A 114,087-nucleotide genomic window follows, 5' to 3' on the forward strand; every position below is an offset into this window, starting at 1 on the left:
GCTGGATCAGGCCGGTTACATGGTCCGGTGCGGCTTCAATGCCTTCGAGCCGGCCGATGGCGCGACGACCGCACAATGGTCTGCAGCCGTCCATCGCCATCGTCATGTCTATCAGAGGGCGGCCGACGCCCGCACGCCTGCCTTCCTCGAGCGGTAAGGGACCTAAGCGCCATGGCCTTCGATCAGGAAGAAACCACATCTCTGGCGATCCGCCTGGATGTGGAACTGCGCCATGCTGAACCGGCAGAAATCCTCAAGGCTGCAGTGGACGCCTTTGGAGACCGCCTGGCCCTGGTGTCGTCCTTTGGCGCTGAGTCGGCGGTGTTGCTGCATCTGGTCGCCCAGGTGAAGCCTGACATGCCGGTCATGTTCCTGGACACCGGCATGCTGTTCGCCCAGACCCTGGACTACCGCCGCAACCTGGCCGCCTGGCTGGGCCTGACGCGGGTGCAGGACCTGCGTCCGGCCTTTACGGATCTGGCGACAGCCGATCCCGACGCCAAGCTATGGCAGACTGATACCGACGGCTGTTGCCATGTGCGCAAGGTCCTGCCGCTGGATCGGGCCCTGACTGGCTATGAGGCCTGGATCACCGGCCGCAAACGTTTCCACGGCGGGGATCGTGTCAGCCTGCCTGTGGTCGAGGCCGCCGATCACCAGCTGAAATTCAATCCCCTGGCCAATTGGGGAAAAGCCGAGCTCGACACCTATATGGAGCTTCATCAGCTCCCGCCCCATCCCCTGGTGGCCCAGGGCTTCCCCTCCATCGGCTGCTGGCCCTGCACCCAGGCCGTCGAAGACGACAAAGATGTCCGGGCGGGCCGCTGGGCGGGTTCCGAAAAGACCGAATGCGGCATACATGTCGCCCGCGCGCCAGGCGCCGTCGCCAATGTCGGCGGCGACATCTAGCCTCGACGAACGAGAAGACCCGATCATGACCGAACCAACAGCGGCGCCGGCCGCCAAGAAGAGCGCGTTTCTGACGGAAACCGTGACCTGGACCCAGCACTGGACCGACCGGCTGTTTTCCTTCCGCACGACCCGCGATCCGGCCTTCCGCTTCCAGAGCGGCCAGTTCGTCATGGTGGGCCTGGAAGTCGACGGCAAACCCCTGCTGCGCGCCTATTCCATCGCCAGCCCGTCCTGGCATGAAGAGCTGGAATTCTATTCCATCAAGGTGCCGGACGGTCCCCTGACCTCTCGCCTGCAGGACATCAAGGTGGGCGACAAGGTGCTGATCGGGCGCAAGCCCACCGGCACCCTGGTTCTGGATGGCCTGAAGCCCGGCAAGCGGCTGTTCATGCTGGGCACCGGCACGGGCCTGGCGCCCTGGCTGAGCCTGGCCCGGGATCCGGAGGTCTATGACCGGTTCGATGAGGTCATTGTCACCCACACCGTGCGTCAGGTGGCCGACCTGAACTATCGGGACATGTTCGAAAAGGACCTGCCCAATGACGAGATCCTGGGCGAGATCATCGGCGACAAGCTGAGATACTACCCCACCGTGACACGGGAGCCCTTCAAGACCCAGGGCCGGATCACGGACCTCATCGCGTCAGGTCAGATGTGCCGCGACCTTGGCCTCCCGGATCTGGATCCCGCCACCGATCGGCTGATGCTGTGCGGCGGACCTTCGGTGCTTGCGGACTTGAAGGTTCTGCTGGAGTCCAAGGGATATGTGGAAGGCTCCCTGGCTGCACCAGGCGACTACGTGCTGGAACGGGCCTTCGTCGAAACCTAATTCGGCGGACAGCCCTTGAAGACGCCCACCGGGCTGACGGACAGCTTCGCCATGTTCAGCGGGCGCAGGTTGGACATGGAAGCTGCACTCATGCCGGTGAAAAGGTCGATCCGCGCGCCCTTGATCGCTCCCCCCGTATCCGAGGCGTACCAGTAGCCGTCGTGGGTCCCACCGTCCGGCATGGGCAGACCAACGGTTTCCTTGATGAACAACACGGTGCGCCGCGGGATGACCCGGGTGTCGATGGCGGCCGTTCGCATGGCGACAACCCGGCATCCCAGGGAATCCATTACCCCAACACCCCTTGCGCCGGCATGGTAGAGGGAGGCCTTGAGCTGGTAGGTCGGGGATCCTGGCAGGGTTCCGGTCAGAAGGCCCAGCAGCACATCGCCAATCGGGTCATTCGGGGCTGGTTCAGCATGGGCCAGGCCCGCAAGTGCGAGAAAAGGCAGGGCGGCCAGGGCGGCGAGGCGGCGTCCCATGACGGCGTCCTCCTTCGTCGTTGTTCTGTCAGCGGTGGCCTTACTAGCCTCTGGCGGCGGGGCTCACAACTCATTGAGCGGTTCCGGACACTGTGCCGCATTTCCGGGGGTGGCCTTCTGCGTCTCTTGCGGTAGGTTCGCGGGACGTGAGGAGAGAGCAGATTGCGCGTTTACGGCGACTCGATTTCTGGAAACTGCCTGAAGGTCAAATGGACGGCCGACCGCCTTGGCCTGGGCTATGAATGGGTTGAGACCGACGTCCTGAAGGCCGAAACCCGGACACCTGAGTTCCTGGCGCTCAATCCGGCGGGCCAGGTTCCGCTGGTGGTCCTGGATGATGGTTGCCCCCTGGCCCAGTCCAACGCCATCATCCTTCATCTGGCCGAGACCTCCGCACTCGTGCCCCAGGACGCCTATGAGCGGGCAAAAATGCTGGAGTGGATGTTCTGGGAGCAATACAGCCACGAGCCCTATGTCGCCGTGGCCAGGTTCCAGGTCAGGTATCTCGGAAAGCCCGCTTCGGAGCTTGAAACCCGCCTTGTGGAGCGGGGAAATGCGGCCCTTGCGGTCATGGAGGCGGCCCTGGTGAAGTCATCCTTCCTGGTGGGTCAATCCATCAGCCTCGCCGACATCGCCCTGGTAGCCTATACGCGGATGGCGGGAGAGGGGGGCTTTGATCTTTCCCTCTACCCCCTGATTCAGGCCTGGATTCGGCGTGTTGAGTCAGAGCTGGGGCTTTCGCCACTCTGAGGCGCTTGCCTTCCGGCAGATTCCCCAGCACACCGCTGGGCATGAAACGCATTGCCCTCGCCCTAAGCCTGTCTGTGTGTCTCGCGCCCATGGCGGCCCATGCCTGGGGAGGATCCGGGCACAGGATGATCGGGCAGGCAGCCATGGAAGCCCTGCCCGCCGACCTCCCCGCATTTCTGCGCACGCCGAAGGCGGCCGCCGACGTTGGAGAGCTGGCCCGCGAGCCGGATCGGTGGAAGGGCGCCGGCAAACTTCACGACCAGAACCGTGATCCGGGCCATTTCGTCGACCTGTCAGATGACGGGACCATTCTCGGCGGTCCCCGGCTCGAGAACCTTCCAACCACCCGAAAAGACTACGAAGCCGCATTGAAGGCTGCGGGGACAAACAGCTGGGACGCCGGCTATCTGCCCTATTCCATCGTCGAGACCCAGCAGCAGCTGACCAAGGATTTCGCCTATTGGCGGGTGACAGCGGCGGCGGAGCGGCTGGAACGCAATGCCGGCCGCCGGGCCTGGCTCAAGGCCGATCGGGTGCGCCGCGAGTACCTGATCCTGACCACGCTTGGCCACCTGTCCCACTATGTGGGTGACGGATCACAGCCGCTACACGTGACCATCCACTATAATGGCTGGGGCGATTTTCCCAATCCCGAGGGTTACACGACCGCCCGGATCCATGGCCCCTTCGAGAGCGATTTCGTCGCCGCCAATATCAGGATGTCGGATGTCCGGCAGGCCATGCCGCCTCTGAAACCGCCGGTTGGCCCTCTCGAATCCAGGATTTCGGCCTATCTCATCGCAACCGGAAAGCTGGTCATTCCGCTCTATCAGCTTGAGAAACAGGGCGGCCTTCGTGATGCGGATGCCCAGGGCAAGGCCTTTGCCCTGGCCGGCCTGGCCACCGGCGCCGGACAGTTTCGCGACCTGATCGTTGAAGCCTGGCGAGCCTCGCCGAAAATGACCGTGGGCTGGCCGGCCATCAGTCTGGCCGATGTCGAAGCCGGTCGCGTCGACGCCTATCTGGCCCTCTACAGCAAGGACTAGGACCCATGACCCAAGCCAGCATTATTGACGGACGGGCGACGGCGGAACGGCTGCGGACCGATGTCGCCGCCGAAGTCGCTCGCCTCAAGTCCGATCATGGCCTGACCCCGGGTCTGGCGGTGGTTCTGGTGGGGGATGACGGCGCCAGCCAGGTCTATGTCCGGTCCAAGGGCGAGCAGTCCAAGGCCGCGGGCATGCATTCAGTGACCCATATCCTGCCGGCCGACACCTCGCAGACCGAGCTGCTGGCCCTTGTCCGCCACCTGAATGGTGACCCGGCCATACACGGCATTCTGGTCCAGCTGCCTCTGCCCAAGGGCCTCGACGAGAAGGCCATCATCCAGGCCATAGATCCCGACAAGGATGTGGATGGCCTGAACGTGATCAACGCCGGACGCCTGGCTCAGGGCCTGCCATGCCTGGCGCCCTGTACGCCGGTTGGCTGCATGATCCTGATCCGCGACACCCTGGGCCCTGATCTGGCCGGCAAGCGCGCTGTGGTGGTGGGACGCTCGGCCCTGGTAGGCCGGCCTGTCGCCCAGCTGCTGACCCATGCCGACTGCACCGTCACCATCGCCCATTCGAAGACCAGGGATCTGGCTGCGGTCTGCCGCGAAGCCGACATCCTGGTCGCCGCAGCCGGTCGGGCCCAGATGATCAAGGCTGAGTGGCTCAAGCCCGGCGTCGTCGTGATCGATGTGGGAACCAATCCCGTGCCCTTCCGTGACCCGGTCAAGGCGGCGGAGGGCAAGACCAAGCTTGTGGGCGATGTGGACTACAAGGCGGCCCGTGAGGTCGCCAGCGCCATTACGCCCGTGCCAGGCGGGGTCGGGCCCATGACTGTGGCCTGCCTTCTGGTCAATACGGTTACCGCCGCCAAGCGGATCGCAGGGCTGGACGCCTAAGCGGCGCCGGCGTTGGTGTTCGTGACAATCTGCGTCAGCACCTTGCCCACGGCCTGATCAAAGGCCTGAACGATGGCTGAAACACGATTGGCCTCGGCCCGGGTCTGAACGGCAAGCGTCTCGTCCTTGACCAGAACCCGGTCAGAGGCGCGGATCAGGACCATGTGAACCTCCACCCGCACTTCAGGCGCCGCCCTGGCGCCCCGGTCGTAGACCGCCTCGAACCTCTGAACATCCAGGCGCAGGGTGTAGTCCGCCCGGGCAGGCTCACCGCGAATGACCAGGCGGGCCGGTCCCGGACCCGCGTTGAAGGCGCCCAGCAGAGCCTCATTGAACAGGGTTTCAGCCGGTTCGGCCCAACGGGCCTGGGCGACATAGGCCACTTCAGACCCGGTCACGGTGAGGATCCGGTCTCCCGCCGCTGCATGGTTGAAACTGCCGCCAGCCCTGACCACCCCAATCCTTGGCCCCGCAGGGTTTGCGCCCGCGATTTCCGCCTGACGCCCGTCGAAACGGTAGAGCTGCGAGGGCTTGGTCTTCGGAAAGACGGTTATGCAGCCGCTGAGCGCCAGGGCCACGACAACGACGATGAGTTTCGTGATGTGGTTCATGGCCTGACCTCTTTCTCGGCGGCGGGCGACTTGGCCACCAATGCCTGGGGATTTGCCTCCAGTTCCCTGACCAGCCGGTCCAGGGATTGGGCGGTGGATTGCAGGGAACTGACCGCCGCCGTCAGCTGGGGCAGGCCATTGGCGGCGAACTCACTGGTGGGCCCGTCCAGCTTGCCCATCATGCCCCTCAGGTCCTTGGCGGCGCTTTGCGCTTCGATGGCGGCGTCGGCGACGGACTTGAGGCTGCGCTGGCCATCGCCGTCCAGCAGGGTCTGGCCGGCTGAAGAAAGGGCGGTGATCTGCTGGGCGGCGGCGTCGATGCTCTGCAAGGCGGCCTGGGCGTCGCCGAACAGCTGCTTTTTGGCGGCCAGCTCGGCCGTGACGGTCTGGGTGTCATCCAGGGCCTTGCCGAAGGTCTTGATGTTCTGGTCCGAGAGGACCCGATTGACCCGGTCCAGGGCCTCGACGGTCCGCGCCAGCACAGTGCCACCGCCCTCGAGCAGGTCGGAGAGGGCGCTGCGACGGGACAGGATCAGAGGGATCTTGCCGATGGGCGTCTTGTCCTTCAGCAGGGGTTGGTTCGGCGAGCCTGCCGAGATCTGGATGAAGCTGACGCCGGTAATGCCCAGGGGTTCGATCGTGGCGTAGGAGTCGGCGCGAACGGGAACATCCGAACCCATGCGGACGTGGGCTGTCACATTCTTGGGGTCGGCCTTGGCCAGTTCGATCTTGGTGATTTCGCCGACCTTGATCCCGTTAAATCGCACCTCGCCGCCCTGGCTGAGGCCGTTGATCGGGCCCGGGAAGTTAATGTCATAGAGGTTGAAGTCGCGGTTCAGGCTGATACGCGCCAGCCAGACCGAAAAGATCACGACCCCGAAGAACAGCAAAAGGGTCGATAGACCGACAACTGCGTAGTTTGCGTCTTTTTCCATCAGGCGAGCGTCCTGTGTTTTTGGCCCGCAGCGCGTCCGCGCGGTCCCAGAAAGTATTCCTGAATCCAGGGATGGTCAGATTGCTCCAGGGTTTCCACCGGAGCGACCTCAACCACCTTCTTGTCAGCCAGCACCGCCACGCGGTCGGTGATGGTGTAGAGGCTGTCCAGGTCGTGGGTGATCATGAAGACGGTCAGGGACAGGCTGCGGGACAGGTCCAGGATCATCTCGTCAAAGGCAGCCGCAGCAATGGGATCCAGTCCCGCCGTTGGCTCATCAAGGAACAGCAGGTCCGGATCCAGCACCAGCGCCCGGGCCAGCCCGACCCGCTTGCGCATGCCGCCTGATAGCTCGGAGGGCTTCTGAAGGGCGACGTCGGGGGCCAGGCCAACCAGACCGATCCGCAGGTCGGCCAACTCGTGGATGGTCGAGCGGGACAGGTCCGTATGCTCATAGAGGGGGGCGGCGACGTTCTCGCGGACGGTCAGGTTCGAGAACAGGGCGCCCTGCTGGAACAGCACGCCCCAGCGGCGCTCGATGTCGCTCCAGCCCTTGCGATTGGCGGTGTGAATATCCTGGCCAAACACCTTGACCTGGCCGCCCTCGGGGCTTTTCAGGCCAATGACCGTATTGAGCAGGACCGATTTGCCGGTGCCTGACCCGCCGACGACGCCAAGGATTTCTCCTCGCTCCACCGACAGGTTCAGGTGGTCGTGGATACGATGCTCGCCGAACTGCGACACCAGATCAACGATCTCGATGACTGGATCAGACGCCCCGGTCACAGGTCCATCTCCATATAGAGGAGGGCGAACAGGGCATCGATCATGATGATGGCGAAGGTGGCGTGAACGACGGCGGCGGTCACCCTGCGGCCCAGGGACTCGACATCGCCGCCGACTTCCAGGCCCTGGCGACAGCCTATGCCCGCGATGACGGCGGCCATGACCGGCGCCTTGGACATGCCGATCCAGAAGTGGGTAGGTCCCACATTGTCGAGGATGCGCTGCAGGAAGAAGGCCGGACCGACCCCAAGGATTGACCAGGTGATCAGCAGCCCCCCGAACAGACCGGCCAGGGTTGCGACAAAGGTCAGGAGCGGAACCGTCACCAGCAGCGCGGCGAAACGTGGGAAAACCAGGGCCTCGAACGGATCTATGCCCAGCACCAGCATGGCGTCGATTTCCTGGTTCATCTTCATCGAGCCGATTTCAGCGGCGAAGGCGGATGCCGATCGGCCCGCGAGCAGAATGGCGGCGATGACGATGTTGAATTCCCGCAGGACGGCTATGCCGATCAGGTCCACGGAAAACACCTCGGCGCCAAATTGCCGGAGGGTGTTGACCCCCAGGAGGCCGACGACAGCGCCAATGAAGAAGGATGTGGTCGCGACAATGGGCACGGCGTCCAGTCCTGCCCGCTCCGCAAGGGAGAAGCAGGCCGCCCACCGCACCTTCTGGGGCCTGACGATCGAACGACCCAGGACCACCAGCAGGTGGCCCACAAAGACCATGGTGTCGATGAATTCCCGCCACAACTCGATCACGCCGCGACCAATGCGGATGGTCATTTCGTGGAAGCCGCGGGGCGGAAGCTTTTCCCTGACCCTGGCGTTGGTGGCCTTGGAGACCAGTTCCAGCAGTCTTCTGACCTCTGGCCGTCCCTGAGTGGCCGTCAGGTCCAGGCGTTCTCCGGCCGCGCGGATCAGCAGATAGGCGGCCGTCGTGTCCATGCGCTCGACGCCGGAAAGATCGAGGCTGAAGGGCCCCACCGTGGCCAGGCTTTTGGCCAGGTCCCGGCCGGCATCGTCCACGCCGGAGCCAGACCACTTGCCCGTGAGGGAGACGGTCGTTCCCTCCGGAGTCTGGTTCACACGGAATTCGGCGGGTTGATCCATCAGCTCTTCGGTTTTGCCGCAGGAGGCTCGGGGAGGGGTGCCGCCCGGGTGAGTCCGGGTCAGGCCAAGGTGTACAGGCTTCTTGGGCCCTCGCCAAAGGTGAAACACGCCTGCGACATTGATGGTTCCTCTTTGCCCGGACTGGCGTCATTGGCGCTTCGGCGGCAGACTGCAGCCATGCATTCGGCCATCGTCATACTAGGGGCCGCCGTCCGGCCGGATGGCGCGCCAAGCCCCAGCCTGCACAGGCGAACCCTGTACGGCCTGGAAGCCGCCCGACGGGCGCCAGACGCGCCGATCTTCTGTTCGGGGGGGCCTGGCAGGCACGGCCCTTCGGAAGCTTCCGTCATGAGGCGTATCCTCATCTCCGAGGGCGTCCCGCCGGAACGGCTGACCCTGGACGAAGACAGCCGCGATACGCTCCAGAATGTTGTCGCCGCCGCCCGCTTCATCAGGATCTCTGGCCTGGAAGGCGCTGTCATCTGCACGGACGTCTACCATGCGCCCAGGGTCGCCATGCTGTTCCGGGCGCTTGGGGTTTCCTCAGAAAGGGGTCCGCTCGCCCGCGGCCGGGGGACGACCTCCCTTGCGCACTGGAGCTTCATGACCCTTCGGGAGGTGGCCGCCTATGCCTATGATTTTGCGGTAATAATGCACCGGGCCCCTGAGCTTCGAGAGGTTATTTCCCGGGCCTAAGCTGCTGAAAGTCCACAGACTTTATTTACCAAGTTCAGTGAGCCCCGGTTTACGAGCCTGCTGTACGAAGAGGGTTAGAAAATAAGGTTTCAAGGCGTTTCATCATGAACGAGCAAATTCGGGAAATCGTCGCCAGGCACGGCGGTCTGGCGGTTGATGTCGCCGGTCTGGACGAAGCGGCGGATCTTTATGAAGCGGGCATGACCTCTTTTGCTTCAGTCGACCTGATGCTGGGGCTTGAAGAGGCTTTCGACATCGAATTCCCTGACGCCCTGCTGACCCGCAAGACCTTCGCCTCGATCAGTTCCATCGCCGAGGCCGTGACCAAGCTCAGCGCCAAGGCGGCTTGATCCCATGACCGATCAGCCCAGCTTCCTGCAGCAACTGTTTGATCGGGGATATCTGATCCCTTCCGGTGTTCCGGGGCTGTTCGGACGTGGCGAAGTCTATGAGTCGGTCATATCCGCTTTTGACGGCCTGATTTCCCGCGTGGTCAAGGACGACAGGGCCGAGAAGATTTCCTTCCCGCCCGGCATGAACCGGACCCAGTTCGAGAAGAGCGGCTATCTCAAGAGTTTCCCCCAGCTGGCCGGGGCGGTTCACAGCTTCTGCGGCAACGACCACGACCATGGCGAACTCCTTCGGGAACTGGATGAAGGCGGCGACTGGACCAAGGGCCTGGCCTGTACGGACGTCGCCCTGACGCCGGCCACCTGTTATCCGGTCTATCCGGTCATGGCGGCCAGAGGCCCCCTGCCGGAAGGCGGCCGGGTGTTTGACCTGCAATCCTATTGTTTCCGGCACGAGCCTTCGGAAGATCCTGCACGCATGCAGATGTTCCGGATCCGGGAGTTTGTGCGGGCTGGAACCCAGGACGAGGTGCTGGCCTTCCGCGAGACCTGGCTGAAGCGTGGCCGGGAAATGATGGGCGCCGTCGGACTGCCCCTCGACATCGATCTGGCCAATGACCCCTTCTTCGGCCGGGGCGGACGGCTGATGCGGGCCGGACAAAGGGAGCAGGAACTTAAGTTCGAGCTGCTGGTCCAGATCGCCAATCCGGCCGGGCCGACGGCGATCATGAGCTTCAACTATCACCAGGAACACTTCGGCGAGACCTGGGGCATCCATACCGCCGACGGCGGTGTCGCCCAGACGGCCTGCACGGGGTTCGGTATGGACCGCATCGCCCTGGCATTGCTGAAGCATCACGGCCTCGACCTCGACGCCTGGCCGAAGTCGGTGCGCGACACCCTCTGGGGCTGATCCCCATGGCGGCGCGCTTCCCAGGCCTGGACCCGGCGACCTATCAGCGCCACTCCATGCACGCCCTCGAGCGGGCCTGGCCGGAAAGCAATTGCTATTCAGACCTCTGGGTCGAACTCCTGCACGCCTATGGCGTCGGGCCGCAGGGCATATTCGGATCTGCGGTCACCCAGGACTATGAGGGTGACCAGTTCACCTTCACCAAACCCCTGCTGGAAGACATCGAGCGCCTGCACGGCCTGCAGGTCCAGGAACTCGCCATCTATGATGATCTGGCGGTTCACATTGACCGGCAACTCGCCCAGGGACGACTGAGCATTGTCGAGGTCGACAGCTATTTCCTGCCTGACACCCGGGGGCTCACTTACAGACTGGCCCACGGCAAGACATCGGTGATCTTCAACCACCTGGACATCGAGGCCCGGCGGGCGGGCTATTTCCATGGTCCGGGTTATCACAGCCTGGAGGGTGAGGACTTCGAGGGAGTGTTCCAGGGGTATGGCGACGGGGTCACGCCCTTCCTGCCCTATGTGGAGTTCATCAAGGAGCCAGCAGGCGGCGCCAGGCCAGCCGATCGCACAGAAGCCGGGCTTCTCCTGCAACGGCATCTGGCCCGGCGTCCGGTCTCCAATCCCCTGAAGCGGTTCCAGGCGGATTTTCCGACCCAGGCCGAAGCAGTGTCCCGGCGGGAGCCGGCCTTCTTCCATCTCTATGCCTTCAACACCCTGCGCCAGTTCGGCGCGAACTTCCTGTTGCTCAGCGACCATCTGGCCTGGCTGGATCCGGAAGCCGCGGGCGTGGCGCCTGCGGACGTGATCGCTCAGACGGCCAAGGCCTGCCAGTTCCAGCTGGCCCGGGCCTGCGCCCGCAAGAAGTTCGATACCCTGGCCGGGGCCCTGGAGCCTGCGGTTGAGGCCTGGGATCAGCTCATGGCCGACCTCGACTCCCGGTGGGGCAGGGCGGCCTGAATTCATGGCCCGCATCAACAGCATGACGGGCCAGACCCGGTCGCCGCTTTCCGAAGGCTGGACCCTGGCCCTGACAGAGGCCGGAGCATGCCCGGATCCCTCAGCGGCCTCACGACGGGTTGACTGGATCCCCGCCCGGGCGCCGGGAACTACTGCCGGGGCCTTGCGGGATGCAGGTCGATCCTTTGACCGATTGACGGAGCAGGATGTCTGGTGGCGGCGCGATGTGGACCTGTCTGGTCCCGGAAGCCTGAGGTTTGAGGGGCTGGCCGGTCTTGCCGAGGTCTGGCTGGACGGCAAGCTGGTCCTCACTTCAACCTCCATGTTCCTGGCCCATGAGGTCGAACTTCCTCCTGAGGGGGTGAAGACCCTCTGGCTGGCCTTCCGGGCCATGGCGCCACACCTGGAGCGCAAACTTCCGAGGGCCCGCTGGCGCCCTCGGATGATCGACCATCAGGGCCTGCGCGGGGTGCGAACGTCCCTGATCGGCCATGTGCCTGGATGGAGTCCGGTCTTCGAAACCATCGGCCCCTGGCGACCGATCGTGGCTCTCGGTCGGCCGACGCTCAGGATCGAAAACCTCGACATCAAGACGGGATATGATGGGGGACGGGCGTGGATCTCAGCGGAGATCGCGGGCGTCGATATTTCCTCTGCTCCGGTCCTGGTCTGTGATGAGCGAAGGCTGGCTCTGACGTCCATGGGCGCCGGGCGGTATGCGGGCCGCATGGCCCTGTCCGGCGTTCGTCCCTGGTGGCCGCATACCCATGGGGACCAACCTCTCTATCCCGTCAAGCTTCAGGTCGGCGACACCATCCTTGATCTGGTGCGCACCGGCTTTCGCGACATCGCTGTGGACAGGGGCGAAGACGGGCAGGGGTTCCAGCTTCGCATCAACGGTGTTCCGGTCTTCGCCCGCGGCGCCGTCTGGACCAGTTCAGATCCCGTCGGCCGGTCCTGTGACCGGGATCATTACGCCCCCCTGATCGCCCGGGCCAAGGCGGCCGGAATGAACATGCTGCGGCTGAGCGGAACCGGCGCCTATGAGGGCCGGGCCTTCCATGACCTGTGCGATGAGCTGGGGATACTGGTCTGGCAGGATTTCATGTTCGCCAATTTCGACTATCCGGCTTCCGATCCTGACTTCGCCCGGGAGGTCGATCTTGAACTGGCCCAGGTGCTGTCTGACCGTCAGCTCTCGCCTTCACTTGCCGTGATCTGCGGCGGCAGCGAGGTGCACCAGCAGGCGGCGATGATGGGGCTTAGGGAAGAAAACTACGCCAGCCATCTGTTTGACGAGATCATGCCCAGGGCGGCGGCCCTGTGGCGGCCGGATGTTCCCTTTGTCCCCAACTCCCCCAGCGGCGGCGCCTTGCCTTTCGTGGTCGACAGCGGCGTGGGGCACTATTACGGGGTCGGCGCCTATCTGCGGCCCCTTGAGGATGCCCGCCGGGCCAATGTGCGGTTTGCCTCCGAGTGCCTGGCCTTCGCCAATCTGCCAGACGGCCCGGTGACGGATCGGGGCCTTGGGGTTCCCAGAGATCTGGGCGCCGACTGGGATTTCGCAGATGTCCGGGATTACTATCTGGGAAGGCTCTATGGAGAAGACCCCGCCGGGCTGCTGGCCCGGGATCCAGTCCTCTACGCCGATTTATGCAATGCAGCTGTATCGGAAATCATGGAGGCGACCTTCGCCGAGTGGCGACGTCCCGCTTCCGCGTGCGGCGGCGGCCTGGTCTGGACCTTCCAGGATCTGGAGCCCGGGGCCGGGTGGGGCGTTCTGGATTGCAATGGGCGGCCGAAGGCGGTCTGGTATGCCCTGAAGCGCGCCTTCCGGCCGATCCAGCTGACCCTGACAGACGAGGGCGTCAATGGTCTGGCCGTGCACGTCCTCAATGAAACAAACAGGTCCCGTACTCTGGTTCTGGAGTTCACCTGCCTGCGGGATGGGGCGACGCCGGTTCTGTCTGTCACCCACGACATCGAAGCGCCGGCGCACAGTGGCCAGACCCTGTCGGCCTTCGCCCTGATCGGCCGGTTTTTCGACCTGACCTATGCTTACAGGTTCGGCCCGCCGGGCCATGACGTCTCCATCGCCCGGTTGCGGGGCGAGGATGGCGAGGTGCTGGCAGAGGCCTTCCACTTCCCTGGAGAGCGCCTTCGGACACCCGATGATGTGCAATTGACGGCCTCGCTCGATGGCCATGTCCTGCGGCTCGCCTCGCAGAAATTCCTGCCGTCGCTGCGCGTTGAAGCGCCAGGTTTTGAGCCCTCTGACAACGGGTTTCATCTGGCGCCGGGCATAGAGAAAGTGGTCCGCCTGACCGGTCCTGGGAACAGGGTTCCAGCGGGCAGGGTGCTCGCCCCCGGCGGCAGGATTGTCGCCGAGTTCTGACTTTAACTCCTGGCCTTAAATCACGCCAGAACAGGTTATTAGTCGATTTATCTCAAGTAACCTTGATGTAGCTTTCGACATCCCCGCGCGAGGGCATGGAGGTCTGAGCGCCCTCCCTTGTGGTGGCGATCGCACCGGCTGCGCAGGCAAAGGCAAGGGCTGCTTCCAGAGGCTGGCTTTCCAGGAGGGCGACCGACAGGGCGGCGAAGAAGCAGTCCCCAGCGCCTGTGGTGTCCACCACCTGGACGGCAGGGGGTTCTGCCCGGGCGATCTCTGATCCCTGCCGGTAGACCACCGCGCCTCGGGCGCCCAGGGTTACAGCGACAAGTCCCTGTCCGGCATGGAGTTTGTCGCCATAGAAGGCGGCCTCTCCCTCATTGACCACCAAAAGGTCCGGCCGGGTCAGCAGAATGTCGGGGACCGGAAGGGCAGGGGCGAGGTTCACAGCGACAAAGCCCCTGGCGGCGCCGACCGCTGCGGCGACCGTGTCCAGGGGCAGTTCCAGCTGGCATAGCAGGGCCTCAGGGCCGAGGTCCGGCACTCCGGTCAGACCCAGGTTGGCGCCGGACGCGACGATGATCTGGTTTTCACCTTCGGGCGATACGGCGATCAGGGCGACTCCGGTCGGCAGGGTTTCATCCACTGTGACCTGGGTGAGGTTTACCCCGTCAAGCCGCAGGATCTGCAGGGCTTCTTCGGCGAACGGATCGAGACCCACCCTGCCAATCAGCGTGACCTCTGCGCCCAGCCGGCGTGCCGCCAGGGCCTGGTTGGCGCCCTTGCCGCCGGGATAGCGGGCAAGGCTGGCGCCTGTGACGGTTTCTCCCGGTGCGGGCAAGAGTGCGCCTGAGGCGACGAGGTCGAGATTGATTGAGCCGAGGACCTGCAGGCGGACCGGGTTCATCGGCCCAGCCGGTAGGTGAGAAGGTCAAAAACCCCCTGTGCGTCAGCGTGCGCGCCCCACTGGATGTGCGGCGCCGGGCCGTCTCCCAGCCTGAACTCCACGGCAGTGTGGCCGGCGGTGAGGGGCGAGGCGGCTTCAACCTCCATCCGGCACGGGCGCAGGGTGAAGAGGTCCGGCGCCAGCAGGTAAGCAATGGGGCAGAGGTCATGCTGCGGCGGATCGCCCCCGGAGCCCAGGGCGGCCTCGGTCCGCGCCATGAAGTCCAGGAGGTTGACGCTGGCCTCCGAGACCGCCGTCTTCAGGGCGCCTATCCTGGCGATGTGGCCCTTCGACGCCCGGACCTGATGGGTGACGTCCAGGCCCATCATGACCAGGGGCGCACCGGAGCTTGCGACGACCTGAGCGGCGTGGGGGTCGGCATAGATATTGTACTCGGCGGAAGCCGTGATGTTGCCGCCCTCGGATCTGGCGCCGCCCATGGCGACAACATTCGCCAGGCGCGCGACGATCCGGGGTTCCTTGACCATGGCCATGGCCAGATTGGTCATGGGGCCAGTCACGGCGATCGTGACGGTTCCGGACGGTCGGGACATGACTGTCTCGATAATGAAGTCGACCCCGTGGGTCGCCTCGACGCCCTTTTCCGGGGTGAAGACCGGAAGGTCGCCAAGGCCGGTCTGACCATGAAAGTGCCCGGCGTCGATGGGCGGGCGGACCATGGGTCGCTCGCATCCGGCATGGACCGGGACATCCTCCCGTCCACTGATCTGCCGGAGTATGCAGGCGTTGCGGGCGGTCAGGGCCGCGGCGACATTGCCGGCGACGGTCGTCACCCCCAGCAGGTCGATCTCGTCCGGGGCCGCAAAGGCCAGGAAGAGGGCGATGGCGTCGTCGACGCCCGGATCGCAATCGAAGATCAGGGAAGTCTTGCTCATGGGGGCACCTTCCATGGTTTCGGCGCCCTGCGGCAAGAGGGGGCTCGCCTTGGCTTCAAAGTTCTGCTTTTGTTCTTTTTGAAATGCCGAGTCCGCCGTCCTCCTCTCCGCCGCCCGGTTGGCGGGTCTTCAATGATCAGCTTGTGCCTGACCAGACGGTGGGGGGCTATCTGGCCCGTGGGCAGAGTGTCAGCGGCGCCTGTGACCAGCGGGACTGCCGGCGGCGGTTCTGGATCGACTTCGACAACCTGATCCGGCGCGGCTATGCGCCCTTCCCGGTCAAGGAACTCAAGGCGCTATTGCTCTGCCGAAAGCCGGGGGGCTGCGCCATGGGCTTCAAGGACAGCCGCGAGGGCTCGGGCCTGACCCTCAAGGCGCTGAGCCGGTTTCCACAGGTGCGGATCAGGCTGAGATGCACGGGCTGCAAGTGGGAGAAGACCATCACGCCGGACAGGGCCGCGGCCCAGCTCAAGGCGGCCGGGACCGGGAGCGGCGACACCTTCCACATCGATCTGCTGGAAAAGCTCTCCAAGCCCTGCGCCAAGTGCCGCCAGACTGCCTGGGCCTGTGAAGTCATCTGGCCCCAGGCCAGGCCCAGCTGGCAGGGCAAGACCCGCAGCGGACCGCCGCTTCCCGATGAAAAACCGGGCCGTGATCGCCGCGGATCCGGCTAGGCGTCCGATTTCAGGCGCGGGCCTGAAAAAATCGCTCGCCAAACCTTCAGTCCCCCGATTTATGGCGCCGCGACAGTAAGGACTTCCCATGGCGCCGCCGATTGCAAAACCCCGCTACACCCTGATCCTCAAATGCCCCGACCGTAAGGGCGTGGTGGCGGCTGTCTCCGGCTTCCTGGCTGACAATGACGCGTCGATTGTCGAGTCCAACCACTTCAATGATGGCCTGGCGGGTCAGTTCTACATGCGCACTGTCTTCCACGCGGAAGGCGACATGCCGGAAATGGGCGCCCTGAAGCAGGGCTTCGAGCTGATCGCCCACCGGTTCCACATGACCTGGTCCCTGCACGACAATCAGGTGAAGCCCCGGGTCCTGCTGGCGGTGTCGAAGTTCGGTCACTGCCTGTTCGACCTGCTGCACCGCTGGCGGGCAGGCCTGCTGCCGGCCGAGGTGGTGGGGGTGGTGTCAAACCATGATGACCTGCGCTCCTTCGTGGAGTGGAGCGGCGTGCCCTTCCATCACCTGCCGATCACCGCAGCCACCAAGGCCGAGCAGGAGGCGCAGTTTCTGGGCCTTATCAATGAGCTGCAGGTCGATCTTGTGGTGCTCGCCCGCTACATGCAGATCCTGTCGCCGCAGATGTGCGAGGCCCTGGCCGGGCGGTGCATCAACATCCACCATTCCTTCCTGCCGGGCTTCAAGGGCGCCAAGCCCTATCACCAGGCCTATGATCGCGGGGTCAAGATCATCGGCGCCACGGCCCACTATGTGACCACCGACCTGGATGAGGGGCCGATCATCGAGCAGGACGTCCAGCGGGTCGACCACAGCCTGGGCCCGGACCAGATGGTGCTGATCGGCCGGGATGTGGAATGCGCCGTCCTGGCCCGCGCCGTCACCTGGCATTGCGAGCATCGGGTCCTGGCCGAGGGCGGCAAGACGGTGGTCTTCGTCTGATCGGGGTCGACGCCCGGTCAGGGGCTGGCTAGGTTGCTTCCAAGATTTGGGGAGAAGACCATGGCTGACGGCGAAATTCTGGATCCGCGTTTTGAGGGCCTGCGCGGCGTGCTTGACGGCCATATCGCTGCGGGAAGCGATGTCGGCTCTTCCTTCTGCGCGACCCTGGAAGGCAAGACCGTGGTCGACATCTGGGGCGGTCATGCCGATGAGGCGAAGACCCGTCCCTGGGAAAAAGACACCATCATCAACGTCTATTCGACCACCAAGACCATGACGGCCCTGACCGCCCTGCTCCTGGCCGACAGGGGAGAACTGGACTTCGACGCGCCGGTGGCCCGCTACTGGCCGGAATTCGCCGCCAACGGTAAGGCCGACGTCAAGGTCAGCCACCTGATGAGCCACTCGGCGGGCCTGTCCGGCTGGAAGGAACCCATCACCGAGGCCGACCTCTATGACTGGGAAAAGGCCACCGCCCTGCTGGCAGCCCAGGCGCCTTATTGGGAGCCGGGAACAAAGTCGGGCTATCACGCCCTGACCCAGGGCTATCTGGTGGGCGAAGTGATCCGCCGAGTCGCCGGCAAGAGCGTCGGGACCGTGTTCCGCGAGGAATTCGCAGACCCCATGGGCGCCGACTTCCACATCGGCCTGCCCGCCAGCGAGGATGGCCGGGTCGCCGACCTGATCCCGCCGCCCCCCGGCGGGGCCATGGGGGAGGGGACGACCGACAAGCTGGTCGCCAACATGTCGACCAATCCCGGGGTCAATGTCCTGGCCACCCGCACCCGCGAGTGGCGCGGGGCTGAAATCCCTGCGGCCGGCGGGACCGGCAATGCCCGCTCGGTCGCCGAGATCCACACCATCCTGGCCAATGGCGGGATCGGTCGGGACGGCAAGCGCTACCTGTCCGAGGCCGGCTGCCGCAAGGCCCTGGAGCCGCAGATCGAGGGCACGGACCTGATCCTCGGCATTCCGGTGAAGTTCGGCATGGGCTTTGGCCTGCAGGGCGGCGCCACACCCCTGCCCAATGACGAGTGCATCTATTGGGGCGGCTATGGCGGCTCGCTGATCATCATCGATATGAAGACCCGGGCCACCTATTCCTACGTCATGAACAAGATGGCCTCGACCACCTCCGGCGACATGCGCGGCTTTTCCCTGCTCATGGCCATGTGGGGGGCGATGTAGCCGTCCATGGCAGATCCGGTCATTGAGGTCTTCGCAGGCGACCGGCAGGACCTGGAGCACCTGTTCCTCCTGGCGGAGGATTCAAGGGAACAGCTGGCCGCCTATCTGGGCCTGGGCGATGTGCTCGTGGCCCGTGGCGAAGGCGGCATTCTTGGGCATGCGCAGGTGATCGCCACGGGCAGCCCCGGCGAGTTCGAGCTGAAGAATATTGCCGTTCTCGAAGACATCCAGGGACAGGGTCTGGGCAGGATCCTCGTGGAAGCCGTCTTCCGCCATTGCCAGGCCAGGGGCGGCAAGCGCCTGATTGTCTCCACCGCCACAGCCGGGGTCGGGCAGTTGCGGTTCTATCAGAGGCTGGGTTTCCGCTTTGACCGGATTGTGCGGGACGCCTTTGGCCCGGCGCAGGGCTATCCGGAAGGCATAGTGATCGACGGCATTCCCCTGCGCGACCAGATATTCCTGGACCGGGATTTGTGACCGCTCAAACGCGGATGACGATCTTGCCCATGTGGGTTCCGCTTTCCAGATGCTCGAAGGCGGCCCTGGCGTCTTCAAAGGCGAAGACCCGGTCAATGACCGGCTTGAGCCCCGTCGCCGCCACCACCCGGGTCAGCTCGATCAGTCCCGACCGGTCGCCCACGGTGATATTGCGGAAACTGGCGCCGCTGCCCTTGAGCTGGAAGAAGTCGATCCCCGGGTTCTCGGTGCTCAGGAAACCGATGGAGGCGATCTCGCCGCCCAGGGCCACGGCCCGCAGGGACTGGGCGATGGTGCCGGGCCCGCCCACCTCGACCACCCGGTCGACGCCGCGTCCGCCGGTCAGGGCGCGGACCTGCTTTCCCCACTGGGGATCATTGGCATAGTTGACCACCTCGGCCGCGCCCATGGCCTGCAGCTGCTCGCCCTTGGCGTCGCTGGAGGTGGTGGCGATGACGGTGGCGCCGACCGCCCGGGCCAGTTGCAGGGCGAAGATCGAAACCCCGCCGCTGCCCAGGACCAGGACCGAATGGCCCGCTCGGATCGGCGTCGGGCCGGTGAGCGCTGTCCAGGCCGTCAGGCCGGCGCAGGGCAGGGTGGCGGCCTCTTCATAGGACAGGCTGTCGGGAATGCGGACTACGGCCTCCTGGCTGATGGCCTTGAGCTCGCAGAGCCAGCCATCGCTCTCGGCGCCATAGCTGTCCTTCTGGATGGTGGAGGGCATGTCGCCGCCGAACCAGCGGGGATGGAAGGCGCCGATCACCCGGTCGCCGACCTTGAAGGACTCCACACCCTCGCCGACCTCGACCACCTCGCCGGCCGCATCGCTGATCGGGATCAGGCCCGGCAGGCAGGGGCGGGGATAGCGACCCCGGGGCATGGCCAGGTCGCGGAAGTTCAGGGAGACGGCCCGCACCCGGACCAGCACCTCGCCCCGCTGGGGCCGGGGGTCGGCTTCCTCGCGCAGGCGCAGGGCGTCCAGGCCATCCAGGGTGTCGAAGCGGTAGGCCTTCATGATCAGATCCAGTGCCTGGCGGGAGCTGGTGGCGTGCCTATCTCAGGCTGACCATCCAGAGCCCGACGGCGCACACCGCAAGGCCCGCGAGGTTTACGGGCGACAGTGTCTCGCGGAAAGCAAAATAGCTGATCGGCAGCAGGACCACAGCCGTTCCAACCGTCACCATCACCCCCGTGGTGCTGACCGGCCAGCCCAGCCGGAAGGCGGCCACATAGGCGAATTCCAGCCCCACCACCGACAGGCCAAACAGGACCGGCAGGATCATCTCCTTCGCCGTCATCCGGTTGTCCCCAAGCCCCATATTCCGCCACCACAGAAACGCCGCCGCCACCAGGGCCACGGCATAGGCGAAGGTCTGGAAGGCCAGGATGTTCAGCCCCGGCCGGGGCAGTTTCAGCAGGACCTGATAGGCGACCAGGGTCGACACCATCAAAAGGTAGGGCCAGGCCGGCAGGCCGCCAATCTGCATGGGAATCTCCTCCGCCGAAGGGGGCAGTCTAGGGGATGGGGCGTGATGTGGGAGTCCCGTTGGGGAGGGGGGGGATGGCCTGGAGTCATGGGCCGGGTCCGACCCTCTAAGGAAATTCGCCTGCCAAAACTTCGAGTCTGAGATGCACCAAAAGCGGACGCTTGAAGTCGACCGTAGACCAGATATTCAACTCTATGCCCATTGAGTCTAACGCCCATTGGCGTCGATCGTTACCTCAAGTGGCACTTCTTAAACTTGATGCCGCTTCCACAGGGGCACAGATCGTTGCGCCCGATCTTTCCCCTACTGAAAGGCGGGAGGCCCTTTGTTACCCGACGACCCACCGGGAGCCCGGCCGATATCCTGTCCATATCCGCGTCTTGTTTCCACGGCTCGTTTATCGTCATTCCAAACCGCAGGACTCCGCTCGCGGGTCGGAACACAACGCCAAACCATACCTCGGCGCGCTGCGTGTATTTCCGCAACCGGCAGTGTGCACCTAGCTTTTCTCGAGCCTCCATGTCCGGCAGGGCATTTGCGTGGAGTGTTACGCCGCCACCGCCAACCGCAACCGTTGCGTCGTGGTGCATTCCATCGTTCGCGGCGAGCGCCACGATTCTGTCGATGGCCAGACTGATCTGACGGAAGGTGTCTTCGTCGACCTCTAGCAGGAATAGGCCAAACGCCATCGTAGCTGGGTCTGGGTTCGCGTCGATCCAAGCCAGCAAACGCTCCGCACTTAGGCCTTTCAAGCGTGTTAGAATTCCGGGGGGAGTTCGTTCTCCCGGCTGACCCTCTCTTCGAACAATCATGGCTATGTCGAGGTCAATGGCGAAATCGTCATGAAGCGCAACGAGGTGGTGCTCGTCGCTCAGCCAGAGATTGTTTTTGAGATGATAGCCGAGCAGGTTGATCTCATGGGTGAAGAGCATCTTGCTGGCGAATCGGTCACGCAAAATCAGGTAGCTGAAGAAGCGGAGCGGCGACGAAAGCATCTCAGTCATCACATCGAGGGCGAAAACGTCACTGATGAGCGGTGAGGCCACGCCAGCCGCCGTTTCAAATTTCAGGAACTGGCGGGCTTGGAAGTTCAGCGCTGGGTAGTGGTCCGCCACTAAGCAGATCGGGAACACCCGTGTAATCTTCGTATTCAGGGCAATATCAGTGCCATCGGCACCGACCAGACTGCACCCGGGTTCCAGAAGTGCTGCAGAACAGTCCGCAGCTTGGTCACATGCGTCCTGGATCGCCTTATTGAAGTCGTCCTTCAGTACTTGGTCATTGCCTTTGCGCGCCTCCAGAGTGAGTCGCTTGGCCTTGGCTTGGATGACTATCGCCTGATCCCCGAATAGAACGAGGACGTCGATCTCGCCGCGTGTCGCGCCCTTTCTGGTCGGTAACAGAACATTCGTGTGGACTCTGGCTTGTCCGAACACCCGGCGCATGAAGTCCCGGGCGACGGTCTCTGTGAAATCTCCTCGATTGCTGAATGCGGTATTTTGGTATGCCTTGTCGGATCCCATCCAATAGAAAGGGCCTTCGTACAGGGCCTCTACAAGGCTGTAATGTTGGAAAAGTAGGTACTGGCCGCTGCCAGCTGGCAGGAGTGGGGCGGCGTTGGTGCTGTTGTAGTCCTGAACCGACTGGAAAGTCGGATTTCGATCATCAGGTGGGAGGGCGAAGGCTTGCAGCACCGGGGCGACGGCACCTTCCGGGAGGCGGGCCTCGGCCGCTACTTCGACGTCTGTTAGCAGGAAGCCCGGCAATAACGTCCACTCGGCAGGCTCTACGCCGCGCAGGCCCTTGAGCTGATCGAAAACTTTGCGGGCCTGGATCTTGCCGACAGCCTCGACCACGCGGCGGGCTGTGGCGATGTCGAAACCCTTGGTAGCCCGCAGCCAATCGTCGTCAGCTTGGTATTTGGGGATTGCGAGATCGCGATATTGGAAGCTGTAGGCGGACTCGCCGCTGTAGAAGATCGGTTCACGGAGTGTCTCAGCGTTTGCGAACGGGTTAAAGTTCGGGTCCGCGACTTTCTCCGCAGTGAGGCCAGCGAACCACTTCCCTGACATGCCGAGGTGCAGTTCGTGAAGCAAGGCCTCCGCCCTGTCGCTGTATTCCTGGACGCATGTTGCGCCAGGGTGGGTCAGATCCAGCGGGTGGCGCGCCATAAGTCCAATAAGGGTGGAGATTTCCGTTCGGATGAGGCGCGTTTGCGTAAACATGTGGGCCATCGCCTCGCTCGACAGCTTGTCGCCGAATCCCATCATGTTGTCGCGAAAGCAGAAAGCCGCGATCGTGTGTGCGAATCCTGGGCTAGCACAAAGGGCTGCGAGATCGGCGAACACCAAGCCTTCGTCTCTAGTAGGATCGGCCTTCTTGGGCTGCTGCGGCTTCAGCATGCCTGTTTTTTTATGTCGGTAGGCCATGCATTCATCCAATTCATCTCAAAGCAGTTTCTCGCCACTCGCCCTGCACGGCCTAGCCCTGATTTGGCGGAGACCCTTGTTCCTGCCGAAGCGTGGCAACCGGGTTGTAGGCGAAGCGGACAGTAGCATGCTTGGCCTTCGGCGCGCCGAAAGCGGACTTTTTGAAAGTCTGCGATGAGTCAGGAACGGCCTTAGGAAGATCGTGGAACCAATGGCAGACTTTCCCCCCTCTCGGAACTTTGGATGGTCTGCTCACGGGTAGAAAGCCCAAGCGTCGACGTTGAGAGTGGTGTCACTACAACCTCCCTTAAGCCCACACCTCCAGATGATCCCGCCGCTCAATCCTGCGACTGGCCCGCAGGGTCAAAAGCTCCGACAACCCCGTCTCCGCCAGCAGGGCGGACATGGCGGCCTGATCAGCAGGCGCAGCGGCGTCAAAGACATCCTGGATCTTCTGGAGGAGGTAGATCCGGTAGGGCATGACGGCGACGGTGATCTCGTGGCCGCGCCAGGCGAAGCTGGTCAGGCCGATGCCGCGGTCCTGTTTGCGGGGCAGGCCGTTGGTTCCGGCTTCCAGGTTCGGGTGTCTGGCGATCCAGTCATTGGTGTAGGCGACATAGGCGCGGACTTCGGGAAGGTAGTCCTCGGCCACGAAGGCCAGCAGGGCCTTGAGGGTGTCGGGGACCTGGTCGTCTTCGAAGAGGTCCGGGGCGACCTCGCCATACTCCCCGGCGTCCTGGTCTGAGGCGTTCATGCGCTCGGTCCAGCGCCAGACCCGGAAGGCGGTCTGCTTCATCATCTGGGCGGGGTAGGGGTCACGGCCCAGGTGGGCGTAGAGGGGGGCGATCAGGCCGTAGTCGCCCAGGGTGGGGCGGCCGCCCAGCAAGTAGGGGCAGGCCGCCAGATGGGCCTCGAACAGGGCCAGGAATTGGGCATAGCTGGCCTCGATGGCCGGGATGGACTCCGGAGAGACGCCGAACTGGCCCATGGCCTTGCGCATGCGGCCGCTGGACATGGCGAAGACTTCGGCCTGGGCCTCGTCAGAGGCGCCGGTGGGGGCCAGGGCGGCGGGGAAGTCCTTGGCCAGGAAGGCGCGGTTGGTCTCGTCGAAGTTCCAGCGATAGTGCATGGCGGGCCGCAGCAGGCCTTCGCCGCCGAACAGTTCGAAGATCTGGGCGATCAGACGGTGGCGGGGCGTGTCGGGATAGGCCGGGAGGCGGGTCTGACCCCTGGCCTCGAAGTGGGCGATGATTTCCGAGCCGTCCTGGACCAGGGATCCGTCATCGGCTTCGAGGATCGGGATGATCCAGCGGCCGGTCCGGGGCACGATCTCGGCGCGGAAACGGGCCTCGCCGGCGGCGCGGTTTTCGAAGGGGATGCCCTGCTTGATCAGATAGGACCGGGCCTTGCCGGTATAGAGCGATCCCGGCGTGCCGTAGAGTTTGTAGACCATCGATTTTCCCCGCCCGACTTTCCGGAACAGCTATCAGCGGATTGGCTGGCGCGCTCAAGGGGGCAGGGCGGGGAAAACGACAGGGTCAGGCGGCGGTGGGCGCCCAGTTGCCGTGGAAGCCGGGCGGAATCCGGTGGGGGATGTGAACCTCCGCCTGGGGGGCGCCTTCGAAGTTGTCGGCGTTGAGGATCACCAGGGCGGTGGTCTGGGCTTTCAGATCGACCACATAGCCCATCAGCCAGCCGTCATCCTCGGCCTTGGCGCCTGATCTCGGGATGAAGACGAATTCGCCGGGCAGGCGGCCTTCGCCGAAGTCGTGGACCTGGCGGGTTCCGGCCTCAAGGTCGTGCTTGTAGATCCGGGTCTGGTCCGGGGCGGCGGCGTCAAAGCCTTTGGGCAGGGACATGGCGTAGGCATAGCGATAGGGCTTGCCCATCAGGGTCTCGTTGGGGCGCGGGAATTCCTGGCTCTCTGCGTCGATCACCTTGCGGGCGACGGTCTTTGCCGCGGGATCAATGGTCCAGCGCTCGAAGGGAACGGTGTTGGAATCCGGCCCGCCGGTGGTTTCGGCGAACATGGTGTCGTGGGCGCAGACGTCGAGGATGACCTTGCCGTCCGCCGTCTCATAGCCATTGCAGGGATGGAAGACATAGCAGGGCTCCACATCGCACCAGATGATCTCGTCGGCGGTTCCGGTCTTGGGCAGAAGGCCGACCCGGGCCTTGTGGTCGGGGTTCCAGCGATAGGGGAAGGCGTGGCCGGCCAGCATGGTCTTCATGGAGAAGGTCACCGGCAGGTCGAGAATGATCACATAGTTCCTGGTGATCATGCAGTCGTGGATGGAGGGGCCATTGCGGACAGGGATCGGCAGTTCGCGGGTTACCTGGCCCTGGGCGTTCACCACCACGTGGCGGATGGTGTTGAGCTCTGGCCCCTCATAGCAGATGGCGTGCATGTCGCCGGTGTCGGGATCCAGATGGGGGTGGGCCGAGAAGCCGCCCTTCAGCGTGCCGCCAAAGGGGTCGTGGGCGAGGGTTTCCAGGTCTTCGCCCAGACGAACCGGATAACCGCCGGCCTCCACCAGGGCCCAGGTGGTTCCGGCATGGCCCAGGACATTGGTGTTGACCGTGTCAGAGGGGCCGTGGCGCGGACCGGGCGCCTCTGGCTCGCCGAGGGCCTTGGAGACCTTCTTCGAGCGGATCCAGCGATTGCGGTACCAGAGGGCCTGACCGTCCTTCAGCCGCACCCCGTGGACCATGCCGTCGCCGGTGAACCAGTGATAGGCCGCAGGGTTGGGCGGCGTCGCGGGGTTCGGGCCAATGCGCAGATAGCGGCCGTCCAGCTCCTTCGGGATTTCGCCGGTGACGCTGAGGGTTTCAAGGGTCAGCTCGGCGTCCATCGGCTTGTGGACACCTTCCAGATAGGGGCTGGTCGCTTCGGTGGCGGCCAGACGGGCGCGATTGATGTCAGCCACCATGCCAAGGCCCTTGGTGACCGTGGCGCGGATGGCGGTTTCGATGGGGCTGGACATGACAGGCCTGCTCTTGAGTGGGGGAGATGAAATGTTTACAGTGGAAACATGTCCGCAGATGCTAACACTGTCAACATCGAAAACGGCAAGCGCCCCTATCATCACGGGGACCTGCGGGCGGCCCTGGTGAAGGCGGGGCTGGACCTGCTGGAAACCCAGTCGGCGGAGGGGCTGAGCCTGCGGGAAGTCGCCCGTCAGGTGGGGGTCAGTCCGACGGCGGTCTACCGGCACTTTCCCAACAAGCAGAGCCTGCTCTACGCCCTCTGCAAGCACGGTGCGGACGGCCTCTACGAGGCCCAGGCCGCGGCCATGAAGGCGGCTGGCGGTGGTCCGGCGGGCTTTGCGGCCACAGGCCAGGCCTATGTGCGCTACGCCCTGGCCAATCCGGCCCTGTTCCGTCTGCTCATGACCACTAAACCGCCCGCCGAGATGCTTGATCCCGAAGGGACCTATGTGGACGCCGCCATGGACCTTCTGCGACGCAATGTGGCGGCCGTGCTTCCCGCTGATGCATCTCCGGATGTGCGGAAGGCGGCCGTGACCCTGGCCTGGTCCCAGGTCCACGGCATGGCCATGCTGATGCTGGACGGCCAGCTTCCGGCGGATGAGAAGCTGATTTCAGTGATCGGACGCGCCGCGCCTTTCTGATGAAGGCCACAAGCGATCCACCACCCCGGTCATACCGGCGAAGGCCGGTATCCAGTTCATAGGTCACACCCTGTCCAGAGAGGCCGCTCCTTGGGCTTGCATGCCACGCTGAGCCTTACGAACTGGACCCCGGCCTCCGCCGGGGTGACCGGTGTTTCGGGATAGCCCGCGATCGACTTTCCACCCTCGGTCATACCGGCGAAGGCCGGTATCCAGTTCATAGGTCACACCCTGTCCGGAGAGGCCGCTCCAGGGGCTTGCATGCCACGTTGAGCCCTACGAACTGGACCCCGGCCTCCGCCGGGGTGACCGGTGTTTGGGGAATGGCCGCGCTCGACTTCCCACCCCCGGTCATGCCGGCGAAGGCCGGTATCCAGGTCATAGGTCACGCCCTGTCCGGAGAGGCCGCTCCCGGGGCATGCATGCAACACTGAGCCCTAGGAACTGGACCCCGGCCTCCGCCGGGGTGACCGGTGTTTGGGGTCAGGTCGCATCATTGTCCTAGGGCGCGACGATCTCGAACCAGAAGTCGAACTGGTCCAGCAGACTGAGCAGGTCCTGGAACTCGGCCGTGTTTCCGGAAACCTTCCCCGCCGCCACGGCGTCCGCCATGGTGGCTTCGCCGATCAGCAGGGCGATCAGGGCGGCGCAGGTCAGGGAGACTTCGTGTGCCTGTCCCGCTGTATGGCCGGGAGCATGGTGCATGACGCCATTGCGGACGCTCAAGCTGAAGCCTTCGCCCGTCTCGGTGAAGGTCAGGTTGAAAGCGAAGGTGCGCTCGCCGATCTCATCGCCATTCAGCCGGACCGCCAGGGCCTCCAGCAGACTGCCGGGGGGGAGGGCGCGGAGCTGACCCGCCGCCCCTTGCCGGGGCTTGTCTGACTTGGGCCGCGGATTGCGCAGCTCCTGGGCGCCGGTGAGATAGAAGGCGCGCCAGGGGCCGGACTCGGCCTGATAACCCATCTGTTCCAGGGCGTTGGCCTGCAGGGTCCGGGCCGCGACATTGTCGGGCTCGGCGAAGACCAGGTGGTTCACCAGTTCGGCCACCCAGCGATAGTCGCCCTGGTCGAAGGCGTCCTGGGCCTGGGCCAGCAGGGCGTCCGCGCCGCCGGCCAGGGCGACATAGCGGGCGCCGGCCTGGACGGGAGGGTGCTTGTGGAGGTTGGCCGGATTGCCGTCGAACCAGCCCAGATAGCGCTGATAGACCGCCTTGGCGTTGTGATTGAGCGTCCCGTAATAGCTGCGGGTATGCCATTCGGCCTCGAGGCTGGGGGGCAGGCGGAGGCGCTCGGCGATCTCGGTGGGGTTCAGGCCGTGATTGGCCAGGCGCAGGGTCTGGTCGTGGATGAACTTGTAGAGGTCGCCCTGCTTGGCCAGGAAGTCCCGAGCCCGGTCCTGACCCCAGCGGGGCCAGTGGTGGCTGGCGAAGAGGACGTCGGTGTCCTCGCAGAACATGGCTGAGGCTTCGTCGATATAGTGGCTCCATGACCGGGCGTCCCGCACCAGGGCGCCGCGCGGGGTGTAGAGATTATGCAGGTTGCAGGTGCAGTTCTCGGCCATGCAGAGGGCGCGGAACTGCGGGAAGAAGAAGTTCATCTCGGCCGGGGCTTCTGTGTCCGGCGTCACCTGGAAGACGATGTCCACGCCATCGACAGTCAGGCGCGATCCGGTGGTCGAGACGCTCTCGGTGGGCGGGACCAGGGTGACCTTGCCGGTGGAGACCGTCTTGCCGAGGCCGGAGTCCACATGGCCGCGAGGGCCCTTGGGCAGGGTTGCCCCGTACATGTAGGTGGCCCGGCGGCCCATGACATTGCCCAGCAGGACGTTCTCACTGACCGCCTCGGCCAGGAATCCTTCCGGTGCGATGATCCGCAGGCCATTGCGGATGTCCTCGTCGGACAGCACCCCCATGACCCCGCCATAGTGGTCCACATGGCTGTGCGTATAGATCACCGCTGTCACCGGCTTGTCGCCCCGGTGCTGGCGCATGAGGGCCAGGGCCGCCCGGGCGGTTTCCTCGGAAATCAGGGGATCAATGACGATATAGCCGGTCTTGCCCTCGATGAAGGTGATGTTGGAAATGTCGAAATTGCGGACTTGGTAGATGCCCGGCGTCACCTCGAACAGGCCATGGATGGCGTTCAGCCGGGCCTGACGCCAGAGGCTGGGATTGACCGTATCCGGGCGTTCGCCATCGAGGAAATCGAAGGGCTTGAGGCTCCAGACATTGTTTCCTGCGGGGCCGGTGATGGTCGCGTCGGGAATGGTCCCAAGAAAGCCCCGTCGGGCGTCCCTGAAATCCTGGCCGTCGTCGACCGGCAGGAGGTGCTCAAGGGCGGCGTGGGCGGCGCGGGTGAATGGGGTCGCGTCCTGCTGCTGTGACATCTGTCCTCCCGGGGATGATCTTCAACCGAAGATTAGCGTCGAATGGGCGCGCCGTCAGGACGGGTTCCGGGCTTTAATTCTGCACGCCTTTACGGCGCTCGGGTTGGCTGCGCATTGAGGCCCAGAGCCCGGAGCGTCCCGCGGCCTCAACCCAGACATGAATGTCTGTAATCGCGATGCTGCAAGGCTTCCCTAAATTGAGTAGAAACCACAACCTCTAGCGGCTGAAGGGGATGAAAAGCACGAGTCCCGGTTGATTTTTCAATCGAGTATTAAGGGTGCTCGCTTAGGTCTGGCGCTACCGGGCGTAGTTCCGGGTTCAATCGTGATGGTCATGAGCTTCAACCTTCGGCAGCGCCTTGGCGCCAAATTGCGAGCTTTTGGCGCGGCCCGCGGCGGAAACGTCGCGGTGATGTTCGCCCTGACCTTTTCCACGGTCATGATGCTGTCCGGCTTTGCCGTCGACTTCCAGCGCAGCAGCGGCGTGAAGCAGAGACTGCAGGACATTGCCGACCAGGCCGCCCTGGCGGGTGTCGGGCATAATGCGGTCTATGATGGCGAATCCTACCGATACGACGCCGGGAAATCCAAGGCGGCGGCCAAGGCCTTCTTCGAAGCCAATCTGAAACTTGCTGACTTCGGCGACGATGTGGTGGTTACGCCCAGCTACAAGGCCGTCGTGGACGGCGCCAGCGTGACGGCGACCGTGGGCTACAAGGCGCGGGTCAAGACAGTCATAGCCGGCATGTTCGGCATGAGCACAATGAAGGTGTCCGGCCAGGCCGTCGGCAATTCCGCCACGCCAAACTATGTCGACATCATTGTTCTGGTGGATACCTCGCCTTCAATGCTCATGGGCGCCTCTGATGCAGACCAGGACACAATGATCGCAAAGTCTGGCTGTTATCTGGCCTGCCACGGCCAGGAGGCCGGATATCGCGCGCTGGGGGTCGTCTTCCGCCTTGATGTGGTCGCAGCCGCTGTGGCGGCCATGATCGATGACCTGAAGACCAATACCCTGGTGCCCCAGCAGTACAGGGTGACCATCTACGGGTTCTCAAACACCCTCTTCAAGATCCAGAACGCCACGACGGACCTTGATGTCGCCAAGGCCGCGGCCGCAAACATTGAGGCCATGGATCCCGAAGGCACGAACAGCACCAAGAGCCTGCAACAGCTGGCTCAATCCCTGCCGACAGGCGGCACGGGCTCAGACATCAACCACCGTCAGCAATTCATGCTGCTGTTTACGGACGGCACCACAAATGACGTGGCGCGGAACTATGACGCCGCCGGCAATTATATCGGCTGGAAGGTCAATCCGGACTTCACGGCCTTTGCCCCGACACAGCCCGTGGGCTGGCGAACCCAGGGTTTCAATCCTGCTGACTGTGCGCCGATCAAGGCCAAGAAGACGACGGTCATGACCCTGAACACGACCTATGTGGTCCGCCCCGGCGAGACCGACCAGCGTACCCTGTTCATCAAGGACAAGCTGCTGGACAAGATCGAAAACAACATGGCCCAGTGCGCCAGCCAGTCGGACTATGCTTTCGTGGCCAATGATGCAGCTCAGATCAAGGATGCGACCGAGAAGCTGACCCTGGCGCTTCTGTCTTCAGCCCACATTACCAACTGACGCTGAGGTCCGCGAAGATCCGGCCCCGCTGGACCGCGTTCTTGCGGGCAATCCAGACCAGGCCCTCGCCCAGGGAGCCCGGGTCGGAAAGCCGCCACCGGCGTCCGGCCAATTGAACGCCACGACGTACTCCATCCAGACCGGTCAGGGCGCCCTTGGCCCGGAGTATTCCGCAGGCCGGGTCTGACAGGGCCAGACCCAGACGGTCCAGATCCACCGGTCCGTCCGGCAGGAAGACACCGGTCTCGAAAATCTCATCTGCATGATGGTGCAGGGCCCTGGCTTCGCCCGGACCTGCCGGACCAAATATCAGGGCTGATGGCAGGCGGTTGTGGTCGGTTTCAACAATCGGGGCGGGCAGGGCCAGGCTGCCCAGCCACTGGGCCGTATCGTTCGCCATCCCGGGGGTCAGCAGGTCTGTCTTGTTCAGAAGCAGCAGGTCGGCCTGGGCCAGCTGCCGCATGACCGTGTCGCCCACATATCGATCTTCTGCAGCGGAACGGACCGTCTCGGCGTCCATGAGGACAACCACGCCTTCGACAACCAGATCCGCCAGGAGACTGACGGTCTGGGCCACGGCGCCTGGCATGCCTACGCCGCTGGTCTCGATCAGCAGCAGGTCCGGGCGCGGCTCCCGGGCCAGCAGGGTCTCCAGGGCGCCGATCAGATCTTCACCAATGGTGCAGCAGACACATCCCCCCGCAAGGCTCAGCACGCCGCCTTCGGCGCCCAGGATCAGATCTGCGTCAATGGCGATTTCGCCGAAGTCATTGACCAGAACGGCGATCCTGCGCCCGTCCGCGGCCCGCAGCAGGTGGTTGACCAGGGTGGTCTTGCCAGCGCCCAGATAGCCGCCGATCACAACCGCCGGTATGACCTGGGTTCCGGCAGGCGTCATGCGGCGAAGACCCGGCCGTCCTGAACCGTCCCCCAGACCTTCACATCCTTGAGGTCCTGCGGCGCGACCTCGTAGGGGTCGTCCTCCAGAACGCAGAAGTCGGCCCGCTTGCCGCACTCGATGGAGCCGATTTCTCCGTCCAGCTTCAGGGTCCAGGCGGCCCCAAGAGTGATGGCGTGCAGGGCCTGGGCTACGGAGATCCGCTGGTGGTCGCCCAGGGTCCGCCCTTCAGCAGTGGTGCGGTTGACGGCCGCCCAGGCGGTGAACAGGGGGCTCAAGGGGGTGATCGGCGCATCAGAATGGATCGCCATGGGCACGCCGGTCTCCAGCGCCGTGCGGCAGGCGTTCATCCGTTCGGCCCGCTCTGGTCCCACCGTCATGGCCCGGTGCTGTTCGCCCCAGTAGAAGTGGTGATTGGCGAAGAGATTGACCCCCATGCCCAGGGCTTTCATCCGCCGGAACTGGGCTGCATCCGCCAGTTGGCAGTGCTGCAGGATGAACCTGTGGTCGGGCCCGGCATGGCGCTTGAGGGCGCCTTCCAGACAGTCCAGGGCCAGGTCTGTGGCCTCGTCGCCATTGGTATGGGTATGCACCTGCACCCCCGCCGCCAGGGCCAGGGCATAGACTTCGGCCAGGGTTTCCGGCGGCGTATACCAGAGGCCGTTCGGTGCGCCATTGTAATAACCGGGCCAGCGCAGGCGGGCGGAAAATCCCTGGATCGAGCCGTCGGCCACCATCTTGATGCCCTGAAGCCTCAGCCGGTCCGTGCTGCGGGCGGCCAGGGCCAGGGCGCGCTCGACCATGGCGGCGGGCGCCAGATCCATGGCCCGCAGGGGCGCCACCAGTCGCAGGGGAAAGTCTTCCGCGCCGGCCTGGGCGGCCATGGCGTCAATGTCCTGGTCGCGCAGGGTCGCCCCCAGCTCGGTGGCCGTCGTGACCCCGGCCACCACCGCCAGACGGCCCAGATTTGAGAGGGCGAGGGGATCACCTGCCAGAAACATCTTCTGCAGGCCCACATGGCGCAGGGCCATCATCATGGCCTCGGGGCCCTTGAGTTCGCCGGAAGGCAGGCCGTCCTCGCCCAGGGGAACCCCCGGGTGATCGATCCCGGTCCGCATCAGGCCGGCCTTCTCCAGGGCCAGGGTATTCACATTGGCGATGTGGCCGCTGGCGTGCATGACGCCCACCGGCCGGTCGGCGCTGACCTGATCCAGGTCCTGGCGGGTCATCCGCGCCGCGCCGAAATAGATGGGGTCATAACCCCAGCCGCCGACAGGCTGGTCGTCAGGGGTCTCGGCCGCCTGCGCCGCGAGGGCCTCCACGACGGCGGCGGGCGACTTGCGCCCTGGGGCAACGGCGCCCTGCGGATTACGCACGTCGAAGACGCCGCAATAGACAAACCGCCAGACCCCGCCGGCCATGAGATGGCTGTGTCCTTCGATCAGCCCGGGCAGCAGGACCTTGTCGGCGAACCGCTCATCCAATTGATACTCCCCCCAACCGGTCAAATCCTCCAGCGTCCCGGCCCCCAGAATCCGCCCCGCCCTTACCGCGACGTGGGTCGCCACGGGCTGGTTGGGATTGTGGGTATGGATGCGTCGGGCGCGGTAGATGATGATGGGGGGCATGGGCGAATCCGGCTGCAGGACTTTCACCAAGGAGCCTACAGGCGTTTGCAGAGGGCGCCGCTTCAAATTGGCCATTGCACCTGGGCCGGCCGACAAAGCTCCATCCGGCGGCGCGAGGCTGCTATGGTTTTGCGGCCGGGCCCTTTCCGGCCCTGCAATCAAGAACTCCAGCTGGAGATCCCCTTGCGTATGTCCCGAAGAACAGCCCTGACCGGCGCCGTCGCCACAGCCGGTGTCGCCGCCGGCGTCACCTCGGTGGGCGCATGGGCTCTGCCGGCGCCCCGGGAGGTCGAAGTCACGGAGCATGTCTGGATCTCCATGGCCGACGGGGTCCGTTTGTCGGCCCGGCTGTTCCTGCCCAGGGGCTCTGACAAGGCGCCTGTCCCCGCCGTGCTGGAATACATCCCCTATCGCAAACGCGACGCCTATCGCGGACACGACACCGCCTGGGGCCATCAACTGGCCAGCCATGGGATCGCCTATGTCCGCCTCGATGTGCGGGGATCAGGCGACTCCGAAGGGGTGCTGGTCGATGAGTATGATGTCCCGGAGCTCAATGACGGGGGCGAGGCCATTGCCTGGATAGCGGCCCAGTCCTGGTGCTCCGGCGCTGTGGGCTTGCGCGGCATCTCCTGGGGCGGGATCAACACCCTGCAGATCGCCGCCATGCGGCCGCCGGCCCTGAAGGCGATCATGGCCCTTGGCTGCTCGGACAACCGCTACACCAATGACGCCCACTATGTGGGCGGCGCCCTGGGACATACCAACCTGCAATGGGGCATAGGTTTCAAGACGGTGATGGCCGGTCCGCCCGACCCCGCCATTGTGGGGGAGTCCTGGGAGGCCATGTGGCGCCAGCGCCTGGAGGCCACCCCCGCCATCATGGAAACCTGGCTTCGCCACCAGACCTTTGATGAATACTGGCGGCGGGGATCGGTGGCCCTCGACTGGGGGGCGATCTCCGTCCCGACCTATCTGGTGGGCGGGTGGCAGGACACCTATTCCAATCCCATCGGCCGCCTGCTGCAGAATCTGAAGGTCCCGCGAAAGGGCCTGATCGGGCCCTGGGGCCACACCTATCCCTGGGCGGCCGAGCCCATGAGCCTGGACTGGACCTTCGAAGAGGTCCGCTGGTGGCGGCATTGGCTGATGGGTGAAGCCACCGGCATCATGGACGAACCCATGCTGCGGGCCTTCATGCCCTACGCCACATGGACCCAGAGCCGCCCCGCAGAAATCCCCGGTCGCTGGATCGCCGAGGGGGCCTGGCCTTCCAGGGCCATCAAACCCAGGTCCCTGCACCTCACCCCCGCCGGACTGACCGATCGCCCTGGACCTGCCCATGTGGCGCAGATTGTCGGCGACAGGATCGTGGGGCTCACCAAGCCCGAATGGCTGGATCGCGCCCCCATCGAGCAGTCCCTGGATGACGAGAAGTCGCTCAGCTTCGAAAGTGCGGTCCTGGACCGCGACACGGAAATCCTTGGCTATCCGATGGCGCACCTGCGGATCGCCGCCGACCGTACCGTCGCCAAGGTCGCCGTGCGGATCACCGAGGTTACCGCTGACGGCAAGTCCTGGCTCGTCAGTTACGGCCTGAAAAACCTGACCCACCGCGACTCTGACACGACGCCGACGCCACTCAGGCCGGGAGAATTCTACGACCTGGACTTTCCTCTGTTCATGGTCGGTCACAGGTTCTCGAAGGGCAGTCGCATCCGCGTGGCCATCAGCGAGAACCTCTGGCCTCTGGCCTGGCCTTCCCCGGAAATCGTCACGCTCAAGCTGGCCCTGGACCATTGTCGGGTGGACTTGCCGGTGCGTCCGCGGGAGCGGGCCGCCACGGCCTTCCCGATACCCGTCCGGCACGCCGAGCCCTCTGCTGCGCCGGCGCCTTTCGTGGTTACAGAGCCGGTATCACCTGGCCACTACCGGATCATCCTGGAGAGCCCGCCCGTCGCGAGCACCCTGGCCGATATTCAGACCGTCGCGTCCCGAGGCCGCCGGGAGACCAGCGAAATCATCGAGGGCCAGGCCAATAGCGGCCTTTGGCGCCATGAGGCCTCCAGCTCGTGGGCGAGGGGCGACTGGGATTGCAGCCTGTCTGCGATGATCGAACTGAAATCCACGGCCACAGAATTCCTGATCACCGAATCCCTCACCGCCAGCAAGGGGCCGCAGATCATCTTCACCCGTCAGAGCGAGGCGCGGATCCCCCGGCAGCTGGTATAGCTTCCGGGCGCCGGCTCTCCGGGCCATGAAATCTGAACTCAACATCCTGCCGGGTCTCTGACATAAGCGCGAAACGCGCTTCGCCCTGGGAGGGGAAAGATCATGACCGCCCCGTCCGCCGCCGGCAGCAACCCCAAGTCCGGCATCGCCGTCATGACCGTCGCCCTTTGCTGGCTTGTGGCCATTTGCGAGGGCATGGATCTCCAGGCGGCTGGCGTTGTCGCCGCCAAGCTGGCGTCGGCCTTCAAGCTGGGGCCGGGGCCCATGGGGTGGTTTTTCAGCGCCAGTACGGCGGGGCTGCTGATCGGCGCGGTGATCGGCGGTCGCCTTGCTGACCACTTTGGACGCAAACGGGTGCTGATCGGCTCTGTGGTGGTGTTTGGCCTACTGACGGCGGCGACAGCCATGTCCACCACCTTTCCGGTGCTGCTGACCACGCGTTTCCTCACGGGCCTTGGCCTCGGCGGCGCCCTGCCCAACCTTATCGCCCTGGTGGCCGAAGGCTCGGATCCCCGGCAGAAGAACCTGGCGGTCTCCATCATGTATTCGGGCATGCCCCTTGGCGGCGCCCTGGTCAGCCTGATCACCCTGGCTCCGGGCTTCGGGGCAAGCTGGACGTCGGTCTTCTATGTTGCCGGGATCGCGCCCCTGGTGGTTGTTCCGCTGCTGATCCGCTTTTTGCCGGAATCGCGCCAGTTCCTCGAGGTTCGCGAGACAAAGGCCCCCCGATCGACCTTCATCTCGGCCCTGTTTCATCAAGGCCGCGCCGCACCAACCCTGTTCCTGTGGGCCAGTTTCTTCTGTACCCTGCTGGTCCTCTATCTGCTGCTCAACTGGCTGCCGACCCTGCTGGTGTCCAGGGGACTGACCAAGCCCGAGGCGGCCAGGGTCCAGCTCTTCTTCAACCTGATCGGCGCCTTTGCAGCCATGGCGGCCGGCTGGGCCATTGATACACGCTACAGGCTGCTGGGCATTGTGGTGACCTTCCTGTCCCTGGGCGCTGGTCTGTTGCTGCTGATCGTCGTGCCGACCTCGCCGGGCTCGGCCCTGCTGATTGGCAGCCTGCTGGGCGCAGCGGCCCTGGCCTCCCAGAGCATACTCTACGCCGTAGCGCCGGACTGTTATCCGACCGAGGTTCGGGGGCGCGGCGTCGGCGCAGCGGTCAGCGCCGGCCGGTTCGGCTCCATTGCCGGACCGATTGTCGCCGCCCAGCTTCTGGTGGGCGGCCGCAGTCCAGCCGATGTCCTGCAGGCCATGCTGCCTCTGGTGGCCGTCGGCTTCACCTGCACCCTGCTGCTGGGCTGGGCCCGCGGGCGACAGGCGAATTCACTCTAGGCCTGTCGGCCATAAACCTGCGTCGGCCCAGGGGGCAGAACGACCCGTCAGCGCGGCTTGACGAAGCGTAGGGTCATCCTGTCGCTCTCGCCGATGGCGTCGTACTTGCTGCGGTCGAAGGCCGGATCAGCAGAACGTCCACCAGCCGCCGTCCAGCGGGATGGCGGCAGGGTCCAGACGCCGAAGGGGTGGTCCTTGGTGTCCTTGGGATTGGCGTTGGCCTCAGAAGATCCAGCCAGTTTGAACCCTGCCTTTATGGCGGCGTCCACCACAATCTGGGTGGCGACATAGCCATCGCGGGCGTCGCCGGTCTGGGGGCGGGGATCAGCACGATGTTCTTCCACCGCCAACACGCCGCCCGGCTTCAGCACGGCATAGAAATCGGCCAGAGACTTGTCCAGCACGCCCGGCTGCCACATCCAGTTGTGGATGTTCCTGGCGGTTATCACCATGTCGGCCGAGCCCGGAGCCCCCAGAGGCTTGGAGGCCGGTCCGAAGTTGACGAAGCCGACCTTCCCGAACCTGGTCTCATCGGCGTACCTGGCCTCAAAGGCAGCCCTGCCCTTGCGCGCGGCCTCCGACAGCTTGGGATTGTCCAGATCAGCCGCACTGGCGATATAGGCGCCCTTGGTAGCCTTTGCGTATGGGGCGAGGATTTCGGTCCAGTAGCCGCTGCCGGGTGAGATCTCGATGATGGTCTGACGCGGCTTGACCCCCCAGAAGGACAGGGTTTCCAACGGATGGCGGGCGCCGTCCCGGGCAGTATTCTCGGCTGAGCGCACCGGTCCGGCGATGGCGGCCTCCAGGGCGCGATCGGCCTTGGCCTGGGCGGCCGGCGCCACCATCAGGGCGGCAAGGGCGGTCAGGAGGGTCAGGGCGCGGTGCGACATCGAGGCTGGCTTTCAATGGGTTTCAGGACCGTATGAACGTGGGGGGCGACCTCGACTTCGCAAGGGGGGCAATGACAATTGTGCCAAACCTTCGGTTATGAACCCACGCGGACAGGCCCCGCCAGCGAAGAGGAGGCGCTGGATGTCCGGGCCTTCCAGGCGGGGCGAGCGCGAACTCCAGCGCCGGTACCAACTTGCCGACTATGTGGTGGTCAATGAGGCCAAGCTTCTGGACGGTCTGCAACCAATCCCCCACGGGCGGCCAGCATGTCTTCTGATGTATGCCGAAGGCTGTGTCGTTTCCCGACTATCCCCTGCAACTTCCGTAGAGACGCTCGGTGTTGGCGTAGGCGATGGCGTTGCGGACAGCCTCGGGCAGGGGAGCCAGCGCTTTGCGTCCAGTGGCGATCAGGTCGTCCATGATGGTGTAACGGGGGCCGAAGGAGTTGATGTCCATGGCGAAGAGGAAGCGGTCCGGGTGGCGGGTCATCACCGCGCGCCAGTCCGGCGGGATCTCCCCGTCCTTGGTGAGGATGGACAGATCCAGCCCGTTGTTGCGCCAGGGCAGGGACCCCACCGCATCGAAGCGGATGGAAAGGTCGGTATACATGTTGGGGTGGGCGTCCAGCAGGCGGCTGATCACTTGGGGCCCGGCAGTCCAACCCAGGTGAGCCAGGACGAAGCGGGCTTTCGGGTGTGCGGTCATGGCCTTTTCCAGGGTCTCGGTCGCCCCGGCCCTGGCCAGATCGAAGTGGAGGTTGATGGGCGTGCCCTGGACCTCGGCGGCGGCATAGACGGCGTCCAGGTCAGGCGAGTCGCTGAAGACGAAACCGGGGATTTCACCAAAGCCGCAGACTCTTCCCGCGGCCCTCTCCCTTGCCATTTTCGGTCCCGTGTCCCTGTCCAGCTGCAAGCCCTTGACCGTTGGCCGGGCCACGCCGAGGGAGGGGATGACGAAGCCGGGATGGGCGGCCGCCAGCTTGCGCAGGCTGTCGACGTCCACGTGCATCAGCACCACCCGCGATAAGCCGGCCTTCTGCAGGCGGGCGATTTCATCCTCGGGGTCCAGGTTTTCGACCATGACATGGGTGTGGGCGTCCACCAGTCGAAGGGGCGCTGCAGGCTGTGCCAGGGCGGACGAGATCAGTGTGGAGGCGAGGGCGGCTGAAACCAGAAGGCGCCCGATCATCTCATTTCCTCCGAAATCATCTGCATGAACGACCGGACGGCCCGTGCAGTATCAGCGGGCGCGGGGGTGGCGAAAAGTTCGATGGAATAGATACCCTTGAAGCCCGCCCTTTCAGCCTCACGCACCAGGCGCCTTACGTCAAAGCTGGGGTGGCGATAGTCGGCCTCATCGAAGATCTCGCCCTTGGCGGACACCATGTGCACATAGGGCATGGCCGACAGGATTTCCGCATAGCGATCGCCGGGCGGAGACCAGGAGCCCCAGTCGATCTCGATGCGGCAATGGTCATGATCCACCGCGCGGACCATGGCGATCAGGTCGGAAATGCGCGCGGTCTGGCCGCCATGGTTCTCGAGCTGCACATAGAGACCGATTGCCCGGCCGTAGTCTGCGGCGGCGCGGAGCACCTCTATGGCTGAGGGCACATCAACGGGGTCTTGCCTACGACTGACATTGACCCGGATCGATGTCGCCCCCAGGGCCTTGCCCTTGTCGAGCCAGACCTTGCAAGCGGCTATGGCGGCGGTCCGGGCGGCGGGATCGGCGGGCCCCAGATTAGGCAGGTCCTCAACCTCGACGTTTACGATGGCGACGCCGGCCTTGTCGGCTGCTGAGCGGACGGCGTGGCAGGCCTCAAACGTCGCACCGCCGGGACCAAATTGCTGGTCCCACAATTCCACATGTCGCAGGCCGAAGGTCTGGCGGACAAAGGCCGGAAAGCTTTCATGTGAGAGGCGCGGGCTCGCGGTCGCCACGGCGTACCGCCCATCATAGTTGGCCCTGTAGCTCGAGCTGCTGAGGGCCAGACGCTCCAGCTTGCGCCGGGGAATCTTCAGGTCTTCGGCGGCGGCGAACGCGTCGGCGGGTAACCCCAGGATGATACCGGCGCCGGCCAGGAAGGATCGACGACGCATCAGGTGCGCGTATGGGTGTTGAACCACTCAATCATCCGGGCCCAGGCCTGGGGCGCGGTCACCTTGTTGTAGCGTTCTGGAGTCGCGTCATTGAAGAAGCCATGGACAGAGTTTGGCCAGAGGTGGCCCTCATGGCGGATGTTGTTCTTCTTCAGCTCGGCCTCCTGGGCCGGATAGCCCGCAGCCAGGCCGGAATCCAGGGCGCCGTGGTTGATCAGGATGGCCGCCTTGATCTTGGGGACCTCCGCGGGCGGCGTCGGGGCGCCATAGAAGGGCGCGGCCGCTGCAAGGTCATCGCCCAGGATGGCCGCCAGGGCGTTGGAGGCTCCGCCGCCATAGCAGAAGCCGGTGGCGGCGATCTTGCCCGTGCAGTCCGGACGCGCCTTCAGCCAGCGGGCTGCAGCCACAAGGTCAGCGGTCATCTTTGTTCTGTCGATCCTGGCGAACATCTGGCCGCCCTTGTAGTCGTCGCCCGGATATCCCCCCAGGGAGGTCAGGGTGTCCGGGGCAAAGGCCATGAAGTTCTCCAGGGCGAACCGGCGGGCGACATCCTCGGTATGGGGGTTGAGGCCACGATTTTCATGGATGACGATCACGCCGGGCAATCTGGCCGGGGTGGCGCTACGGGTGTCGGCGCTGTTGGGGCGGACAAGGTAACCCCGGATCGAACCATTCCCGTCAGGAGAGGGGATGGTCACATAGGAGGCCCGGATGCGCTCATCATCCTTCGCAATTTGCTGGCCCAGGGCGTAGTCGGGCATGAGGGCATTGATGATGGTCGCCGTGGTCAGTCCCGCAGCCGCATGCCTGGCCACCCCGGAGACAAAGGCACGGCGACTGATCTCGCCGTGCATGAAGCGGGTATAGAGATCCACCGCCTCGGCTGGAATCTTGCGACCTTCAGTCATGACATCCTCCCTTTTATTGTCGACGCAGTGAATTTCTGCAAAGCTAATGAAATCGTTTGCATAATCAAGTGGACAGTCACAGGCATGGCTCTGAATAAGTTGGCGATTGGACTGGCGGTGGGTGGACTGCTGGGTCTGGCTACAGGCCCCGCCCTGGGACAGGCGCCTGTCAGGCGGCCGGTTCCGCCGGCGGGCCCTGAAAGCGGCGCGCCCCACGAGCTTCCGTCAAACCAGGAAAGCGCTGTCGATATTGACCGGTTCATCGGGCGGCCGAACGGCGCCTTCATGGGAGTGTTCGAGGGGCTTCTGACAAGGTCCATGCTGAGGGCCGGCGATCCCTATGCGGCAGGGCCCGCTGGAGCGGTTCTGGAATACCGCGACGACCTCTCGCTCGCCAGCCTCCCGTCCCACGGCCAGTCCCGTCTGATCCAGGCCGAAGGCGTATCGTTCTACTATGTGGTGGGGGGAAGCGGTCGACTGGATGCCGGTGCAGGAAGCCCTGCTCACGACCTTCACGCCGGGGTGGGCGTTCTCGCGGCTCCGAAGGCCAAGCACCGGTTCCTGAACACGGGAGATACGCCCCTGGACATGATCCGCCTCACCTGGAAGGACAATGAAGGTCTGACTGTCGCCCAGGATCTGAAGGTAGTGGATACGGATCAGGTTCCCTACGGCGCGCGACGCGCCCATTGGGTTCATGCCAGCAAGCCCATGTTCGGGGTGGCTGATGGCGTCAACATCACCCTGTCGGCCATCATGATCCCGCCTCTCAGCTATGCGGGGCCTCACGCCCATATCAAGGGCGTCGAGGAAATCTGGGTAAAGGCGGGACCGGGGGTCGGCTACGCCCTGCTGGGCAGCGAAATTCGCAAGTTTGATGGGGTGGGGGCGTTCCTGTCACCGCCAAACGGCCTGACCACCCATTCATCCATGAACCTGGATGAGACCTCGCCACAGACCTGGCTTTACCTGTCCCGGCGATTGCCAACCGCGGACAGATAACCGGAGAGGGGCCCCGCCTGGACCCGGGGCCCTGACGGGGACCTTCGCCTCATCGGCGGTTGAAGATGTCCCTGGACACCTGGTCCTTCGCCGGCAAACTGCGGACTGTGGTGACGGTCAGCACCCTGCCGTCAGCCGAGAGGCTCCAGCTCTCCTTGAAGGTCGCAGAGACATTGCCCGGCATGCCGCCATAGGGCTGGGCCGTGGTGATGGTCAGGCCGTCGTCCTGGGTCGCCGCCGTGATGGTGGCCTTTTGCAGACCCGTATCGGTGAGGGTTTCGTGAGGCCTGCCGTCCAGGACATAGCTGCGGAAGGGTCGGGTTGGATTGATCACCTGCAGCGCGGTCGCTGACTGTTTGACCTCTACGACGGTTTCCTGATTGCCGAAGCCGCCAGCGCCAGGGGTGACCCGGGTCAGCCAGTAAACCGGATAGTTGTTGGGATCGCTCTTGGCGTTGTCACGCACCCAGATTCCCGTGAAGTCCGGCGCCGCGAGGGCCAGGCTTGGCAGCAGGGCCAGACAAATGGCCGGAGCCAGATACTTCTTCATGTCGCCGCTCCTCATGGCTGGGTTCCGTAGATTTTCACGCCCACCTTGTTGGCGATGTTGCGGATATTGCGCTGGGCCTCGACATAGTCCCCATTGGCGTTGAGGAACTCGACCAGCATGAAGATTTCCTTGTGCTTCAGTCGGCTTATACGGGCCAGGAACAGCTCGTAGTCCATGTTGCCGGTGCCGTTCATGGCCCAGTTCATGCCGGGCAGCATGTCGTTCCAGACGAAGTCCTTGGCGTGCACGTAGCGGATCTGGTCGCCGATCAGGTCGAAGGTCAGATCGATCATTTCCGACATGCGGAAGGCGTTGTTCGGGAACACCATGTTGGTGATGTCGAGGCCGCAGGTGATGCGCGCGTCGCCCACGTCCTCCCTCAACCGCTTGTGGGCCCAGGGGTTGTTGATGCTCTCCGTATTCACGGCCTCGATGGCGATCTCGACCTTGCTGCCAGCGGTGTCCTTGCAGATGCGCTTCAGGGCGTTGACCGATCGCATCCAGGCTTCACGACTCCAGTTCTTGGGATGGGCCCAGTTCCGGTTGGAGTACATGCCGCCTGCATGTGTCAGGATCAACGGCAGGCCGAACTCTTCCGCCGAGTGGATGGCGTCGATGATATGGCGCTGCCACTTGTCAGCGTCTGGGTCCGGGGCGATGATGTTTCCGGCGCAATGGATGTTGTAGAAGGTCACGTCATTGGCCTTCAGGGCGCCCTTGATCTCGCGGACTTCGGAGTCGGGGATCTTGCGGTTCAGCCAGGTCGCCGAGCCGGCCTCGATGGCCGTCCATCCCGCATCACGGTGGGTCTTGAACAGCGCGTTCCAATCCTGGCCAGCGGCGCTGGTGAGCCGGGGCATGATCTGGCTGGAAAGGCGGATGGTCGCCTGCCCTGGGGTCGTATTGCGCTTCAGGTTTTCGGGCGGGCTCCACTGATAGAGGAAGTCTTCCCCCCAGACATCTTTCAGGCCGGGCACGGAATGTTTCGGGGCCGCCGCGGCCTTGGGCTTTGAGGGGGCAGCCCCGCTGGCGCCAGCGGCCACAGCCGCCGCGCCCGCGGCGAGGCTGCCGGCGAACAGGCTGCGCCTAGAAGGTTTGGTCATCTGATTTGCTCCAGGATTGACTCAGGACAGAGGGCTTGGACGGGTTCAGGCCCCGGCGGCCGCCTCACCGTCCGGGGTGGAATCGGTAATGGGGTCCTTGACCACGAAGAGGTAGATGAGGGCGCCGGCCAGGGAGACCGCGGCGCTGATCAAGAGGGCGTTCACAAAAGAGCCCGTGCGGTCGACGACCATGCCGGTGATGAGAGGGGCGGCGGATCCACCGAAATAGCCGCCGAAATTCTGGATGCTGCCGAGGGAAGCGATCAGTCGCCGCGGTGCGCTGACGCTCACCAGGGCCCAGCCGCCGCCGCTGGCCAGGTTCACGAAAAACATGGCAAGGGTAAGATAGACGATGGCGAGGGTCAGGTTTGGCGTGTAGGCCGCCGGAACCGTGAAAGCCGCCGCACCGACCAGGCCAAGACAGATAGGCCATTTGCGGCTGGTTACAGGCTTCAGGCCACGGGCCAAGAGCCAGTCGGCGAAGACGCCGCTGGACAGCTGTCCGAAGGTGCCGCCCACAAAGGGTATCATCAGGACCCAGCCGGACTGGGAAATGCTGAGACCCCGCTCCTGCTGCAGATAGGCTGGGAGCCAGGTGACATAGAGGAACACCATGTAGATGACACCCATCCAGCCGAAGATCATTCCCCAGGTGGTGCGCTTGGTGAACAGGCTCCGCCATTCAGCGAAGCTCATCTGATTGTCCTCGTTTTCAGAGCGGTCCGTTCCCGACAGGTAGTCGACCTCGGCGGGCTCAAGCGCCACATCCCGACGATCCCGATAGATGGAGTACCAGGCCAGGGCTGCGGCTATTCCCAGTACACCCATGATGAGAAACATCCCGCGCCAGCCAAAGCTGAGCATCAGGGCTGTCAGGATTGGTGGCGCCAGTGCAGGGGCGATTGTGGAGGAGGCGACGAAAATGCCTGTCGGACGTCCACGCTCGTGAATGGCGAACCAGTCTGCGAGAACCTTGGCTCCCGCGGGAAATTGCGGCCCTTCGCCGACGCCCAGGGCCAGTCTGGCCAGGATGAACTGGTTCAGGGTCTGGACGAGGCCAGCACCTGCCTGGGCGACAGACCATAGCAGCATGCCGGCGCCGAGCATGACCCGGGCGCCGAACCGGTCGAGCATGACGCCGATGGGCAACTGGGCGAAGGCGTAGGGCAGGGAGAAGGCTGAGAGCAGCAGGCCCATCTGTGAGGCCGACAAATGCATCTCACTGCTGATCGCCTTGTTGGCGATGGAAAGCGTGCTGCGGTCCAGATAGTTGATCAGGCCCGCGATCACCAGGAGAGTCACGGCAGCGACTTGTATCCGCTGGATTTTCTTGGATTTCATTTTGTTTCCCCCCGGTTGTCTGCGGCCGCTAGATGCGGCCGAATTCAGCCAGCAAATCTTCCACGGTCTTGCCGCGTGCAACCCATTCCCGGGTGCGCTGCTCACGTTCGGCCTGTTCCGCCGCCAGGGTCAGGAATTCATCAGCGCGTTCCAGAGGTACAACCACGGCGGCGATGGTGTCAGCCACGATGAAGTCACCAGGCCTTACGATCACGCCACCGCAGGTGATGGGCACATTGATGGAGAGCTCTTCCTTGCGCTCGGAGAACATGGTGTGGGTGCCGCGGGCCGTGATGGCCCGGGTCCAGATCGGGAAGTTGATGTCCTCAAGCTCGTCGGTATCCCGGCCGGCCCCGTCAATCACCATGGCCCGGATGCCGCGGTTCTTTGCCAGACCGCCCATCAGGCCGCCACAGACGGAGGTCTCGGTGTCGCCACCGGCGTCCACGACGATGATATCTCCGGGCTGACCCATTTCCAGGGCCTTGAGGGGATCGACCAGATCGCCGCCGGAAAGCTGGACGGTGATGGCCTGGCCGCAGGCCTTGGCCTTGAACGGCGGCTTGATCGCCGAAACCATGACATTCTGGCGGTACATGACATCTGCAAAAATGCAGGAAATCGAATAGCTCGGGAGCAGCTTGTCGAAGCGCTCCAGAAGGTCAGGACGACGTTCGAATTCGTTGAAAATCTTGAGCACGGTCAGAATACTCCATGCGGGCGCAAATGTGCTGCCGCCACGCTACCAATGTGAACCCGGGCGGATCGGCCAGAACCGTTTTGTCCACGATCAGGATAAGTCGGACAAGCCGCCGACACTCCCCTGCATCGTCAGGCCAAGCCCTGCCGAAAATGCGAAGATTCCCGCAAAAACGTCAGATCCTGACCTACAGGATGAAAACGATTGTCGGGGAGAGGGGGCCGTATTGTCAAGCTGACCCCAGGCCCAGTGAATGAGTCTCTGCACTAGGTGAGACATCAGTTTATTTCAGGTCCGACGGAGGAGGTGTCCCTCTGCCGAGGGCCTAGTCTGATGCCTGATTGGTCCTATAATGGCCCTACTGATGAAATCGGTTGCATGATGGAACACGCAGGCAGAATCCCATGAATTCACCCTTTCTGGCCATCGATTGGGGCACCACCAACCTGCGCGCATGGGTTGTAGGTGATGACGGACAGCCAAAGGCGCATCGGGAGTTTCCCCTGGGGGTCGGTCGACTCGCACCGGGTGAAGCAATCCTGCGGTTCGCCGACACTGTGCAGCCGGCTATGGGCGCTGAGGAATTGCCCGCCGTCATGTGCGGCATGATCGGATCAAACCTTGGATGGACGCCGGTTCCTTATCTGGAATGTCCGGCATCGATCGACCCGGTGAGCCGGAAACTGCACCGGATCGAGCGTGAAGGAACTGCGGCATGGATTGTCCCTGGCCTGCGGTGCGAGCGTCCGGATGGCGGGCCTGACGTCATGCGCGGCGAAGAGACCCATGTGCTGGGTTGGGTTGCCGCCAATCCCTCGCGGGCTCAGGGCGAGCACCTGATCTGCCATCCCGGAACCCATGCGAAGTGGGTGCGGGTGGTCGATGGACGGATCGAGGGCTTCGTCAGCTGCATGACGGGTGAAGTTTTCGACCTGCTCACCACACACAGTGTTCTCGCCAGCCCTGGCGATGCAGACAATGAGGGCGCCTTCACTGAGGGGGTGATGGCCGCAGGGCCAGGGGACGCTCTGGCCTCAAGGATGTTTACCGCCAGATCTCGTGTGGTCGGCGGCGGCATGCCGGCTGACCATGTGAACGCCTACCTTTCCGGTCTCCTGATCGGATCCGAAGTCGCCTCGGTTCCAGGTCTATTCGGTGTCGGACCCGGCACGCTCGTGTCAGTCATTGGAGACCTCAGGCTTGCCGGGCGGTATCGTCGCGTACTGGAGTTGCTCGGCTACAGGGTCGAAGTCCATGACGGAGAGTCCGCAGCCCTCTCCGGGATCGCCGCCCTGGCGGCTGGAGTCCTTGCCCGATGATCACCTTCCAGTCGGCCTTCGAGGAAGCGCCGCTTGTGGCGATCCTTCGGGGGGTGCGTCCTGATGAGGTGGTCTCCATTGCTGAGGTACTGCATGAAACGGGCTTCCGACTGGTGGAAGTCCCGCTCAACTCGCCCCACCCCCTGGACAGCATCGCGGCCCTTCGCAAGATGGAGGGCCGGATGGTCTGGGGCGCCGGCACCGTACTTGAGCCTGACCAGGTCAATGCCGTCGCCGCCGCAGGCGGTCGCATGATCGTCAGCCCAAATACCAATCCTGCAGTCATCACCAGGGCGGTTGAGCTAGGCCTTGAGTCGCTTCCGGGATTCGCCACCACCAGCGAAGCCTTTGCCGCCATTTCCGCCGGAGCACGTCGGCTGAAACTCTTTCCCGCGGCCAGCTATGGTCCCGAGCACCTGAAGGCCCTTAAAGCGGTCCTGCCTGCGGAGGCTGATGTCATCCCCGTGGGCGGTGTGGGCCCGGATCAGATGGCGGCATGGGTTGCTGCAGGCGCCAGAGGGTTTGGCCTAGGTTCGGACCTCTATAAGCCTGGCATGACGGCCGAAGACGTCGGCCGCCGCGGGGCCGCCGCTCTTTCGGCCCTGCGGGCAGCCAGGGAAGGCTGACCGGTGCGACTCCTCCCAGTAATGGTCCTCGTCGGCATGCTGAACTCCAGCGTCGCAGCGGCAGGCGAGGTTCAGGTCGCTGACTTTGGGATCACCAGGGACGGGGCGCAGGTCAGGGCCTACACCCTGCTCAATGACAAAGGGGCCAGTGCCACCATCATGAACTATGGCGGCGCCATAACCTCGATCCGCGTGCCAGACCGGCGGGGCCAGTTCGGTAATGTGGTGATGAGCTATGCCGACCTGACGGGTTGGGAGACGGTCGGCCACGCAAATTCCATCACCGGCCGCTACGCCAACCGTATCCGCAAGGGGTTCACCCTGGATGGCGCCTATTATCCGCTGCAGCAGAACCCGGCGGGCATCACCCTGCACGGGGGCCCGCCCGCCTATGCCACCCGGATCTGGACGGCCGAGCCCATCCGCCCGAAGGACGGCGCCGCCCTGACCCTTATCCTGGACAGCCCGGACGGCGACCAGGGCTTTCCGGGGCGCCTCAAGGTTCTGGCGACCTACCGTCTGACCAACGACAACGCCTTGCGTCTGGACTTCCGGGCGACAACCGACGAGCCAACGGTGCTCAACCTCACCAACCACATCTATTTCAATCTCAGCGGCGCCAGCACGACTTCTGTCCATGACCATCGCCTGAGGCTTGAAGCCGACCGTATCGCCGTCAAGGACGGGCAGGGCATGCTCTCGGGAGAGCTGAAGCCCGTGGCCGGCACGGCCCTGGCCCTCGATGGTTCGGCGCCGCTCGGCAGGCTCGCTGCGGCGGCCGCCGATCCGGCCTTCGCCGCCCCACGCCAGGACGCCCAGCCCCTGGCGCCCGGCCAGGTGCGCAGCTTTGACCACTCCTATGTCTTCAAGCCCGGGGTGAACCGATTGGACCGGATCTCGGCGCGCCTGGAGGATGACGCCAGCGGTCGGGTCATGGAAATGCGGACGACCGAGACTTCGGTGCAGGTCTTCATCCCGGCCGGATCCAGACCCGGTCTGCTCAGCGACTCAGGCAAGCCCTTCCAGCCGGGGCCTGCCGTGGCGCTGGAAACCCAGCACCTGCCCGACAGCCCCAATCATCCGGAATTTCCGTCCACGGTCCTGCGGCCGGGTCAGATATTCCATTCCACGACAGTGTTCAGATTCGGCCTTCTGCAGGATCATCCCTAGTCCTGCAGGCGTGTACGGCGTCTATTTTGGCAGGGCGAAGGCGACATAGCCGCCCTGGGCGGCGCCCGTTGAGATCGCCTGACTGTTGTCCTGACCTTGAGGCGCCCGCCCGCCGGGCGCCCGCCGGGCGCTGGCGGCGATCACCACATACTGGCGGCCGCCCGCCATGTAGACGGCGGGCGTGGCCTGGGCTGGCGCGGTGAGCGTGGTTTCCCACAGCAGCTTGCCGGTCCGTGTGTCATAGGCGTGGAGCTTGCGATCGGTTGTCGCGCCAATGAACAGCAAGCCGCTGCCGGTGACGACGCCCCCGCCGGTATTGGCTCCGCCGAACTCCGGACCCATGGAGCCCGTAATGCCGAACGGTACTGTCCACAGATACTTGCCCGTATTCATGTCGACGGCGTTGAGCGTGCCCCATGGCGGCTTGGTCCCGGGATAGCCCTCCGGATCCAGCCACTGCCGGTTTCCGGTCGAGGTATAACGCGTGACCGATGGGGCGAACCGCCCCTGCAGGGAAATGGCCGGCCGATCAGCGCCCGGCAGGTCGGCGCCGGTCATCAGATAGGCTGTCAGGTTGGCTATGGTCGCGGGCGGAAGATTGGCGAAGGCCGGCATGCGACCGCGGCCGTTCCTGATCACCTCGGTGACCTCCGCCGCTGTTGCGTGGGACTTGAGGTCAGTCAGGGCGGGGAACATGGGCGGGCTGCCCTTCATCTGCATGCCGTGACAGCCGGCGCACTGGGTCCGGTAGGCGCCTTCTCCAACCCCGGAGGTCAGCAGGCTCTTGGACTCCACAATGCTGCTGACGCCCGGCATGCGGGTTGCGTTAGCGTAGACGACGCCCTTGCGATCAGCGGCCATGCCGCCCCATTCCACCCCGCCGATGAAGCCGGCGAGGATCAGGGTCTCCTTGCCGATGGTCATGGGGGTGAACTGCTTTCCGGCCCCATTCATGGCGGCATAGGAATCCCGCGCCCAGACCTTTGCGGCCGGTGAGCGGTCGCTGAGGTCGTTCTCTGTGACCCTGGTCCACGAAAGCGGCTTTGGCGTTGTCGGGACGGGCTGGGTCGGCCAGGCCTGTTCACCGGGAACCGTGCTGGCAGGAACCGGGATTTCCTTGATCGGGAACAGGGATTTTCCGGTGGTCCGCTCGAACAGGTAGAGATAGCTCAGCTTGTTGGTGGCGGCGACGGCGTCCACCGCCTTGCCCCTGTGCATGACTGTCAGCAGAACCGGCGGTGCGGCGAAGTCCATGTCCCAGATGTCGTGATGCACGGACTGGAAATCCCACAGGCGTTTACCGGTCGAAGCGTTGATGGCGATCAGGGCGTTGGCGAACCGGTTGGAGCCCGGACGTTCGCCGCCGAAGAAGTCGTCAGCCGCCGACCCGGTCGCAACAAAGACAATGCCGCGCTTGGCGTCGAGGACTGACCCGGCCCAGGCGTTGGCTCCGCCCTGGGTTTTGTAAGCTTCCTTCGGCCAAGTCTCAGCGCCCGGCTCTCCCGGATGTGGGACGGTGTGGAAGGTCCAACGGAGCTTGCCGGTGTGGACGTCGAAGGCCCTGACATCACCAGGCGACGCCGGTGTGCTCTCCGAGACCCGGCCATTGACGATGTAGAGATCCCGCCAGACAGACCCGGGCGAGGTCATGAAGAAGCCGTTCTCCTCCGCAGGGCCGCGAAGGTTGGCGCGAAGGTCGATCCGGCCACCGGTCCCGAAGGCCGGGATCGGCTTACCTGTCGCCGCGTCGACGGCGTAGAGGTACTCGCCGACGCTGTAGAGCAGGCGCAGGCTTTCGCCGGACCCGTGGCTCAGGAGCCCGCGGATCGGCTGGCTGGATGAAAATCCGGGATTGAAGGTCCACTTCACAGCGCCGGTGGCTGCGTCCAGGGCGACAAGCTTGCCTGTGGGGGTAGGGCCATATAGCACCCCGCCGATCACCATGGGTTGGGACTGGGACCCACCGGCCTCGAAATCAAACCGCCAGGCGGGCTGAAGCCTGGAGACATTGGCCGGGGTCACCTGGGTGAGGGGCGAGTAGTGGTCGCCAGCCGGACTGCCGTTGTAGATCCAGTCCCGCGTTTCACCAGCTGCAAGGGCGGCGCCGACGCTCAGGCCGGCGGCGGCGACTGCGCCGAGAAGGAATGCTGAGCGCATGGATCTCTCCTGTATTTCGAGGCAAGCCAGACAGGCGGGGCCGCCAAAACTCAAGCCTCACATAAAAAAGGCGGGGGAGACTTTCGTCGCCCCCGCCCAGGTCAGCGCCCTGGGGAGGCGCTTACCGAATGCTTTTCAATCTGATCAGCGCTTCATCCGGAAGCCGATGATGAAGTAGCGGCCGACAATGTCGTCGCCCTGCGGATAACCGCCAAACAGACCAGGTACGCCCGACGCACCGCCCACGCCGCCGAAGGGCTCAGGTTGCTTGTCGAACAGGTTCTCCACTGTGCCGTACACCTGGGCGTCCTTCAGCTGATAGGTCAGAGTCAGGTTGGTGTAGGCAATTGGCTTGATCCTGGGCACGTCGTACTTGAGGGACCGGTCAGAGTTGAACTGGTAGCCGCTGCGGTAACGCTCCTGCACATCAACAGAGAAGTCGTTGATCTGATATTTCAGGAAGGCGGCCACACGCCACTTGGGCAGGGGCGGAACGTCCGCTGCGTCAAGCACCGGAGCGCCCGGGAACTGCACTGTGGTGAAGTGCGGCTGGTAGGTCGACAGAACCCGCAGGCTCATACGACCCGGGCCAACGTCATGGAAGTAGTTGGCCTCGGCGTCGACGCCCTTGGTTTCGACGGTCTGGGCGTTTTCCGGTCGCGAAAGGAAGGACGTAACGAAGTTGGCTGCGGTCCTGTTGCTGAAGGGCAGGGGACGCACGATCAGGTTACAGAAGGACGAGGTGCCGCCCGAAGCTTCGCAGATGTTCTGGATGGTGACGCTCTGCCCCTGGATGGTCGTGATCGCGTTCTCGATGCTGATATTGTACCAGTCCAGAGCAAGGCTGAAGTTCGGGATCATGTCCGGACGGATCACAACACCGGCTGTCCAGGTCTTCGCCACTTCCGGAACCAGGTTCGGATTTGACGAGGTAATGAACGGGGCCTGGCCGACAATCCCGGTGTGAACGTCCGTCACGCCCGCCGGATTGATCAGGGCTGGCGCAAACAGTTCGTTCAGGTTGGGCGCGCGGATGTCCTTTGAGCGCGTGGCCCGGAAGGAGAGCTGGCTGTTGACATGCCAGTCAAGGCCCACCTTCCAGGTGTTGACGGCGCCCGAGGTGTCATAGTGCGTATAGCGGGCCGCGCCGTTCAGGTTCAAGGATTCTGCGAAGGCCGCATCCTTCAGGAGCGGGACGTTAACTTCGACCGCACCTTCATACACCGTCTGATGCTGGTCATGGGCGTCGTTCAGAACGTTGGAGATGTAGAGGCCGGTATTGGCGGTGCAGTTGAACCGCAGGCCCGTGCAGTTGGCCTTGGCCGAAGCCTGGGCGTTGCTGGTCAGGTCAAAGGTGGTCCGACGCCATTCTCCGCTGACTGCCACGCCGACCGGGCCGGCCCAGGTATGGAAGGGCTGGCCGGAAATGCTTCCGCCAAGGTCGTTCATTGTGGTTTCGGCCTCATACCGGGTCACCGCCAGGATATAATTCAGGGCAGCGGCGCTTTCCGAGGTCGGGCCGAACAGGTTCAGGGGAACGCATCCAGGATAAAGCCCCGGATTGGTAATCGCCACGTTACAGACAATGTTGCCATTGGGATCACGCACGGCGTCCAGAGCGGCATAGGCGCGCTGCAGGTCGATATTGGCGTTGTTCTGGGTTTCCTGGGTATTGCTGCTGTGGACGAAGGACAGGTCCCATTTGTAGCCGTCACCGAACTTGCCCTCGAGGCCGAAATTGGCCAGGTAGCCCTTGGTGTGGCTTTCCGGCTGAAGGGGCGGGGCCTGTTGCATCATCTTGGAGAAGGTGAACTGCGTCGCCTTCGCCGCCGCCATGGCGGCCTGATATTCAGGTGCCAGGAAGGCGTTTTGTGCACTCAGCGTGATGTTGCGGAATTCGTTGGTCTGGTGGTTGTTCAGATTTTCCGAGGTGTAGCCAGTCGCCTCAGCATAGAACTTGACGTTGTCGGTCAGATCAAAATCAAAACGGCCAAATCCCTGGTTCGACTTCAAACTGGCAAGCAAGGAGGCCTGATAGTAGTAGGCTCCATCGCCACCGCTCTCCACGCCATTGCCACCCGTCGCCGTGCCGTGCTGGAACGGCGTCAGGACTCCGTTCAGACGGAAGACCTTGTCAGCCAGCGGGCCCGAGCGGATCACGCCCAGAAAGCTGGTGCTGGACAGGCGGGTATTCTGGACAAGGCGATAGGGGTTTGCCGCCGTGCCGGCGCCTTGCATTGACCACACCTTGCTGCCCCAACCGCGGTTCAGCTTATTGAAGGCGCCTTCGTTGTTGTAATATTCGTAGCTGCCTTCGATATGACCGCGACCGTCGAACAGGGGCGTTCCGCCAGCAAAACCGACGCGGATTTCCTGTCCGTCATTGAGCTCTGACGTACCCACATGGGCGTTGAACTTGTAGCCGTTGAAATTGCGGTCGGTGATGAAGTTCACCACCCCGGCGACGGCGTCCGAACCGTAAACGGCGGAGGCGCCGCCCGTCACAACATCAACCCGCTGCAAAAGCATGGACGGCACGATGTCTGCATTGACCTCGCCGATCGGCGAGGTTGGCGGAAGGCGGCGGCCATCGAAGAGCACCAGGGTGCGTGTATTGCCAACATTGCGAAGGTTCAGAACATGCGCGCCGTTGTTCTGCGAACTGTTGCCAGGCTGGCTCATGGGCTGGCGGCCGCCGGCGAAGACCGGAAGCTGCTGCAGGGCGTCGATGACTGTCGACGGCGTGGTGCGCGTCAGTTGTTCTGCGGAGACGATCGTCACCGGAGTCGGCATGTTGTTGCCGTTCTGGATGACGCGCGAACCGGTGACGACGACTTCTTCAACCTGCTTGGCGTCAGAGGCCGCAGGCGCAGCATAGGCCGCTCCCGCCATGATGGATGCACTTGCGCCGGCCAGGAGCGCAGCCGTGAATTTTGTTCGATAGGTCATGTTTTCTCCCCGATTATTTTGACTGAAAGGGCTCTGGGCCCTTGCCTGACGCGCGTACTCATTGGCGTCGTTCATTGCTGGTCTTGGTCTGGGTAAAAGTGTCTACGCCTACAGTGGCTTGCGCCAAACGCGGCGGCTGCCCCGGTCTCTCATTTGTTGAGAGATATGCGCCGTATTCCGGCCAATGGCCCCTCCGGAAACTGTCGAAGGGCGTCTTGAGTTGGAATATCAGCGCCGAGGCCGCGCGATGATTGTGTCCCCTCCCTGGCAAAAGTGCGGTCATCAGCCGATTTTGCCAAAGGTTATGCAATCGATGTCATTTGCGCAAGGCGCCGATTCCGCCCCCCAGGAGCCTGCGGTCAATTCCGGCAAAAGGGGCGGGGCTGCACGGTGCAAAGCCCCAAAGAATTGACAGCCTTCCGCTGGATGTGGAGGCCCGGACGGTTGTCCCGGGAATGCCTTGATCGGACCGTGGGGGCCTATTGGCCGTGCAGGGGCTTCACGCCAGGAATGGCGGCCTTGAGGCGGTACACATTTGTGCTGGCGGTGATGTAGACAGTTCGCCAGTCATCCCCGCCAAAGGCGATGTTTGACTGGGCCTTGTCCGGCGTCTTGATCTGCCCAAGAACCTTGCCCTCAGGCGTCACAATGCGGATACCCCCGGGACCAGTCGTCCAGACATTACCTTTAGAGTCGACCTTCAGACCGTCCGGCACGTCATCGGGCAGCGGGGCCGGGTAGCTGAGGAATTTCCGGGCCTTCGAGACCGTGCCGTTCGGACCGACATCATAGACATTCACGAACATCTCCGGTGCAGAATTGGACACGTAAAGCTTTGTCCCGTCCGGAGAAAACGCAATGCCATTGGGCCGGGTCAAGTCTGTGATAACAGCAACGGCCTTCCCATCCTTGTAACGATAGACAGCATTGAACCTGGCTTCCTTGGCCGGATCCTTGTCCTGACCTACCAGTCCGAGAGGCGGATCCGTAAACCAGAGGGCGCCATCAGGTGCGAATGCCATGTCATTGGGGCTGTTCAGGTGAGCGCCATTGCTGTTGCGCTCGACCAGGGTCGTGACGGTCAAGTCGTCCGCCACCCGGGCGATGCGTCTCAGACCATGCTGGGCCATGAGCACCGAGCCGTCCTTGTCGACGGTCATGCCATTGGATCCCTGATAGGAATTCGGGGCGGTCTCCTGCAGTCCGCCGGACTTGTCCATGATGACGCGGGTCTTGCCGTCTGCCCCGACGGCATAGAGCTTGTTTCCGACTAGGTCGGCGAACCAGACTTCGCCCTTGCGCCAGAGCGGCCCCTCTACGAACTGGAAATCACCGGCGACTTTTTCGACCACAGTCCCTGGGGCGATAACTGCGTCCAGAGCAGGGTCCATTCTTGCAACCGACGAGCCCGCAGCGGCGACAGGCGCGCCTGCAGTCGCAGCCTCAGATTTCGCCTTGGGGGCCGATTGCCCGGAGCAGCCGGCGAGGGCTGTAGCGGCGACGGACAGGACCAGCGCGGCGCGAACCGTCCCAGAAAAAAGCAGCGATTGGCGCTTCAAGATCATGCTCCCCAAGAATTGTCTGCAAAGGTTTGCAAAGCGCTGGGACGACTGTCAAGGCTGGGCTCTGTCAGGCCTTGGGCGCGCCGGTGGTAGCGCGAATGACCAGCGATGTCGGCAGGACGATGTCTTCCCCGCTGGACTTGCCCTGGAGCTGGTCCACAAGCATCAGAATCGCCCTGTATCCGAGCTCTTCTGTCGGGACGCGTATGGTGGTCAATGGCGGCTCGTAAAGGCTGGCGAGGCGTTGATCATCAAAGCCGATAACCGAGATATCGCGCCCGGCCTGGAGGCCTACCCGCTTGATGGCGCGGATCGCGCCAATGGCGATTTCGTCATTGCCAGCGAAAACTGCGGTCGGCGAGGGATGGAAGGTCAGAAGGGTTTCCATGGCCTGTTCGCCAAGCTCAACGGAATAGTCCACCGCCAGATAGGGATAGGCGTCCGGATCCAGGCCTGCCTGAGTCATCGCCAGGCGAAAGCCTTCCCGGCGATGCCCGGCGATGACCTGCTTTTCCGGGCCGCCTATATAGGCGACCCGTTTATGGCCCAGGGCCAGCAGGTGGTTTGTGGCGTCAATCGCACCCTTTCGATGGTCCACCCGGACCGCCGGAGCTGCCAGGCCTTCAATTTCCTCAAGGGCGGCGACAACGGGCGGCATTCGCTTCCTGCGGGCCAGAAGGGCCGCGGGGTCTGAGCTGGTGACAAGGATGACGCCATCGCCCCGGTGACTGGCGACCTGATCCAGAAACAGCTGCTCCCGTTGGACATTTCGGCCCGTATGGCCGACCAGGGCCGCATACCCGGTCTCGCGGGCGCCCCGTTCGACACCGCGGAAGACTTCAAGGAAAAAGGGGCTGAGCGTTGGTATGACCACATAGATGAGGCGCGTTTCCTGCAGCCTCAGGTCCCGAGCCACGAGATTTGGCTGATAGCCGAGGCGATCCACCGCCTCCAGAACGCGTTCGCGGGTCTCAGCTGACAGGAGTTCCGGGCGCGCAAGGGCCCGGGAAATCGTTGACGCCGATACCCCAAGTTGGCTGGCCACCTCCTTGATGGTGACCGACCGGGTAGATTTACGTGAACTCACTTCGCTCGTTCCTCAGGGCGCATACTGCCTAACCTCCATGTGAGCCAAAGCCCAGTCCTGACGGCAAGTCCTGTTTGGCGCCATGAGGTCAGCACTTGAAGGAGCAGGACACTCTACCTTTGAAACCCGTCAAGGGTAGCCGGAATTCTGCCTGTCCTGACTAAAACCGCGTCGTGATCTGAACGCGGCTGTACAGTGCGTTGTGTCCGCCGGCGGCGCGCAATCCGCCCAGGGCCTGGGCCCGAACGAGCGAGGCATAGATTTCCGATCTCTCGGAGAAGGGTCGGCGCATGCTGACCTGCGGGAGCAGGCTGGTCGGGCGCTGTGCGTTGTTTGTACCCGGAATCGGTCGGCTGTTGGCGTAGACAGAATCCGAGGTTGAATGGCGGACCAGCAGATTGGCGCCTGCCGTCCAGGTCGCACCGGCCCACCTCGTGCTTACGCTGCCGCCCCCGAAGACGTAGTTGGTCTGATAGAACAGCGGAGCGTCAGACAGGCCGAAATTGTTCGGGTAAACGGGATCGAAGGTCTCAATTGTCCGTGTGCCTGATTTGTCGCCGCTGGCCGCCACCAGATCAAATCCAAGTACGATTGGTCGATCCGGGGCGAACTCCTGATCCAGGGAAAGGGCTGCTCCATAGGCCCGGACCGGGTGACCTGCCGATCGGCCTGTCTGCCAGGTCGCCTGGGTCTCAACCCGCCAGTCCGCCACATGACCGAGATAGCGAACGCCCATCGAGTATCGTCGTTCCCGACCCTGGGCGCGTAGCCAGTGGGCGTCCTGTCGTTGACGATCCAGATAGTAGAGCGTCGCCTGCCCCCCCGGCGAAAGGGCAGGGGGAAGGTCAAGCGAAACAGCATTGAATCGCTCGGTCCTGTCTGCCCGGTCGGCGAAGGCTTCGTCGCGCAGATCCATGGGTCTTGCGCTGACCATGGACAGTCTCGAGCCCTTGAGGTTTAGGTCCAGCTTGGCGCCTTCGAAGGCCCTGCGGATTGTTGCGCCGTCTCTGGTGGTGACGAGGCGGTTCCCGGACAGGTCAAGCTCCTGTCGGCCCAGCCGCACAAGTCCGGACACTTCGCCCAGTCTGAAGGGCGCGTCGACAAACACCTGGGTGACGTCGATGGCGCTCTCGTCCTGAGGTTTGGGTCCGGGCCGGCGCCCGGTCTGTTGGGCAACCGCCATCTGCAGGAAAAGTCGGGGGCCGGCTCGCGTACGAAGGTCAGCGTTTCCAAGCAGCCGTCCCGCGAACTGAGTGTAGGCCGGACCATCATCAATTCCGAAGTCCAGGTCGTGGAGCAGATCCATTCTGACGCGGGCTTCGCCGCCAAGGGTCAGCCATACCTCACCATTGTCTGACAGCGGCTGGTAACGAAGTGCTTCGACACCCGTAAGGTTCTTGCCGGCAAGGTTGCTGCAGTCCTCCTGCCATCGGTAGTTTCGGGGCGGGCATGCCGTTCCAGCCCTGGCTGCGTCCGGTCCGGCAGTCGTTTGACCTGCCGCGCCGTGTGCTGATCCAAGGACAAGCGCCAGGAAAACCAGCGCCGCGCCCAAGGTGTGGCGCGACCGTCTGTTTACCCAGCCCAACGGAGTCGGGCGGTCAGGTCCGCCTGATTTTGAAATCACAGCACCCAGTGGTCTGAGGAGAGACTTGGCGCCTATAGCGGGTCAACCTGACGGCGCGAAGCTGGCGCTGCGTTGCGATCGGGCAAAGCATAGGCAATCAGGTCTGCGCCGCGCGATCCGCCCATTGCGAAGGCGATGAACTGCCTTCCTCCGAGCATATAGGTCATCGGCGCGCCGGTCTGGGCCTTCTCCATGAAGACGGCGCCGACCTCGCGGCCTGTCGCCTTGTCATAGGCCCGCAGGCGTCCGGCCTTCCTTCCCTTCTCATCGGTGAAGAGGCCACAGTCGCCGCAGATGACCAGGGATTTGGTGGTCAGAACGCCGAGAATGCCGCCCTGGCCAGTCCGCGGTATTGTGACGCCCTTGAGCAGGGGGTTGTTGCGGATGAAGTCCGGGGTCTCGCCATGGGCAACCTGCCAGGCCTTGGTCCCCGTCTTGAGATCAATGGCGGTGATCCGGCCGTAGGGCGGCTTCAGCAGGGGAAGGCCGCCAATGGAAAGCAGGCCGGGCGTGATTGGATCATTCAATCCATCCTTGACCCCAGGCTGTGGCGTTCCGCGTCCGCTGGCTCCGCCTTTCAGGCTCGCCGTGCCGCCAAAGGTACCGCCATCAGCATCAGCAATTGGAGGTACGCCATTGATTTTCTGAACGAGTTTGCCGTCATCATTCAGCGAGACACTAAGCGCCTCGAGCGCCGTCTTCGAATAAATATAGACCGTCGACGTTTCGGGGTCATAGGAGCCGCCCGGCCAGTTGGCGCCGCCCTGGGTCGCCGGCGTGTAGAGGGTTCCCCAGGGATCCTTGCCCTTGGTCACAAAGGCTGGCGGCGTGTAGAGGGGCCCCATTTTGTAATGGCTGGCGATCTCAAGGGCCCGGGCCTTGATCTCGGGCGTCCAGTCGATGAGGTCGTCAGGCATGACGCCCTGGCGCTCGAAGGGCGGCGGCTTGGAGGGAATGGGCTGGGTCGGGGCGTAGACCTCGCCCGGCGCATCGCCCTTGGGGACCTTGCGTTCCGGGATAGGCCAGATCGGTTTGCCCGTGACCCGATCAAGAACATACAGGAAGCCCTGTTTGCTGGGCTGGGCCAGGGCCTTGACGATCTTTCCGCCCACGGGGATGTCGCAAAGGATTGCTGCGGCGGGCAGGTCTGTGTCCCATACGCCATGGTGAATGGTCTGGTAGTGCCAGCGACGCTGGCCGGTTTCGACATCAACGGCAACCAGGGCTTCAGAGAACAGGGTGTCGCCGATCCGGGTTACACCCACGAGGTCAGTCGGCGGAGTCTCCACGGGCAGATAGACAAGGCCCAGCTCGGGGTCAGCCGACATGGGCGACCAGACGCCAGTATTGCCAGCGGTCTCAGCCTGGCCTGGCTTCCATGTGTCGTAGCCGAACTCACCCTTCATCGGGATGGTGTGGAAGATCCACTTCCGCTTGCCGGTGACAGCGTCGAAGCCGCGCACATAGGCCTTCGCCGCCGCCGTCGGCGCCGTACCGACCACAATGGTGTTTCCGATCACCAGGGGCGGAGCGTGCAGGCCGACCACGCTGCGCTTGAGGTCGATTTCCTGATCCCAGTCCAGACGCAGGTCCACTTCGCCATTGACCCCGAACTTCGGGTCGGGGAGCCCGGTCCGGGCGTCCAGTGAAATCAGCTGATAGCTGCGGGTCACATATAGGACCCGCTCCTTGTCGCCGTCGGTCCAGAAGGACAGGCCGAAGCCCGAGCCCGCTCGGGATCCGGCGCGACCCTTTTCGTCATGGCGGTAACTCCAGAGGAGCTGACCCGTGGCGCCGTCGAGGGCGACGCAGTAGCGTCCGGTTCCTGCCGTGGCGAACAGCCGACCCTTCGAAATCAGGGGTGTGCAGTTGTAATAGGCATCCAGCGTGGCCCCGAAGGCGTTGGTGTTGAACCGCCAGGCCACCTCAAGGTCATTGAAGTTTTCTGCATTGATCTGGGACAGCGGCGAGTACCGGCTGGCTGCAAGATCGTTGGCGTAGTTCAGCCAGTCCGTGTCGCGGGCGACCTGGGCCCGGGCTGAAACCGCGCCGAACGCCAGGAACGCCGTGGTTGACGCGAGGAGCCCCCGCCGACTGATCGCCTTCATGTCTTTGTCTTCCTGTTAGGGATTGCCAATTGGTGGATCAGCCGGTTCCCGGCGTCAAAGCAGCGGGAACCGGTAGGGGCTGTGTCCTCTCACCCAATGAACGTCTGACTAGTCCGGCAGGGCGTAAACCACATAAGCGCCTGGCTTCTGGGGGCCGGCATTGGCGGCCTGCCGTCCTCGCGGCGATCCAGTTGCGACCGCCACATACTGCTTCCCGCCGATCATGTAGGTGATCGGCGTTGTCCCGAAGCCGGGTAGGGTTGTTTCCCAGACCAGTTTTCCGTTTGTCTTGTCATAGGCCTGCAGTTTGGGGCCGCTGCTGATGAGCAGAAGTCCGCCGCCCGTGACCAGGGGGCCGCCTCCCATGGTGAAGGGCACGGTCCAGATGTAGGCCCCCGTATTCATGTCGATGGCGTTCAGGGTTGCAAGCGGCCCCTTCAGATAGGACTGCCCCGTGGGATCCACGAACGATCTGTAGCCGGTGAAGACGTATCGCGAAGATCCGGCCCCCTCGCCAACTCCGGGCTTGCGGAGAGGCGGCGGCTCGGTTCCTGGCAGGTCTGCGCCGGTGGTGAGGTAGGAGACCAGATTGTCCAGGGTGGATTGGGGCAGGCTTGCAAAGGGCGGCATGCGTCCCCGGCCCTTGCGGATCACTTCGGCGATTTCGGCCTCGGTCATGCGGCCCTTCAGATCTGCAACCCCCGGGAATTCCGGCGGATTGCCGCTGCGATCGCGGCCGTGGCAGGACGAACAGCTGGTCAGATAGGCGTTTTCGCCAATGCCCGCTGCGCGCATCTTGGTGTAGTCCACCAGTCCAGAAATCGACGACCCATTTGCCGAACTGGCGTAGAGAACGCCACTCTGGTCAGCAGCCAGGCCGAAAAGGGAAGGGCCCCCTGCAAAACCAGGCGCCACAAGGGTCTCCTTGTCGATGCTGAGCGGGACGAAATGCCTGCCGCCGCCCGCGAGGGCTCCGTAGGCTCTTCTTGCTCGGGCTGCGGCCTCGGGGGAGCGATCGGTCAGATCCGCAGGGCTGATGCTGGTGCGGGAAAGCGGCCGGGGCATGGTGGGGATCGGCTGGGTTGGCCAGGCCTGTTCGCCGGGGACCGTACTGGCCGGGAAGGGGGTTTCCCTGATCGGCCAGAGGGCCTTTCCGCTGACGCGATCAAAGGCATAGACCAGGCTGTGCTTGTTGGTTGCGACCACGATATCCTGGGTCTTGCCGTTTCGCTTGACGCTCATCAGGAGGGGTGCGGACGTTGAGTCCGAATCCCACAGGTCGTGGTGCACCTGCTGGAAGTCCCACAGACGCCTTCCGGTATTGGCGTCCAGGGCGATGGTCGAGTTGGCGAACCGGTTGCTGCCAATCCGGTCGGCGCCATAGAAGTCCTCGGACGGCGAGCCGGTATTGATGAAGACAATCCCCCGCTTGATGTCGATGGTCGTCCCTTGCCAGGCATTGGCGCCACCCTGGGTCTTCCAGGCGTCCCTGGGCCAGGTATCTGCGCCCGGCTGACCCTCATGGGGAATGGTGTGGAAGGTCCAGACCAGCTTGCCGGTCCTGACGTTGTAGGCGCGGGCCGGGCTGGGAGAGGCGGGTAGGGTCTCTGCTACACGTCCCCCGCCTACGATGATGAGGTCACGGTAGACCTGGGCCGGCGAGGTCAGGAAGAAGACATTGTCCTCGGCCTTGCCGCGCAGGTTTTCACGCAGGTCGATATGTCCGCCATCGCCAAAGCGGGCATCTGGCTTGCCTGTAGCCGGATCGATCAGGAAGATCATGTTCTGGTTCGAGAAAACCAGGCGGGTGGACTTGCCGTCGCTCCAGCTCGTAAGGCCGCGGATTGGCTGTCCGCCGGGAATCTTGGGGTCAAACTCCCATTTCAGGGCGCCTGTAACTGCGTCCAGTGCAAGCAGTCTCTGGGTTGGGGTTGTTGCGTAAAGGGTCCGGCCCAGGACCATGGGCTGGCCCTGAAGTGCGCCAGGTTCAAGCGGGAAGCTCCATACCGGCTTCAGTCCGCCGACATTCGACTTGGTGATCTGGGCCAGTGGCGAATAGTGATCCTGACCCTGTCCGCCATTATAGGCCCATCCGACATCGCCGCCGCGGGTTACCGCTGCTGCGCCCGCCAGTCCGCCTGCCGCCAGCACGGCTGCTGCTGCTAAACCGGCCTGCAAGGCGAATGCTCGGGATTTGGCCATGGGATTCCTCATTGGTTTTCCAGTATGCCTAGCGCGGCGCAAATGGCGGAGACTGGCCCCTGGTCAGGGTGCGAATTCGATAGATGTTGACCCCGGAGGTCAGGAACAGGCTCCGTCCATCCTCTCCAAAGGCAATATTGCTGGTCATGGCTGGCGTCTGGATACGCCCGAGCATGCGCCCGTCTGGCGCGAGGACGATGATCCCCCCCGGCCCTGTCGTCCAGACATTGCCCCGGGCGTCCACCTTCAGCCCATCAGGAACGCCCCGGCCCATGGGTGAATTCGTAGCAAAGCGCGCGAAATCCCTCTGGTTCGACAGGGTTCCGTCGCGCCGGACATCATAAGCGCGGATGTACATTTGAGGTATGCTGTTCGCGACATAGAGCGTCTTTCCATCCGGAGAGAGCCCGATCCCGTTCGGCATGGTCATATCGGTAATGACGGCTTCAACCTTGCCGTCCTTCCACCGGAAAACACCATTGAAAGGGATGTCCTTGTCGGGTGGCGGCGGGGCGCCTGGAGTCCGGTCGAAACTGGGAAGGCCAAAGGGCGGGTCAGTAAACCAGACGCTCCCGTCCCTTCCGACAGTGATGTCATTGGGGCTGTTGAACCGCTTGCCATCGAGGCCTGGAACCATCGATCTTGCTGTGCCGTCCCGCGAGAGGACACCGATGTCGCGGGCGGCCTGTCTGGCGATCAGGATCTCACCGGATTTCCAGATCGCCAGGCTGGTTGGGCCCTGGTTGACCCGGGAAGCCGGGTCGATCCGACCGCTTGCCTTGTCCAGCAGCAACCGGAAGGTCCCGTCGAGGCTGACCTCGTAGATCGGACCGTTCTTCTGATCGGAGACCAGGAGCTTGCCGTTGCGCCAAAGTGGCCCTTCTCCGCTGAAGCCCGGAATGACGGCGATGGTCTCGAGTTTTGTGTCGGGCGCTATCAGCCGGTCAAAGCCTGGATCAAGCCGGATGACCTCGAAGGGTCGGGCCGGGGCAGGGATTGAGGCAGGAGCCGGCTGGGGCGCCTGGGCGACAGCCCCCCCAGCCAGGGCCAGCAAGCCCAAAAGCCCTGCAAATGTGCGCCACATGACGATCAGGCAGCCGCCTTGGACAGGTTGCGCGACAGGAAGGCCGACACCACCAGGGATGCGATCAGATAGGGGAAGGCTCCGTGGAAGTGCATGCCTGTCACCAGGGGGGCGCCGAAGCCCTGCAGACTGATGACGATCGGGCTCATGAGACCCATGACCTGGGGCAGGGCGCGGGGGCCGAACCGGAAAGCCACCAAGCCCGGCCAGACCGGCAGGACCCCACCTGCTGATCCCCCGATCATCGCGCTTGCGGCGATGAGGATGGAGTAGCCGGGGACGGTCAGCATAAGCACGAGGGCCACAAGGTTGAGGCTTATGGCGATCCAGAAGGTGTTTCTCAGACCCATCCTGTCGGTGAAGGTTGCAAAGCCGATCTTTCCGACAATGGCGGCGATACCCATGGTGGCTGTTAGTTGCGCTGCCTGAACCGGGGACACGCCGAATGTCCGCGCATAGGGCACGATCGTCGCCACCAGGCCCAGATAGACAATGACCGTCATGAGATAGCTGAACAGGATGATCCAGAAGTCCGAGCGACCCAGGATTTCACGGTTGGACAGGATCGCTGCAGGCTCGACCGTCGCTTCCGGTGATGCGGCGTCCGCCTTGTGGTCACGTGTTGATGGGTGATCAACCAGGATCAGGCCAACCGGCACGGCGACAGCCAGAAGGATCATGGCGAAGGCGCGATAGGCGCTCGGCCATCCGCCGGACTCGATCATCTGGGCCGCAAAGGGCGGGATCAGGAGCTGGCCAAAGGATGTGCCCAGAGTGGCGATGGTCAGGGCGCGGCCACGATTGGTCGCAAACCAGTTCGCGACCACTGACGAGGCGCCCATGGGGGCCACAATGGCGGCGCCGAAGGCGACAATCAGGCTGTAGACCAGATAGAACTGCCAGATTGCAGTAACATGAGACAGGGCGAAGAAGCCTGCGGAAAGCGCCAGCAGGCCACCGACCATCACATTGCGGATAGGGAACCGGGCCAGGAGTCGACCGGCGAAAATGCCCAGGACACCTGTTCCAATGTTCACCAGGGTAAAGCCGAGCACCACCCGTGTCGGTGAGATATTGAAGGCCTTGGCGATCGGATTGACGAAGATCGTGAAGGCGTAGGTGACTGTGCCGAACACCACGCCGAAGCATAGGAATGCGGCCAGCAAAACCACCCAGGCGTAAAGCTCGCTGCTACCCCTCGGCTTAGACTCGACAGCGTCCATGTCCCATCTCCCTTTGGCCTGCGGCTTTGCCGCCGCTTCTGGAAAACAGACTAGGCAGATCGGCCTGCCGACGACAGGCGAGGGACCCGCATAAGCGCCCCGCCTGTCTCAACAGGTGAGAAAAAAGCCCTATTTCAGGGTATATTTCGCAAGGCCGGGCGGGGTTACCTGCGAAACATAGATCGCGCCATTCCCGGCCACTATGCCCTCAGCGCCGGTGGTTCCACGCAGGGGGAACCAGGGGGTCGGATTTCCGAGGGGATCGGGAATGAAGGCGGTCACCTTGCCGGTCTTCGCACTACCGACATGGACGCCGCGGATATAGGCGTTCTGTTGGCGAATGCCGGACTGGGAGTCCGCAGAATAGAGGATGTCGTCCTTGTCGATGAACAGGCCGCTGGGCTTGCCGAATTGTTTCCAGGTGTCCAGCAGCTTGCCGTCCTGATCGTAGATCAGGATCCGGTTGTTGCCCCGGTCTGCGACGAAGAGGCGCCCCTGTGAGTCCATGGCCAGTGCGTGGGGGCAGTTCATGTCCTCCGGTCCGCCCCAGGCCTTGATGAATTTACCGGTCCGGTCATAGCGCACGATCCGGTTGTTCGAAGGGGCGCTGTCATGGCCATCGGCCACGAAGATGTCGCCGTTCGGCGCCGTGATCACCGCGGAAGGTTGGGAGAGGTGGGCGCTGTCGGTTCCGTACTCACCCTGGACCCCAAGGCGCAGGAGCACCTTTCCGTCCGGGCTGAATTTCACCACCTGGGCGCCATTCGGCTTGGCTCCGGGAATTCGCTTTGCGGACTGTCCCTGTTGCTCGTGGGTGTTTGTTCGAACGTCGGTGACCCATATGGCGCCGTCCCGATCCACATGCAGCCCGTGGGGATATGTGATCAGTCCCTTGCCGAAGTGTTTGACGAGGCGACCCTGGCCGTCGAACTTCCAGATGGGGTCAGCGTCAGATCCGATGCAGTAATCCTGGCCGCCACAACGCTGGGCGATCCAGATCGACTTGCCATCATGGTCGAAATCGATGCCGCTGGTTCCGCCCAGGTTCATCGTCTTCGGAATCCTGAAATAGGTTTCGTCCCGGGCGTAGGGATTGGGCAGGGCCTTGTCGGCGTCTGATCGCGCCGAGATGTTATAGTCTCCCTGAGCCCCGCCCTGGCCGCCGCCAGGCGCCTGCTGGGCAGTTGCGAGACCGGCGACCAGCGAAAGCGCGGCGCCGACCATCAGGCGACGGATCATCGAATTTCTCATTTGAATTACTCCGGGCGCGGGGCGCTTGGGGCGCTGGGTGTTCTGGGCGGGAGGGGTTTGCCGTCCTCGCCCACATTGATGTTCGGTGAAGGTCCCTCGCCAGATATCTCGAGGATGACCGGTGCGTCCTTTGCCCCATCCCAATGAACCGTCATGGGCTCATCGCGCACCACGGTCCCGGCGGGGAGGGGATAGGTCTTTGAGGGGTCATAGCGATTGCTGGAGCTGACCCACCATGTGCCGGAAATTACGGTGATGTAGCGGGTCTTCTCGTGATAGTGCGGTCGGCTGAAAGCGCCTGGATACCACTTCATCAGAAGGACATAGGGGCCCGGCTTCGCGGGATCTCCAAAGATCTTGAACTGCTGCTGCCGCCCCACCGTGCCAGTCCATGGAATGTCCGCAGGCAGGATGAAAGGGATGTGGGTCGGATCAGGCTTTTCAGGCTGAGCCGCCGGCTGGGCGAAAGCCAGCGTGCAGGCCGCAGTTGTCGATATCGCAGCAAGTCCCAGACCCAGCCAGATTTTGGCTTTCATGTTGTTTCCTCCGCCTTGTCACTGCGATTAGGGCCCCTTCTGATCTGTTGCAAAGCAGGGGGGCGACGGGGCCCTGTGCCTTCATTCACTCTGTGAGAGAGGGGTAGAAGTCGAGGTTTGAGTTTTGAGGCCCGCCTCTGTTTAACGGTTTCCCATACTAGCAGCAGAATTAGGGCGGAGCCTTTGGCCGTAATCCATGACAATCGCCTGAAGGTTGCGATCATCGGCTCGGGCAATATCGGCACGGACCTCATGATCAAGGTCCTGCGCAATTCCAAAGTCCTGCAGATGGGCGCCCTGGTGGGCATAGACCCTGACAGTGATGGCCTGCGCCGCGCGGAAAAGCTGGGCGTCGCCACTACGTCTGATGGTGTCGAGGGACTTACCCGTCTTCCGGTCTGGCCGGAGATCGGGATCGTTTTCGACGCCACCAGCGCAGGCGCCCACCCGAAGAACGCCGAGATCTGTGGGGCGGCCGGCAAGGTGATCATCGATCTGACGCCAGCGGCTATCGGGCCGTATGTGGTGCCGGTGGTGAACGGGGACGATCACCTCGATGCTCCCAACCTCAACATGGTCACCTGCGGCGGACAGGCGACCATACCCATCGTTGCGGCGGTCAGCAGCGTCGCAACCGTCCACTATGCAGAAATCGTGGCGTCAATTGCGTCCAAGTCTGCGGGCCCGGGCACCCGGGCCAATATCGACGAGTTTACCGAGACGACATCCAGGGGCATTGAGACTGTCGGCGGAGCCCGCAAGGGAAAGGCGATCATCGTCCTCAATCCTGCCGAGCCACCGATGATCATGCGCGACACGGTCTTCACCCTGTCTTCGGGCGCCACGGAAGATCAGATCCGTTCCGCCATCCACGCCCAGATCGAGAAGGTGCAGACCTACGTCCCGGGTTATCGCTTGAAGCAGCAAATCCAGTTCGAACGGTTCGGTGCGAACGATCCCGTCCGCATCCCGGGCTATGGTGAGTTTGAAGGCATCAAGGCGACGGTGCTTCTTGAGGTCGAAGGCGCCGCCCACTACCTGCCAGCCTATGCCGGCAACCTGGATATCATGACCTCCGCGGCCCTGCGCACGGCCGAGAAAATTGCAGTGCGCAAGCTCGCGCCCATGGCGGCCTGACCATGTTTGATCCGACAGTCGACAAGCTGTACATCCAGGACGTCACCCTTCGGGACGGCATGCACGCCATAAGGCACAAGTATTCGACCGAGCATGTGGCGGCCATCGCCCTCGCCCTCGATGAGGGCGGAGTTGACGCCATCGAGGTGGCACATGGCGACGGCCTTTCTGGATCTTCCTTCAATTACGGATTTGGCGCCCACACGGACTGGGACTGGATCGAAGCGGTCGGCAAGGTCATCAAGCGCGCCAAGCTCACCACCCTTCTGCTGCCTGGCATAGGCACGGTGGAAGACCTGCACCGGGCACATGATCTGGGCGTTGCGTCTGTGCGTGTCGCCACCCATTGCACCGAGGCCGACATTGCGGCTCAACACATTGGCTTCGCCCGCAAGCTTGGCATGGACGTCTCAGGTTTCCTGATGATGAGTCACATGTCCGAGCCACAGGCCCTGGCGGTGCAGGCGAAGAAGATGGAGGATTACGGCGCTCATTGTGTCTACGTGACCGACTCCGGCGGCGCTCTGGACATGGATGGCTATCGTGCAAGGCTTGAGGCCTATGACGCCGTCCTGCGCCCTGAAACCGAACGCGGTATTCATGCTCACCACAATCTATCTCTGGGGGTCGCCAACTCCATGGTCGGCGCCCAGTCCGGCGCGCGCCGCATAGACGCCTCCCTCGCCGGCATGGGCGCAGGGGCGGGCAATGCGCCCCTGGAGGTCTTTATCGCTGCGGTGGATCGGCGGAACTGGGTGCACGGCTGTGATCTCTACAAGCTCATGGATGCAGCCGAAGATCTGGTTCGACCGCTTCAGGACCGGCCGGTCCGCGTCGACCGTGAGACCCTGAGCCTCGGCTATGCAGGGGTATACTCCTCCTTCCTGCGCCACGCCGAAAAGGCCAGCCAGGAATATGGCGTAGATACCCGGAAGATACTGGTCGAATTGGGACGGCGCCGCATGGTGGGCGGTCAGGAAGACATGATCGTCGATGTCGCCCTGGACCTCATGAACGCCGAAAAGGCTTCGTAAATCCGCCGTTCAGGTTGGAGGTTGTTTACTGACCTCTGGCTCCCTCACGCCACGGGAATTTCCAATGCGTCTTGTTCATTCTGCCGCCGCAGTTCCGGCCTTCGCCCTCGCGCTGGTGCTGTCATCGACATCCGTCGCCCAGGACGCCCTGCCGGAGGGGCCCGCAAAGGTCGCTATTCAGGAATCCTGCACCCAGTGTCACGACCTTGGCACGGCGGTCGGTCAAAAGCGCACCCCGGATGAGTGGGTCGACATCGTGGATCGCATGGTGGGCTTTGGCCTTACCCTCAGCGACGGCAAGCGGACCGAGATTCTGGACTATCTCAACGCCCATGTCGGAACCGCGCCGGCCCAACCGGCCGCCGGTCCCGCCGCCCAGCCGTCAAAGAAGCCATGACGCCAGGACCTGTCGCGCCCTCAGTTGAAGGCGAGCGTCAGGTCAGGCTGGCCGGTAAGAGAGAAGGTAAACATGTCCCCCGCATTGGCCGGGAGCATGCGGGTAATAGCGCCCGAGATCACGATGTCGCCTTCATTCAGGCCGACCCCGAACTCCGACAACTTGTTGACCAGCCAGGCCGCGGACGTGGCTGGATGACCCAGAACGGCTGAACCCAGCCCTTCTGCCGCCAGTTCACCATTCTGGTGAACCCGCATGGCCAGAGCTGGCATGTCTGCCCGCACAAGACCTGAGTCCCAGGGGCCAACCACGAAGCCGCCATACGACGCATTGTCGGCGATGGTGTCCACCAGCTTGATCTTCCAGTCGGCTATGCGGCTGTCGACGATCTCCACGGCCAGGGCGCACGCGTCGGTCGCGGCCAGTACATCCTCGGCAGTCACGGCCCCGCCATGGAGGGCGCGGCCGAACCGGAAGGCGATCTCGCCTTCAACCCGCGGCTGGAGAAAGTCAGAAAGCGGCACATCCGCGCGTCCCTGGTGAACGGGATAGAAGCTGGAGGCCCACAGGGCCCCATAGTCGGGCTCATTCACCCCAAGCTGTTGCTGGATCGCCGGGTTTGTCAGACCGATCTTCCGCCCGATGATTTTCTCGCCGCCGGCCAGGCGCAGGGCCGACCAGTTACTCTGGATTTCATAGGCGTCAGCAGGGGTGAGATCGGGATGGGTCTCGGTCAGGGGAGGCAATGGCGTACGAGTCCGCCAGGCAGCGTCGATCTCGACCGCCAGTGACTGGCGCAGAGATGCGCCTTCGCTCTTACTCATGATCACTGATCCTCTGGTCCTATGCCGCCTGCTTGCCGCCCATCACGGCCCGAAGGTGGGGAGCGCCAATCGGGGGGCGGGCGCCTCCGGGACAAACCTTGTCGGCGATGGCTGCCGCCGCCCGGGTGAGTTCATCCCGAAGGAATGCCTGCCGTTCCTGGGTCATGGCCTCTGCAGCATCGCTGATGGAAATGGCGGCGACAGCCCGTCCCTGTTCATCGCGAACAGGAGCGGCGATGCAGATCATTTCGGAATGGAACTCCCGGTCATCAATCGCCCACCCCTGGATACGGACCTGATTGAGGTGAGCGCGGAGTTCCCGCTCGTCGGTGATCGTATAAGGAGTCAGGGCGATCAGGTCGCCATCGCAGATGATGGCGTCGACCTGATCACTGGGCAGGCCAGCCAGCAGTACCTTGCCGAGTCCGGAGCAATAGGCCTCCAATTGGGCGCCGGCTCGCGTCTGGGTCGGGAAGGATGTTGGGGTCGCAGCCTTGACCGCATAGGTGACCATGCCCCGCTCAAGGACGCCGACATGGACCGTTGCGTCGAGACGTTCTGAAAGTTCATTGGCGACTTTCTGTCCGGCATCCCGCAGGAGGTCCGCGATCATGACATTCTGGGACAGGGAAACCAGCAGCATGCCCGGACGATAGCGCCCCCGTGGGCCTCTGACGACCGCCCCGATTTCCACGAGGGTCTGGATCAGACGATAGCCCGATGCCTCCGGCAGGTTGGAGCGACGGCTCAGCTCCGAGCTGGTCAGCCACTCTTCCGGGTCCCTGAAAGCCTTCAGCATGGCAAAGGCCTTGAAGACCGATTGATTCCTGGGCGTCGCCACGACGATACCCTCCCTGATGTTATAATTCTTGCTGTTACTGAAATCGTTTGCAGTCACTTTGACAAGTGGATTTTCTGTCGGCCCATGCTCACACCTTTCAGAGCTGTGGACATATAGGTCGGTGGTCCACCTTAACTCGTCTCTCTCATCTGCTGAGACCGTCCGTGCTACCGCCTCCTGATGGACCTTGGCGGCGCCCCCCATCTGCGCCGAGATGGGGTCTCGCGATTTCGATCGAACTGGAACCTTCCCATGACCCGGATCCATGCCACTGGCGCCATCACCCTGGCTGCCCTGTTTTCGATCCTGGCGGCGTCACCGGCTTCCGCTCAGACGGCGCCTGCGGCGGGCGGCGGGCGGCCAACCATTCCAGCCTGGGTCTTCAAGCCAAAAGTCGCGCCCTATGAGGGCCCCAATCGTCCCGTCTGGCATGTCGCTGACATCATCGCAGCCCATAAGGGCAAGCCTGACTGGTCCCAGACCGTGGTCAAGGACCGCTGGTTCGAGAACCAGTATGTCTCCATGGGTCCGGGCAAGAAGACCCGGACAAGCTTCCAGGCAGACACCCTCAGCTGGTTCGTCGTGCACTCCGGTGAGATCCGGGTCAGCATAAAGGGGCAGGACCCGTTTGTGGCCAGCAAGGATTTCATTGTCCAGATTCCCATGCGGACGCCCTACAGCCTGGAGACCGTAAGCCAGACCCCGTCGGTCCGCCTTGAAGTCCGGACTGCGGACGCCGCCATTGTCTACCCCATCGCAGACAATCCTGAACCGCCGCCGGCGCCGCCAGGTTTCGAGGCGATCAGGGTCAATGTGGGCGCTCCCGGACAGTCAGCAGCGGCGTCGGTCAAGACCGCCCTCGACTTTGACAAGGATATGGTGGCCAACCCGCCACCCCGTGCACCTGGCGGCGGCAATACCTTCTTCGTCCGCGACAGTCGCGGCTTTGCTGTGCCCATCCGGTCGGCGCCGACCACGGTAGCCGCCACGGATATCGGGCACTTCCATACCGGCCTGGCAGAGTTCTGGTATGTTCTCGAAGGCGATATGGATGTCCGGATAGAAGGCATCAAGGACCTGGTCCATGCCCACCAGGGCGACATCGTCTACGCGCCCATGGGGCGCTATCATCGCACCATCATGGTCGGCGCGCCCATGAGCACAAGACTGGCCATGGGCAGCGTCACAGACTCCGGTGCGTCCTTCACGCCCTATGAGGGTCACTGACCGCACGGGTTATCCCTGCCGTTAGCTCATTCCAGGAGACACCAGATGACGTGGATCGCCCGCCTGGCCTGCGCCTCAGCCCTGCTGCTTTCACTTCCGGCCATGGCGGCTGAGGCGCCCCGCTATTCCGTCCGGACAACCGGCGATGTGGTCCAACTGAGGGATCGGCGGAGCGAGACGGTGGTGTCCATTCTCACGCCCGTGAGCAATGCCTACGAGATGGTCGTCCATGGCCGCAATGTCCTGCGCATGACGATCAGGTCTGTGGACGAAATGCGGGCCAGACCCGGGTTGAATGGCGTGCCCCTGCTGGCGCCCTTCGCCAACCGGCTGGACGATACGGCGTTCTACGCCAATGGTCGCCGCTATGCGTTTGATCTGGGTCTCGGCAACGTGCGTGGCCCCATCCCGATCCATGGCTATGTTTCCGGGGCCAGCGCCTGGAAGGTCATGGAGGTCAAGTCTGACGGCAAGGGCGCCTGGATCACCAGCCGGCTCGATTTCTACCGAAACCCTCTCTACATGGCCCAGTTTCCGTTCGCGCACACCCTGACCATGACCTATCGGCTTTCGGATGACGGCCTTGAGGTCAGGACCCGGATAGACAACCTCAGCGATGAGCCCATGCCGGTGTCGATAGGATTCCACCCGTACTTCCAGCTGACCGACTCGGCCCGGGATGACTGGACCCTGGACATCCCTGCCGCCACCCACTGGAAACTGGCGCAGAACAAGACTCCTACCGGCGAGACAGAGCCCGCAGCGGATTTCTTTGGATCGGATCCCCATTCTGTTCCGCTGAAGCGGTTTTCCGGTCGCGATATCGATGACATTTTCACCGACCTTGAACGGGACACCAGGGGAAGGGCCACGGTCAGTGTGACGGGCGCGAGGCAGAAGGTGTCGGTGGTCCTGGGCCCCAAATTCAGGACGGCTCTGGTCTACACCACCCAGGCGCCAGCGCCCCCGCGTCCGGCGTCAACGGCGCCGCAGGCTGCGCCGCCACCCCCGGTAAGCAAGGGCCCCCCGGTCCCCCTCAGCGCCACAGGCGGCGAGCCGGCGCCTCCGGAACGCGGTTTCGTCGCCTTCGAACCCATGGTCGGGATCACCAATGCCATGAACCTGGCCCAGAAGGGGCTCTACAAGGACTTGCAGAGCGTGCCCTCACGGGGATCCTGGCAGGAGAGCTTCTGGATCCGCTCCAGCGGCTACTGACCCTTTACTGCGCGAACCGGATCGAGGCGGATCAGCATTCCAGGGGTCGGCGCCGACAGGCTGAGGCCGGTGCCTGCGCCGGTTGGGTTCTGGATAAGGACAAAAAGCCGACCGTCCGGACCATTCACGACCGTGCGAACCCGTCCGAACTGGTTGAACAGCACTTCGCGGCCAATGATCTTTCCATCGCGAACTTCCAATCGAAGGAGTTCCTGCCCGAGAAGGGCCGCGACCAGGAGGTTGTTTCGCCAGGGCGAAGCCCTGTTGAGATCAAAATTGATCCCGCTGGGCGCAAGGGTAGGGGTGAAATAGGCGACCGGCGGGTCCATTCCCGGCTCTGAAGTCTTCTCGATGCCGGGCTGGATGCCCATGGAAGTCACGCCCCAGCCATAGTTGTGGCCCTTGCGGATGATATTGATTTCATCGCCACCGGTGGGGCCGTGCTCCGCCTCCCACATCAGGCCTGATACGGGATCAAGGGCCATTCCCTGCGGATTCCGGTGCCCATAGCTCCAGATGCTTGCAAGGGCGCCGGGGGTTTTCGTGAAGGGATTGTCCCGGGGAATGGACCCGTCCTCATTGATCCGGTGGATCTTGCCAAGGGGGCTCGACAGGTTCTGGGCGTTCCGCATGTCACCGCGCTCTCCCAGAGAGAAGAATACGTGGCCGCGCCCATCGAACATGAAGCGCGAGCCGTAGTGAACATTGGACGCGGAATAGATGGCTGCCGGCGCGCGGTAGATCACCTGACTGTCGACCCAGGTATTGTCCCTGATGCGCCCGCGGACAAGGACGGTCATGCTTGGCGGACTGGGCGCCCGGTTCGTCGGGGACCCCGGGGGGGGCGGCGGCGGGATCTCCGCGCCGGCCAGTACTTCTGCATAGGAAAGATAAATCCACCCATTCTTCGCGTTGTCTGGATGAACCGCCACATCCATGAAACCGGCGTCCTGCCTGACCCAGGGCTTGGGCATCCCCTTTACAGGTTCAGGAGAGAGCACCCCTTCGCGACTGATGGTGCGCAGCCGCCCGCTCCGCTCTGTGACCAGGAGCCCACCGTCTGGCAGGAAGGACATGGCCCACGGGGTGTCCAGGCCGCGGGCGACAACGGAAATGCGAAAGTCCTGCTTGGTTGTCTTGATGACCTGCCCGTCCGGATCGGCGGCGAATGGGGGGCGTCCCGAGAGGTTTGCTTTCTGAAGTCTGAGATAGGTGGCGATCTGGAAGATCTGGCCTTCGCTGTACAGACTCCTGATATCCGGACCGGTCCTGGTCGGATGGGCGTTGCGGATCCGTTCCTGGAGGGCCTGGTCGGTAAGGCCCAGAAGTCTGGTGCTGAACAGGCTGGGCGCAGTTTGCGCTTCAAGGGTCGATCCATGACAACTGGCGCAGGCTCCGTTGTATATCTGGGGACCCGTCTGCCGCGCCCCGGGAAGGGGAGGCTGTCCGAATGCCTGCCCGAACGCCTGGGATGCAGGGGCGAGACTTGCCGCAATCGCCAGTCCCAGAAGCAGATGAAGCAGGGCCTTATGTGACGATGCTCTCGTAGCCAGGGGCGACGACGGTTTCGGATTCATGGACATTCAGGTGTTCCGCCGGACAGTGAACAGAGGCCTCGTATGGTCCCGTTCCCGAACTTGACCTCACTGACAATTCCCCCGGGGACCGGAAACAACCAATTCCTCCTCCGCAGTCTCAAAGGGTGAGAATAGGCAGCCTTCTCTGGGGGGGCGCCTCATTGGCGCGCGGTCCCGGACTGCCTAGTTTGCCTCGGGCTATTCCGGCTTCAGTTCGGAAAGAATTCAACAATCGCACCTGCGTCAAGCGCGGGCCTCGGGGGAGGACCAATGAATATCTCTCACACTCAACGCCGTCTGTTCGGTGGCGTCCTGCTGTCATCGACCGCAGCTGTCGCGCTCCTTACAGCGCCTCAAATGGCGAGCGCAGCAGAAACCGAAAAGACCGTCACAAATGAGACCGTGCTCAACGAAGTCGTGGTGACCGGCTCCAGCATTCGTGGTGTCGCTCCCGTGGGGTCCGCCCTGATCGGGGTCACCAAGGACGCCATCGCACTGCAGGCGCCTGCCAACACCAAGGAACTTCTGTCGTCGATCCCGCAGTTGGGGAATTTCGGGGCCAACGCCGAACAGTCAACGTCCAACCGCTTCCGTACGGCAGGTTTCCAGCCGAACATCCACAATCTGGGCATCTACGCCACCTTGACCTTGGTCAATGGCCACCGTATCGCGCCGACCGGCGGCGAGGCGGTGTTCCCGGATCCCTCGATGATCCCGGTCATCGCCCTGCAGAGGGTTGAAGTCATCGCCGACGGAGCCTCCGCCATCTACGGGTCGGACGCTGTCGCCGGCGTGGTGAACTTCATCTACCGCAAGAACGTCGAGGGCATCGAAGCCCAGGCGACCTATGGCTTCAACGACTCCCGCTACAGCAAGCGGGACTTCGCCATCCTTGGCGGGCACAAGTTTGATCGCGGCAGCATCATGGCTGCCTATGAGCATTCTGAAGCCAAGTCCCCCTGGAATACGGAAATCCCCGTCATCGCCCGGGGCGGAAACCACACCTCCGTTGGCGGTCGCGACCTTCGCGGCACCGTCTGCCTCAACCCGACGATCCGGGCGGTCAGTTCGCTCAATCGCCCGACCGGCACCACCTATCAGTGGTCGTCCCTGTCGACGAACGTCCTCGACCAGCGTTGCGGCGTTCTGAACCAGCAGACCATCATTCCCGACAACAAGCGGGACGCCTACCTGGTCAATGGCGAGTATCAGCTCACCGACACGGTCAAGCTTTGGACCGAGATCAACTATTCCATGTACAAGACTGTGGCCTATGGCGGCCGTCAGACCCTGAACCTGATCGTCCCCAACACCAATCCCTACTTCAAGGCGATCCCGGGCCTGGCGGGTCAGACCCGTGAGTTCGTTATTCGCAGCGGTCTTGGCCTTTTCGATGGCACGGTCAGCCATCAGCAAGCAGAGTTCGCCGGCGTGACGGTCGGGTTGGACATTGATCTGGGCAAGGACTGGAAGGGCACTCTTATGGCCCATGCGTCACGCACCCGGGACTTCAACGAGAGCCCGGAGCTCGACCTGATCAACGCCCAGAAAGCCGCCAACGGCACGACCCTCACCACAGCCCTGAACCCCTTCGGTCAGGCTGCGGATAACAATGCGGCGGTACTGGCTTCGATCAACAACGGCTTTACCCAGAACAACAAGTCCAGCCAGCGTCTGCGGGAACTTCAGTTCAAGGCTGACGGCCCGCTGTTCGCCATTCCTGGCGGGGATGTCCGCGCCGCCATCGGCGTCGACTATCGCGGCGATCAGGCGATCCAGCTTCAGACCGCTGGTTCAATGGCCCCGGGCGCCAGCTTCTTCAACATCGTCCGCGACGACAACATCAACCGCACCATTGCGGCGCTCTTCACCGAAGTGAACGTGCCCCTGGTCAGCGACGAGAACGCCAAGCCCGGTATTGCCGGTCTGACCCTCTCGCTCTCGGGGCGCTATGACTACTACGACTCCTACGGCGGTAAGGTGAACCCGAAGGTCGGCGTCGTATACTCGCCGATCAAGGGTCTGAACGTCCACAGCAGCTATGGCACCAACTTCGCGGCGCCGAACGCCGGTCTCATCACCAGCATCTTCTCGGTTCCGCAGACCAACTCGAACTACAATCTGCGGGTTGCAACGGGTCCGTTCGCCAATGAGTTGCTGGGTACGGTCAATGTGCTGAATATCGGCGGCGGCAACCCGGACCTGGAGCCCGAAGAAGCCAAGACCTTCAGCTTCGGGGTGGACTATTCCCCAACATGGTCGTTCCTCGACGGTCTGCGGGTCGGCGTCACCTACTACAAGGTCGACTATACCAACCTGATCTATAAGGCGACCAATGTGGATGTGGTCACCAACCCGGCTTTCGCGGCCTACCGGATCATCCATCCGACCGACGCCCAGATCGCTGACTACCTGAAACTCTATCCATCGCAGCAACCGGTCACCACCGGGTTTGACGTGATCTTCAATTCCAACGCCATCAACATCGGCGCCCGCCGCATTGCCGGGGTGGACATTGACGCGGCCTATTCCCTGCGCACGGACAAGCTTGGGGTGTTCAACTTCACCGTCAACTCGAACCGTCAGCTGGCCTATGACCAGCAGGTCAGCGATGGCCAGGCATTCACCTCATCCCTGGGCACCTTCCTCGCCCCCAAGTGGAAGACCCAGAGCCGCGTGGTCTGGAACCTGGACCCCTACACGGTGTCACTGACTGCAAACACCGTGAGCAGCTTCATCAATACCTCGATCACGCCCAACCAGAAGGTGAAAGCCAACACGGTCTTTGATCTGAGCGCATCCTACAAGCTGCCTGACTTTGGCATTACGAAGAACGCCCAGATCCAGGTCCGAGCGGCCAATGTGTTCGACAAGCAGCCCCCCTTCTATGACAATGCGGTGGGCTATTTCCCGGCGCTTGCTTCGCCCTTCGGTCGCACGATTGACGTGACCCTCCGGGCAGCATTCTAGGACGGTTTGGCGGGCTGTCGGGCGGAGCTTTGCTTCGTCAGGTAGCCCGCCGCCGGTTTCCTATGAGAAATTGAAGCCCCTTTAGCAGGCCGTTGCGATCAAGGCCTGTGACCCTCGCTTAGATAGGTCCAGGCGCTTCGCAGTTTGCGACACAAAGAGATCCCTCAGCCGTCTTGGCATGACTCACGCGGACATCCGCCCTGGACCTGCGTTGTTTGCAGGTGAATCAGGGCAAGACCCACCAACCTCGCGGGGACTTCAATACCTGCAGGGCTATCATGGTCGACCGGAACCGACCTCTAACAGTCGTAGATGGCAGACACCGCTTCAACAGGCCCGTGCACTGCGGCGGACAGGCCCGCTGAAGGTCGTCCCGATCCTACTTCTTTCCGGCGCCGGGCGTGAACTTGGTGATCCGGGCGATGGAGGTATCCCCGACATAGATACCGCCTGCGCGGTCAAAGGCGAAGTAGTTCGCCTCAATGAACTTGCCAGGCTCAATGCCCATGCCGCCACCGAGGGCGCCGAGGACCTTGCCGGACCGATCGATCCGGGCGATCTGGCCATCCTGGCCTGTGCTGATCCAGGGCTCGCCCTTGCTGTCAAAAGCGATGGAGCAGACCAGGTTGCGCATCTGGATAGTGCGAAGGAACTTGCCCTCGCTGTTGAAGATGATGATCCGGTATTGCTCACGATCGCCAACCCAGACGTCGCCGGACTTGGGGTCGACCGCCAGTCCATGGGTCTCACCGAACTTTCCCGGGCCGTTGTCGTCGCCATACCACTGGCCAAGGAACTTTCCGTCCTTATCGAAGTGCTTGACCCGGGCAGCGCCAATGACGTTGGCGGGGTCAGAGGATTCTACATCGTTGGGGCTCTCATTTGCGTGGCCTTCGCCGATATACATGTCGCCATTCGGAGCGAATGCGACGGAGACAGGCTGCCATAACAGGCGCTGATCCTTGGCCTCATCCCAGTCGCCACGCTTGTCCTTGACGCCAAGGGTCTTGAGAAGTTTGCCATCCGGGCTGACCTGCTGGACGGTTCCGCCATTGGTGTCGGTGATCCAGACATTGTCCTGGGGATCCACGGCAATTCCGTGAGCCTTTTGCTGATAGCCGATCTCTTCAGCCGGGACCGTCACAATGACCTGTCCGCTGCGGTCAAACTTGAACAGCTGAGGTTGGCCCTGGGGCCGCCGCTGCAGCACCCAGATATTGCCCTTGGAGTCGACTGCGGCGCCCGGTGCGCCGCCGGGGGTCCCGCTCTGCACGGGCGGCAGCCGCAGGGGGAAGGTCATGGCGTAGCCGGTCATCTGGTCCCAGACGACACGGGGGGTCAGCTGACGGCTTGGGCCGCCTTTGCGGGTGCAGATGGTGGATTTCGCACATTGCGGCAGGTTTCCGCCAACGGGACCGGCCACCCCTGGCTGCCGCGGCAGGACAGTGACGCGACCACTCTCATCCACCAGGGTCCGGCCTACCGGATCGGGAAAGCCCGGCTGGAAATGCCAGGCCGGAGACCCATTCGCTGCGGCGCCGGACGTCGGCGGATCTCCGGCAAGGGCGGAGGTTGAAAAAAGGACCGCGATGAACGCAGCGCCGAGGGACAGTCTGTCATGCTTTTCCATGCCCCTGACACTGACCTTCCCCCTCAATCCAGACAAGATCGCCGATCACCGGGCAGGGACAGCGGTTCTCAAAGAGCGAGAGCCGTCAGGAATATGAGCTGTCGTGCACAGAATGAGAGATTGCACCGGTGCCGGTGTGAGCTCGCCTAGCTTGCCCGCATCTAGCTGCATAACCTTCTGGGCAGAAGAATTCTGTCCGGATCGGGCGTCCCGCAGATCGGGATGATAGGGAGGTTTAAGTGAAGGCGTTTTCCGTTTCAGTGCTGCTCGGCCTGGCAATCTGGTCTGGAGCGCAGGCCCAGGGTGCAGCGCCCAGACCCCTACGCGCGCCCAATGTGCCGAACATGCGGGGAACGGACTCAGGACAGGGTCCATCCTGTGACCAGTTGACCGACTATGGCGCCTTCCAGCCACCCGGACCCGCCGCCACGCCCTATGGCCTCGGCGCGCCTGCGCAGGCGGCGCCTCCGCCGGCGACCGTCTATGGAACCCCGGTTCCGCCTCGCGCCGAGAGCACCCTTGGCGCCGCTGGCGCTATGCAGCGCGGGATCTTCATCCCTGACGCGCCGAAACTGCCCTACAGGTTCGTGGCTGCACCGCAACCGCCCCGGGGAACGGCCGGCTTCGCCAATGTGAATGGTGTCGGCCTGCTGAAGAGCGGCCGCCTGATCGTCAACCAGCGCATGCCGATGTTCCAGCTGATGGAATATGACGCCCAGGGTCGACTGACGCGCAGCATTGACCCGAACCTGGTATCCCGACCCCATGGCATGCGGGTTGATCCGGACGACAACATCTGGGTCACGGACCAACAGTGCAATATCGTCGTAAAGGTTGATCCTTCCGGAGAGGTCCTGCTGACCCTGGGAACCCGCGGTCAGGCCGGAACGTGGGATGAGACCAAGGGCGCACATCTCTTCAACCAACCGACGGACGTGGCCTTTGGGCCCCGCGGTGACGTCTTCGTCGCGACAGGACACGGTGGACCGGACCCCCGGGTCCTGAGGTTCGACAAGTCCGGCAAGTACATCACCAGCTGGAGCCTCAAGCACGAAGACGGGTCTTCTGCTGTCATCCATACCCTGGTGGTCAACAGCCGCGGGGAAGTGTGGGCCGGGGATCGCGAAGTGAAGAAGATGAGAATCTTTGACTCCAACGGAAAGCCGTTGCGTGAAATCCAGATGAAGAACCTGATCTGCGGTCTCTTCATCGACGCCAAGGGCCAGTTATGGATGACGACGGGCCAGGACGGCATGATCCAGCGTCTGGACTGGAACGGAAAAGTCCTTGGATGGATCGGCGTGGAAGGGTTCGGCGCTGAAGAGTTTGGCGAGGCCCACTACATGACGGTCTCGCCGGACGGCAGGACCATCTATGTCGGCGACACCGTGAATAACGACATCAAGAAACTGGAGAGAACCAATTGAACGCGATCAGGGGGCGGCGGCGGAAACGCCCCTCGATACAGGGCTTCCCACAGTGAGATGATCAGAAGATCAGCTTTCTGGATCCGGTGCGGATCCTCGTAACCTTCGGGCCATTGGCGATGTAGAGGTACCCGTCCGCGCCGAACTCGCAGTTGGACACCCGACCGCCGATCACGCCGATGCGCACGCCTTTGGTATTGAAGACGCTAAGCCCCTCGCGGGTTGATGCCCAGATGTTCCCGGCGGCATCGACCTTGAATCCGTCCCCGCCCAGAACGCCGATTGCGGGCCCGTCGATATAGGTGCGGCGCTCGGAAGGGCGGCCCGTGTCATCCAGGGTCCAGGCCACCCAGCCAATGCGCTGGGCGGTCGAATAAAGCGTCCTGCCATCCGGGGCCATGCCGATCCCGTTCGGCATGGGGACTGTGCGGTCGATGACCGTCACCGAGTTATCAGGAGCCAGGCGGAAGACGCCGGTATAGTTCATTTCCCGCCAGGGGGAGTCCTGGACCCCCTTCAGCCCCCAGGGCGGATCAGTGAAGTAGATCGCGCCATCCTTGCCCAGGACCAGGTCATTGGGGCTGTTGAACCTTTTACCCTCGAAGTCGCGGCAGAGCATGGTCTTGCGCTTGGTGCGCAGGTCGATGAAGGCCAGCCCACGATTGCCGCTGTCGGCCACTACCAGACCACCGCGAGCCAGGATCATTCCGTTGGATCCGGCTTCCCTGAACATGGGGCCGGGGGGCGGGCCATAGCCCGAGGGTCGCAGGAATTCGGTTTGCCCATCCTTTGGCGACCAGCGATGGATGACGTTAGAATTGGGATCCGCAGCCAGCAGATAGCCGTTTCGCCCGCCCACCCAGAGCGGCGACTCGCTGTTCTCGAACCCTTCCATGACTGTCTCAGGCTCGGCGCCCGGGGGGATCAGGGCGTCGAAGGATGGATCAAGCCGGCGAATGCCGGGCGCGGGTGGCGTACCCTGGACTGGCCGCGGCGCGGCAGGGGTGTATCGCAGCTTGGGAGGCTCGTCGGCCCTTGCAACCACGCCGGCAAGACCGCTAGCCAGAACCCCTGTCATCATCGTGCGTCGAGACCAAGGCTTCGGGCTCATTTCTGTCTCCTGAGGATGCGATCGGCGCAGCCGGGCATCAGATCATGTGCATCCTCATCGCGATGTCTACGGACCTGTCGGGCGCGAAGCCCCATCGGACGGCGCCAGCCGTCACGGAGTGAGCGTCGCATCAAGGTCTGGGCCCGGATTGCCAGCTGAAGTACCCTGGCCGGCGTTGTCAGCGCGCATGCACCGGCCGGTAACGGAAAGGGTGTGGGAAGGGAGACTTGCCCGCCAGAACAGGCCCCACTGCCTGTCCTGTTGGTTCGACTCCTTGCCGGAGATCATCGGCCAGACATTGATGCGGCGGATGATATTCCGGTTTGGCCAGACTGGATGAAATCTGACCTTCCTGGGCTTTTCCGCCTTGCGCTCCGGGCATGACGTTGGTGCAATTGTCGGTCTGACTCAACCGCCCCCGTGAGAGGCGTCAAGGAGCATGAACGAGGGGGCGATCCCCAAGTTGTTGATGTGATTGAGGATAATGGTGGATGCGACAGGGATTGAACCTGTGACCCCCTCGGTGTGAACGAGGTGCTCTCCCGCTGAGCTACGCATCCGCCTGGAAGGGATGCGCCTATAGCCCGGGGTTTGGTTCGGGGCAAGGGCTGAGGAGGGTGATGCAGGCCGGGACAAGCTGGTCGTAGTGGTCGATCAAGCGGTCGGGCTCCAGATCTGCGGCCGGGATTTCCGTATAGCCGAAGCTGACGAGGATCAGATGAGCTCCAGCGGCGCGGGCGGCGCCGGCGTCAGTTGAGGCGTCGCCGACCATGATGGCGCGGTCAATCTGGCCCCCTGCCGTCTCGACAGCCGTCATCAGGTGGCGCGGGTCTGGCTTGGGGGCGGGGGCGAGGTCTGCCCCGATAATGCTGTCGAAGAAGGGGGCGAGGCCAAGGGCCTCCAGGATCGGGATCGACAGCCCGGTGAGTTTGTTGGTGCAGACCGAGAGGCGGGCGCCCGCCGCCTTGAGGTCGGTCAGGGCCTGAACGACCCCTGGGTAGGGGCGGGAGAGCTCGGCGCTGCGGCCGCTATAGCGGGCGATGAAACGGGCGAGGAGGGCGTCGAGGCGAGCTTCTTCCACCGCATGACCCTGGGCGTGCAGGCCCTTTTCCAGCAGGCGCCGGGCGCCGTGGCCGATGAAGGGCCGGGCGGAGTCGAAGGGCAGGGGGGCGATCCCTTCCTCGGCCAATATGTGGTTCAGGGTTCCGATCAGGTCGGGCGCCGTGTCCACCAGGGTGCCGTCCAGGTCGAAGGCGATTGTTGCGCCCCTGAGGATGTCTGAGCCTGTCGTCATTTCTTCCTCACGGCGCCGTCGAAACGCCAAGCCCTTTCGGCTAAACCGGTGGTGATTGCAACGTCGCCGACGATTCCAGGACAGAGACCCCATGGCCAAACGCGCCGCCGTTATCCTCGCCGCCGGGCAGGGCACGCGCATGAAGTCCGCCACCCCCAAGCTGCTGCACAAGGTCGGCGGGCGAACCCTGCTGGACCGGGTGATCGACACCGTCCAGGCGGCGGGCTGCGAGCGGATCGTCGTCGTGGTCGGCAATCACAGTCCAGGCGTCCGCGAGCTGGCGTTGAAGCGCCTTGGGGAAGGGGCTGTGGCGGTCCAGGACCCGCCGCTGGGCACCGGCCACGCTGTGCTGTCTGCAAAGGACGCCCTGTCTGATTTTGACGGCGACGTTCTGGTAACCAATGGCGACTGCCCCCTGCTGTCGTCGGGAGACCTTGATCCCCTGTTCGCCCTGCGAGCTGCTGGAGCAGAACTCTCCCTGCTGGGTTTCGAGCCGGAGGACGCCCTGCTTTACGGGCGGCTGATCTGCGGCGCCGATGGCCATGTCCTGCGGATTGTCGAGGCCAAGGAGGCCAGCGAAGAGGAACTGGCGGTCAAGGCCTGCAATGCCGGCATGTACTGCGCCGACCGCGCCCAGCTGTTCGCCTGGCTGTCGCGGGTGACCAATGACAACGCCAAGGGCGAATACTACCTCACAGACATCGTCGGTCTGGCCACCGCAGAGAACAAGACCGTCCGGGCCGCCTTCGCGCCTGAGAGCGCCGTCATGGGCGCCGACACCCCGGCCCAGTTGGCCCAGGCGGAGGCGATCTTCCAGGCCGGGGCGAGGGCGCACCATCTGGCTGAAGGTGTCGCCATGCTGGCGCCAGAGACTGTGCATTTCTCATGGGATACCCAGATCGCGCCCGGCGCCATGATCGAGCAGTTCGTGGTCTTCGCCCCCGGGGTGAAGGTCGAAACCGGCGCCGTGATCCGGGCCTTCAGCCATCTGGAGGGGGCCAGCGTCGCCGCCGGCGCCCTGATCGGGCCCTATGCCCGCCTGAGGCCCGGCGCAGAGATCGGGCCTGAAGCGCACATCGGCAATTTCGTCGAGGTCAAGAAGGTCAAGGTTGGCGCCGGCGCCAAGGCCAACCACCTGGCCTATCTGGGCGACGGGACGGTCGGCGCGAAGGCCAATCTCGGGGCTGGCACCATCTTCTGCAATTATGATGGCTTCGACAAATGGGAGACCCATATCGGGGAGGGGGCCTTCATCGGCTCCAACACCGCCATTGTCGCTCCAAGAACGATTGGCGCCGGGGCCATGACCGGCTCGGGATCTGTCATCACTGAGGACGTACCAGACGACGCCCTGGCCCTGGAGCGGAATGGTCAGGTGAACAAGCCCGGCTGGGCCGCCGCCTTCCGCGCCCGCAAGCTTGCCGATCGGAAGCCCAAATGACCCCGGACGATCAGAAACGCGCCTCTGGCGAAGCCGCTGCGGCCCTGGTCCAGTCCGGTATGGTTGTTGGCCTTGGGACCGGCTCCACCGCGGCCTGGTTCGTCAAGGCTCTGGCCGCCCGCAAGCTGGACATTGTCGGTGTGCCGACCTCCCGGGCCACAGGTGAACTGGCGCAGAGCCTGGGCATCAAGGTGCTGGAACTGGGCCAGACCAAAACCATCGACCTGACCGTGGATGGCGCTGATGAGATCGGGCCAGCCCTTTCCCTGATCAAGGGGGGCGGGGCGGCCCTGCTGCGGGAAAAGCTGGTCTGGGAGGCCTCGCGCCGCTGTGTGGTGATTGCCGACGCCGCCAAGCGGGTGCCGATGCTGGGAAAGTTCGCCCTGCCCATCGAGGTGGTCGCCTTCGGTCACCAGACGACCATGGCCCGGATCTGCGACGCCCTGTCCGAGTGCGAGATCGGCATTGCGCCCCGCCTGCGGATGAAGGACGGCGCGCCGGTCATGACCGATGGGGGCAACCTGATCTATGACGCCGCCTGCGGAAAGATCCCGGAACCCGCCGCCCTGGCTGACGCCCTCAAGGCGGTGACCGGGGTCGTGGAGCACGGCCTCTTCCTTGACCTGGCCGATCTGGCCCTGATCGGGACCGAGACCGGGGTGATCGAGGTGGAACCCTAGACCGGGTCACTGTTCAGGGGCCCTGTGAGGCCCTATCTAGGTGGACCTATTCTCGCGCAGCAGGAGCGCCAAATGGCGGACTACGACTACGATCTCTTCGTCATCGGCGCCGGTTCAGGCGGGGTGAGGGCGGCGCGGGTCGCGGCCATGTCGGGCGCCAGGGTGGCGGTTGCCGAGGAGTACATGGCCGGGGGCACCTGCGTGGTCCGTGGCTGCGTGCCCAAGAAGTTCATGGTCTATGCCTCGGAATTCGCCCACTACGCCCATGTGTCCCACGGGTATGGCTGGTCAGACGGGCAGGCGAAGTTCGACTGGGCCCGCTTCCTTGAAGCCAAGGACCGGGAGATCGCCCGCCTTTCGGGGATCTATGTCACCAACCTGCAGAACGCTGGCGCCGACCTGTTCCAGGGCCGCGCTGTCCTGAAGGACGCCCACACAGTGGACGTGGCGGGCAAGGGCCTGGTGACAGCTGCAAAGATCCTGATCGCCACCGGCGGCCGACCCTGGAAGCCGCAGGACCTGCCCGGCGTCGAGCACGCCATCACCTCGGAAGAAGCCTTCCACCTGCCGGCCCTGCCCAAGCGGGTGCTGATCGCGGGCGGTGGTTTCATCGCCGTCGAGTTCGCCGGGATCTTCAATGGACTGGGGGTGGACACCACCCTGGTCTATCGCGGCGCCAATATCCTGCGCGGGTTTGACGACCATGTGCGGGGTCATGTCACCGAGGAGATCCAGCGTCGGGGCATCAAGGTGGTGCTGGGCGCTGAACATACCGCCATCGAGAAGACCGAGGGCGGCTATCTCAATCGCCTGACCAATGGCCATGACATCGAAACCGATCAGGTCATGTTCGCCACGGGCCGGAAGCCCTATACGACGGGCCTGGGTCTGGAGGCTGCCGGGGTCGCCCTGAATGAGGCCGGCGCCATCGCCGTGGATTCGTTCTCGAAGACCAATGTCAGCAACATCTGGGCCGTGGGCGATGTCACAAACCGGATCAACCTGACCCCGGTGGCCATCCGCGAAGGGGCGGCCTTCGCCCAGACCGAGTTCTACGACAATCCCATGAGCTTCGACCACGAGATGGTCGCTTCGGCGGTGTTCAGCCAGCCGCCCGTGGGGGCTGTGGGTCTGACCGAAGCCGAGGCCCGCCATCAGTTCAGCAAGGTCGACATCTACCTCTCGCGGTTCCGCCCCATGAAGGAAACCTTCTATGGCGGCGAGGAGCGGGCCATGATCAAGCTGGTGGTCGCCGCCGACAGCCAGAAGGTGGTTGGCTGCCATGTGGTCGGCCCTGACGCCCCGGAGATCATCCAGATGGCCGCCATCGCCATGAAAATGGGCGTCACCAAGGTCCAGTGGGATTCCACCTGCGCGGTGCACCCGACCCTGGCCGAGGAACTGGTGACCATGAAGGACAAGTATGTGGCCCCGGGGATGAGCGCGGCTTGAAGCGGGTCACGCCTCAGGGCGCCGGATCGTCGCGTTGGCGAACCCTCAGCGGTTGGAGCCTGACCTGGGTATTCCTGGTCACGCCCCTGATCGCCTGGCTGGCGCCCCTGACCTTTGCGCCCGTGGTCACCCTGGCGGGATTGCTCTCGGTTCCGACCTACAGGATTGACGACGCCGACCGTCCGGCCGCCATCGCCATTCTGGTCATGGTGGTCTGGGCCTGCGTCTCGACGGTGTGGAGCCCTTACATCCCCAAGAGCATCTGGCAGTCGACGGCGGCCAAGCTGGTGATCGAGTGCGTGGTCTATGGCGCCCTGGTGGTCGCCGCCCGGCAGGGCACGCCCCGGTCCCGCCACTGGCTGATGAGGGCCCTGGTCTATGGCATGAGCCTGCTGGGGGCGCTGATGCTGGTGGAGGCCGCCACCGGCGCCATTCTTTACCAACACATCCGCCTGTGGACCGGTGATCCCATCAGGCCAGACCTGGCGGTGAAGAATGTCGCCCAGGGTCTGTTCATCCTGACCCTGTTTGCGCCCCCCGCCATTGTCGCCGGGCAAAGGCTGGGGATAGGCTGGTGGGCGGCTGTTCCGATCCTGGCCGGCATTGTCTGGCCAGCCCATGTGTTTGGCTATGACGCGCCCTTCGTCGCCCTGGTCGTCGCAGGCGTCGCCATGGGAATGGTCTGGCTCTGGCCCAGGGTCGGGCCGCGGATTCTGGCCAGCATAGCCGCCATCTTCTTCCTGACCGCGCCCGCCGTGGTCTGGGGCCTGAGGCGTATGGGCTGGTATGACGCCCTGCAGGATCAGGTCTCGCGCTCCTGGTCAGAGCGCATGGGCTATTGGGCCTATGCCCAGGAGTGGATCAGCGACGAGCCGGCCCGGGGCTGGGGTCTGGACGCCAGCCGCATGTTCGCCCCCGGCATTCAGCTGCACCCCCATGACGCCGCCCTGCAGATATGGCTGGAGCTGGGCCTGATCGGCGCAGTCGCCGCCGCCGTGGTCTGGGTCGCGCTCTTCGCCGGCCTGCACCGGGACCGTCCGGACCCGCGGGTCGCCGCCAGCGCCGGGTGCGGCGCGGTCTATCTGACCTTCAACGCCTTCAGCTTCGGGGTCTGGCAGGAATGGTGGGTGGCCCTGGCCGCCATGGCCTGCGCCATCTGCATCGCCTTGCAGCGCCAGGGACATGTGCTTCGCTAGAGAACAGGCCCTGCGCTAAAGTATCGACCTTGGGTGTTCTTTTGCGCTAGAACCCCACGCCCGCAAGATCTGCGGAGCGGAGTTGTAAGCGATGACCACGACCTGGAACCCGGCCTCCTGGCGCTCAAAAGAAGCCAAGCACGTGCCGACCGACTATCCCGACATGGCGGCCCTGGCCGGCGTGGAGCAGACCCTGCGCGGCATGCCGCCCCTGGTCTTTGCCGGGGAAGCCCGTCGTCTGAAGTCGCTGCTGGGTGATGTGGCCGCCGGCAAGGCCTTCCTGCTGCAAGGCGGCGACTGCGCCGAGAGCTTCAAGGAATTCGCCGCAGACAACATCCGCGACACCTTCCGGCTGATCCTGCAGATGGCGGTGGTCCTGACCTTTGCGGGCGGCAAGCCTGTGGTGAAGGTCGGCCGCATGGCCGGTCAGTTCGCCAAGCCGCGGTCCTCACCGGTCGAGACGATCAACGATGTCACCCTGCCATCCTATCGGGGCGACATCATCAACGGCATGGAATTCACCCCTGAGGCCCGGACCCCGGATCCCCAGCGCCTGATCCAGGCCTACAGCCAGTCGGCGGCGACGCTGAACCTGCTGCGCGCCTTCGCCGGCGGCGGCTATGCCGACCTCTACAACATCCATCGCTGGACCCTGGGCTTCGTCAATGACAGCCCCCAGGGCGCCCGCTATCACGAGCTGTCCGAGAAGATCAGCGAAGCCCTGACCTTCATGGCCGCCATCGGCGTGACGCCGGAGAGCCAGCCCGACCTGCACCGGGTGGAGTTCTTCACCGCCCACGAAGCCCTGCTGCTGGGCTTTGAAGAGGCCATGACCCGGGTTGATAGCACTTCAGGCGAATGGTACGACACCTCGGCCCACATGGTCTGGATCGGCGAACGCACCCGCCAGCTGGACGGCGCCCACGTGGAATACTTCCGCGGCATCCGCAATCCGGTTGGCGTCAAGTGCGGCCCGACCATGGAACCGGACGAGCTGCTGCGTCTGATCGATGCCCTGAACCCAAAGAACGAGGCCGGTCGCCTGACCCTCTATGGCCGCTTCGGCCACGACAAGATCGCTGGCCGCCTGCCGGCCCTGCTGGACGCCACGAAGAAGGACGGCCGCAACGTGGTCTGGGCCATCGACCCCATGCACGGCAACACGCTCACCGCCAACAACGGCTACAAGACCCGGCCCTTCGACCGGATCCTGTCGGAGGTGAAGAGCTTTGTGGAGATCTGCAAGGCCCAGGGCGTGCACCCCGGCGGCGTCCACCTGGAAATGACCGGCCAGAACGTCACCGAATGCCTTGGCGGCGCCCGGGCCCTGTCGGAAGGCGATCTGGCTGACCGCTACCACACCCATTGCGATCCCCGCCTCAACGGCGAGCAGGCCCTGGAACTGGCCTTCCTCGTGGCTGAGAAGCTGAAGGAAGACCGGGTGGCTGAGGCGGTGCGGGCGGCGGTTTAGGGGCTGGCAGTTTTGGCGAGCGTGTCGATCCAGGCGCTCGCCAGCACATAGATATGTGCCTCAAAATCCCCTTCAGGCGTCGTGACCTCGGTCAGCACTCGCCGGTATTCTGAGCCCTCAAACGCATCGAGGCGGGCCCAGTGGTCGGGCAGATCCTGGGATGTGAGAAGGTCCACCGTGATCACTTCACCGGCCGGGTCGAGCACAAGGCCGGGGAAGCCTTGGCCGGCTCCCCAGCCTTCATTGCGTAACCTGCCCCGGACCCAGCCCTTCGACCATTGGCCGTTCAGCATGGCGAGATGGTGATGATTGGGACGGCCGGGTCCCAGGCTTCCATAGGTCGCCAGACGGGTCACCACCTTGCGCTACCGCCCCTTCAGCGCCGCATCATATTCCGCCCACATCGCCCCGCAGTCGATCATGGTCCTCTGATCCAGGGCCTGATCCAGGGCCATGACGGTCAACCCCGCCTCCAGGCTTTCGAAGGGCGTGACGGGGAAGGGAGCCTTACCCTCCAGGGTCGCCAGCAGGTCCCTCGCCATGGACTGGTCGGCGCCGTTGTGGCTGTCGGCGGTGACGCCGCCATAGTCGATCCGCTCGGGCTTGCTGCGGCTGAGGGTGGGGCGGATCATCAGGCGGTTGCGGACCAGGTCGGCGATCAGGGTGCCTTCGGTTCCGGCCACGTACCAGCGCCGCTCGGGCAGGGCCACATGGCTGTTGGCGTGGAAGGTCAGGCGGATGTCGTTGGCGTATTCCACCATGGCGGTCTGGTGGTCGGTGACGTCCATATCGGACTGGAAGCTGTCATTGGCCCCCATCCAGCCGGCGTCCCGCAGGGCGTAGGCGGCATCGCCATTGTCATAGGTCCGGGGGCGCCCGGCCCGCTCTGCGGTGAAGATCCGGCGACCGCCAAAGCTGGCCACCCGGGCCGGGCGGGCCCTGGCTATGCGGCCGAAGATATCGAAGTCGTGGCAGACCTTGTCCAGGAGATAGGACCCACCCCATTCCTGCCGCCTGCGCCAGTTGCGGGCCAGATAGCCGCCATGCTCTGGGGGCAGGTGCTCGGTGGCGTCGATGGACACGATCTCGCCCAGCTGGCCGGAGTCACAGCGGGCGATGACCTCGCGGACAATGGTCATGGAGCGCATGACCAGGCCGATATAGAGGGGCGGCGGTGGGCCTGCGGACAGGCGTCGGGCCAGAGCGTAGCTCTCATCTTCCGTCCGGACGATGGGCTTTTCGCAGAAGACCGGCCAGCCGGTGTCGAGCGCCAGGTTCAGATGCTCGAAGTGCAGGTGATTGGGTGTGCCGATCATCACCAGGTCATAGGGGCCAGCCGCCAGCAGGGCCTTTGCATCGGGCAGGTTCCGACCAGCGTCGATTTCCGCTTCCGCCAGGATTGAGGCGCCCACCGGGGCCGGATCGGCATGGGCGACCACCTGCAGGTCCCAGCCGACCTCCTTCATGGCCGCCAGAACGTGGGCGATCCGCTGGCCAAGGCCGATGACGCCGATGCGGTAGGTCTTCATCACTTAAGGGACCTTCTCGAACTCGACGTCGATGACCAGGTCAATGGCTGAGCCGAACACGGGGGCCAGACCATAGTCTGAGGGTTTGAGGGCGGCGGTGGCGGTGACCCCCATGCGCGGCTGGCCGAACCCTCCGCCGGCGCCCACAAGGGCCACATCAAAGGTGAGGGGGACGGTCTTGCCCATCAGGCTGAAGTTTCCATCGACCTTGCCGTGGGTGGCGTCCGTACGGCGGAAGGCGGTGGAGGCGAAGGTGGCGGTCGGGAAGGCCTTGGACTTCAACATCTCGTCGCCAGCGATCTTGGCCGCGAAACCCGGCACATTGGTGGCGATGGAGGCGGTTTCGACCGTGACGTTCAGCCGGGCTTTGGAGAGATCCGCAGGGTCCCAGTTGAGGGCGCCAGACAGCTTGTCGAAGCGGAAGATGCTCCGTGAATAGCCGATGTGCGGAACCTGGGCGATGACGGCTGCATGGGTGTCATCCAGCTTGTAGGTTCCGGCGGTGATGTCGGCCATGTCCGGGCCGCCGCACTTGAACTGGGCCGGTATTCCCGTTGGACAGGGGCCGCTGGCCAGGGCCAGGGACGGGGCCATCATCAGGGCGGCGAAGACGGCGAGGCTGAGGCGGCGCATGGGGGATAACTCCTTCTGAAAGGCCATCATGCCCGTACCGTCCTGGTGCGCAAGGACAGGCGGGCAAACTTCTCCTTGCCCGCGGACATGCGAACCGGCATTTTCGCCACTTCTTTGAAAACAGGTGCCCCATGACCCCCGAAGAAGCCCCAAGGGCTTCCCCGGCAAACGCGATTGTCCGCAAAGACCTGGCCGAGCTGCTGCAGCTCTCCTGGCCGGTGGTGTTGTCGCGTCTGGGCATCATGGGCATGGGCCTGTCGGACGCCATTGTGGTGGGGCGCTATTCGGCTGAGGAGCTGGGCTATCACGCCCTGGGCTGGGCGCCGACCAGCGTCGTGGTGACCATGATTGTCGGCCTCCTCTCCGGGGTTCAGGTCATGTCCTCCCGGGCTGTGGGGCAGGGGAACCTTGCCGAGACCGGCGCCGTCCTGCGCCGTGGCCTGTCCTATGGGTTCTGGATCGGCCTTGCGTGTACGGTCCTGCTGGTGGTCGGCGGTCCGTTCTTCCTGCACCATCTGGGTCTGGCGCCCGCCCTGGCGGACGGCGCGACCCGACCCCTGATCATCTTTTCGATTTCCATGCCGGGCTACGCCATCAGCGTCGCCGCCAGCTTCTGGCTGGAAGGCCTGGGACGCCCCAAGCCTGCCGCGACCCTGATGTGGGTGGCCAATGCCGTGAACCTTGCGGTGGACCTGCTGCTGGTGCCCGGCGTGTTCGGCATTCCTGCCCTGGGGGCCGTAGGCGGCGCCTGGGCGACGGCGGTGGCGCGGACCTTCCTGGCGGCCGCCTTGCTGGCCTATATCCTCCGCATGCCTGACGCCCGGGCTCATGGTGTCTTCACGAAGCCGGAACCTGATCGGGCCGCCGAGACCGAGCAGAGGCAGATCGGCTATGGCGCCGGGGTCTCCAACTTCTTCGAGGTCGCGGCCTTCTCCAGCATGAACATCATCGCCGGCTGGATCGGCGGCCTGGCCGTTGCGGCCTGGGCCATCAGCCTCAATGTCATCGCCATTGTCTTCATGGTGCCCCTGGGCCTCTCGACGGCCACGGCGGTGCTGGTGGGCAGGGCCTATGGCGCAAGGGATTCCGAGGGGGTTCGCCGGATCAGCTGGATCGCCTTTGGCGTGACCGTGACCTTCGGGGTCCTGGTCTCCTTCATCCTCTGGCCGGCGGCGCACTTCATCTCGGCCCAGTACACCTCGGATGTAGCGACCATCGGCATGGCGGCCTCGGCCCTGGTGATCTGCTGCCTCTTCCTGATCCCCGACGCCCTGCAGGTGGTCTGCGCCCAGGCCCTGCGGGCCCGCGGCGATGTGTGGATCCCCACAGCCGCCCACCTGACCAGCTATGTGATCATCATGACCCCCATGGCCTATGTCTTCGCCATCCCCATGAAGGGCGGCGTCAACGGCATAGTCTGGGCCGTGGTGGTGGCGAGCTTTGTGTCAGCCGGCCTGCTGATGGCGCGGTTCCGGTATCTGAACGTCCGGGGGCGGTAGATGGATGGACCTTCATGGAAGGGCTCATTCAGTTGTCATCCATGTGTAGGTGATTTTAGTCCAATCGGCTAGAATTCATCTAAAATACTGTTACCTCCGAGCCTTTTCCGTTGCTCGACTTTATATGCAACAAAGAATATGTGCATATATATACTCCACCATATCAAATTGCTCAGCACTGTCGGTGCAGCCATAAAATTTATACTGCCGTTCGTAAATGACATAGCGGCAGAAAAAATAATCAGAAGTTTAGACAGGCTCCAATAAATCATGGCTGCAATAATAGCCCATCTGTGTCTTATATAAATGAATATAGCAATTATGATTGAAATTACGACATCAATCAGGCTTGCCGGGGGAAATAACTCAAACCAAACTCCGAGAAGACTTAATGTTGCAGTCAAAATCAGGCAAAGCGCCGCGGCTCCTCGCGAGGTCTTAGTCGGGTTTTCGGACTTGTAACTTGCGAGGCCTCTAGCGACTTCTGCTTTTCCAACTCGCCACCAAAGCAGCCAATTGCCGGTACTCCTGTTTGATGTCGTCATTTGCGCACCCCTGATTGATGAGTCGCCTTATTCTACCAATTGGAGAGATTAACTTTGGGTGTACCTCACCTGAATCTGCTTCCACCCCAGTTCCAGGGAGTGAATGGGATACCCAAGGTAAGGGTTTGGCCCTCTTTCCCCGGGTAAGCCCTTGATCCCGCTCGGCCATGACGATCACTCTGACCGGCGGCGACCGATGCTCTGTTCGTCACGTTTCCAAAATTTCGCCGCTCCGTGTCACAAACCCGAAGCCCGCGCCGTCCTGATCTCGTCGACAGGAGACAATCATGCTGCGTTGGACAACCGGACTTCTGGCGATCGGGCTGGGTATCAATGGCCTGATCCAAGCCTCTATTCCCTTCACTTGGTACAATCTGGTCCCCGGGGTAATAGCGACGGGCGCCTATAACCCGCACTTCGTCCGCGATATCGGCATGGCCTATCTGGTCAGCGCGGCAGGCATGGGCTGGTGGGCCCTGCGGCCGGGCATTGCCTGGCCGGCCCTGGTCGGGGCGGCGGGCTTTCTGTCCCTGCACTCGGCCGTTCACCTCCTGGATGCAGCCTGCGGCCGCAGCCTTCTCGCCGATCTCTTCCGGGACCTGCCCGGCGTCTTCCTGCCGGCCATAATCACATGCTGGGCGGCGCTGGCGCATGTCCCGAAGAGAGGAGGCTGACATGTTGAAACTTCTGCTGGACCAGCAGGTCAGCAAGCTCGAGCAACGCTTCGACTATGATGCAGCCTATATGCACCAGATGTTGGAGGTCAGCCCCGGCGCCTTTCTGAAGTTTTCCATCCTGACCGGTCTTGTTGACCGGAACGCCGCCTCGCCCGAGGCGATCGCCGCCGCCAGGATTGCTGCAACCCTCCTGGAGGACTGCGGCCCCTGTATTCAGATCTCGGTGGATATGGCGGCGGCGGAAGGCGTTGATCCCGAAATTCTGAAGGCCATAGTGTTGGGAAATGAAGAGGCCATGGGCGATGACGCGGCTCTGGGTTGGCGATTTGCCCGGGCCTGTCTGGCGCGGGACATGGAGTTGGCTGACCCCCTTCGGGCCCAGATCGAAGCAAAGTGGGGTGACAGGGGAGTTCTGGCGATGAGTCTGGCCATCACCACGGCGCGAATGTATCCGACGGTCAAATACGCCATGGGCTTTGGCAAGGCATGCTCCCGGGTGACAGTGGCGGGCGAGGCCTTGGCGCCCCCGAAAAGGACCGCCTGACTTGGCCGGAGAGATCGCGACCTTCCAGGCAGAGCGCCCGCGACTGACCCGTCTGGCCTATCGGATGCTGGGGTCGGTCAGTGATGCGCAGGACGTGGTGCAGGACGCCTGGCTGAGATGGGATCGAGCCGGCGGCGAGATCGCCGATCCTGCAGCCTGGCTGGTGCGGGTGACCAGCCGGCTATGTCTGGACCGGATGCGGAAGCTGAAGGTCCAAAGGGCGCTCTATCGCGGCCCCTGGCTGCCTGAACCCTATATTGAGGTTCAGGCGGAAGATCCGGTTGAGCAGGGGCAGGATGTCTCCATCGCCCTCATGCTGGCCCTGGAGCGTCTTTCACCCCTGGAGCGGGCCGTCTTCCTGCTGCATGACGTGTTTGACTCAGACTATCCCCAGGTCGCCCGAACCCTGGAGCGAACGGAAGCGGCCGTCAGGCAATTGGCAAGTCGGGCCCGCAGCAAGCTTCGGTCGACCCGCCCCCGCTACAAGGTCACTGCGGAGGAAGCAGGGCGACTGTCGACGGCCTTCATGGCCGCTGCCGTTCAGGGCGACCTGGCCGCCCTGTCCAGGGTCCTGACGGAGGACGCTGTTCTCATCACCGATGGCGGCGGCAAGCGATCAGCCGCGCTTCGTCCCCTTGTGGGTCCGGCTGACATTCTGAGCCTGATCAATGGCCTCAAATGGCGAAATGGTGAGGGAGAGATCCGGCAGGTCCAGGCGGCGCAGATCAATGGCGGTCCGGGCCTGATCCTGACACTGGAAGATGGCCTGATGACCCTGGCCTTCGAGGCCTGGGACCAGGACCGTCTTGCCGGCCTCTATCTGGTGCGCAACCCGGACAAGCTGCGACACCTGAACATCCAGGGGCAGGCCTAGCCCTCGACCCCGAGGATCCAGCCTTCTTCACGCTCGGCCACCGCCACGACCTCAGGCGCCAGGGCCTTGCCCGGACCAAAGGCGGCGCCCAGCTTGCCCGCTTCGTCCAGCTTGGCGAAGTGTTCGGCGGTGACGCGGACCTGAGCCAGGTCCTTGACCTCACCGGGGGCGGGCTGGGCCTTGTAGAGGCTGGGATAGACCTCCGCGACCACCACATCCACGCCTTCGAGGTCGGACTCTTTCAGCGGCTGGAAGCCGGTCTCGAAGGGCCAGGCCTTCAGCGCCTCGCCCCGGGCCAGCTTCATACGGCGGACGGCGGGAATGCCCATAATGGCCTGACCGCCCACCGAGCCGTTGTAATAGAGCTTCCAGATCGAGCTGGCGCCCTTGGCCGCCTGATCCGCGTAGCGGAACTCCGGCAGGTCATCAGGACCATGCTCGCGGGTGCGCTTGGGCTGCAGGGTGGTCAGGGCGTCCTTGGGCGGGCAGCCCCAGAAGGGGAAGGGGCCGCCGGTCATACGGCGGTTGATTTCCGACCCCACGCCGAAGCGGTTATTGGTGTTGTCGGCCTTGTCCTTGACCATCTTGTCCAGCTGGTCCCAGACCGCACGCCAGGGCTCATCGCCGGCCAGGTTGAGGGCAGGGGCGAAGCCGCGGGGAAAACCCAGGGGGAAGTCAAAGCCCACAAGGGCGCGTTCCGAACGCTTCTTGAAGTCGTCCAGCAGGCTGGCCAGCTTCTTCTCGGCTTCCTGACGGGTCGGCGGGTTGAAGGCCTCGAAGGTCAGGCGGAACCGCACGTCCCGCTTCATGACGCCGATCCAGACAGAGTCAGCGCCCGTGGACGGCTTGGCCGCGGCGCTCCAGTCGACAATCACATAGGCGTTGAACAGGCGGGACACGGTCGCACTCCAGTTGCGATGACCGGGCCTTGTATCCCTCTGCAGGGCTGCGGCCAAGGCGTGCATTGGGCAATCTGATCTGGCATGAACCCACATCCACAGGAGTTCACGACCATGCAGGCTGTCCGCACCCCCGAAGACCGGTTCAACAACCTGCCGGATTTTCCCTGGGCGCCGCACTATGTGGATGACCTGCCCGGTTATGAAGGCCTGCGCATCGCCTACATTGATGAAGGCCAGGGAGACCGGACCTTTCTCTGCCTGCATGGCGAGCCGTCCTGGAGCTTCCTCTATCGCCGGATGATCCCGCACTTCCTGGCCAGCGGGGCCCGGGTCGTGGCGCCGGACCTTCTGGGCTTTGGCCGGTCGGACAAGCCAGTGGACGACGCCGTCTATGGCTTCCACTTCCACCGCAACTACCTGCTGGCTCTGGTCGAGCGTCTGAACCTGACCAACATCACCCTGGTGGTCCAGGACTGGGGCGGTTTGATCGGTCTCACCCTGCCTGTGGACGGGAATTTTGCGGCGCGGCTTTCGCGCCTGCTGGTGATGAATACCTGCCTGGCCATCGGCGCGCCCCCCAGCGACGGCTTCCTGGCCTGGCGGGCCTATGCCAAGGCAAATCCTGACCTGGCTGTCGGCGCCCTGATGGGCCGGGGAACGCCCCACCTGACGCCGCAGGAAATCGCCGCCTATGACGCGCCTTTTCCGGACATCACCTACAAGGCCGGCGCCAGGGCCTTCCCCGAAAGGGTCATGACCGATCCGGGGATGGAAGGGATCGAGGAGAGCCTGAAGGCGGTGGATTTCTGGTCCAATACCTGGACCGGCAAGACCTTCATGGCGGTGGGCGCCGCCGACATGGTGCTGGGGGTTCCGGTGATGGAGGTGCTTCGCGGCCAGATCCGCGGCTACCCCGAACCCATGATCATCCCCGACGGCGGCCATTTCGTGCAGGAATGGGGCGGCCCGATCGCTCAGGCCGCCCTCAAGGCGTTCGGGGATATTTCCTGAAAAACACCGGTCACCCCGGCGGAGGCCGGGGTCCAGTTCATAGGGCTCGGGGCTTGGTCAGGATCCTGAATCCGGTCTCTGCGGACAGCTCAGTTGATGAAACTGGATACCGGCCTCCGCCGGTATGACCGGGGGTTGGAATAGGGTCGCGGGCAGTCGTCCATCTCCGGTCACCCCGGCGGAGGCCGGGGTCCAGTTCGTAGGGCTCGGAGCTTGGTCAGGATCCTGAATTCGGCCCTTGCGATCAGCGCCGCAGATGAAACTGGATACCGGCCTCCGCCGGTATGACCGGCTTGTGGTCCTAGCCCAGCTTCACCAGCATCTTGCCGAAGTTCTCGCCGGCGAAGAGGCCCAGGAAGGCTGATGGGGCGTTCTCGATGCCTTCGCGGACGGTCTGCTTCCAGGTAATCTTGCCTGCGGCATGCCACTCGGCCAGATCCTTCACGAAGGCGGGCATCATGTCCCAGTGATTGGAGACGATGAAGCCTTCCAGACGCAGGCTCTTGCCGACGCACTGGATCATGTTGCGGGTCCCGACGCCGGCCTCGGTGTCGTTGTACTGGGAGATCATGCCGCACAGGGCCATGCGGGCGAAGGGATTGGCCGCCGTGATGGCCGCTTCCAGATGCTCGCCGCCGACATTTTCGAAATAGACGTCAATGCCTTCGGGAGCTGCGGCCATGAGGGCTGCGGTGAGGTCCTTGGTGGCCTTGTAGTCGATGGCCACGTCGACGCCGAGTTCGTCAGTCAGGAACTTCACCTTCTCCGCGCCTCCGGCCGAGGCGACGACCTTGTGGCCCTTCAGCTTGGCGATCTGGCAGACCACTGAACCCACGGCGCCAGCTGCGCCGGATACAAAGACCACGTCGCCGGGCTTGAGGGCCGCAATGCGCAGCAGGCCGGCATAGGCGGTGAGGCCCGGCATGCCCGCCACGCCCAGGAAGGCTTCCGGCGGCAGGCCATGGGTGTCCAGCTTTTGCAGGGCCATGGCCGGAGCGTTAAAGCCCTCCCGCCAGCCGAACATGGACTGGACCAGATCGCCGACCTTGAAGGCGGGATCGTTGGAGGCCGTCACCTCGCCGATGGCGCCGCCCTGCAGGGCCTCGCCCAGCTGGAAGGGCGGGGTATAGCTCTTCACATCATTCATGCGGCCGCGCATGTAGGGGTCGACGGTCATCCAGGTATTGCGGACCTGGACTTCGCCGGGGCCCGGGGCGGCCAGTTCAACCGTGGCCAGTTCGAAATTGTCGGCGGTGGGCAGGCCGACCGGGCGGGACTTCAGGCGAATTTCACGGGAGGTGGTCATGGGCGTCTTCCTCTGGGTTGCGGCGACTTCCATCGCCTTGGGGTGATCCGTAGCCGTCGGCTCAGGTGGCGTCGAGACCTCTCCAATGCTAGGCGCGTCCTGAACGAAGTTTGGAGTCGGCCATGTCACGGGTCTTGCGAGCAGGCGTCATGGGCGCCGGTGTGTTCGGCGGCTATCACGCCCGGCAATACGCCAATGCGCCTGATGTTGAGCTGACCGGGGTTTATGATCCAGACAAGGTCCGCGCCGATGAGGTCGCAGGACGCCACGGAGCTAAGGGCTTTGACGACATGGCCGCCTTTCTGGCCGGGGTGGATGTGGTCACCGTGGCATCGCCGGCCATCTATCATGCAGACGGGGCCCTTGCGGCGCTGAATGCCGGCAAGCCGGTCTATGTGGAGAAGCCCCTGGCGGTCTCACTCAAGGACGCCGACAGAATCATGGACGCCGCCGCAAAGCGCGGCCTCACCGTCGCTTGCGGCCATCAGGAGCGGCTGGTCTTCCAGGCCATCGGCCTGTTCGGCATTCCAGTGCGCCCCCTGAGGCTGGAGGCCGTGCGCCATGGGCCTGAATCCGAACGCAGCCTGGATGTATCCGTGGTGCTGGATCTGATGATCCATGATCTGGATCTGGCCCTGTCCCTGGCTGGCGCCGACCCCCTGAGCGCCGAGGCTGAAGGCGTCTCGTCCTACAGCGGCGGCTGGGATCAGGTGAGCGCCGAGGTGACCTTCGCCAATGGCTTCACCGCCAATTTCGACGCTTCCCGCATGGCGCCGGGGCGCAAGCGGACCATGAAGCTGGTCTATCCTTCTGGCGAGCTGGAGATCGACTTCATCAGTCGGGAATTCCGCAACACCACTGGCTTTGACCTCAATCCAGACTTCCAGGATACGTCCGGCGCCAAGGATCCGCTGGGCGCCAGCGTCGCTGGATTCCTCGCCTGTGTGCGCGGCGAGACTGACCGTCCGATCGTCACGGCCGCCGAGGCCGCCAGGGCGCTGGATCTGGGTCTGGCGGTGGAGCAGGCGGCGGAAGCTGGTTGAGACTGCATCGGAAACGGGGTTAGGCTGCAGCCAAATCCAGTTGGAGCTCCCCCATGACCACCGCCTACGACTTCGCCTTCAAGACCATTGAAGGCCAGCCCCTGCCCATGACCAGCTTCAAGGACAAGGTGGTGTTGGTGGTGAACACGGCCTCGGCCTGCGGCCTGACCCCGCAGTATGACGGCCTGGAAAAGCTCTATTCCGACTACAGGGATCAGGGGCTGGTGGTGCTGGGCGTGCCCTGCAATCAGTTCATGGGCCAGGAGCCCGGGACCGAGGCCGAGATCAAGGCCTTCTGCGAGACCCGCTTCAACATCGATTTTCCACTGACCTCCAAGGAAGAGGTCAAGGGCGAGGGCGCGCATCCCTTCTACAAGTGGGCCCTGGAAACCCTTGGTGAATCAGCTGATCCGGCCTGGAACTTCCACAAGATCCTGGTGGGCAAGGACGGCGCCCTGATCCGCGCCTTCGGACCGCGGACAGAGCCCCTGGCCGATGAGGTTGTGACGACGGTGAAGGCGGCTCTCTAGAGGTCCACTACCACCCGGCCGCGCACCTTGCCGTCGAGGATTTCGCCCGCAAGTCGCGGCAGGTCCTCAAGTTTTGCGCGGCTGGTCATGGCGGCCAGCTTGGCCAGATCCAGATCCTTGGCCAGACGATCCCAGGCCTCGATGCGGTCGGGCCTGGGTCGCATGACGCTGTCTATGCCCGCCAGAACCACACCCCGCAGGATGAAGGGCGCGACCGAGCCCGGCAGGTCCATCCCCTGGGCGAGGCCGCAGGCGGTGACAGCGCCGCCATAGCGGGTCTGGGAAATGACATTAGCCAGGGTGTGGCTGCCCACGCAGTCGACAGCGCCGGCCCAGCGTTCCTTGCCCAGCATACGGGCGGGGCCCTGGAATTCTGCTGCGTCGATCACTTCGGCGGCGCCGAGCCCGGTGAGATAGTCGGTCTCGTTGTCCTTGCGCCGGGATGAGGCGACAACCCGATAGCCAAGCCTGGCCAGCAGGGCGACCGCCACGCTGCCTACGCCGCCGGCGGCGCCGGTGACCAGGATATCGCCCTTGTCCGGCGTCACGCCCTGGCGTTCCAGACCCAGCACGCAGAGCATGGAGGTATAGCCTGCCGTGCCGACGGCCATCGCCTGATCGGTGGTGAGGCCGTCCGGCAGCTTGACCAGCCAGTCCCCCCTGACCCGAGCCCTCTGGGCGTAGCCGCCATTGTGGCCTTCGCCAACCCCCCAGCCATTGAGCACCACCCGGTCGCCGGGCTTGAAGTCGGGATGGTCGGAGGCCTCCACCACGCCTGCGAAATCAATCCCGGGAATGAGGGGCCAGGCGCGGACAATGGGCGAGCGCCCGGTGATGGCCAGGCCGTCCTTGAAGTTGATGGTCGAGTGCTCCACCCGGACGGTGACATCGCCATCCATCAGATCGGCGTCCGACAGGTCCTCGAAGCGGACCTCTGGCGCGGCGTCGGTCTTGTGCAGGCGCAGGGCGCGAAAGGTCATGGTCAATCCTCGATGATCTGGCTGTGTTTCTTGGTGTCGCGCATGGTGATGTAGACCAGAAGGGAACCGGCGATCACCACCGTCACATAGGTGAAGAACCAGGTCTCATGCCCTGCCTTTTTGAACCATAGGGCGACAAATTCCGCCGTGCCGCCGAACAGGGCGTTGGCGATGGAATAGGGCAGGGCGACCCCCAGGGCGCGGACCTCGGTGGGGAAGAGTTCAGCCTTCACAATGCCGTTCACCGAGGTGTAGGCGCTGACCACCAGCAGGGCGCCCGTGACCAGGCCGATGGCGCTCAGCATGTCATGGGTCCTGGCCAGGGTCGCCAGGACCGGCCAGGTGATCAGGCTGCCGACAATGCCGAAGCCGATCAGCAGGGGGCGGCGACCGACCTTGTCGGACAGGGCGCCCATGACCGGTTGGGCCAGGATGAAGATCAGCATGGCGATGGCGGTGATCTGGCTGGCCTGGTCCTTGGTGAAGCCCGAAGTATTGGCCAGGAACTTCTGGATGTAGGTGCCGAAGGTGTAATAGCCCAGGGTGCCGCCGGCGGTCAGCCCCATCACCAGCAGGCTTTCCCGGGGATGTTTCTTCAACAGGCCCCAGGTGGTGGCCCTTTCGCCTGTCCTGGCCTTGAAGGACGGGGTCTCATCCATGCCCTGCCGGAACCAGAAGACGGCCAGGGCCAGGGCCCCGCCGATGAAGAAGGGTATGCGCCAGCCCCAGGCCTGCATTTCGGCCTGGGAGAGGAGTTGGTTGAGGATCAACAGCAGGCAGAGGGACAGGAGTTGTCCCGCCATGAGGGTCGCGTAGAAGATACCTGACCAGAAGCCCCGGTTATGCCGTCCGGCCATCTCGGACATGTAGGTGGCGCTGGTTCCATACTCCCCGCCCATACTGATCCCCTGAAGGATACGGGCCAGGACCAGGATGATCGGCGCAGCAATGCCGATCTTCTCATAGCCGGGGCAGAGGGCGATGGTCATGGAGCCAAGGCACATCAGCCAGACCGAGGCGATCATGGCGGCGCGTCGGCCAATCCGGTCGCCGTACAGTCCCATCAGCCAGGCGCCCACGGGCCGGGCGAAAAAGCCCACGGCATAGACCGCGGCGGAGTTCAGGAGCTGGGCGGTCTGGTCCCCGGCCGGGAAGAAGACCTTGGCGAAATAGAGGGCGAAGGCGGCGTAGGTGAACCAGTCAAAACATTCGACCAGATTTCCCGCCGCTCCGGCCAGAATTGACCGCAAGCGTTCGGCCCCCGACGGCGGCGCAGATGGCTTGGTCATCGGAGGCGTCTCGCTTGCAGTTTTCAGAGTCAGGCGTCGATGCGGGCTTCAGCGTAGCCGCTGAGCACTTCAACACCGTTCTGGTTTGTGGTGGAGACGTCGAGTTCCACCAGCATGACCCCGTCCTTTTCGGACAGGGCCTTGACGGTCGCCTTGGCTTCCAGGTCATCGCCCGGGAAGACCTGGCTGGTGAAACGGACGCCGTACTTGGTCAGGCGGGCGTCACCCACATAGTCGGTGAGCATCTTGCCGGTCATGCCCATGGTCAGCATGCCGTGGGCGAAGACGCTGGGATACCCAGCCACCTGGGTGGTGAAGATTTCGTCGGTGTGCAGGGGGTTATAATCCCCTGAAGAGCCGGCGTACTGGACGATCTGGGTGCGCTTGAGGTCTTCCACCAGCTTGGCGGTGTGGACGTCGCCCACCTTCAGGTTTTTTGCACTGAGGGCCATGATGGAGTCTCCTACTTCTGCTCGACGGGACGTTCGGTGCGGACACCGACGCCGCGGGCGGTGATCACCAGTTCGCCGTTCTGGTCGCGGTATTCGGTAACGCTCTCGGAAAAGACCAGCTTGCCGGACCGGCGGCCTTCCTTTTCCCAGGTCTTGCCGGGAAAGGTGGTCGCGGTCAGGACGTCGCCGGCCTTGAGGTGACGGTGATATTCGAAGTGCTGTTCAGCGTGCAGCCCGCCGCCGCCGCCACCGCCACCACCGCCGCCCGGGGCGCGGGTAATGCCTGTGGGGTTCTTGCCCGAGCCAAACCAGGGCTGGCCGATCTTGGGGCGCAGGAAGTAGTCCGGGTCGAACTGGGCGCTCGCCTGGGGGAAGGTCGGCGGGGCGATAATGCCGCCAGCTTCGGTGGTTTTTGCATACTCCGCGTCGGAATAGACCGGATTTCCGTCGCCGACAGATCTGGCGAACATGAGAATGTGTGACGCTTCCACGGGAAATGTCTTTGTGGCCATAATGTTTCCTCTCCCTGCCCCTTGGGGGCCGAATGCGCGGTCTTGCTGACCCGCTGCCCCGCGATCCTATAACGGCTTTTCGGCGATTGTCAGGGGGCCCTGCGCTTGACCCGCCTTCCGGTTCGCGCACTCTTGGCGGCAAGAACAGGAAGGGCGGAACCATGAATCCTCAACTGACGGCGGCCAAGGAGGCCGTGGCCTTCATCCGCGCCCAGAAACTGGAGGGCCAGCCGGGATGGAAGCGCACGGACGAGGCGAAGTCCGGTGCAGACCGCAGCCTCTATCGGGGATCCTCCGGCGTCATACTGACCCTTCTCGAACTTCACGCCGCAGGGCTGGACGATCAGGCCCTGCCTGAGGCGGTCGCGGCCGGTGAAGACGTCATGGCCTATGTGAAGGCCAAGGACTGGCTCTCGGTCAGCCCGTCGACCGGATGGCCAGGCTATGCCTTCATTCTCAATGAGCTGGCCCTGGCGACCGGCCGTAACGATTTCAAGGAGATGGCGGCGGTCTGCCTTGAGCGGCTCATGGCCCAGGCCGTCCCCCTTGGCGCCGGAGTGGGCTGGATCGAGCCCATGCCCTTTTCAGACATAACTGGCATGACAGGCGACCGTGAGATCTACGATCAGTCCGTTGGCGCTGCAGGCGCCGCCCTGATCCTGCTCTACGCCCACGAGCACGGCGTCCACCCCAATGCCCTGAAGTGGGCGGTCCAGGTCTGTGAGCGCCTGCTTGAGGTCGCCGAGGACGACCCCGACGGCCTGCGCTGGAAGATGATGTCGGACATGCCATTCCCGTTCACTGCGCCGAACTTCGCCCATGGTGGAGCAGGGGTTGGCTATCTGCTGGCCCGCCTGCATCGGGCGACGGGGGAGGGGCGCTATCTCGACGCCGCCATGGCCGCCGCCAACTACACCATGAGCCGGTCGCACCCTGTGGGGACTGGTCGGCTGGTCTGCCACACGGAAGAGGCCCGCAACCCGATCTTCTATCTGGGCGCCTGTCATGGCCCGGCGGGGACGGGGCGCCTGTTGCTCGAGCTCTACGACATCACTGGCGACGCCAACTGGCTGGATGATGCAAAGACCCTGATGGATGGCCTCCTGGCCACGGGCGCCCCGGAGACCCGCTCCAAGGGCTTCTGGAACAATTACGGTCAGTGCTGCGGCGATGCTGGTGTCGGCGAGTTCGCCCTGCTGATGGAAAAGCGGACCGAGGATCCCGCCTATCGGGACATCGCCCGCCGCTGCGCCGAGGTGATTGTCGCCCAGTCGGAAGTCTCCGATGGTCGTCGTCGGTGGCTGCACGCCGAACACCGCGACCGGCCCGACTTCCTCCAGGCCCAGACGGGCTACATGCAGGGGGCGGCTGGCATGGCCAGCTTCCTGCTCAATCTCGGCGCGACGGAGGAGGGCAAGTCCGTGAAAAGGCCGCTTCCGGACTGGCCGAACCCGTAATTCGCGCGATCTGAGACTTCCAAGGTCGGGCCCGGGCGTTTAGGGATGCCCCTCCAATTGATCGGAGGCCCCGCCATGACCCGTAAGCCCGATGGAAGCTGGGACAAGTCCCGTTTGCCGAGCCGGCATGTGACCGAAGGTCCGGCCCGCGCGCCGCACCGCTCCTATTATTACGCCATGGGCCTGGGCACCCGCGAGATCGCCCAGCCCTTCGTGGGGGTAGCCTCCTGCTGGAACGAGGCTGCGCCCTGCAACACCGCCCTGATGCGCCAGGCGCATGCGGTGTCGGAAGGGGTGAAGGCGGCCGGCGCCACGCCTCGCGAATTCTGCACCATCACCGTGACGGACGGCATCGCCATGGGCCACGAGGGCATGCGCTCGTCCCTGGTGAGCCGCGACCTGATCGCCGACTCCGTGGAACTGACCATGCGCGGCCACGGCTATGACGCCCTGGTGGGCATTGCCGGCTGCGACAAGTCCCTGCCGGGCATGATGATGGCCATGCTGCGCCTCAACGTTCCCAGCGTCTTCCTCTATGGCGGCTCCATCCTGCCTGGCCACTGGCGGGGCAAGGACGTCACCGTGGTCGATGTCTTCGAAGGCGTCGGCATGCACTCGGCCGGCAAGATGAGCCTTGAGGATCTCTGCAGCCTCGAAGAGCACGCCTGCCCGTCGGACGGCGCCTGCGGTGGTCAGTTCACCGCCAACACCATGGCCTGCGTGTCTGAAGCCATGGGCCTGGCCCTGCCGCTTTCGGCCTCCCTCCCGGCGCCGAACCTGGCCCGTGACTCGTATGCCGTGGCCTCGGGCGAGTGTGTGGTGCGCCTGATCGCCGAGAACCTGCGGCCCCGGGACATCGTCACCCGCAAGTCCTTCGAGAACGCCGCTGCCGTGGTCGCGGCGACTGGCGGCTCGACCAATGGCGGCCTGCACCTGCCGGCCATGGCCCATGAGTGCGGCATCGAATTCACCCTGCGCGACTTCGCCGAGATCGCCGCCCGCACGCCGCATATCGCCGACCTCAAGCCCGGCGGCCGCTTCGTGGCCAAGGACATGGGCGAGGCGGGCGGCATGCCCATGCTGCTCAAGACCCTGCTGGAAGGCGGCTATATCCACGGCGACTGCATGACCGTGACCGGCAAGACCATCGCCGAGAACCTCAAGGACGTGGTCTGGCGCGATGACCAGGAGGTCATCCGTCCTGTTTCCAATCCCCTGTCGCCTACCGGCGGCGTGGTCGGCCTGTGGGGCTCGCTGGCCCCCGATGGCGCCATCGTCAAGGTGGCCGGCATGACCAGTCACCGCAGCCATCGCGGGCCAGCCCGCTGTTTCGATGGCGAACAGGCCTGTTTCGACGCGGTCGAGGCCGGCGACTACAAGGACGGCGACGTTCTGGTCATCCGCTATGAAGGTCCGCGAGGCGGTCCGGGCATGCGCGAAATGCTGTCCACCACGGCGGCGATTTCCGGCCAGGGTCGGGGCGACAAGGTGGCCCTGATTACCGATGGCCGGTTCTCGGGGGGCACCCGTGGTCTGTGTGTGGGCCACATCGGACCCGAAGCGCAACTGGGCGGCCCCATCGCCCTGATCCAGGATGGCGACATCATCAGCATCGACTCCGACGCCGGAACCATCGAACTGGAAGTTGACCCCATCGAACTGGAAAACCGCAAGCGTCACTGGGCGCCCAAGGTGACCAATTACGGGTCAGGCGCTCTCTGGAAGTACGCCCAGCTGGTGGGCCCGCCCCATAAGGGCGCGGTGACCCATCCAGGCATGGCGGGCGAGAGCCACGTCTACGCGGACCTCTAAACCATGCGAACCCTGGGCCTGCTGGGCGGGATGAGCGCGGAGAGTACGACCTACTACTACCAGACGCTCAACCGCCTGGTGCGGGAGCGCCTGGGGCCCATGCATTCTGCTGAAGTGGTCATCTGGTCCATCGACTTCGCCCCCATGGCGGAGCTTCAGGCCAGGGGCAACTGGGACGCGGCTGGCGCTGAGCTGGTGAAGGTGGCTCAAGCCCTGGAGCGCGCCGGCGCTGAGGCCTTGATGATCGGCGCCAACACCATGCACGTCTGCGCGCCCCAGGTTGAGGCGGCGGTGGGTATTCCACTGATCCATATCGCCGATGCGACCGGTGGGGCGATCAAGGCCCTGGGCTGCAGCAAGCCCCTGCTGCTGGGCACCCGCTACACCATGGAGATGGGGTTCTACACCGACCGCCTGGCCGCCATGGGGATTTCGGCCTCGGTTCCTGATGCAGATGATCGGGCGAGGCTGCACGCCATCATCTATGACGAGCTAGTTCAGGGTTTGGTGACGGAGGTGTCCAAGACTGAGGTGCTGGCCATGATCGCGCGCTCGGTCGAGGCTGACAGTGTGATCTTTGGCTGTACAGAGATCGGGTTGTTGATTTCGCCCGAGGATCTGGCCCTGCCGGTGGTCGATACGGCCATTGTCCACGCCGAGGCTGGCGTGGCGTTCTCCATGGGTGTCTAGGGCAGGGCGCGGACGCCGAATGCTGCGGCGTGGCCCATCAGCAGACCTGCATAGATCACAACGGCGAGGGCGATGCGCCACCAGCCGATTTCACCGATCTTGAGCGGCTGGCGTCCGGCCAGGATGGCAGCGAAGGGGACATTGCTGGTCTGGGCGGCGAAGCCGTCCCAGGTTTCGCCCAGGGCGCGCCTGCGCTTGGCGTCAATGCTGTTTGTTCCGAAGATCGCCAAGGCGAGCAGCGAACCGAACAGGAGGATGGAGGCGATGTCGCCATTCACCAGCAGGTGCCCGGCCGCCCAGATGGCGACGCCCCAGAGGAAGGGATGGCGGGTGATCCGCAGCATGCCGCTGACGACGTCGGGACGGTCCAGGGAGCCTTCCTGCCGCACGCTGGTCGGATTGGGTGTCGTCAGGCCCGGGACGATCAGCAGAAAGGACAATGCCATCAATCCCAGCTGGATGTGGCGTGTCACCGGGGTGATGGTCCAGAAGGCCTGGTTCCAGGCTTCGTGTCGGGCGGCGCCATAGGCCATGATCAGCCAGGTCAGGCCCGCGACCGAGGCCAGGGAAAACAGACCCATATAGGGGCCCTGACCGATCCTTCCGGTGATGGTGTCCCGCAGTGTCGTGCCGGAGACCAGCAGATGCAGCAGGACGAAGAACACCGCCGCCGACAAGAGATTGACCATGGAACCCTCCCGAAACCTTCGCCATCCAGAGTGGAGTTATAAATTTACGGCGTCAAGTTATAGATCGTCGGGGTCGTCGTCGAATAGGGTGGGCTGTTCAGACGGGGGCGGTGGGGGCGGACGGACGGCTGCGGCCTTTGGTGCGCCCGGGCGTCTGAGGATGGCTTCAGCCCGGGCCATCCAGCGGTTGGCTTCCTTGATGGCGCCAGTGGCCGTTGCTTCGCCACGACGGCGGATCTCGTCGCCGACAACCCACAGGTCCAGCTCGAAATCCGGATGGTGGGGATCATCGAAGATCAGCCGCAAGGTGACCCGGTTGGCGTCGGGTACGGTCTGGTCCAGGGCCTTGCGGGGCTCATTGCGAAAGGCGCGGGCGACCACGATCCCGTCCACCATGACTTCCGCGCCCGCCAGCTCCTCGATCCGGTAGACCAGGCACCAGTTCCCGGCGTCCCAGGCGACAGCGCAAGTGTCGTTGGCGAAGTTGAACCCTGCCGCGCGGCCTCGACCGTGGGCGATGATCATGGCGTCAGGGCGTCCGCCCAGGACCCGCTTCATGGCCCTGGCCAGGGTGTGCACTTCCTGCATGTACCAGGCGACCAGAGACCCGGCTGCCGTCACCGCAATCCCGGCGAGCACCAGGAGCAAGAGAAGCTGGGGAATCTCCTTCATGGGCGGAGGCTAACCCCTCTCAAGACTTCAACAAAGCTCAGAGGTTCAGCTCGATCATGAAGGGCACGTGATCCGAGGGCTTTTCCCAGCCGCGCACGTGTTTGTGAATGGCGCAGCCGGTGAGCAGGTCTGCGGCCTGGGGGGAGAGCAGAGCGTGGTCAATGCGGATGCCGTTGTTCCTCTGCCAGGCGCCGGCCTGATAGTCCCAGAAGGTGTAGCTTTCAGCGGCGCCATCGATCGCCATGAAGGCCTCGGTCAGGCCAAGCCACTTCAGCGCCTGGAAGGCCCCTCGGCTTTCCGGCTGGGCCAGGGCGTCCTTGGTCCATTGCTCGGGATGGGAGGCGTCACGGGCTTCTGGAATGACGTTGTAGTCGCCGACCAGGGCCAGGGGCTCCTCGAGGGCCAGCAGGTCCCTTGCGTGGGCATTGAGGCGGGCCATCCAGGCCAGCTTGTAGTCGAACTTCTCGGTTCCGATCGGATTGCCATTGGGCAGGTAGATTGACGCGACCCGGACAGGGCGGGGCCCACTGACCACAGCCTCCAGGTAGCGCGCCTGCTCATCCGCATCGTCGCCAGGCAGGCCCTTGCGGATATCCTCAAGAGGCGTCTTGGAGAGGATCGCCACGCCATTATAGGTCTTCTGGCCATGGACGGCGACGTTATAGCCAAGCCTTTCAAAGGCTTCGGCCGGGAATTTCTCGTCGACGCACTTGATTTCCTGGAGGCAGGCGACGTCCGGCTGGGCTTCTTCGAACCAGCGCGTGACCGTCTCCAGTCGCGCATTCACCGAATTGACGTTCCAGGTGGCGATTCGCATCTTCAGGTCCCTCAGCGTCCGTCCCCGATCTATCCCGACCCGCATTCCAGCGCCAGCGCGGGTGACGCATGGTGATCTTGCAAGGCCTTGCTGGGCGCTCTAGGGCTTTGCGTTCGATTTGACCGATCAAGGGACCTGGCCGTGAAGCATATCCTGGATGAGTTGGAGCGGCGTCGCGAAGAAGCCCGGCAGGGCGGCGGCGAGCGGCGGATCGCCAGCCAGCATGCCAAGGGCAAGCTGACGGCGCGGGAGCGTCTGGAGCTGCTGCTGGACGACGGCTCCTTCGAAGAGTTCGACATGTTCGTCGAGCACCGCGCCACTGATTTCGGCATGGCCGACAACAAGATCGCCGGCGATGGGGTCGTCACTGGGTGGGGCACGATCAACGGCCGGACGGTCTTCGTGTTCTCCAAGGATTTCACGGTGTTCGGCGGGTCTCTTTCCAACGCCCACGCCCGCAAGATCGTCAAGGTGCAGGAGCAGGCCCTCAAGATGGGCGCCCCCATCATCGGCCTGTTTGACGCCGGCGGCGCTCGGATCCAGGAAGGGGTGGATGGCCTGGCCGGCTATGCCGACATCTTCCTGCAGAACACCCTGGCCTCGGGAGTTATTCCGCAGATCAGCGTCATCATGGGCCCCTGCGCCGGGGGCGATGTCTATTCGCCGGCCATTACCGACTTCATCTTCATGGTGAAGGATACCAGCTACATGTACGTGACCGGCCCCGACGTGGTGAAGACGGTCACCCACGAAGAAGTCACCCACGAGGAACTGGGCGGTTATCGCATCCACGCCATGAAGTCCGGTGTGGCCGACGGCGCTTTCGAGAACGATCTTGAGGCCCTGACCCAGGTCCGGCGGCTGATCGACTTCCTGCCGGCCTCCAACCGTGAAAAGCCTCCCGTCCGTGAGACCTTTGACCGGTCTGACCGGGAAGAGGCCAGCCTGGACACCCTGATCCCGGCCAACCCCAACAAGCCCTATGACATGAAGGAACTGATCCTCAAGGTTGTGGATGAGGCGGATTTCTTCGAGATTTCACCGGACTTCGCCAAGAACATCATCTGCGGCTTTGGCCGGATGGATGGATCGACCATCGGCATTGTCGCCAACCAGCCCCAGGTCCTGGCCGGCGTTCTGGACATTGATTCCAGCCGCAAGGCCGCGCGCTTTGTCCGCTTCTGCGACGCCTTCGACATTCCCCTGGTGACCCTGGTGGACGTGCCGGGCTTCATGCCGGGGACCAAGCAGGAGCAGGGCGGCCTGATCCGCCACGGCGCCAAGCTGCTGTTCGCCTATGCCGAGGCTACTGTGCCCAAGGTGACCCTGATCACCCGCAAGGCCTATGGCGGGGCCTATGACGTCATGAGCTCGAAGCACCTGCGGGGGGACATCAATTATGCCTGGCCTACGGCGGAAATTGCCGTCATGGGAGCCAAGGGGGCGGTGGAGATCATCTTCCGCTCGGAAATCGGCGATGCCGACGCCATTGCAGCCCGCACGGCGGAATACCAGGACCGCTTCGCAAACCCCTTCATCGCCGCCTCGCGGGGCTATATCGATGACGTGGTCAGTCCCCGTACGACCCGCAAGCGGATTTCCAGGGCCCTGAAGAACCTGAAGGGCAAGGTTCTGACCAACCCCTGGAAAAAGCACGACAACATCCCGCTCTAGACCATGGATCCGCACTTTCCCGAGCTTGACCCCTGGCTCGAGCGCTGGGGTCTTGTTCAGGACGGGTGGGCCTTTCAGACGCCCTATACCCGCAGCATCCTCGCCCCGGTCCTGGCTGGGGGGCGGAAGGCCATGCTGAAGATCGCGGGCAGCCCTGAGGAGGCTGCGGGGGCTCGGCTGATGGCCTGGTGGAGCGGCCGGGGCGCTGCTCCGGTCCTTGAGGCCGAGGGCGACGTCATCGTGCTGGAGCGGGCGGAGGATCCGGACGGCCTGGCGCGCATGGCCTTTGACGGCAAGGATGATGAGGCCACCCGGATCCTGTGTCAGGTCGTTGAAACCCTGCATCGGCCCAGGTCAGAGCCGACGCCCGATACCCTGCGCCCCCTGTCAGATTGGTTCAGAGCGCTGAAAGCAGCCCGGGAACGGCACCCTGTCTTTGAAAAGGCCGCGGCCCTGGCGGAAGGCCTGCTGGCTGAAACGGAAAGCCCCGTGATCCTGCACGGCGACGTCACTCACCAGAATGTCCTGGGTTTCGGCGACAAGGGCTGGCTGGCCATAGACCCCAAGGGCCTTTTCGGCGATCGGGCCTATGACTATGCCAATATCTTCCGAAGCCCTACCACCGCCATGACGACGCCCACACGCCTGAGGCGGCAGGCTGACGTCATGTCAGAATGCTCGGGCCTTGAGAGCCGGACCCTGCTGCAGTGGGGCTTCGTCCATGCCGCCTTGTCGGTGGCATGGTGGCTTGAAAACGGCCACTCTCTGAACGAGCGCGCCCTCAGGATCCCGGGTATGAACCTGGCTGTCCTTGAGGCAGGCTAGGGCCTGACAGGCTTGCCATCGGCCTTGTAGACCACGCCGCCCTTCATCACGAAGGCCACCCGCTCGAGTTCCGTCACATCTGCAAGCGGGTCACCGGCGACCGCGATGATGTCGGCATAACGTCCGGCCTGGACAGAGCCAATGTCGGCGGCGTGACCCAGCAGGTCAGAACCGCCGGCGGTGGCCGAGAGGATGGCGTCCATCGGGGTCAGGCCCGCCCTGACCATCAGGGCGAACTCCTTGCCATTATCGCCATGCGGAGCGAGCCCCTGGTCCGTCCCGAAGGCGATCTTGACCCCGGCCTTGAAGGCGTCGCCCAGGTTCCTGATCAGCACCGGGCCGACCTGCAGGGCCTTGGCGGCTGACGAGGGGTTGAGTTGTTCGGGGTGGTCCCGAGCAATCTTCATCGCGGTGTCGCCTACCAGCAGGGTGGGAACAAGATAGGTTCCGTGCGCCTTCATCAGCTTGTAGGTTTCCGCATTCGCGAAGGACCCGTGTTCAATGGAGTCCGCCCCGAGAATGACCGCCTTGTTGATGGCCTCAGCCCCGTGGGCGTGAGCGGCGACCTTGAGCCCGAGGCTGTGGGCCGTATCAACGACCGCCTGGATCTCGTCGTCGGCCATCAGCTGTTCATGAGGGTTGTCGCCAATGCTGAGGACCCCGCCGCTGGGCATGATCTTGATGAGGTCCACGCCCTGGCGACGCATGGTGCGCACGATCCGGCGCGCATCCTCCGGGCTGTCGACAATTGAATTCTTCCAGTTTGGATCGGTCAATTCTATGGCGAGACCATTCGCTTGATCGCCATGGCCGCCGGTCGGTCCCAAAGGCTCACCGGCGACATACAGGCGAGGACCCGGAATTGTGCCTTTGGCGATGGCCTTTCTGGCGGAAATCAACAGTTCGGTCTTGCCGCCGACATCCCGGACGGTTGTGAACCCTGCCTGCAAGGTTCTCCAAGTTGCGCCCACTGTCACAAAGCTGGAGTCGAATGAGGATCCAGTTACAGCGTCGACGACAGGATTTGACCCCGTGAACTCGCTTGTAATGTGGTCGTGGGCGTCAATCAGGCCTGGCAAGACGGTGCTCTTGGTCAGGTCGATGATCTCAGCCCCGGCGGGGGTGACAAAGCCGGGCTCAACAGAGGTAATCCGGTCGTCGCGGATCAGTATGGAAACTGCGGTTCTTGGGGTCTTGCTCAGACCGTCAATCAGCCTGCCGGCGTGAATGACAATATCCTTGGCGGAAGCGTTAGAACTAATCGCCAAACATACTGCGGCGACTAGTCCGGTGATCTCTCGAAAGTGATTTTTTGTCATTGCGAATCCGGGGGACGGAAAAGGAAAGTCCGGCATTGGACCTATAATTTCCGGAGGGTCAAACCTTATGGCAGGCTGAGTGCATATTTTTGAGGCGCCTCAATGGTCCGGCGCGAGTGGAGGGTATTTTCTGACGGATACGGACAATGTTTCAGAGGAAGGTCTGACCGTGCGGGTATGCCTTCCAACCCCGCTCCTGTTGCGGCAAATCAAAGCCCCGCCTGGCGTGGCCCTCTATCCTTCAACGGTCACGCGGAAGCCATGAATGAGCAATCTCGTTACGGAACTCGGCCTGTCGACAGTCATCGTCTGCGTGACCGTACTGATCCACCTTATCGGCCTCGATATCCTGCAGCTCATGACCAGACTGCACCTGGAGCGGTTTGCGACCTGGATCCACCTGGACCGTATTGTGGTTCCAGTCGGCATCGTTCTCGGCCTGTTCGTCGTCCACGGTCTGGAGATCTGGCTCTACGCCCTGGTCTACTGGAAGCTGAACATCATGCCGGACCTGGAAAACGCCCTCTATTTTTCCACAAGCGCCTATTCGACTCTCGGCGAAACGGGATCCGTCCTTCCCGTGGAATGGCGTGTGGTCGGGGTCCTGGAGGCCGTCAATGGCATGCTGCTGATCGGCTGGTCCACGGCCTTCCTGTTCCAGATCCTCCAGCACCTGATGTGGGAGGAGTCAGGTCATTCCCTGCCCAGGGGCGCCATCGCCAAGGCGTCGCCGCGGCCCAGGGGATCGCGCAAGGACTCCTCGGTCTGAACAAATTCCAGGGAGACTGAATTGATGCAGTAGCGCAGGCCCGTGGGGGGCGGGCCATCGGGGAAGACATGCCCCTGATGGCTGTCACAGCGGGCGCAGCGGGTCTCGATCCTCAGCATGCCGTAGCT

102 protein-coding genes, 1 tRNA gene and 1 pseudogene (2 of these 104 running past the window's edge) are annotated in these 114,087 nt (G+C 63.7%); 48 read left to right on the plus strand and 56 right to left on the minus strand.

Annotated elements, in window-relative coordinates; translation table 11 throughout:
• The 3 genes in view from CFE28_07890 to CFE28_07900 are tightly spaced (at most 25 nt apart) and all read left to right on the plus strand, a layout consistent with a single transcriptional unit that may run on beyond the window.
• Positions 1-157, plus strand: the 3' portion of a protein-coding gene (locus CFE28_07890; GenBank protein OYU69922.1) for an oxidoreductase. It extends 338 nt beyond the left edge of the window; only the last 157 of its 495 coding nucleotides appear in the window; its start codon lies off the left edge, out of view; its stop codon occupies positions 155-157.
• Between the two features lie 14 nt (positions 158-171).
• Positions 172-909 (plus strand): phosphoadenosine phosphosulfate reductase, encoded by a 738-nt coding sequence (locus CFE28_07895; GenBank protein OYU69923.1) that lies wholly within the window; start codon positions 172-174, stop codon positions 907-909.
• 25 nt (positions 910-934) lie between these two features.
• Entirely contained in the window at positions 935-1,741 is an 807-nt protein-coding gene (locus tag CFE28_07900) for a ferredoxin--NADP(+) reductase (GenBank protein OYU69924.1), read from the plus strand.
• Here CFE28_07900 and CFE28_07905 read toward each other — a convergent pair.
• A complete protein-coding gene (locus CFE28_07905) occupies positions 1,738-2,223 on the minus strand; it encodes a hypothetical protein (protein ID OYU69925.1) in 486 nt (161 codons plus the stop codon). The genes CFE28_07900 and CFE28_07905 overlap by 4 nt on opposite strands.
• Positions 2,224-2,385: 162 nt before the next feature.
• Between CFE28_07905 and CFE28_07910 the strand changes: the two genes are divergently transcribed.
• The 3 genes from CFE28_07910 to CFE28_07920 are packed head-to-tail and all read left to right on the plus strand — an operon-like array spanning position 2,386 to position 4,924.
• The gene (locus CFE28_07910) at positions 2,386-2,973 is read left to right on the plus strand and encodes a glutathione S-transferase (protein ID OYU69926.1); all 588 of its coding nucleotides are present in this window, start codon (positions 2,386-2,388) and stop codon (positions 2,971-2,973) included.
• Between the two features lie 41 nt (positions 2,974-3,014).
• Positions 3,015-4,019, plus strand: a complete 1,005-nt coding sequence (locus tag CFE28_07915; protein ID OYU69927.1) for a S1/P1 Nuclease — start codon at positions 3,015-3,017, stop codon at positions 4,017-4,019.
• Between the two features lie 5 nt (positions 4,020-4,024).
• The gene (locus CFE28_07920; protein OYU69928.1) at positions 4,025-4,924 is read left to right on the plus strand and encodes a bifunctional methylenetetrahydrofolate dehydrogenase/methenyltetrahydrofolate cyclohydrolase; all 900 of its coding nucleotides are present in this window, start codon (positions 4,025-4,027) and stop codon (positions 4,922-4,924) included.
• On the opposite strand, the gene CFE28_07925 is transcribed toward CFE28_07920, so the two are convergent.
• From CFE28_07925 to CFE28_07940, 4 genes are read right to left on the minus strand one after another with little or no spacing between them, the layout of a single operon-like run.
• Complete coding sequence (locus CFE28_07925) at positions 4,921-5,535, minus strand: ABC transporter (GenBank protein ID OYU69929.1); 615 nt, start codon at positions 5,533-5,535, stop codon at positions 4,921-4,923. The two genes, CFE28_07920 and CFE28_07925, sit on opposite strands and share 4 nt — an antisense overlap.
• Positions 5,532-6,470, minus strand: a complete 939-nt coding sequence (locus CFE28_07930) for an ABC transporter substrate-binding protein (GenBank protein OYU69930.1) — start codon at positions 6,468-6,470, stop codon at positions 5,532-5,534. Before CFE28_07930 ends, CFE28_07925 begins: the two co-directional genes overlap by 4 nt.
• Positions 6,470-7,255, minus strand: a complete 786-nt coding sequence (locus tag CFE28_07935; GenBank protein ID OYU69931.1) for an ABC transporter ATP-binding protein — start codon at positions 7,253-7,255, stop codon at positions 6,470-6,472. Before CFE28_07935 ends, CFE28_07930 begins: the two co-directional genes overlap by 1 nt.
• Entirely contained in the window at positions 7,252-8,367 is a 1,116-nt protein-coding gene (locus CFE28_07940; protein ID OYU69932.1) for an ABC transporter permease, read from the minus strand. The genes CFE28_07935 and CFE28_07940 overlap by 4 nt, the downstream gene beginning before the upstream one ends.
• A gap of 177 nt (positions 8,368-8,544) precedes the next feature.
• Between CFE28_07940 and CFE28_07945 the strand changes: the two genes are divergently transcribed.
• The 5 genes from CFE28_07945 to CFE28_07965 all read left to right on the plus strand — a co-directional run bounded on the left by CFE28_07945 (position 8,545) and on the right by CFE28_07965 (position 13,689).
• A complete protein-coding gene (locus tag CFE28_07945) occupies positions 8,545-9,063 on the plus strand; it encodes a hypothetical protein (GenBank protein ID OYU69933.1) in 519 nt (172 codons plus the stop codon).
• A gap of 104 nt (positions 9,064-9,167) precedes the next feature.
• Positions 9,168-9,413 (plus strand): acyl carrier protein, encoded by a 246-nt coding sequence (locus CFE28_07950; protein ID OYU69934.1) that lies wholly within the window; start codon positions 9,168-9,170, stop codon positions 9,411-9,413.
• Between the two features lie 4 nt (positions 9,414-9,417).
• Entirely contained in the window at positions 9,418-10,326 is a 909-nt protein-coding gene (locus CFE28_07955; protein ID OYU69935.1) for an amino acid--[acyl-carrier-protein] ligase, read from the plus strand.
• A gap of 5 nt (positions 10,327-10,331) precedes the next feature.
• Positions 10,332-11,294 (plus strand): serine--tRNA ligase, encoded by a 963-nt coding sequence (locus CFE28_07960; GenBank protein OYU69936.1) that lies wholly within the window; start codon positions 10,332-10,334, stop codon positions 11,292-11,294.
• Positions 11,295-11,298: 4 nt separating this feature from the next.
• Positions 11,299-13,689, plus strand: a complete 2,391-nt coding sequence (locus CFE28_07965; protein ID OYU69937.1) for a beta-mannosidase — start codon at positions 11,299-11,301, stop codon at positions 13,687-13,689.
• A 52-nt stretch (positions 13,690-13,741) separates the two neighbouring features.
• Here CFE28_07965 and CFE28_07970 read toward each other — a convergent pair whose 3' ends face one another.
• Together CFE28_07970 and CFE28_07975 are read right to left on the minus strand one after the other, a co-directional pair.
• Positions 13,742-14,593 carry a ribokinase gene (locus CFE28_07970; protein OYU69938.1) on the minus strand — a complete coding sequence of 284 codons (852 nt, stop codon included), beginning with the start codon at positions 14,591-14,593 and terminating at the stop codon, positions 13,742-13,744.
• Positions 14,590-15,528 carry a nucleoside hydrolase gene (locus tag CFE28_07975; protein ID OYU71616.1) on the minus strand — a complete coding sequence of 313 codons (939 nt, stop codon included), beginning with the start codon at positions 15,526-15,528 and terminating at the stop codon, positions 14,590-14,592. The genes CFE28_07970 and CFE28_07975 overlap by 4 nt, the downstream gene beginning before the upstream one ends.
• An 83-nt stretch (positions 15,529-15,611) precedes the next feature.
• On the opposite strand from CFE28_07975, the gene CFE28_07980 reads away from it, so the two are divergent.
• From CFE28_07980 to CFE28_07995, 4 genes are all read left to right on the plus strand, one after another.
• The gene (locus tag CFE28_07980; protein ID OYU69939.1) at positions 15,612-16,202 is read left to right on the plus strand and encodes a hypothetical protein; all 591 of its coding nucleotides are present in this window, start codon (positions 15,612-15,614) and stop codon (positions 16,200-16,202) included.
• Positions 16,203-16,290: 88 nt separating this feature from the next.
• Entirely contained in the window at positions 16,291-17,160 is an 870-nt protein-coding gene (purU, locus tag CFE28_07985; protein OYU69940.1) for a formyltetrahydrofolate deformylase, read from the plus strand.
• Between the two features lie 60 nt (positions 17,161-17,220).
• Entirely contained in the window at positions 17,221-18,348 is a 1,128-nt protein-coding gene (locus CFE28_07990) for a serine hydrolase (GenBank protein ID OYU69941.1), read from the plus strand.
• Between the two features lie 6 nt (positions 18,349-18,354).
• Entirely contained in the window at positions 18,355-18,825 is a 471-nt protein-coding gene (locus tag CFE28_07995) for a GNAT family N-acetyltransferase (GenBank protein ID OYU69942.1), read from the plus strand.
• Positions 18,826-18,829: 4 nt separating this feature from the next.
• Here the strand turns inward: CFE28_07995 and CFE28_08000 are convergent, their stop codons facing one another.
• The 5 genes from CFE28_08000 to CFE28_08020 all read right to left on the minus strand — a co-directional run bounded on the left by CFE28_08000 (position 18,830) and on the right by CFE28_08020 (position 25,725).
• Complete coding sequence (locus CFE28_08000; GenBank protein ID OYU69943.1) at positions 18,830-19,846, minus strand: alcohol dehydrogenase; 1,017 nt, start codon at positions 19,844-19,846, stop codon at positions 18,830-18,832.
• 31 nt (positions 19,847-19,877) lie between these two features.
• Entirely contained in the window at positions 19,878-20,312 is a 435-nt protein-coding gene (locus tag CFE28_08005) for a hypothetical protein (GenBank protein OYU69944.1), read from the minus strand.
• A 230-nt stretch (positions 20,313-20,542) separates the two neighbouring features.
• Positions 20,543-22,741: a prepilin peptidase gene (locus CFE28_08010; protein OYU69945.1), complete on the minus strand. Its 2,199-nt coding sequence runs from the start codon at positions 22,739-22,741 to the stop codon at positions 20,543-20,545.
• 307 nt (positions 22,742-23,048) lie between these two features.
• On the minus strand, positions 23,049-24,194 hold the full coding sequence (locus CFE28_08015; protein OYU69946.1) for a glutathione S-transferase: 1,146 nt from the start codon (positions 24,192-24,194) through the stop codon (positions 23,049-23,051).
• A gap of 85 nt (positions 24,195-24,279) precedes the next feature.
• A complete protein-coding gene (locus tag CFE28_08020; protein ID OYU69947.1) occupies positions 24,280-25,725 on the minus strand; it encodes a carotenoid oxygenase in 1,446 nt (481 codons plus the stop codon).
• Positions 25,726-25,773: 48 nt separating this feature from the next.
• On the opposite strand from CFE28_08020, the gene CFE28_08025 reads away from it, so the two are divergent.
• Positions 25,774-26,373 (plus strand): TetR family transcriptional regulator, encoded by a 600-nt coding sequence (locus tag CFE28_08025; protein ID OYU69948.1) that lies wholly within the window; start codon positions 25,774-25,776, stop codon positions 26,371-26,373.
• 501 nt (positions 26,374-26,874) lie between these two features.
• Here the strand turns inward: CFE28_08025 and CFE28_08030 are convergent.
• Entirely contained in the window at positions 26,875-28,758 is a 1,884-nt protein-coding gene (locus tag CFE28_08030) for a hypothetical protein (protein OYU69949.1), read from the minus strand.
• Positions 28,759-29,086: 328 nt separating this feature from the next.
• Between CFE28_08030 and CFE28_08035 the strand changes: the two genes are divergently transcribed.
• On the plus strand, positions 29,087-30,397 hold the full coding sequence (locus CFE28_08035) for a hypothetical protein (GenBank protein ID OYU69950.1): 1,311 nt from the start codon (positions 29,087-29,089) through the stop codon (positions 30,395-30,397).
• On the opposite strand, the gene CFE28_08040 is transcribed toward CFE28_08035, so the two are convergent.
• Entirely contained in the window at positions 30,387-31,295 is a 909-nt protein-coding gene (locus tag CFE28_08040; GenBank protein OYU69951.1) for a GTPase, read from the minus strand. The two genes, CFE28_08035 and CFE28_08040, sit on opposite strands and share 11 nt — an antisense overlap.
• Entirely contained in the window at positions 31,292-32,923 is a 1,632-nt protein-coding gene (locus CFE28_08045) for an amidohydrolase (protein ID OYU69952.1), read from the minus strand. Before CFE28_08045 ends, CFE28_08040 begins: the two co-directional genes overlap by 4 nt.
• On the opposite strand from CFE28_08045, the gene CFE28_08050 reads away from it, so the two are divergent.
• Both CFE28_08050 and CFE28_08055 read left to right on the plus strand, forming a co-directional pair.
• Positions 32,885-35,155, plus strand: a complete 2,271-nt coding sequence (locus CFE28_08050; GenBank protein OYU69953.1) for a peptidase S15 — start codon at positions 32,885-32,887, stop codon at positions 35,153-35,155. The genes CFE28_08045 and CFE28_08050 overlap by 39 nt on opposite strands.
• 102 nt (positions 35,156-35,257) lie before the next feature.
• Positions 35,258-36,490 (plus strand): 3-(3-hydroxy-phenyl)propionate transporter MhpT, encoded by a 1,233-nt coding sequence (locus CFE28_08055; GenBank protein OYU69954.1) that lies wholly within the window; start codon positions 35,258-35,260, stop codon positions 36,488-36,490.
• Positions 36,491-36,537: 47 nt separating this feature from the next.
• Here CFE28_08055 and CFE28_08060 read toward each other — a convergent pair whose 3' ends face one another.
• The 4 genes from CFE28_08060 to CFE28_08075 all read right to left on the minus strand — a co-directional run bounded on the left by CFE28_08060 (position 36,538) and on the right by CFE28_08075 (position 40,391).
• A complete protein-coding gene (locus CFE28_08060; GenBank protein OYU69955.1) occupies positions 36,538-37,380 on the minus strand; it encodes a methyltransferase in 843 nt (280 codons plus the stop codon).
• 307 nt (positions 37,381-37,687) lie between these two features.
• Positions 37,688-38,569: a hypothetical protein gene (locus CFE28_08065; GenBank protein OYU69956.1), complete on the minus strand. Its 882-nt coding sequence runs from the start codon at positions 38,567-38,569 to the stop codon at positions 37,688-37,690.
• Complete coding sequence (locus CFE28_08070) at positions 38,566-39,483, minus strand: hypothetical protein (protein ID OYU69957.1); 918 nt, start codon at positions 39,481-39,483, stop codon at positions 38,566-38,568. Before CFE28_08070 ends, CFE28_08065 begins: the two co-directional genes overlap by 4 nt.
• Positions 39,483-40,391: a carboxymethylenebutenolidase gene (locus CFE28_08075; protein OYU69958.1), complete on the minus strand. Its 909-nt coding sequence runs from the start codon at positions 40,389-40,391 to the stop codon at positions 39,483-39,485. Before CFE28_08075 ends, CFE28_08070 begins: the two co-directional genes overlap by 1 nt.
• Positions 40,392-40,475: 84 nt before the next feature.
• Here CFE28_08075 and CFE28_08080 point away from each other — a divergent pair, with 84 nt between their 5' ends.
• On the plus strand, positions 40,476-41,393 hold the full coding sequence (locus CFE28_08080; protein ID OYU69959.1) for a hypothetical protein: 918 nt from the start codon (positions 40,476-40,478) through the stop codon (positions 41,391-41,393).
• A 49-nt stretch (positions 41,394-41,442) separates the two neighbouring features.
• On the opposite strand, the gene CFE28_08085 is transcribed toward CFE28_08080, so the two are convergent.
• The 4 genes from CFE28_08085 to CFE28_08100 are packed head-to-tail and all read right to left on the minus strand — an operon-like array spanning position 41,443 to position 45,087.
• Positions 41,443-41,958 carry a hypothetical protein gene (locus CFE28_08085; protein ID OYU69960.1) on the minus strand — a complete coding sequence of 172 codons (516 nt, stop codon included), beginning with the start codon at positions 41,956-41,958 and terminating at the stop codon, positions 41,443-41,445.
• Entirely contained in the window at positions 41,955-43,046 is a 1,092-nt protein-coding gene (locus CFE28_08090) for a hypothetical protein (GenBank protein OYU69961.1), read from the minus strand. Before CFE28_08090 ends, CFE28_08085 begins: the two co-directional genes overlap by 4 nt.
• A 45-nt stretch (positions 43,047-43,091) precedes the next feature.
• Positions 43,092-44,387 (minus strand): MFS transporter, encoded by a 1,296-nt coding sequence (locus tag CFE28_08095; GenBank protein OYU69962.1) that lies wholly within the window; start codon positions 44,385-44,387, stop codon positions 43,092-43,094.
• A 28-nt stretch (positions 44,388-44,415) separates the two neighbouring features.
• Positions 44,416-45,087 (minus strand): orotidine 5-phosphate decarboxylase, encoded by a 672-nt coding sequence (locus tag CFE28_08100; protein OYU69963.1) that lies wholly within the window; start codon positions 45,085-45,087, stop codon positions 44,416-44,418.
• Between the two features lie 404 nt (positions 45,088-45,491).
• On the opposite strand from CFE28_08100, the gene CFE28_08105 reads away from it, so the two are divergent.
• The 3 genes from CFE28_08105 to CFE28_08115 are packed head-to-tail and all read left to right on the plus strand — an operon-like array spanning position 45,492 to position 48,202.
• Positions 45,492-46,406: a hypothetical protein gene (locus tag CFE28_08105; GenBank protein ID OYU69964.1), complete on the plus strand. Its 915-nt coding sequence runs from the start codon at positions 45,492-45,494 to the stop codon at positions 46,404-46,406.
• Positions 46,403-47,032, plus strand: coding sequence for a 2-dehydro-3-deoxy-6-phosphogalactonate aldolase (locus CFE28_08110; GenBank protein ID OYU69965.1), 630 nt, complete (start codon positions 46,403-46,405; stop codon positions 47,030-47,032). The genes CFE28_08105 and CFE28_08110 overlap by 4 nt, the downstream gene beginning before the upstream one ends.
• Before the next feature lie 21 nt (positions 47,033-47,053).
• Entirely contained in the window at positions 47,054-48,202 is a 1,149-nt protein-coding gene (locus CFE28_08115) for a galactose-1-epimerase (GenBank protein OYU69966.1), read from the plus strand.
• A 21-nt stretch (positions 48,203-48,223) separates the two neighbouring features.
• On the opposite strand, the gene CFE28_08120 is transcribed toward CFE28_08115, so the two are convergent.
• The 11 genes from CFE28_08120 to CFE28_08170 all read right to left on the minus strand — a co-directional run bounded on the left by CFE28_08120 (position 48,224) and on the right by CFE28_08170 (position 65,985).
• A complete protein-coding gene (locus tag CFE28_08120) occupies positions 48,224-50,359 on the minus strand; it encodes a hypothetical protein (GenBank protein ID OYU69967.1) in 2,136 nt (711 codons plus the stop codon).
• 144 nt (positions 50,360-50,503) lie between these two features.
• The gene (locus tag CFE28_08125; protein OYU69968.1) at positions 50,504-53,383 is read right to left on the minus strand and encodes a hypothetical protein; all 2,880 of its coding nucleotides are present in this window, start codon (positions 53,381-53,383) and stop codon (positions 50,504-50,506) included.
• Between the two features lie 404 nt (positions 53,384-53,787).
• Positions 53,788-54,873, minus strand: coding sequence for a gluconolactonase (locus tag CFE28_08130; GenBank protein ID OYU69969.1), 1,086 nt, complete (start codon positions 54,871-54,873; stop codon positions 53,788-53,790).
• Between the two features lie 64 nt (positions 54,874-54,937).
• Positions 54,938-55,957 carry a LacI family transcriptional regulator gene (locus CFE28_08135; protein ID OYU69970.1) on the minus strand — a complete coding sequence of 340 codons (1,020 nt, stop codon included), beginning with the start codon at positions 55,955-55,957 and terminating at the stop codon, positions 54,938-54,940.
• 160 nt (positions 55,958-56,117) lie between these two features.
• Entirely contained in the window at positions 56,118-57,263 is a 1,146-nt protein-coding gene (locus CFE28_08140; protein ID OYU69971.1) for a hypothetical protein, read from the minus strand.
• A gap of 350 nt (positions 57,264-57,613) precedes the next feature.
• Positions 57,614-59,689 (minus strand): quinoprotein glucose dehydrogenase, encoded by a 2,076-nt coding sequence (locus CFE28_08145; protein ID OYU69972.1) that lies wholly within the window; start codon positions 59,687-59,689, stop codon positions 57,614-57,616.
• Between the two features lie 108 nt (positions 59,690-59,797).
• Positions 59,798-61,903 (minus strand): quinoprotein glucose dehydrogenase, encoded by a 2,106-nt coding sequence (locus tag CFE28_08150; protein ID OYU69973.1) that lies wholly within the window; start codon positions 61,901-61,903, stop codon positions 59,798-59,800.
• Between the two features lie 16 nt (positions 61,904-61,919).
• Entirely contained in the window at positions 61,920-62,975 is a 1,056-nt protein-coding gene (locus CFE28_08155) for a gluconolactonase (GenBank protein ID OYU69974.1), read from the minus strand.
• Positions 62,976-62,980: 5 nt separating this feature from the next.
• Positions 62,981-64,198, minus strand: coding sequence for a hypothetical protein (locus CFE28_08160; protein OYU69975.1), 1,218 nt, complete (start codon positions 64,196-64,198; stop codon positions 62,981-62,983).
• Positions 64,199-64,327: 129 nt separating this feature from the next.
• Positions 64,328-65,422, minus strand: coding sequence for a hypothetical protein (locus CFE28_08165; protein ID OYU71617.1), 1,095 nt, complete (start codon positions 65,420-65,422; stop codon positions 64,328-64,330).
• Between the two features lie 32 nt (positions 65,423-65,454).
• Positions 65,455-65,985: a hypothetical protein gene (locus tag CFE28_08170; protein OYU69976.1), complete on the minus strand. Its 531-nt coding sequence runs from the start codon at positions 65,983-65,985 to the stop codon at positions 65,455-65,457.
• Between the two features lie 192 nt (positions 65,986-66,177).
• Here CFE28_08170 and CFE28_08175 point away from each other — a divergent pair, with 192 nt between their 5' ends.
• From CFE28_08175 to CFE28_08185, 3 genes are all read left to right on the plus strand, one after another.
• Positions 66,178-67,122 carry an acetaldehyde dehydrogenase (acetylating) gene (locus CFE28_08175; GenBank protein ID OYU71618.1) on the plus strand — a complete coding sequence of 315 codons (945 nt, stop codon included), beginning with the start codon at positions 66,178-66,180 and terminating at the stop codon, positions 67,120-67,122.
• 2 nt (positions 67,123-67,124) lie between these two features.
• Positions 67,125-68,156 (plus strand): 4-hydroxy-2-oxovalerate aldolase, encoded by a 1,032-nt coding sequence (dmpG, locus tag CFE28_08180; GenBank protein OYU69977.1) that lies wholly within the window; start codon positions 67,125-67,127, stop codon positions 68,154-68,156.
• A gap of 64 nt (positions 68,157-68,220) precedes the next feature.
• Positions 68,221-68,553 carry a hypothetical protein gene (locus CFE28_08185; GenBank protein ID OYU69978.1) on the plus strand — a complete coding sequence of 111 codons (333 nt, stop codon included), beginning with the start codon at positions 68,221-68,223 and terminating at the stop codon, positions 68,551-68,553.
• Between the two features lie 20 nt (positions 68,554-68,573).
• Here CFE28_08185 and CFE28_08190 read toward each other — a convergent pair whose 3' ends face one another.
• From CFE28_08190 to CFE28_08200, 3 genes and pseudogenes are all read right to left on the minus strand, one after another.
• Positions 68,574-69,377 (minus strand): 2-hydroxypenta-2,4-dienoate hydratase, encoded by an 804-nt coding sequence (locus tag CFE28_08190; protein ID OYU69979.1) that lies wholly within the window; start codon positions 69,375-69,377, stop codon positions 68,574-68,576.
• Positions 69,378-69,396: 19 nt separating this feature from the next.
• Complete coding sequence (locus CFE28_08195; protein ID OYU71619.1) at positions 69,397-70,020, minus strand: hypothetical protein; 624 nt, start codon at positions 70,018-70,020, stop codon at positions 69,397-69,399.
• Positions 70,021-70,047: 27 nt separating this feature from the next.
• Positions 70,048-70,485 (minus strand): annotated as a pseudogene (locus CFE28_08200) (hypothetical protein).
• Between CFE28_08200 and CFE28_08205 the strand changes: the two are divergent.
• Together CFE28_08205 and CFE28_08210 are read left to right on the plus strand one after the other, a co-directional pair.
• Positions 70,399-71,445 carry a hypothetical protein gene (locus CFE28_08205; GenBank protein OYU69980.1) on the plus strand — a complete coding sequence of 349 codons (1,047 nt, stop codon included), beginning with the start codon at positions 70,399-70,401 and terminating at the stop codon, positions 71,443-71,445. The pseudogene CFE28_08200 and the gene CFE28_08205 overlap by 87 nt on opposite strands.
• Positions 71,446-71,490: 45 nt before the next feature.
• Positions 71,491-72,660 carry a hypothetical protein gene (locus CFE28_08210; GenBank protein OYU69981.1) on the plus strand — a complete coding sequence of 390 codons (1,170 nt, stop codon included), beginning with the start codon at positions 71,491-71,493 and terminating at the stop codon, positions 72,658-72,660.
• Here the strand turns inward: CFE28_08210 and CFE28_08215 are convergent.
• Positions 72,654-74,243: a glucose sorbosone dehydrogenase gene (locus CFE28_08215; GenBank protein ID OYU69982.1), complete on the minus strand. Its 1,590-nt coding sequence runs from the start codon at positions 74,241-74,243 to the stop codon at positions 72,654-72,656. The two genes, CFE28_08210 and CFE28_08215, sit on opposite strands and share 7 nt — an antisense overlap.
• A gap of 264 nt (positions 74,244-74,507) precedes the next feature.
• Here CFE28_08215 and CFE28_08220 point away from each other — a divergent pair, with 264 nt between their 5' ends.
• Entirely contained in the window at positions 74,508-77,207 is a 2,700-nt protein-coding gene (locus CFE28_08220) for a hypothetical protein (GenBank protein ID OYU69983.1), read from the plus strand.
• 379 nt (positions 77,208-77,586) lie between these two features.
• Here CFE28_08220 and CFE28_08225 read toward each other — a convergent pair whose 3' ends face one another.
• A complete protein-coding gene (locus CFE28_08225) occupies positions 77,587-78,837 on the minus strand; it encodes a hypothetical protein (GenBank protein ID OYU69984.1) in 1,251 nt (416 codons plus the stop codon).
• 386 nt (positions 78,838-79,223) lie between these two features.
• On the opposite strand from CFE28_08225, the gene CFE28_08230 reads away from it, so the two are divergent.
• Entirely contained in the window at positions 79,224-80,264 is a 1,041-nt protein-coding gene (locus CFE28_08230; GenBank protein OYU69985.1) for a hypothetical protein, read from the plus strand.
• A gap of 61 nt (positions 80,265-80,325) precedes the next feature.
• Here the strand turns inward: CFE28_08230 and CFE28_08235 are convergent, their stop codons facing one another.
• The 3 genes from CFE28_08235 to gph all read right to left on the minus strand — a co-directional run bounded on the left by CFE28_08235 (position 80,326) and on the right by gph (position 82,669).
• Complete coding sequence (locus CFE28_08235) at positions 80,326-81,375, minus strand: gluconolactonase (protein OYU69986.1); 1,050 nt, start codon at positions 81,373-81,375, stop codon at positions 80,326-80,328.
• A gap of 485 nt (positions 81,376-81,860) precedes the next feature.
• Positions 81,861-81,935 (minus strand) — tRNA-Val (locus tag CFE28_08240).
• Between the two features lie 17 nt (positions 81,936-81,952).
• Positions 81,953-82,669, minus strand: coding sequence for a phosphoglycolate phosphatase (gene gph, locus CFE28_08245; GenBank protein OYU69987.1), 717 nt, complete (start codon positions 82,667-82,669; stop codon positions 81,953-81,955).
• A 91-nt stretch (positions 82,670-82,760) separates the two neighbouring features.
• On the opposite strand from gph, the gene glmU reads away from it, so the two are divergent.
• The 5 genes from glmU (at position 82,761) to CFE28_08270 (ending at position 88,909) form a co-directional block, all read left to right on the plus strand.
• Entirely contained in the window at positions 82,761-84,110 is a 1,350-nt protein-coding gene (glmU, locus tag CFE28_08250) for a UDP-N-acetylglucosamine diphosphorylase/glucosamine-1-phosphate N-acetyltransferase (GenBank protein OYU69988.1), read from the plus strand.
• The gene (locus CFE28_08255) at positions 84,107-84,790 is read left to right on the plus strand and encodes a ribose 5-phosphate isomerase A (protein ID OYU69989.1); all 684 of its coding nucleotides are present in this window, start codon (positions 84,107-84,109) and stop codon (positions 84,788-84,790) included. Before glmU ends, CFE28_08255 begins: the two co-directional genes overlap by 4 nt.
• 72 nt (positions 84,791-84,862) lie before the next feature.
• Entirely contained in the window at positions 84,863-86,242 is a 1,380-nt protein-coding gene (gor, locus tag CFE28_08260) for a glutathione-disulfide reductase (GenBank protein ID OYU69990.1), read from the plus strand.
• Entirely contained in the window at positions 86,239-87,438 is a 1,200-nt protein-coding gene (locus CFE28_08265; GenBank protein OYU69991.1) for a hypothetical protein, read from the plus strand. Before gor ends, CFE28_08265 begins: the two co-directional genes overlap by 4 nt.
• Positions 87,439-87,529: 91 nt before the next feature.
• Positions 87,530-88,909, plus strand: coding sequence for a 3-deoxy-7-phosphoheptulonate synthase class II (locus tag CFE28_08270; GenBank protein OYU69992.1), 1,380 nt, complete (start codon positions 87,530-87,532; stop codon positions 88,907-88,909).
• On the opposite strand, the gene CFE28_08275 is transcribed toward CFE28_08270, so the two are convergent.
• From CFE28_08275 to CFE28_08285, 3 genes are read right to left on the minus strand one after another with little or no spacing between them, the layout of a single operon-like run.
• Positions 88,906-89,265 (minus strand): gamma-glutamylcyclotransferase, encoded by a 360-nt coding sequence (locus tag CFE28_08275; GenBank protein OYU71620.1) that lies wholly within the window; start codon positions 89,263-89,265, stop codon positions 88,906-88,908. The two genes, CFE28_08270 and CFE28_08275, sit on opposite strands and share 4 nt — an antisense overlap.
• 9 nt (positions 89,266-89,274) lie before the next feature.
• Complete coding sequence (locus CFE28_08280; GenBank protein OYU69993.1) at positions 89,275-90,438, minus strand: oxidoreductase; 1,164 nt, start codon at positions 90,436-90,438, stop codon at positions 89,275-89,277.
• 3 nt (positions 90,439-90,441) lie between these two features.
• Positions 90,442-91,101 carry a polyisoprenoid-binding protein gene (locus CFE28_08285; protein OYU69994.1) on the minus strand — a complete coding sequence of 220 codons (660 nt, stop codon included), beginning with the start codon at positions 91,099-91,101 and terminating at the stop codon, positions 90,442-90,444.
• Positions 91,102-91,202: 101 nt separating this feature from the next.
• On the opposite strand from CFE28_08285, the gene CFE28_08290 reads away from it, so the two are divergent.
• The 4 genes from CFE28_08290 to CFE28_08305 all read left to right on the plus strand — a co-directional run bounded on the left by CFE28_08290 (position 91,203) and on the right by CFE28_08305 (position 95,210).
• Positions 91,203-92,570 carry an MATE family efflux transporter gene (locus CFE28_08290; protein OYU69995.1) on the plus strand — a complete coding sequence of 456 codons (1,368 nt, stop codon included), beginning with the start codon at positions 91,203-91,205 and terminating at the stop codon, positions 92,568-92,570.
• Positions 92,571-93,402: 832 nt separating this feature from the next.
• Positions 93,403-93,789 carry a hypothetical protein gene (locus tag CFE28_08295; GenBank protein ID OYU69996.1) on the plus strand — a complete coding sequence of 129 codons (387 nt, stop codon included), beginning with the start codon at positions 93,403-93,405 and terminating at the stop codon, positions 93,787-93,789.
• 1 nt (position 93,790) lies between these two features.
• Entirely contained in the window at positions 93,791-94,336 is a 546-nt protein-coding gene (locus CFE28_08300) for a hypothetical protein (protein OYU69997.1), read from the plus strand.
• A gap of 1 nt (position 94,337) precedes the next feature.
• Positions 94,338-95,210 carry an RNA polymerase sigma factor SigJ gene (locus CFE28_08305; protein OYU69998.1) on the plus strand — a complete coding sequence of 291 codons (873 nt, stop codon included), beginning with the start codon at positions 94,338-94,340 and terminating at the stop codon, positions 95,208-95,210.
• Here CFE28_08305 and CFE28_08310 read toward each other — a convergent pair.
• On the minus strand, positions 95,207-96,109 hold the full coding sequence (locus tag CFE28_08310) for a cobalamin biosynthesis protein CbiG (GenBank protein OYU71621.1): 903 nt from the start codon (positions 96,107-96,109) through the stop codon (positions 95,207-95,209). The genes CFE28_08305 and CFE28_08310 overlap by 4 nt on opposite strands.
• 114 nt (positions 96,110-96,223) lie before the next feature.
• Between CFE28_08310 and CFE28_08315 the strand changes: the two genes are divergently transcribed.
• The gene (locus tag CFE28_08315; GenBank protein ID OYU69999.1) at positions 96,224-97,123 is read left to right on the plus strand and encodes a haloalkane dehalogenase; all 900 of its coding nucleotides are present in this window, start codon (positions 96,224-96,226) and stop codon (positions 97,121-97,123) included.
• Between the two features lie 301 nt (positions 97,124-97,424).
• Here the strand turns inward: CFE28_08315 and CFE28_08320 are convergent, their stop codons facing one another.
• Complete coding sequence (locus CFE28_08320; protein ID OYU71622.1) at positions 97,425-98,429, minus strand: NADP-dependent oxidoreductase; 1,005 nt, start codon at positions 98,427-98,429, stop codon at positions 97,425-97,427.
• A 122-nt stretch (positions 98,430-98,551) separates the two neighbouring features.
• Between CFE28_08320 and CFE28_08325 the strand changes: the two genes are divergently transcribed.
• Both CFE28_08325 and CFE28_08330 read left to right on the plus strand, forming a co-directional pair.
• Complete coding sequence (locus CFE28_08325) at positions 98,552-99,472, plus strand: oxidoreductase (GenBank protein ID OYU71623.1); 921 nt, start codon at positions 98,552-98,554, stop codon at positions 99,470-99,472.
• 53 nt (positions 99,473-99,525) lie between these two features.
• Entirely contained in the window at positions 99,526-100,002 is a 477-nt protein-coding gene (locus CFE28_08330; GenBank protein OYU70000.1) for a glutathione peroxidase, read from the plus strand.
• Here CFE28_08330 and CFE28_08335 read toward each other — a convergent pair.
• From CFE28_08335 to CFE28_08350, 4 genes are read right to left on the minus strand one after another with little or no spacing between them, the layout of a single operon-like run.
• The gene (locus CFE28_08335) at positions 99,999-100,982 is read right to left on the minus strand and encodes an oxidoreductase (protein ID OYU70001.1); all 984 of its coding nucleotides are present in this window, start codon (positions 100,980-100,982) and stop codon (positions 99,999-100,001) included. The two genes, CFE28_08330 and CFE28_08335, sit on opposite strands and share 4 nt — an antisense overlap.
• Positions 100,983-100,984: 2 nt before the next feature.
• Complete coding sequence (locus tag CFE28_08340; protein OYU70002.1) at positions 100,985-102,271, minus strand: alpha-ketoglutarate permease; 1,287 nt, start codon at positions 102,269-102,271, stop codon at positions 100,985-100,987.
• Positions 102,272-102,300: 29 nt separating this feature from the next.
• Complete coding sequence (locus CFE28_08345) at positions 102,301-102,723, minus strand: acyl dehydratase (GenBank protein OYU70003.1); 423 nt, start codon at positions 102,721-102,723, stop codon at positions 102,301-102,303.
• An 11-nt stretch (positions 102,724-102,734) separates the two neighbouring features.
• Complete coding sequence (locus CFE28_08350) at positions 102,735-103,235, minus strand: hypothetical protein (protein ID OYU70004.1); 501 nt, start codon at positions 103,233-103,235, stop codon at positions 102,735-102,737.
• Positions 103,236-103,267: 32 nt separating this feature from the next.
• Between CFE28_08350 and CFE28_08355 the strand changes: the two genes are divergently transcribed.
• The 3 genes from CFE28_08355 (at position 103,268) to CFE28_08365 (ending at position 107,194) form a co-directional block, all read left to right on the plus strand.
• Complete coding sequence (locus CFE28_08355; protein ID OYU70005.1) at positions 103,268-104,692, plus strand: hypothetical protein; 1,425 nt, start codon at positions 103,268-103,270, stop codon at positions 104,690-104,692.
• 75 nt (positions 104,693-104,767) lie between these two features.
• Positions 104,768-106,504, plus strand: a complete 1,737-nt coding sequence (gene ilvD, locus CFE28_08360) for a dihydroxy-acid dehydratase (GenBank protein OYU70006.1) — start codon at positions 104,768-104,770, stop codon at positions 106,502-106,504.
• 3 nt (positions 106,505-106,507) lie between these two features.
• Complete coding sequence (locus CFE28_08365) at positions 106,508-107,194, plus strand: aspartate/glutamate racemase (protein OYU70007.1); 687 nt, start codon at positions 106,508-106,510, stop codon at positions 107,192-107,194.
• Here CFE28_08365 and CFE28_08370 read toward each other — a convergent pair.
• Genes CFE28_08370 through xth form a run of 3 tightly spaced genes read right to left on the minus strand, consistent with a single transcriptional unit; the run spans position 107,191 to position 109,372 of the window.
• A complete protein-coding gene (locus tag CFE28_08370) occupies positions 107,191-107,883 on the minus strand; it encodes an NnrU family protein (GenBank protein ID OYU70008.1) in 693 nt (230 codons plus the stop codon). The two genes, CFE28_08365 and CFE28_08370, sit on opposite strands and share 4 nt — an antisense overlap.
• Positions 107,884-107,940: 57 nt before the next feature.
• Positions 107,941-108,555, minus strand: coding sequence for a hypothetical protein (locus CFE28_08375; protein OYU70009.1), 615 nt, complete (start codon positions 108,553-108,555; stop codon positions 107,941-107,943).
• A gap of 37 nt (positions 108,556-108,592) precedes the next feature.
• Positions 108,593-109,372 (minus strand): exodeoxyribonuclease III, encoded by a 780-nt coding sequence (gene xth / locus CFE28_08380; protein OYU71624.1) that lies wholly within the window; start codon positions 109,370-109,372, stop codon positions 108,593-108,595.
• 141 nt (positions 109,373-109,513) lie between these two features.
• Between xth and CFE28_08385 the strand changes: the two genes are divergently transcribed.
• Together CFE28_08385 and CFE28_08390 are read left to right on the plus strand one after the other, a co-directional pair.
• Positions 109,514-111,046, plus strand: a complete 1,533-nt coding sequence (locus CFE28_08385) for a methylmalonyl-CoA carboxyltransferase (GenBank protein OYU70010.1) — start codon at positions 109,514-109,516, stop codon at positions 111,044-111,046.
• Between the two features lie 3 nt (positions 111,047-111,049).
• Positions 111,050-111,871, plus strand: a complete 822-nt coding sequence (locus CFE28_08390) for a hypothetical protein (protein OYU70011.1) — start codon at positions 111,050-111,052, stop codon at positions 111,869-111,871.
• On the opposite strand, the gene CFE28_08395 is transcribed toward CFE28_08390, so the two are convergent.
• A complete protein-coding gene (locus tag CFE28_08395; protein ID OYU71625.1) occupies positions 111,868-113,190 on the minus strand; it encodes an amidohydrolase in 1,323 nt (440 codons plus the stop codon). The genes CFE28_08390 and CFE28_08395 overlap by 4 nt on opposite strands.
• A gap of 265 nt (positions 113,191-113,455) precedes the next feature.
• Between CFE28_08395 and CFE28_08400 the strand changes: the two genes are divergently transcribed.
• Positions 113,456-113,959: a K+ channel TrkA-N gene (locus tag CFE28_08400; protein OYU70012.1), complete on the plus strand. Its 504-nt coding sequence runs from the start codon at positions 113,456-113,458 to the stop codon at positions 113,957-113,959.
• Here the strand turns inward: CFE28_08400 and msrB are convergent.
• Positions 113,884-114,087, minus strand: partial view of a peptide-methionine (R)-S-oxide reductase gene (gene msrB / locus CFE28_08405; protein OYU71626.1) — the 3' end only. 294 nt of this gene lie beyond the right edge of the window; only the last 204 of its 498 coding nucleotides appear in the window; its start codon lies beyond the right edge, outside the window — the gene reads right to left on this strand; its stop codon occupies positions 113,884-113,886. The two genes, CFE28_08400 and msrB, sit on opposite strands and share 76 nt — an antisense overlap.

This window comes from Alphaproteobacteria bacterium PA2 (assembly GCA_002256425.1).
In the GTDB taxonomy this organism is placed as follows: domain Bacteria; phylum Pseudomonadota; class Alphaproteobacteria; order Caulobacterales; family Caulobacteraceae; genus Phenylobacterium.

Bases quoted from the DNA above. Each gene is read 5' to 3' on its own strand.
- CFE28_08295 (OYU69996.1), top strand. From the start codon at position 93,403: ATGCTGCGTTGGACAACCGGACTTCTGGCGATCGGGCTGGGTATCAAT.
- CFE28_07955 (OYU69935.1), top strand. From the start codon at position 9,418: ATGACCGATCAGCCCAGCTTCCTGCAGCAACTGTTTGATCGGGGATAT.
- CFE28_08330 (OYU70000.1), top strand. From the start codon at position 99,526: ATGACCACCGCCTACGACTTCGCCTTCAAGACCATTGAAGGCCAGCCC.
- CFE28_07895 (OYU69923.1), top strand. From the start codon at position 172: ATGGCCTTCGATCAGGAAGAAACCACATCTCTGGCGATCCGCCTGGAT.
- CFE28_08105 (OYU69964.1), top strand. From the start codon at position 45,492: ATGAATTCACCCTTTCTGGCCATCGATTGGGGCACCACCAACCTGCGC.
- CFE28_08055 (OYU69954.1), top strand. From the start codon at position 35,258: ATGACCGCCCCGTCCGCCGCCGGCAGCAACCCCAAGTCCGGCATCGCC.
- CFE28_08040 (OYU69951.1), bottom strand. From the start codon at position 31,295: ATGACGCCTGCCGGAACCCAGGTCATACCGGCGGTTGTGATCGGCGGC.
- purU (OYU69940.1), top strand. From the start codon at position 16,291: ATGGCGCCGCCGATTGCAAAACCCCGCTACACCCTGATCCTCAAATGC.
- CFE28_07940 (OYU69932.1), bottom strand. From the start codon at position 8,367: ATGGATCAACCCGCCGAATTCCGTGTGAACCAGACTCCGGAGGGAACG.
- CFE28_08300 (OYU69997.1), top strand. From the start codon at position 93,791: ATGTTGAAACTTCTGCTGGACCAGCAGGTCAGCAAGCTCGAGCAACGC.
- CFE28_08160 (OYU69975.1), bottom strand. From the start codon at position 64,198: ATGGACGCTGTCGAGTCTAAGCCGAGGGGTAGCAGCGAGCTTTACGCC.
- CFE28_08140 (OYU69971.1), bottom strand. From the start codon at position 57,263: ATGGATCTGCTCCACGACCTGGACTTCGGAATTGATGATGGTCCGGCC.
- CFE28_08205 (OYU69980.1), top strand. From the start codon at position 70,399: ATGGACCTTGGCGGCGCCCCCCATCTGCGCCGAGATGGGGTCTCGCGA.
- CFE28_07970 (OYU69938.1), bottom strand. From the start codon at position 14,593: ATGAACCCGGTCCGCCTGCAGGTCCTCGGCTCAATCAATCTCGACCTC.
- CFE28_07965 (OYU69937.1), top strand. From the start codon at position 11,299: ATGGCCCGCATCAACAGCATGACGGGCCAGACCCGGTCGCCGCTTTCC.
- CFE28_08145 (OYU69972.1), bottom strand. From the start codon at position 59,689: ATGAAGGCGATCAGTCGGCGGGGGCTCCTCGCGTCAACCACGGCGTTC.
- CFE28_08355 (OYU70005.1), top strand. From the start codon at position 103,268: ATGCGCGGTCTTGCTGACCCGCTGCCCCGCGATCCTATAACGGCTTTT.
- CFE28_08080 (OYU69959.1), top strand. From the start codon at position 40,476: ATGGCTCTGAATAAGTTGGCGATTGGACTGGCGGTGGGTGGACTGCTG.
- CFE28_08280 (OYU69993.1), bottom strand. From the start codon at position 90,438: ATGAAGACCTACCGCATCGGCGTCATCGGCCTTGGCCAGCGGATCGCC.
- CFE28_08005 (OYU69944.1), bottom strand. From the start codon at position 20,312: ATGCAGATTGGCGGCCTGCCGGCCTGGCCCTACCTTTTGATGGTGTCG.
- CFE28_08020 (OYU69947.1), bottom strand. From the start codon at position 25,725: ATGTCCAGCCCCATCGAAACCGCCATCCGCGCCACGGTCACCAAGGGC.
- CFE28_08075 (OYU69958.1), bottom strand. From the start codon at position 40,391: ATGACTGAAGGTCGCAAGATTCCAGCCGAGGCGGTGGATCTCTATACC.
- glmU (OYU69988.1), top strand. From the start codon at position 82,761: ATGGCCAAACGCGCCGCCGTTATCCTCGCCGCCGGGCAGGGCACGCGC.
- CFE28_07990 (OYU69941.1), top strand. From the start codon at position 17,221: ATGGCTGACGGCGAAATTCTGGATCCGCGTTTTGAGGGCCTGCGCGGC.
- CFE28_08365 (OYU70007.1), top strand. From the start codon at position 106,508: ATGCGAACCCTGGGCCTGCTGGGCGGGATGAGCGCGGAGAGTACGACC.
- CFE28_08050 (OYU69953.1), top strand. From the start codon at position 32,885: ATGGATGCGTCGGGCGCGGTAGATGATGATGGGGGGCATGGGCGAATC.
- CFE28_07930 (OYU69930.1), bottom strand. From the start codon at position 6,470: ATGGAAAAAGACGCAAACTACGCAGTTGTCGGTCTATCGACCCTTTTG.
- CFE28_08155 (OYU69974.1), bottom strand. From the start codon at position 62,975: ATGTGGCGCACATTTGCAGGGCTTTTGGGCTTGCTGGCCCTGGCTGGG.
- CFE28_08370 (OYU70008.1), bottom strand. From the start codon at position 107,883: ATGGTCAATCTCTTGTCGGCGGCGGTGTTCTTCGTCCTGCTGCATCTG.
- CFE28_08190 (OYU69979.1), bottom strand. From the start codon at position 69,377: ATGAGTAAGAGCGAAGGCGCATCTCTGCGCCAGTCACTGGCGGTCGAG.
- CFE28_08045 (OYU69952.1), bottom strand. From the start codon at position 32,923: ATGCCCCCCATCATCATCTACCGCGCCCGACGCATCCATACCCACAAT.
- CFE28_08400 (OYU70012.1), top strand. From the start codon at position 113,456: ATGAGCAATCTCGTTACGGAACTCGGCCTGTCGACAGTCATCGTCTGC.
- CFE28_08015 (OYU69946.1), bottom strand. From the start codon at position 24,194: ATGGTCTACAAACTCTACGGCACGCCGGGATCGCTCTATACCGGCAAG.
- CFE28_08130 (OYU69969.1), bottom strand. From the start codon at position 54,873: ATGATCTTGAAGCGCCAATCGCTGCTTTTTTCTGGGACGGTTCGCGCC.
- CFE28_08340 (OYU70002.1), bottom strand. From the start codon at position 102,271: ATGACCAAGCCATCTGCGCCGCCGTCGGGGGCCGAACGCTTGCGGTCA.
- CFE28_08070 (OYU69957.1), bottom strand. From the start codon at position 39,483: ATGCGTCGTCGATCCTTCCTGGCCGGCGCCGGTATCATCCTGGGGTTA.
- CFE28_07915 (OYU69927.1), top strand. From the start codon at position 3,015: ATGAAACGCATTGCCCTCGCCCTAAGCCTGTCTGTGTGTCTCGCGCCC.
- CFE28_07960 (OYU69936.1), top strand. From the start codon at position 10,332: ATGGCGGCGCGCTTCCCAGGCCTGGACCCGGCGACCTATCAGCGCCAC.
- CFE28_08215 (OYU69982.1), bottom strand. From the start codon at position 74,243: ATGTCCATGAATCCGAAACCGTCGTCGCCCCTGGCTACGAGAGCATCG.
- CFE28_08185 (OYU69978.1), top strand. From the start codon at position 68,221: ATGCGTCTTGTTCATTCTGCCGCCGCAGTTCCGGCCTTCGCCCTCGCG.
- CFE28_08290 (OYU69995.1), top strand. From the start codon at position 91,203: ATGACCCCCGAAGAAGCCCCAAGGGCTTCCCCGGCAAACGCGATTGTC.
- CFE28_08210 (OYU69981.1), top strand. From the start codon at position 71,491: ATGACGTGGATCGCCCGCCTGGCCTGCGCCTCAGCCCTGCTGCTTTCA.
- CFE28_08390 (OYU70011.1), top strand. From the start codon at position 111,050: ATGGATCCGCACTTTCCCGAGCTTGACCCCTGGCTCGAGCGCTGGGGT.
- CFE28_08125 (OYU69968.1), bottom strand. From the start codon at position 53,383: ATGAACGACGCCAATGAGTACGCGCGTCAGGCAAGGGCCCAGAGCCCT.
- xth (OYU71624.1), bottom strand. From the start codon at position 109,372: ATGCGAATCGCCACCTGGAACGTCAATTCGGTGAATGCGCGACTGGAG.
- CFE28_08225 (OYU69984.1), bottom strand. From the start codon at position 78,837: ATGGAAAAGCATGACAGACTGTCCCTCGGCGCTGCGTTCATCGCGGTC.
- CFE28_08270 (OYU69992.1), top strand. From the start codon at position 87,530: ATGACCACGACCTGGAACCCGGCCTCCTGGCGCTCAAAAGAAGCCAAG.
- CFE28_08320 (OYU71622.1), bottom strand. From the start codon at position 98,429: ATGACCACCTCCCGTGAAATTCGCCTGAAGTCCCGCCCGGTCGGCCTG.
- gor (OYU69990.1), top strand. From the start codon at position 84,863: ATGGCGGACTACGACTACGATCTCTTCGTCATCGGCGCCGGTTCAGGC.
- CFE28_08235 (OYU69986.1), bottom strand. From the start codon at position 81,375: ATGAGCCCGAAGCCTTGGTCTCGACGCACGATGATGACAGGGGTTCTG.
- CFE28_08010 (OYU69945.1), bottom strand. From the start codon at position 22,741: ATGGCCTACCGACATAAAAAAACAGGCATGCTGAAGCCGCAGCAGCCC.
- CFE28_08085 (OYU69960.1), bottom strand. From the start codon at position 41,958: ATGAGGAGCGGCGACATGAAGAAGTATCTGGCTCCGGCCATTTGTCTG.
- dmpG (OYU69977.1), top strand. From the start codon at position 67,125: ATGTTTGATCCGACAGTCGACAAGCTGTACATCCAGGACGTCACCCTT.
- CFE28_08325 (OYU71623.1), top strand. From the start codon at position 98,552: ATGTCACGGGTCTTGCGAGCAGGCGTCATGGGCGCCGGTGTGTTCGGC.
- CFE28_08345 (OYU70003.1), bottom strand. From the start codon at position 102,723: ATGGCCCTCAGTGCAAAAAACCTGAAGGTGGGCGACGTCCACACCGCC.
- CFE28_07980 (OYU69939.1), top strand. From the start codon at position 15,612: ATGCCGAGTCCGCCGTCCTCCTCTCCGCCGCCCGGTTGGCGGGTCTTC.
- CFE28_07950 (OYU69934.1), top strand. From the start codon at position 9,168: ATGAACGAGCAAATTCGGGAAATCGTCGCCAGGCACGGCGGTCTGGCG.
- CFE28_07995 (OYU69942.1), top strand. From the start codon at position 18,355: ATGGCAGATCCGGTCATTGAGGTCTTCGCAGGCGACCGGCAGGACCTG.
- CFE28_08120 (OYU69967.1), bottom strand. From the start codon at position 50,359: ATGCGCTCAGCATTCCTTCTCGGCGCAGTCGCCGCCGCCGGCCTGAGC.
- CFE28_08350 (OYU70004.1), bottom strand. From the start codon at position 103,235: ATGGCCACAAAGACATTTCCCGTGGAAGCGTCACACATTCTCATGTTC.
- CFE28_08090 (OYU69961.1), bottom strand. From the start codon at position 43,046: ATGACCAAACCTTCTAGGCGCAGCCTGTTCGCCGGCAGCCTCGCCGCG.
- CFE28_08025 (OYU69948.1), top strand. From the start codon at position 25,774: ATGTCCGCAGATGCTAACACTGTCAACATCGAAAACGGCAAGCGCCCC.
- CFE28_08060 (OYU69955.1), bottom strand. From the start codon at position 37,380: ATGTCGCACCGCGCCCTGACCCTCCTGACCGCCCTTGCCGCCCTGATG.
- CFE28_08395 (OYU71625.1), bottom strand. From the start codon at position 113,190: ATGACAAAAAATCACTTTCGAGAGATCACCGGACTAGTCGCCGCAGTA.
- CFE28_08035 (OYU69950.1), top strand. From the start codon at position 29,087: ATGGTCATGAGCTTCAACCTTCGGCAGCGCCTTGGCGCCAAATTGCGA.
- CFE28_08095 (OYU69962.1), bottom strand. From the start codon at position 44,387: ATGAAATCCAAGAAAATCCAGCGGATACAAGTCGCTGCCGTGACTCTC.
- gph (OYU69987.1), bottom strand. From the start codon at position 82,669: ATGACGACAGGCTCAGACATCCTCAGGGGCGCAACAATCGCCTTCGAC.
- CFE28_07905 (OYU69925.1), bottom strand. From the start codon at position 2,223: ATGGGACGCCGCCTCGCCGCCCTGGCCGCCCTGCCTTTTCTCGCACTT.
- CFE28_08335 (OYU70001.1), bottom strand. From the start codon at position 100,982: ATGACCTTTCGCGCCCTGCGCCTGCACAAGACCGACGCCGCGCCAGAG.
- CFE28_08110 (OYU69965.1), top strand. From the start codon at position 46,403: ATGATCACCTTCCAGTCGGCCTTCGAGGAAGCGCCGCTTGTGGCGATC.
- CFE28_08065 (OYU69956.1), bottom strand. From the start codon at position 38,569: ATGATCGGGCGCCTTCTGGTTTCAGCCGCCCTCGCCTCCACACTGATC.
- CFE28_08030 (OYU69949.1), bottom strand. From the start codon at position 28,758: ATGTCACAGCAGCAGGACGCGACCCCATTCACCCGCGCCGCCCACGCC.
- CFE28_08170 (OYU69976.1), bottom strand. From the start codon at position 65,985: ATGAAAGCCAAAATCTGGCTGGGTCTGGGACTTGCTGCGATATCGACA.
- CFE28_08315 (OYU69999.1), top strand. From the start codon at position 96,224: ATGCAGGCTGTCCGCACCCCCGAAGACCGGTTCAACAACCTGCCGGAT.
- CFE28_08165 (OYU71617.1), bottom strand. From the start codon at position 65,422: ATGGTCGGCGCCGCGCTTTCGCTGGTCGCCGGTCTCGCAACTGCCCAG.
- CFE28_08195 (OYU71619.1), bottom strand. From the start codon at position 70,020: ATGCTGCTGGTTTCCCTGTCCCAGAATGTCATGATCGCGGACCTCCTG.
- CFE28_07920 (OYU69928.1), top strand. From the start codon at position 4,025: ATGACCCAAGCCAGCATTATTGACGGACGGGCGACGGCGGAACGGCTG.
- CFE28_08285 (OYU69994.1), bottom strand. From the start codon at position 91,101: ATGATGGCCTTTCAGAAGGAGTTATCCCCCATGCGCCGCCTCAGCCTC.
- CFE28_08375 (OYU70009.1), bottom strand. From the start codon at position 108,555: ATGAAGGAGATTCCCCAGCTTCTCTTGCTCCTGGTGCTCGCCGGGATT.
- CFE28_07945 (OYU69933.1), top strand. From the start codon at position 8,545: ATGCATTCGGCCATCGTCATACTAGGGGCCGCCGTCCGGCCGGATGGC.
- CFE28_07925 (OYU69929.1), bottom strand. From the start codon at position 5,535: ATGAACCACATCACGAAACTCATCGTCGTTGTCGTGGCCCTGGCGCTC.
- CFE28_08150 (OYU69973.1), bottom strand. From the start codon at position 61,903: ATGAGGAATCCCATGGCCAAATCCCGAGCATTCGCCTTGCAGGCCGGT.
- CFE28_08220 (OYU69983.1), top strand. From the start codon at position 74,508: ATGAATATCTCTCACACTCAACGCCGTCTGTTCGGTGGCGTCCTGCTG.
- CFE28_07975 (OYU71616.1), bottom strand. From the start codon at position 15,528: ATGAGCAAGACTTCCCTGATCTTCGATTGCGATCCGGGCGTCGACGAC.
- CFE28_08115 (OYU69966.1), top strand. From the start codon at position 47,054: ATGGTCCTCGTCGGCATGCTGAACTCCAGCGTCGCAGCGGCAGGCGAG.
- CFE28_07900 (OYU69924.1), top strand. From the start codon at position 935: ATGACCGAACCAACAGCGGCGCCGGCCGCCAAGAAGAGCGCGTTTCTG.
- CFE28_08255 (OYU69989.1), top strand. From the start codon at position 84,107: ATGACCCCGGACGATCAGAAACGCGCCTCTGGCGAAGCCGCTGCGGCC.
- ilvD (OYU70006.1), top strand. From the start codon at position 104,768: ATGACCCGTAAGCCCGATGGAAGCTGGGACAAGTCCCGTTTGCCGAGC.